Genomic DNA, 115,343 nt, shown 5'->3' with positions numbered 1-115,343 from the left:
ATTGTCCGAATTATTAATTAAATCCTTTACCAAATAAATGTTGGTAGCCTGCCCTAAGGAGGTGTTGGCCAAGCCTGTGGCAAACTCTAACATCATCCATGTGCCTCCGCCAAAACCACTATTGGTAATTGAAATCAATGGTTCATATGCCCCATTAACGGCACTCTGGGCATGTGCAGCCGTGGTAAAGTAAGTGTCGGATGTGAAGTTGGATTCATCTTCTTCATCCAAAAAATTACTACATGCCGTAATGCTTGATATTGCGGTTACGACGGCTATAGCTCTTATAAAGTTTTTATAGATTTTCATTTTTTTATCTTTTATATGGTTATAGTCCAACATTTAATCCTAGCATAAAAGTTCGAGGTCTTGGATAATCATAAAGAGAGAATCCTTGATCGAAAGCTCCGCCACCATTCGAACTTTCAGGGTCGTACCCTGGATATTTCGTGGCTACAAAAAAGTTCTGCACCGAGGTATATACCCTAAGACGATTCAAGTGTAAACGCTCTACCAATTCAGGTTTGAAGACATAGGAAAGCATTAAATTTCTTCCTCTTAAAAAAGAAGCATCCTTTAACTTTCCTGAATCGTTGTTGGTGTCATATCCAGCAGCAATTGGTCTTATCTGGGCAATATCGGTATCTTGATTATCCGGAGTCCACGCATTTAAGACGGTCGCGAAGCTATTTGCAATTGTTTGACGGTCTTCGGCAGAGTGTTCGTCACGGTACATTACACTATTGCCATATTGAAACTGCAAGTCTACCAGTAGCTCAAGATTTCCATATCTGAAGGTATTTGAAAAGGTTCCAAAACCGTCGGCAATACCTTTTCCAATGATGGCACGGTCATCACTATTGATGGCCCCATCATTGTTAAGATCACGGTATTTGATATCACCTGGTAATCTATCATAGATAGCTGCCTGGGCTGCCTCATCGGTGTTCCACGTACCTTCATCAATATATCCGAAGAATGTACCTACAGGTTCGCCAACGCGGATCAAGGTAGACCCCAAGAAAATATCGGAACCTCCTGAAAGTGCAGTTACTTCGTTTTTATTGATTGAAATATTGAAGTTACTGTTCCATCCAAATAGTTCATTATCAAAATTGACAGTATTCAAATTAATTTCTATACCCTTGTTTTCCAAACTTCCAACATTTCTAAATACATTGGTAAAACCACTTGAAGATGGAACCGGAGCATTAAGGAGCATATCGGAAGTCAATTTTCGGTACACATCGAGCTCTAACCCGATACGATTATTGAACAGGCCTAATTCAATACCGGCATCTACCTGTTCCGTTTTTTCCCATTTTAAATCTGGATTGGCCATACGCCCAGGGACAGTATAAGCCGAGCGGGCGCCATTAAAAATTACCGAACCATTGGTCAAGCCGGCTAATCCTTGGTAAGCTGGTAATTCAGAGTTACCTGTTGTACCATAACTAGCCCTAATTTTAAGATTGGAAATGGTTTCGTTCTGTGAGAGAAAATCCTCTTCGGAAGCCCTCCAGGCCAATGCAGCCGATGGGAAAAAGGCAAACTGATTTTCTGGTCCAAATTTAGAAGATCCGTCGGCTCTACCTGTAAGTGTCAACAAATATTTGTTCATGTAGTTATAGTTGACACGCCCAAAATATGAGTTTAGCCCGTAAGCAATTTTGCTCGACGTTGGTGTCTGGGGGTTAGACCCTGCACCAAGGTTGTTAAAGCCATAAAAGTCATCGGCAAATCCTCGGGTCGATGCCAGTGAACTGAATTGATCAACATGTTGCCAGGAAAGTCCTGCCATGGCCGTTAAGGAATTATTGCTGTCAAAATCTTTGTTATAGGTCAAATAGTTTTCAAATTGCCAAGAATTATAACGTGAGTTTGAGACACTTGCGGCACCATCGGGCAAGGCTATATATCTTAGGTCCTTACCACCGTAATAATCGTTTCTTTGGTTAATGATATTGGTTCCTAAGGTAGTTCGTAATTGAAGGTTCTTATTGAATTTAATATCGCCGTAGAAGCTACCCAAAACGGTCTGGGTCTTGAGGTAATATCTACGATCATTCGCAACCGCCACTGGGCTGCCACCACCTTCCATTCCAGGATAGTGTATGTTAGATCCCCAAGTGCCATCCTCATAACGGACCGGTATAATAGGTAGGGCCTCATATACTTGACGCATGGTGGTAATACCACCGCCTCCTAGTTGGTCTACTTGCTTTTCGTCTTGGTCGTTGTAGCTTAGGCTGCCCCCAACTTTTAACCAGTCGGTAACATCGGTATCCAAAGTAAATCTACCTGAATAGCGCTTCAGCCATGATTCCACAATAAGTCCTTCTTCATCCCTAAAACCCATAAACAGTCCAAAATTGGATTTTTGGTTACCACCTGTAAATGAAAGTTGGTGATTTTGGGTAATAGCATCCCTAATGGCTTCATCTTGCCAATCGGTATCATAAAGTGGATTACCACTGCCATCAAAAAGCCTTGGGTCGGTTCTCTTTAATCTAGGGTCGGTATATCTTCCACCTGCCCATCCATCCGGGTCAAATTTTTCAGCATTGGCATATGCAATTTCCTCAACACGAAGAAACTCTTCTGAATTCAACAGATTAAGCTTTTTAGGTAAAGTTCCTATACTGAAATCCACATCGTAATTAAGACGTGTTTCACCAGAAGTTGTTCCTTTTTTAGTAGATACAAGAATCACACCATTGGCGCCCCTGGCTCCATATATTGCTGTCGCGGAAGCATCTTTTAAAATTTCAATGGATGCGATATCATTGGGATTCAGGTAATCTATAGGGGTACTTCCGTTAGATAAACCGGTCGCATTTAGGATAACACCATCTATTACATAGAGTGGGGTATTGGCGATACTTACCGAGGTATTACCACGGATTCGCACTACGGTTCTACCTCCTGGTCGTCCAGAACCGGAGGTTATGTTCACACCTGCTACCTTACCGGCCATGGCCTGGTTCAATGAAGATGCCGGTCTTTCCGCCAATTCTTCGGACTTAATGGAGCCCACTGCACCGGTGAGGTCACTTTTCTTTTGTGAACCATACCCGATCAAGACTACTTCGTCCAAACCAGCGGCACTTTCTTCCAAATTTACCATTATGGTAGTTTGTCCATTAAGCGGTACTTCTTTGGATGCAAATCCTATGTAGGAAATAACTAGGGTTGCATTCTCATTGGCCACATCAAGTGAAAAATTACCGTCAAAATCGGCTGTAACCCCATTAGTGGTCCCTTTTTCCACAATGTTCGCCCCAGGTAAGGGGTTGCCGTCCGAATCGCTAATGGTTCCGCTTACAGTTTGTTGTTCAACGGTATTATTTATTGGGGCAATGGATTTATTTGTTTTGCCCGTTTTTAAAATAATCTGCTTGTTCTTGACGCTGAAATAAATATCCGTAGCTTCAAATAAATCTTCCAAAATATTTGAAATGGGCTCTTTATTCACGTTAACGGAAACAGTTCTCCCTAAATTGACCTTTTCATGATTGTACAGAAACCTAAAATCCGAGAGTGACTCAATTTCATTAAAAACCTGTTGAACGCTAACGTTTTTAAGGTTTAATGTAATTTTTGTGTTCTGTCCGTACGTGTTGGCCTGAATTTTAAACAGAGAAACTATTAGTAAAAGAGTTGTTAGTTTCATCTTTAAATGATGTTTGCTTAGCCAATCCGCATGGAAAGGCCCGACTAAATTTAATTTTTTCATACTTTTGTAAAGGTTTGGTGATTAAACATTTCATTTGTTTATATCACTTTCTTATGCCGGGGAATGCGCCAACATTTTCCGGTTTTTTTGTAAAAGTGATTTTTTAGTGCACATGGTTTTATTTTATTTTCATTGGCATTCTTTTTTTAATTAGTATTTGAATTGAGTATTATAATTTTAGAACCCTCCTTTATAAATTCAAAGGGTGTATCTTCTTTAAAAGCTTCCAGGATTTCCATAATGGTCTCATTTCTAAATGTAGCCGTGTATATTTGATTTTCCAATCGTCCACTCTTATCTTCTATGGTAATATTGAAGTGTCTTTCCAATTTTGTCCTAATACTATAAAAGGGGGCGGCCTTAAACACAAGATACCCATCGACCCATGCGGTATAGAGATCGGTATCCACTTCCTTTATGGTCATCGTATTGCTGATTTTGTTCCATTCGGCACTTTGTCCAGGGACCAGCTGGGAGGCAGAGTTTGTTCTTATGTCGGCACCTTCTTTGTAAAGCAGCACGGCACCCTCAACCAACACAGTGCTGATGTCCTCATCTTCCGGATAGTATGAAAGGTTAAATTGTGTACCCAATACCCTTATGTTCATTTGGTCCGCATTTACAATAAAAGGGTGTGTCTTGTCTTTGGCGACATCAAAAAAGGCCTCTCCATTTAAGAACACTTTCCTTTCCTCTCCAGCTAGAAAATTTACTGGATATCTAATGGAGCTTCCAGAATTCAACTTTACTTTGGTTCCATCGGATAGGACAAGGTCGAATTGGCGACCATAGGGCACATATAAAGTGTTGTATACGAGTTTGTTTTGAGTTTCAGTGCCTGTGTATTGTAATGAATTTCCCTGTTGTGAGGCAATCAAATTTCCGTTTGTAGTGGTAATCTTTCGTTTCCCATTTTCAGAGATTGTTTCAATGGTGCCGTTGTCCAATTGCAATGTAATTGCGTCTGAATTTGGATTGTGTTGTATTACAACAGGTGTAGAAGGCAATTCAGTGTTTTTTTGGTTAAAAAAGTATATGCCTGCCAGCAATAATAAGGTCGCTGCAATAGCGGACCAATATTTAATATTGTTATAAGGAGCTACATTTCTAACTTTTTTTTTGTTTTCAAGGTCTTCTATTTTAAAAAGTATTTTCTGCAATAGAATTTTGGAATCCTCATTTTTTCTTTTCTTATGGGGTAGGTTTCCATTTTTTACATTTTCCCAGTGTTTGGCCCAAACTTCATTTTTAATTATATCCAGATCCGAGCTGTTAATAAGCTCTGTTAGACAATCCAATTCCTTTTTAGAAATGGTATTGTCCACCAATTTCTGGAAGAGCATATCCAATTTATTCTCGTTCTGCATCTACAGTATTTTAATAGTATTATTGTGGTCTATATAAGTAATACACCTCAAAAATGATAAAGTCCCAAATTGGAAATGTATTTTTTGCGAAATAGATAAATTACGCGGAAAGAAGTAGACTTATAAGAAGAATATATATGGTGTCTGCCATATGAGGTTTTAACTCTGTCCTGATGATTTGCAGGGTTTTCCAAAGGTGGTTTTTCACCGTTTTTTGTGTTATCCCCAAAAGATTGGCAATTTCCTCATTGCTTTTGCCTTGTTGTTTGGACAATACGAAAATACTTCGTTTTTGAGTGGGGATTTGTTGGAGGATATCGTTTACTATATCCTCGTATTCACCAAGTAAAATGGTGTTTTCTGTTTCCTCATTTAAAAAGCTGATGTTCTTCCAGTATTCCTTCTTAAGGGATTCCTGGTTGGCGATACTTCTTAAATAGTTATAAGTCGCATTTTTTGCAATTGTAAAAATGAAGGCATCAAAACTATGATCAAGATCAATGGTGTCCTTTTTTGTCCAAATCTTAATAAATACTTCCTGTAGGATCTCTTCCGAGGCATAATCCGACTTCGTTATCGCGTGTATAAAATAAAACAACCTTTTTTCATACAGTTCAAAAACTGTCTTGAATGCCGACCTATTTCCTTTTACTAAGGAAGCTAATAACTGGTCTAAGGGTTGTCCTGACATTTCGAAAACAATTACAAGATTAGAATTTTATTAAAAAATTTACGGATATTTTTTTTGAGAAATATATAGTTTTAAAAGGTATCGTTCGAAATTAGGGGGAATTTTCTTTCAATTCAACTAAAAATTGAACATTTAGCAATACTTTTTTTGCCAATATTTAATCCATGTAAAAAATGATGTATATTTAAAATCTCATTAAGCCTTTTTTTATTTATCTTTTTATGAAATTACACCTTCTTAATAGGGCCAGTTTACAGAACAGTTCCTTTACTGTTACACAAAATCGTTATTCCCATTTCTTAAAAATTTGGCATTATCACCCGGAATTGGAATTGGTTTACATTGCAAAAAGTACAGGGACCCGTTTTATCGGGGACGGAATTGAAAAATTTTCTGAAGGTGATCTTGTATTGATCGGTAAAAACCTGCCCCATATGTGGCTTAATGATGAATTGTATTTTGAAGCCGGTTCGGACTTGGTTTCGGAAGCCATTGCCATTCATTTTAAGGAGGACTTCCTAGGGTTGGCATTTTTGGATGCCATAGAGATGAAACCTATATTGCAATTGATAAAAAGAGCTGCCCAAGGAATAAAATTTTCGAATATCGACCTTAAGGTTATTGAAAAAATTAAGAAACTGCATAGCCTGGAGCCATTTGAAAAAACGATCAAGTTTATTGAGATTTTGTACAAATTGGCAAATCATGAGGAATACCAATTATTGTCCAGCCCTGGGTTTTTGAATTCCTTTAATAAAACGGATAATAAAGGCCTTGATGAAATTTATGAATTTGTATTCAAGAATTTCAACCAACCTATTGGCTCTAAGGATGTGGCGGAAATTGCTAAAATGAACCCCTCGGCCTTCAGTAGATTTTTCAAACGAATCCACAGAAAAACCTTTACACGCTATTTAAATGAAATACGAATTGGGTATGCATGTAAATTGCTTATAGAAAATAAGAATAACATAACCCCGGTTTGTTATGAGTCGGGCTTTAATAACATTTCAAATTTTAATAGACATTTTAAGTCAATCACAGGCATGTCTCCCTCAGATTATATTAAACTTCATACTCAAAATTAGCAAAAATCCCAATATCGGTCAAAAAAGTATCGGAATTGGTGCTTCTAGTGGTGGTTATAGATATGGTTTGGATTTAGTTTTGTTTCTATAATATTATTCCAAATGAACAGCAAAATAATTATTACGGATGTTTTGGTTAAAGACGTCCGATTTCCTACCAGCAGATCCCTGGATGGATCAGATGCCATGAATCCAGACCCGGATTATTCTGCGGCCTATGTAATTTTAAAAACCAACCATCCCGAAGACTTGGAGGGGCATGGGTTGACCTTTACCATTGGTAGGGGCAATGAACTTTGTGCTGCGGCAATTCATTCCTTGGCGCCCTTGGTAAAAGGTAAGTCTTTGGAGAGTTTTACTGCAAACATGGGAGCTTTCTGGAAGATGATTACAGGCGACAGTCAATTGCGTTGGTTAGGCCCTGAAAAGGGGGTGATTCATTTGGCGACAGGTGCTGTGGTCAATGCGGTTTGGGATCTTTATGCCAAAGTTGAAAAGAAACCACTCTGGAAACTCTTGGCAGATATGACGCCGGAAGAATTGGTGTCCTGTATAGATTTCACCTACATTACAGATGCCATTACCCCTGAGGAAGCATTGGAATTGCTTAAGGGTAAAGAGGCATCCAAACAGGAAAGAATCAATAAATTATTACAGGATGGGTATCCTGCATATACTACCTCCGCAGGCTGGCTTGGCTATTCGGATGACAAAATGAGGAGACTTTGCAAAGAGGCCAAAGCGGCTGGCTTTAAGCATATGAAAATAAAAGTAGGGTCAGATTTAAATGATGATATGCGCCGTGCAGGAATTATCAGGGAAGAGATCGGTACCGATTTAAAACTGATGATGGATGCCAACCAAAAATGGGATGTGGACGAGGCGATAGCCAATATGGCGGAGCTTAAGAAGTTTGATCCATGGTGGATAGAAGAGCCAACGAGTCCGGACGATATTTTGGGACATGCAAAAATTGCAAAGGCCGTACACCCTATAAAAGTGGCGACCGGTGAGCACTGTCAAAACAGGGTGGTGTTTAAACAATTAATGCAGGCCAACGCCATTGGAATCTGCCAGATCGATAGTTGTAGAGTAGGAGGGGTAAATGAAATTTTGGCCATACTTTTGATGGCAGCAAAATTTAAAATACCTGTTTGTCCACATGCCGGTGGAGTTGGACTTTGTGAATATGTGCAGCATCTATCCATGATTGATTATATTGCAATAAGTGGTTCCCTGGAGAATCGTATTATAGAGTATGTGGATCATTTGCACGAACATTTCTATGACCCAGTGGTTATTAAAAATGGTGCCTATATGCCTCCCTCAATGTCTGGCTACAGTATTACGATGAAGGAACAATCCTTGGAGGATTATAGTTTTCCGGATGGTGTAATTTGGAAGGATGAAGTAATTGCCAAATAATAGGAAATCAAGTAGAGTAGTAAATAAGATCAATAATCCGAAGAATATATGTCACTTTTTAGTTTAGAAAACAAAACAGCTGTAGTCACCGGTGGCGCCAGTGGTATTGGTGAAGCTATTTCCAAAGCGTTTGCCGGCCAAGGAGCCGATGTGCACATTTTGGAATTTAATGCAGAAAACGGAGAACGTGTTGTTGGGGAAATAGAAGCCAAGGGCGGGAAGGCAGCCTTTCACGCCTGTGATGTTTCCAATAGTGCCCAGGTGGCGCAAATAATTTCCACTATAGGCGCAGATAAGTATATAAATATTTTGGTGAACAATGCCGGAATAGCCCATGTGGGAAATTTGGAAGGTACAGCAGTAGAGGATATGGATCGCATTTATAATGTAAACATCAAGGGAGTTTATAATTGCATGCATGCGGTTATTACCCGGATGAAGGAGAAAGGTGGGGTTATTATAAACATGGCTTCAATTGCTTCTTCCGTAGGTATTTCGGACCGCTTTGCCTATTCCATGTCCAAGGGAGCGGTACTCACTATGAGCTATTCCGTAGCCAAGGATTATTTGGATAAAGGTATTCGGTGCAATACCATTTCACCTGCTAGAATCCATACCCCTTTTGTTGACGGATTTATAAATAAAAATTACCCTGGAAAAGAAGCGGAAATGTTCGAGAAACTGTCCCAATCCCAACCCATAGGAAGAATGGGAAAACCCGAGGAGGTGGCCAATTTAGCAGTTTATCTATGTTCAGATGAGGCTTCCTTTATTACAGGAACCGATTTTCCTATCGATGGAGGTTATATAAAGTTGAACGGATAGGATTATTTGGAATATCTGTTGCTGGACTGATTTTAAAATGGAGCTAGATATCAATTTGATGATTTAGTTCCATTTTAAAAAAAAAGAAACTAGTAACAGCCCCCTTTTTAAATGTTCGGAATTATAAACAATCAACTATTACTAAATGAATAAATTAGTTAAATACGTAGCAATTATAACTCTTTTGACGGCTTGTTCCCAGAAATCTGGGCTGAATGCCTTATTGATGCCAGTGTCCAGTACTCTTGATGTCCATGAAACGGATAGTAATGATTCCATTTTGATTAAGGCGGCCCATGTAGTGCCCACCCAAAACCAGTATGAAGCCTTACGGAACGAGTTTATTGCTTTTATTCATTTTGGCCCCAATACTTTTACTAGAATGGAGTGGGGTAATGGGATGGAAGATCCCAAAATATTTGATTTACAAAATTTGGATACCGACCAATGGTGTAAGGCTATGAAGGATGCCGGGATGAAAATGGTGATTTTCACCGCCAAGCACCATGATGGATTTGTACTATGGCAAAGTAGATATACAAAACACGGAGTTATGTCCTCCCCTTTTAGGGAGGGAAAAGGTGATGTCCTCAAAGAATTGTCCGAATCCTGTAAAAAATACGGTCTTAAATTAGGGGTATATCTTTCCCCTGCCGATTTGTTTCAAATAGAAAATAAGGATGGACTATATGGCAATTTAAGTGAGTATACGGAGAGAACCATTCCTAGGCAAGTTGAAGGAAGACCCTTCGTGAACAATACCACCTTTACTTTTAAAGTTGACGATTACAATGAGTATTTCTTAAACCAATTGTTTGAGCTGCTTACAGAATACGGGCCTATTCATGAAGTATGGTTTGATGGGGCCCACCCTAAAAGAAAGGGCGGCCAGACCTATACCTATCTTGCCTGGAAGGAATTGATAAGGGCTTTGGCACCAAAGGCAGTCATTTTTGGCAAGGAGGATATTCGCTGGTGCGGAAATGAATCTGGTGGCACTAGGGATACGGAATGGAATGTGATTCCTTATCAGGAAGACCCAGACCAAATGAACAGCTTTCCAGATCTAACGGCCGAATCCTTGGGAAGTAGGGGAGATCTTTACAAAGGAAAATACCTACATTATCAACAGGCAGAAACCAACACTTCCATTCGTGAAGGTTGGTTTTATAGGGATGACACGGATCAGAAAGTCCGTAGTACGGATGACGTGTTCGATATTTATGAGAGATCGGTTGGTGGGAACTCAACATTTTTGTTGAACATTCCGCCCAATAGGGAAGGTAAGTTTTCACCAAGGGATGTTTTGGTATTGGAAGAAGTTGGCCAACGAATCAATGAAACTTACAGTGTTGATCTTCTATCGGGGGCCATAGGACCCCAAGCTGTCCTGGATGACGACTTATCCAGTTTTGAAGTGTTGGGTGAAGGCGCCCAGGAGGTAATTATTGAAACCAATGCTCCTATCACCATCAATAGATTGGCAATTCAAGAGGCTGTAGATACTCATAGTGAACGTGTGGAAAAGCACGCTTTAGACGCATGGGTGGACAATGCCTGGAAAGAAATTGCCACGGCCACGAATATTGGTTATAATCGCATTTTACGATTCCCGGAAGTTACTACCCAAAAATTGCGGATTAGAATCTTGGAATCCCGCTTTTATCCCGCTATTGCAAACATTTCGGCACATTATTACAAGGCTAGGCCGCCACAACTTAGTGTCGAAAGATCGGTAGATGGTTCTGTAACAATATCGCCCAAAAAGGACACTTTTGGTTGGAAACCCCATGGGGAAGATGTTGCGGCAAACATAAATTCCGGTTATAAAATTCATTATACTACAGACGGCAGTGATCCCACTGCGGCCTCCCCAATTTACAATGAAGCTTTTAAAATACCTTCAGGAGAGGTGAAGGCCATTGCAGAAGTGAATGGCCAATTGGGTAGTATAGTTTCACAGCTTTTCGGAATCATCAAAATGGATTGGACAGTCCTTGGGGTGGATAGTGTTGATGGGGAATATGCCGCTCAAAATGCCTTTGACGGCGACCAAAGTACCTATTGGAGTTCCGCCGCAAATTCCAAGGTACATTATATCAATATCGATCTTGGAAAGGAATATGCTGTAACCGGATTTACCTATACTCCACAAACTTCCTCGTCCGAAGGAATGTTGGAAAGGGGTGTCGTAAAAATTAGTTCGGACGGAAAATCGTGGAATAATGTTTCGGATTTTGGCTTTGGAAATCTAATAAATGATCCTACGACCAGAACGCATATGTTCCAGTCTAAAATAAGTACCAGATATATCAGAATTGAATCCAAGGAAATAGCTGGTAATGGGAAAACTGCAGCCATTGCGGAATTGGATTTTTTATTGGATTAAGAGTATAACTTTTTAATAGTTAATGAAAAAAGTAGCGTTATATAATTTTGTAATTGCCCTATTCTTAATAGGGTGCTCGCCTACCGTGTCCGATATTTACATATCTTCTAATGGAGAAGAAATTAAAAAGGGAGAATTGGTTTTTACTTCGCTTGAAGAAGGACTCAATATCGTCGCTCAACTAAGAAGGGAAGGGGCACAAAATGCCTTGACCATTCACATGATGGCCGGTCAACATCGATTAAATTTACCTATAAGGATCCTGCCAGAATTTGGACCTTTGAAATTGATTGGGGAGGGAGCGGAAAAAACAATGGTTAAAGGTTCCAAAGTGCTCAATCCCAAATGGGAAAAGTTCAATGATCATATTTTTGTTGCCCAGTTACAGAAGGAGGACAAATTTGATCAGCTTTTTGTTAATGGAAATCAGCAAATATTATCCCGTTACCCCAATTACGACGAAAATGCCGGACATTGGCAAGGTCACGCTGAGGATGCCATATCCCCGGAAAGAATAAAAAACTGGGTCAACCCAGAAGGAGCCATAGTACATGCCATGCATAGTGGGGAGTGGGGAGGATTCCATTACGTTTCCACAGGGATTGATGAAAATGGAGAACTTATGTTGTTAGGAGGGCATCAAAATAATCGGCCTTCAAAAATGCATACCAAGTATCGGATGGTAGAAAATGTATTCGAAGAATTGGATGCTCCTGGGGAGTGGTTCTTGGATAAGGACTACCGCCTATATTATTGGGCTACTGAGGGAATTGACCTTGGAAATGCCTTGATAGAAGGGGTGCAACTAAAGCATTTGGTGGAAATTGTAGGTAGTGAAGAAAATCCGGTTAGGGACATTGAAATAAGTGGAATAAAATTTGAGCATACGCAGCGCACTTTTATGGAAGAATATGAGCCATTGCTAAGAAGCGATTGGACCATATATAGAGGGGCGGCCATTTTTCTTGAAGGGACTCAAAACGTAAGTGTCAACAATTGTGAATTGACAAATTTGGGTGGTAATGCCATTGTGGTTAGTAACTTCAACAGGGACGTAGCCATTTCGGATAATCATATTCATGAATGTGGGGCATCGGGCATCAGTTTTGTGGGTAGTCCAGAAGCAGTGAGATCGCCTTCGTTCCAATATGATGAATTTGTTCCTTTGGCGCAAATGGACACCGTTCGCGGGCCAAAGACGAATAAGTATCCCAGTAATTCGGTTGCAGAAAATAACTTGATTCATCGCACTGGAAGAGTGGAAAAGCAAACGGCTGGCGTGCAGATTGCCATGGCCATGGATATTACCGTAAGCCACAACAGTATTTATGATGTTCCTAGGGCAGGAATCAATATCGGTGATGGTACTTGGGGCGGGCATATAATCGAATACAACGATGTTTTCAATACTGTGCTGGAATCTGGAGATCATGGCGCTTTTAATTCTTGGGGCAGGGACCGATTTTGGCATCCAAATCGCGAATCCTTAAATCAAATTGTGGCCGCTAGTCCGGAGATGCCCAAATGGGACGCCATACACACTACGGTTATAAGGAATAATAGATTTCGTTGCGATCACGGCTGGGATATAGATTTGGACGACGGATCCTCCAATTATCATATATACAACAATGTGTGTTTAAATGGGGGAATTAAACTGAGGGAAGGATTTTTACGCACCGTGGAGAATAACATCATGATAAATAATGGGTTCCACCCGCATGTCTGGTTTAAGAACAGCGGAGATGTTTTTAAACACAATATTGTATTTACGGAACACAAGGATATAAGATTACAGGATTGGGGCAAGGAAGTGGATTATAATCTATTTCCTGATGAGCAAACATTGTTGGAAACCCAGCGTAAAGGGGTAGATCAACATAGCATTTTCGGTGATGTACTGTTTACAGATGCGAAAATTGGAAATTATTCAGTAGGAGAGGAATCACCAGCCATTAAAATTGGATTTGAGAACTTTGATATGGATAGCTTTGGGGTCGCCAATACTGCCCTAAGGCCCTTGGCCGAGACCCCAGCAATACCTGCCATGTTTTTTGGCAATACCGGTGAAGAGTCGGCTACATTTAACTGGTTGGGCGCCAAAATTAAAAATATTCTCACTATGGCAGAACGCTCGGCCTCCGGCCTCGATAAGACTGCTGGGGTTCTAATTCTTTCGCTGGATGAACAAAGCGTTGCTGGAAATTCAATACTCCAGGTTGGGGATGTCATAGTAGGTGCTGAAGGAACTGAAATTAATTCGGTGGCCGACTTAATGAAGTCTTATCAGAACAATAATTGGAAAGGAAAATTGAATCTTACTATATTTAGAAATCAGAAGGAAAAGGAAATATCATTATCAACAAAAAAATAAAGACAAAGCCCTATGAAGCCATTGTATAAATATATATTAATTGCCTTGTTGATTGGTGGTGCGGCCTACGGATTTGCATTTAGAAATTCTAAGGAAAAGGAAAAGCGTCCTAATATTATTTATGTTTTGGCCGATGATCTTGGCTATGGGGATATTAGCCTTTACAATCCTGAAGGCAGGATAAAGACGCCTAATCTGGATGCCTTGGGGGCGGCAGGAATGAAATTTACCGATGCCCATACCTCCTCCTCGGTCTGTACTCCTACTCGCTATGGAATAATTACAGGAAGATATAATTGGAGAAGTCCAATTAAAAGTGGTGTTCTTACGGGTAATTCCAATGCTTTGATTCCAAAAAGCAGAACCACTGTCGCCTCTTTACTTAAAGAGGAAGGCTATGAAACGGCATTTATTGGTAAATGGCATTTGGGATGGGATTGGGCACTAAAGGATTCTAAAGTGGAATCTGGGGAAGGTTGGAACCCAGAAGATTTTGATAATATAGATTTCTCTAAGAAAGTCGGCAACTCTCCAAATACCCTTGGTTTTACCTATTCATATGGGCACTGTGGTTCCTTGGATATGGCGCCATATGTGTATGTGGAAAATGGAATGCCTACCATGGTACCGGATACGGTTACCGAAAGTAAGACTAAATATGGATGGTGGAGGAAGGGCCCAACTGCAAGCGACTTTATTTTTGATGATGTCACCCCCAACTTTTTTAGAAAATCCTTTAATTATATCAAAAATATATCCAAAGGAAAGGATCCCTTCTTTTTGTATTTGGCGCTACCATCGCCCCACACCCCAATTCTCCCGACCGAGGAATGGCAAGGAAAAAGTGATTTAAATCCTTATGGGGATTTTATGATGATGATCGATGCCTATATGGGACAATTGGAGACGGTTTTAAAGGAAGCGGGAATTGAAGAAAATACACTTGTTATCTTTACTAGCGATAATGGTTGCTCCCCTGCGGCCGATATTAATGAAATGCTAGCAAAGGGACATAGTCCCAATGGAATTTTAAGGGGCCATAAGGCCGATATTTTTGAAGGAGGACATAGAGTGCCGTTTATGGTAAAATGGCCGGCCAAAATCAAGCCCAATTCGAAATCGGATAAAACCATTTGCACAACAGATTTAATGGCTACCTGCGCGGAAATAGTAGGTGTTGATTTAGAAGATACTGAAGGGGAGGATAGTTTTTCAATGATGCCTTTGTTCAATGACCCTACTTCCAAGGAGTATAGGAGAGAGGCTACAGTGCATCATTCGATCAACGGAAGTTTTGCAATAAGAAAGGATAATTGGAAAATGATTTTTTGCCCTGGATCTGGTGGGTGGAGTGCGCCCAAACCTAATTCGGAAGGGATAGAGGACCTTCCAAAATTCCAGTTGTACGATTTAAGCAAGGACCCACAGGAGAAAAATAATGTTTATGGACAGTTTCATGAAGTGGAAAGTGCAATGACCAGATTAATGGTCTCCTATATAGAAAATGGGAGAAGCAATCCAGGAGAGAAGCAAACGAACGATCAAGAAGGATATGGAAGTAAGGATTGGAAGCAATTGGAAGTGTTTTATAATTGATTTGAATATTTGAAAATTGCTTAATTTGAATGTTTATTTCATGAAAGAGGAAACCGTAACAAATATTATATATAAATAGTAACTCAATAAACAGGAACAAATGAAACTAATAAGATTTGGAGAAATAGGTAAGGAAAAACCAGGTGTACAATTGGAAAATGGTACCCGATTGGATGTATCTGCCTTCGGAAGGGATTACAATGAGGATTTCTTTGGAACAGACGGATTGGAACAATTAAAAAAATGGTTGGCAGGAAATGAAAGTAGTTGTCCCAAGGTGAACGATAGCGTTCGGTTAGGAGCTCCTTTGGTTAGACCATCAAAAATTGTTTGCGTGGGTCTAAACTATGCAAAACATGCGGCTGAAAGCGGTATGGCAGTGCCTAAAGAGCCGGTATTGTTCTTTAAGGCTACTTCTGCCATTGTAGGACCTAATGATGATGTTGTCATTCCAAAAGGAAGCAAAAAAACGGATTGGGAGGTGGAATTGGCAGTGGTAATCGGTAAAAAGGCATCTTATGTTTCGGAAGAAAATGCTTTGGATCATGTTGCCGGATATGTACTGCACAACGATTACAGTGAGAGAGCCTTTCAAATAGAACGTGAAGGACAATGGGTGAAGGGTAAAAGTTGCGACACCTTTGCGCCTGTAGGACCATTCATTGCTACAAAAGATGAAATTAAGGACCCCAATAACCTGAACTTGTGGTTAAAATTAAATGGGGAAAAGGTTCAGGATAGTTCTACCTCGGATTTTATTTTCAACATTCAAGAAGTAGTAAGCTATATCAGTCAGTTTATGAGCTTGTTGCCAGGGGATATTATTTCAACAGGGACTCCTTTTGGTGTAGGGCTTGGATTTAATCCCCCCAAATATTTAAAAGCAGGCGATGTGGTAGAATTGGGCATCGAAGGACTTGGAAGTTCCAAACAAACTGCAAAGGCATATAGCGGGAAATAAGATTAAACCAATTTGGAATCTACCCCACAAATTGTGAACGGGTCTATTCTAATAATATATAATATTTTAAGAGTCGTTCAGGTCTCTCCCGATAGCTATCGGGATGCGCTAGACCGGGCAATGTTTGTTTAATCCCAAAGTGCCACTCGAGCGGAGTCGAGAGGTCAATGGTTTTGTTGGTCTACCTAAATTTGTGGTGGATACTTAATTTTAAAAATACAACTAGCATGAATTCCAAATTCCATGTAATTATTTTATGCCTTATAACTAGCTTATATGTCTCCACGGGATATGGACAGGAGTTGGAATGGACCGAAATTGAAAATGGAATTTGGAAAGCCAGTGTTGGGGAGCCAGAGGATATTAGCCTGTTAAAGGCAGTTGATGTGCAGCCCAAGAAGGAAGCACTTAGTCAATTGCCTTTGGCAATTTTTCCGTTTGAAAGGGATAAAATTAAAACCAAGGTCATAGATGGGAAGACCTATTTGCAATTTCCACTGACCAGGGAAGAGCAAATTTATGGCTTGGGACTCAATTTTAAGACGGTACACCAGAGAGGCCGTATCATGCAATTGCACGTGGATCATTATGGAGGAAGGGATGATGGGCGTACCCATGCCCCGGTTCCGTTTTATGTTTCTTCCAAGGGATATGGGGTTTTAATTGATGCTGCCAGATATATTACGGTTTATGCCGGGACAGGCGTACGGGTAGATGCGGATGACAAACCCGTACTACGGGATAGGAATACCGATCGGCAATGGCAGGCCCAACCTTATTCCGATGCTGTGGAAATTTTGGTACCGGCCAAGGGAACCGATGTTTATGTGTATGGGGGATCCTCGCCCATGGAAGCGGTACAACGCTATAATTTATTTAATGGAGGAGGTTATATTCCTCCCAAATGGGGGCTCGGATTTACCCAAAGAGTACCTACACTTTATAGTCAGTACGATATTGTTAGGGAAGCGAAGGAATTTGAAGATCACGATTTTCCCTTAGATTTTATTGGTGTGGAGCCAGGATGGCACAGTATGTCATATCCCTGCACTTTTGAATGGGACAGAACAAGGTTTCCAGATCCGGAAAAGTTCAACAATGAACTGCTTGACCAAGGAATTCGCACCAATTTATGGTTGAATCCCTTTGTGTCGCCAGTAGGGTCATTATATCCCAAAATGAAAGATCTTTCAGCTTCCCATACGGTTTGGAATGGTATTGTTCCCGATTTGATGCTTCAGGAAACAAGAGATATTTTTAAGGCCCACTTTGTTGAAAATCATTTGAACATAGGGGTCAGTGGTTATAAAATAGATGAGGTGGATGGCTATGACTTTTGGGTATGGCCAGATGTAGCTACATTTCCCTCTGGTTATAGTGGCGAACAAATGAGACAGGTCTACGGCCTGTTGATCCAGGATATGACCGCGAAGTGGTTCAAGGAAAGGAATCAAAGAACATACGGTTTGGTCAGGGCATCCAACGCCGGGGCCAGTGCGTTGCCCTATGTAATTTACAACGACTACTACAGTCATAAGGATTTTATAACAGCCCTGGTAAATAGCAGTTTTATTGGAGTGTTATGGACCCCCGAGGTGCGTGCTTCCAAAACAGCTGAAGAGTGGTTGAGAAGAATGCAATCCGTTTGCTTTTCACCCATGGCCATGCTTAATGCCTGGGCAGATGGTACCAAACCATGGTCCTTTCCCGAGGTGGAAGCAGCGGTTAGGGATGTGGCCAATCTAAGAATGCAGTTGTTGCCATATATCTATACCACCTTTTCCCAATATCATTTTGAAGGTTTGCCACCGTTTAGGGCCATGAATTTGGTGGATGGCTTTTCTTATAACCAGGATGTGGCTGAAGGCCAATTGGATTCTACCGACAATCCTTATAAGGTGGCCGTTAAAAGTGAAATTAAAGATCAATACATGATGGGCGATAATATTTTGGTAGCTCCCATGTTTGAAGGGGAGAAGGAGAGAAAGGTAATCCTGCCGGCAGGCAAATGGTTCGATTTTTACGAAGGCACATTCGTGGGAGAAAACGAGGTGATTACAGTAGCTCCCGGATTGGAAAAAATACCATTATTTGTTAGGGATGGCGGTATAATTCCAATGCGACCCATTCAAAGACAAGCACCTAAACTGGGCGAGAAGGTGGACCTAATCATACGTCATTATGGGACAAAGGAAGGGGAGTTTACCCTTTATGATGATGATGGTCTAAGCTTCGATTTTGAACAAGGCCAATATTCCAGAGTCGATATAAAAGTGAAAAGAGACAAAAAAGGAAATCTAAGAGGTGCTATGGGCAGTCCAGAGAAAGGGAAGCCGTTTGGCTACAACAAAAAAGTATCTTGGGAATTTAAAACGAAATAATATCTCCCTGTAAAGGGTTTTGATATATAAAAAGATATGGTTAAAAGGCTGCTACAATTTATATTATTGGGGTTATTTATTATAACGGAATCCGCCGGTGCTAGCCTTCAGGACCCCATAAAAATTGCTTGTGTGGGGAACAGCATCACTTATGGCTCAGGGGTGGCCAACAAGGATAAAAATGCTTTTCCAGCACAATTGCAATCCATGCTGGGAAACCCATATGAGGTACAGAATTTTGGGGTTGGTGGGCGTACACTTTTAAAACGGGGCGACAAACCGTATTGGGAAACAGAGGCCTATTCCAATGCATTGAAATTTAAACCGGATATCGTCTTTATAAAATTGGGTACCAATGACAGTAAGTTGCAGAATCGGGTTCATTTAGACAATTTTGAGGCGGATTATATAGAATTGGTCAATAGCTTTAAAAAGGAAAATAAAAGGGCGCGAATTATCCTATTGCTCCCAGTACCGGCATTTACCACGGATACAACTGGGATTTGGAACGAGGTCATCAAAAATAGGATTACACCAATTACCCGTTCGGTTGCGTTTAAGACCAATTCGGAAGTGTTGGATTTATATCAGCTTTTCATAAATCAACTTGGTTTATTACCCGATATGGTACATCCTTCCTCTTTAGGGGCAACGGTGATTGCAAAGCGATTATATGAGGCGGTAGTTCAAAAGGAAATTGAAACCATAGTTGCGCTAAAATCCAAGGAAGTAAAGGAAATGGAAACCGAAAACTTTTATGGTTTTCCTCTTAGCAATTTCGAATATAAGGGCAACGCCTGTAAACTTGTCCGCCCCAAAAAAGTGGCACCTGGAGCCCCGTGGGTGTTACGGGCAAGATTCTGGGGTCACGAACCTCAAACGGATATTGCCTTATTGGAAAGGGGATTTCATATCGCCTATTGCGATGTAGCCAATTTGTTTGGCGGTCCAGAAGCCGTGAAGAGGTGGGATGGATTTTATAGACTAATGACTCAAGCCGGACTATCGAAAAAAGTGGTGTTGGAGGGTATGAGCAGAGGTGGCTTGATCATTTATAATTGGGCCGAAAAAAATCCAAAAAAAGTTGCCTGTGTATATGCCGATGCCCCTGTATTGGATGGCAAGAGCTGGCCCGGAGGTTTGGGAAAGGGCAAAGGTAGTGCCTCGGATTGGGAAGCATTTAAAAAAGTTTACAGTCTAAAATCCGAAAAAGATATAGCAAAGTTCAACGGAAACCCAATTCAAAAGATAGAATCCATTGCGAAGGGTGGTTTTCCTATGATGCATGTTTGTGGTGCCGCCGATGTTGTGGTGCCCATTGATGAGAATACAAAGCCTTTCGAGGCAGGGATTAAGGCACATGGAGGCGCTATAACGGTGATTTATAAAGATGGTGTAGGACATCATCCACATAGTTTGGATAATCCTACCCCAATTGTCGATTTTGTCCTTAGGGCAACTGGTCAAAAGGTAAATTATGCTATAATACCAACACCAAGTGCCGAATTTCGTTCCGCCGCAGGGTGGATAGAAGGTAAAGATTGGTGGGCACAGGCCCGGGATATAGATTCTTTGTGCCAGGCATCAAAAGAAATTGATTTATTGCTTATTGGGAATTCCATTACCCAAGGTTGGGGTGGAAAAAGGCCTAATGTCACCTATGCCCCAGGTAAGGAAGCAGCAGATATTTATTTCAAGGATTTGAATTGGATCGGTGCCGGTATTTCTGGGGACCGTACACAACACATTTTGTACCGCCTTAATAATGGAAAATATGAAAATGCGCAACCTAAGGTAGTGATGCTGGCCATTGGTGTAAATAATTTTGGGGATAATACAGCGGAGGAAATTGCAGAGGGTATACGTAAGGTATTGGAAGTAACCAAGGAAAAATTTTCCCCTTTCACCAAAATAATGTTTTTTGGCCCACTGCCCACAGGACTGGACCCAAATACGGATAGACGGGAGAAATACAATAAAATTCACTCCTTGATCAAGGATTTCGGAGATCAAAAAAATGTATTCTATTACAATGTGGTCAATGAGTTTTCTGATGAGAAAGGATTTTTAAAGGTTGATTTATATTCCCAGGATGGTATTCATTTATTGCCGCAGGGTTATAAAGTTTGGGCAAAATATATCCAAGAACATATTAATTTAACTAAATAGTGAATTCATGAAAAAGATAATTCTACTAGCACTTTGGCTTTGGGCAGGCAATACTTATGGAGAGATATGGCTTCCTTCCATTCTTTCCGATAATATGGTGCTGCAACAAGAATCGGATGTTACCATTTGGGGATGGACGACTTCGACCAGTGAGGAGGTAACAGTTTATGGAACTTGGAATAATGAAAAGGTCACCACTAAGGCTTTTCAAGGGGTTTGGTCCTTGAAATTGACGACTCCCAAGGCCGGCGGCACTTATAGCGTTATGGTGGAAGGTCATGAAAAATTGGAGTTGAAAAATGTTCTTATCGGTGAGGTTTGGTTGGGGTCTGGACAAAGCAATATGCAATGGACGCCTAAAAACGGTTTGGAGAACGTAGAGGAGGAGATAAAAAATGCCAAGTATCCAGAAATACGCTTTTTTCAAGTGGCACAGCAGATATCGGATAATCCCCAAGATCAATTGAAGGGTAAATGGGAGGTGTGTACACCCGAAACCATGGCGAAGTTTAGTTCGGTAGCTTATTTTTTTGGCAGGGAACTTCATCAGAATTTATCAATTCCAGTGGGCCTAATTAACTCTAGTTGGGGCGGCACACCCGTTGAGGTTTGGTTGAAAAGCGAATTGATTACGGAGGATACCGAATTAAAAGAAGCCGCAGAAAAACTTAACGCAGTTGCCTGGTGGCCCAACAATCCTGGCTTGGCTTACAATGCCATGATACACCCGATTACCAAGTTTAATATAGCTGGATGCATTTGGTACCAAGGGGAATCCAATAGGGTAAATCCGGATTCCTATTACAAATCTTTTCCCTTGATGATCAAATCCTGGAGGGAGGAATGGGGTAAAGAACTGCCTTTTTATTTTGTGCAGATTGCCCCGTATAAATATGACGACCCTAACGCAACGGATGCTGCCCATGTCAGGGATGCCCAGTTGTATACCATGAATAATTTAGCCAATACGGGAATGGTGGTCACCAATGATATTGGAAATCTGGAAAATATACACCCCATCAACAAGCAGGAGGTAGGACACCGATTGGCGCTATGGGCCTTGGCCAAAACCTATGGAAAAGAGGGGCTGGATTATTCGGGACCTGTCTACACCTCCATGGAGATTAAGAAGAATAAAATAATTCTAAACTTTAATCATGCAGAAAATGGATTAATGAAAAAAGGTAAGGAGTTACTCGAGTTTTATATTGCAGGGGAAGATCAAGTACTTTATCCCGCAAAGGCCAAAATCAATGGCAAAACGGTTGTGGTGTCCTCTTCCAAAGTAAAAAATCCAGTGGCGGTTCGGTTTGCTTTTACCAATGGAGCATTACCCAATCTTTATAACTCAGGGGGCTTACCAGCATCCGCTTTTAGGACGGATAATTGGGAGTTGAAATAGCATTATAAAAATTAGAAATGAATCGAATAAAGGTATTTGTACTAACACTTCTTTGGGCTATTAATTTCAGTTGTCAGGAACAGAAAAATATCAGGGAATCCAATGACCTATGGTATGCACAACCAGCGGCCAAATGGATGGAAGCCCTACCCGTGGGTAACGGTCGATTGGGGGCTATGGTTTTTGGAGACCCTCAAAATGAAAGAATACAGCTCAATGAAGATTCCATGTGGCCCGGAGGTCCGGATTGGGGCAGTTCCAAAGGATCTCCAGAAGATCTAGAGCATTTCAGAGGATTGTTGAGGGCAGGGAAACCTCACGAGGTAGATGCCGCTTATATGGACAAGTTTTCATATAAAACGGTGATTAGGTCACATCAGACTATGGGCGATCTTTTTATCGATTTTAAGGGTGATAAAGAGGTTGAGGACTATAGAAGGTCTTTAAATCTAAACGATGCCTTAATAGAAGTGGACTATAAAAGTAAGGGAGCTTCCTATTCCGAAAAGGTTTTTTCATCCAAGGCAGATGACGTCATGGTTATCCATTTGAGTACTTCTGCCAAGGAAGGAATGGATTTTGATCTTAAATTGGATCGCCCGGAAGATCACGGTCATAAAACCATATCTACAACAAACCCCTCCGATTCGGAGATTAGCATGATGGGGATGGTGACCCAATATGGAGGGAAAAAGGAAGATCTGCCGTTCGAGATAGATTATGGGGTTAAATTCGAGACACGACTTAAGGTAGAAAATTCATCTGGTGAAGTAATTGCCAAGAATGGATCTTTGACCTTAAAAGGGGTAAAGGAGGCCACTATATTTATTGTTTGCAATACTTCCTTTTACTCGGATGATTATGTTGCTAAAAATAATACAACCTTAAAACGCTTGAACGGACATACCTTTTCAAGCCTTTTGGAGAGACATATTGCGGATTATTCCAATTTGTATGACCGGGTATCCTTTGAATTGGAGGGTAGTGAACTGGATTCGCTTCCAACGGACCTCAGGTTAAAAAGAATTAAAGACGGAAATGAAGATCCCGATTTGGCCGCCAAATTATTTCAATATGGCCGTTATCTGCTTATTTCTTCCTCACGGCTGGGAACCAATCCTGCCAACCTTCAAGGTATCTGGAACGAGCATGTAGAAGCCCCTTGGAATGCAGATTACCATCTCAATATTAACTTACAGATGAATTATTGGCCAGCTGAAGTGACCAATCTTTCCGAACTGCATGTGCCTCTATTCGATTTTGGAGATCGATTGTTGGAACGGGGGAAAATTACGGCGAAGGAACAATATGGTATCCGTCGGGGGGCAGTGCTACATCACGCTACCGATCTTTGGGCGGCTCCATGGATGCGTGCCGATATGCCCTATTGGGGTGCATGGATCCACGGTGGTGGATGGCTGGCCCAACATTATTGGGAGCATTATAGATTTACACAGGATAATGCGTTTCTGAAAGACCGTGCCTACCCTTTTCTAAAATCGATAAGTGAGTTTTATTTGGATTGGCTGCAGAAAGATGAAAATAGTGGAAAATGGATTTCCTACCCGGAAATGTCCCCAGAAAACTCCTATTTGGCTGAGGATGGTAAACCAGCTGCCATGTCCTTAGGGACCGCAATGGGGCATCAAATTATAGCCGAGGCTTTTGAGAATACTTTGGAAGCTGCAGAAGTGTTGCATATAAATGATGACTTCATTAAGGAAGTTAAGTCAAAATTGAAAGATCTTAATCCTGGAGTTAGCATAGGGAAAGATGGTAGGATCTTGGAATGGAACCAGGATTATGAGGAGCCGGAAAAAGGACATAGGCATATGTCACATCTGTATGCCCTTCACCCAGGGGATGCCATTACCTCTAAGGATAAGAAGGCATTTGCTGCTGCCCAAAAAACCATCGATTACCGTCTTCAGCACGGGGGTGCAGGTACGGGATGGAGCAGGGCTTGGATGATCAATTTCAATGCACGGTTACTGGATGCCAAGTCGGCCCAGGAGAATATCAATAAATTCATGCAAATTTCGATTGCGGACAATTTGTTCGACGAGCATCCCCCATTTCAAATAGACGGTAATTTTGGATATTCTGCCGCAGTGGCGGAACTACTGTTGCAATCGCATGAAGGATTTCTTAGATTATTGCCCGCCTTGCCAGAGAACTGGGGTACAGGGTCGATCAATGGATTGGTCGCCCGAGGTAATATTGTGGTTGATTTGGAGTGGAAGAATGGCCATCTGGAAAAAGTGGGTCTTATGGCTAAAAACGAAACAGAAATAAAGTTGGTATATGGCGATGTCAATGTCAATATAACTTTGCAAAAGAATCAGAAAACTTGGCTGAATTCCGAGTTGCACAAAGTAGATTAGCCCTTTTTTGGGATTTTAATATATTTAATAGATTACATATTTACGAACATGAAAAAATTGATTACCTCCATTTTTCTATTAGCCATAGCGGTGAATTTTGCCCAAGAACAAGCACAGGATACTGTATTACAGAATGAGCAGAAAATGCAATGGTTCAAGGACGCCAAATTGGGTATTTTTATCCATTGGGGCCTATATGCCGTGAATGGGATCGATGAATCCTGGTCCTTTTACAACGGATATATTTCGCATGAAAATTATTTGAAGCAGACCAAGGGATTTACAGCAAAAAAATACGACCCCCAGGCTTGGGCCGATTTAATTGAACGTAGTGGTGCCAAATATTCGGTAATTACCTCTAAACACCACGATGGATTTGCCCTTTGGAACACTAAATATGGCGATTTTGATGCTGTTAGAAGTTCGGCGGCCAAACAGGACGTTATAACGCCGTTTGTATCCGCACTTCGAAAAAATAATTTAAAAGTCGGTATTTATTATTCCCTACCAGACTGGTCCTATAAGGACTACACCCACTTTACTAGAGACTCTATCCGGTATAATGCGTTGGAACAGCCCCAAAGATGGGATAAATTCTTGAAGTTATACCAAGGGCAATTAAAGGAATTGTCAGATAACTATAACCCGGACTTGTATTGGTTTGATGGGGATTGGGAACACAATTCGGAAGAATGGCAAGTGCCCAAGGTTCGACAAATGTTATTTGACAAAAATCCCAATACCATTTTGAATTCCAGACTAAGGGAACAGGGGGATTATGCCACCCCTGAGCAAGGTATGCCCATCACAAGGCCCAAAAACAAATATTGGGAGTTATGTCTCACCATGAACGATTCCTGGGGTTTCCAAAAAAATGACCACAATTATAAAACTACCGATCAAATTATAGGGATTTTTGCTGACGTAATTGGCAATGGCGGTAATCTGTTGTTGGATATAGGTCCGAAAGGGGATGGCAGTATTCCTGAGGAACAGGTAGCCATTTTGGAAGGATTGGGCCGTTGGACCAACAAGCATAAAGAGGCTATTTACGGTACCAGGTCTGGGATTCCAAAGGAACATTTTTACGGCCCTACGACCTTGTCCAAGGACCAGAATATTCTTTATTTGTTTGTAAAGGGAAATTCCAATGGGGAAGTGGTGATACGTGGGCTAAAAAACAGGATCAATCGGATTTGGGTTGTGGGTGAAGGCACTAAATTATCGCATCAGGTAATTGGCAAAGTCTTCTGGAGCCATTATCCAGGGATTAACTATATAAAATTGCCAGAACATGTTCTGGACGAAAATATGACCGTTCTTGCTGTTTTATTGGATGGCAAGGTAGACCTATATCGCGAAGATGGTGCTGTTATAGAGAGTAATTAAATTAAGAAGGAAATTAAAAGTTTATGAACAGAAGTTTCTTATTGTTTTTGATAGTTACACTTTTTTTGGTTGGATGTAAGGAAAAGCAAATGGAAAAAACCCAGGAGGTTTCTTCTCAACCAAACATTGTACTGTTCTTTGTAGATGACATGGGGTGGCAAGATACCTCCGTACCATTCTGGAACCAAAGAACACCGTACAATGATCTTTATCAAACCCCAAATATGGAGCGTTTGGCCAAAGAAGGCATGAAATTTACTCAGGCCTACGCCACTGCCGTTTGTTCACCTACCCGGGTAAGTTTAATGACAGGGATGAATGCGGCCAGGCATAGGGTAACCAACTGGACCTTGCAAAAGGACAAACTGCAACCAATGGAAACCAACCATAAAACACTGCAATTTCCAGAATGGAATGTTAATGGCATGAGTCCAGAAGTAAGTACAGGGAAAGCAGTGTATGCCACACCCTTGCCTCAAATATTGAAGGATGCTGGTTACTATACCATACATGCGGGCAAAGCACATTTGGGCGCAATAGGAACCCCAGGAGAAGACCCATTAAATCTTGGTTTTGAGGTAAATATTGCGGGACATGCAGCTGGAGCACCTCAAAGTTATTTAGGGACCGATAATTTTGGCAATGGCCAAGAAGGAAAGGAAGTGTGGGCGGTACCGGGATTGGAAAAATACCATGGCAAGGATATTTTTTTAACGGAGGCCATAACACAAGAGGCAAAGCTGGCCATGGATTCCGCATTGGAAAAAAAGAAACCCTTCTTTTTGTATTTGGCACATTATGCAGTGCATACCCCTATTATGGCCGATAACAGGTTTGTTGAGAAATACTATGACAAGGGGCTGGATTCCACAGAGGCAAAATACGCGGCCTTGGTACAGGGTATGGACAAGAGTTTGGGAGATATTATGGACCACCTTGATGCCAATAGCCTTTCGGACAATACCATAATCCTTTTCATGTCGGACAATGGTGGACTCAGCGCTGTAGCCAGAGGAGGGGAAAGACACACACACAACAAACCCTTAAGTAGTGGCAAGGGTTCTGCACATGAGGGTGGCATTAGGGAGCCTATGTTGGTAAGATGGCCTGGAAAAATAGCCCCTAATTCGGTAACGGACGAACAAGTCATAATTGAAGATTTTTACCCTACTATTCTGGAATTGGCAGGTGTTAAAAATTATAAAGCAGTACAGGAAGTAGACGGAATTAGTTTTGTACCTGTACTTACCGGAAATAGTTCTCAGGGTACACGCCCATTATTTTGGCATTACCCCAATGAATGGGGTCCTTCAGGTCCAGGGATTGGTGCTTCCAGCAGTACCCGGGTGGGCGATTGGAAATTTATTTACTATTATATTGACGGAAGAATGGAGTTGTTTAATCTTAAGGAGGATATAGGGGAAACCATGAATTTGGTCAATGAACAACAAGATAAGGCACGGGAATTGGCAAAGATATTATCGGATTATTTAAGGAAGGTGGAAGCCCAAATACCTTCTCATAAAGATTCTGGAGTGCAGGTTGCCTATCCCGATATGGTTTTGAATTCCAACAAAAAGTAAAAAAAAATGAAACTAAGATTACTCTTACTTTGTTGTTTTGGTATTGCCTTGGGTTTTGCTCAAAATGGGGAAGATGATTTATACCTTTTCGATAATTTTGGACAAGTTTCCGAAGATAACATTTTTAAGACGGAAGGGTATTATAATTGGGGAAGTTCCATCATCAAGGAGCGTGATGGGAAATATCATCTTTTTTATTCACGTTGGAAAAAAGAATACGGTTTTCACGGATGGCTTACCCACTCCGAAATTGCCCACGCAACAAGTAAAAGCCCAGGCGGGCCATGGAATTATAGGGAGACCGTGCTCAGTGGCAGTGGTAAAGGTAACTGGGATGCCATAACTGTACACAACCCAAAAATTAAATATTTTGAGGGCAAATACTATTTATACTATATAGCTACCAATATGGGCGACGCGGCTTATACCGATGATGATTTGGTGGAAACTGCCAAAACAGGATATGACCACCCCAATTGGAAAATATTACGACCCAATCAAAGGACAGGGGTGGCGGTATCCAATACCCTAAACGGACCTTGGTCTAGAAATGAAAAGCCTTTGTTGGAACCCTCTGGGCCAATTACAACACTTACCGTAAATCCGGCCATAGACAGGGGGAAGGATGGTAAGTATTATTTAATTGTAAAAGGGGATAAGCCCAACGAAAAGAATTTTGTTAGGAACCAGGCCGTTGCAGTTGGGGAACAACCGGACGGACCATTTTTCATTCAGGAGAAACCGGTAATAGATTATATGGATACTGAAGATATGTCTATTTGGTACGATGAAAACCGAGAGCGATTCTATGGGGTTTTTCATGCCCATAATTATATTGGCCTGGTGACTTCGGAAAATGGAATCGACTGGGAAAAGGCCAACGAGTTTGTTCTTAAGAATAAGGAAATATTAATGGAAGATGGGACTGTCATCGTCCCGGATAGAATGGAACGTCCTTTTGTTTACCATGAGAACGGGGAGCCAAAAGTATTGTCCGTAGCGGTAAAGAAAGGGGATGAATCCTATACCGTCTTTATCCCCATAATCAAAAATGAATTCCCGGTCCCCAACAAAAGGCAATTGGCATGGCAGGAGGCAGAGCTTGGCGTTGTGTTTCATTATGACCTCCATGTGTTCGATGGGGTAAAATATGGGCAGGGAAACAATAGAATCGACCCCGTAAAAGATTACCAAATTTTTAATCCTGAAAAATTGGATACCGATCAATGGGTAAAGGCGGCAAGAGATGCAGGCGCCAAATTTGCCATTTTAACGGCTACCCATGAGACCGGGTTTGCACTGTTTCAATCCAAGGTAAACCCATACAGTGTTAAGGCTCTAAACTGGAAAGATGGAAAAGGGGATGTTGTGGCAGATTTTGTAGCCTCATGTAGAAAGTATGGAATAAAACCAGGTATTTATCTTGGAATTAGGTGGAATTCGTTTTTGGGCGTGCACGACTTTAAAGTAAATGGGGAGGGTGATTTTAAGAAGAACCGACAGCAATGGTACAATAAGATGGTGGAGGGAATGGTCAAGGAAATTTGCACCAATTATGGGGAATTGTTTGAAATTTGGTTCGATGGTGGTGCGGACCATCCAAAAAATGGTGCTCCGGACGTATTACCCATAGTACGGCAGTATCAACCAAATTGTTTATTCTATCACAATGGACAATTGGCAGAAGCCCGTTGGGGCGGTTCCGAATCCGGCACTGTGGCATATCCCAATTGGTCTACCTTTCCGTATAGGGCTACCGGAGCTGGGGAAAGTGCCAAAAGGAATATAGCCGATAACAATTTTCAATTGCTTAAAGAAGGGGATGCCAACGGCAAGTTTTGGGTTCCTGCAATGGCAGATGCGCCTTTGAGAGGCTATAATGGCCGACACGAATGGTTTTGGGAGCCGGGGGATGAAGCCCATATATTTCCATTAGCAAATTTAATGGATATGTACTATAAATCCGTTGGAAGAAACGCCACTTTGATCATGGGCCTTACCCCTGACCCGGACGGACTACTTCCGGAGCCAGATGTTCAGCGATTAAAGGAGTGGGGAGATGAGATAAAAAGAAGATTTTCAAATCCCTTGGCAAGTACAAATGGGAAGGGGAGATTGTTGGAATTAAGATTGAAAAAACCAATGGAAGTAAACCATGTAATACTTCAGGAGGATATAGCAAAAGGAGAAAGAATTAGAAAGTATCAAATTGAAGGTTATTTAAATGGGCGTTGGAAGGTCTTGGCAAGCAGCGAGAGTATTGGTAACAAAAGAATTGAAAAATTTGATGCCATAAAATTAAGTAGATTACGAATAAAAATTATAGATTCGGACGGTTTAGGGCATATTAAGAATATGAGTGCCTATTTTGTTGAGGAAAAGGGGCTTTAAATAATTAGAAAATGGATTTACAACTCAAGGATAAAATAATATTGGTTACAGGAGGTTCCAAGGGAATCGGTCATGGTATAAGCGAACTATTGGCAGCTGAAGGTGCCATCCCGGTCATTGTTGGAAGGGATAAAAAAAGTATGTTGGAGGTGGTTGCGGATATCGAAAGAAGTGGGGGGAAAGCTTCATTTGCGATCGCCGAACTTACAGATCCTGAACAATGCAGGTTTGCCGTGGAAAGTACTGTCGAAAAATATGGAAGGATCGATGGTGTTGTTAATAACGCAGGAATCAATGACGGAGTTGGTCTGGAAAATGGGAATTATGAAGATTTTTTAAGATCTATTAATCGTAACCTTACCCACTATTATTTAATGGCGCATTATGCGTTGCCGGAACTAAAGAAAACCCAGGGGTCTATTGTAAATATAGGCTCCAAGACATCAGTGACGGGGCAAGGGGGTACTTCTGGCTATGCCGCGGCCAATGGTGGGCGCAATGCCATTACCCGGGAATGGGCCGTGGAACTATTGCCCTATAATATACGGGTCAATGCAGTTATAGTAGCTGAATGTTACACCCCATTATACGATCGATGGATCAAAACTTTTGACAATCCTGAAGAAAAATTAAAAGGCATTACTGATAAAATTCCATTGGGACAAAGAATGACCACGGCCGAGGAAATTGCCAGTACGGTTGTCTTTTTACTCTCCAATCGGTCTAGTCACACTACCGGACAATTGCTCTTTGTAGATGGGGGTTATACCCATTTGGACAGGTCAATTTCTTAATGTCATATAAATTATAATCAATAATAACAACAACGTATTAACCAAAGAACAATAATCAACAATCCAATGAAAGACCAAAAACCACCAGTAGTATCTAAAAAGGTGCTTATTCCATTTATTTTAATCACCTCCTTATTTGCCCTTTGGGGGTTTGCCAATGCAGTTACCGACCCCATGGTACAAGCCTTTAAAAAGGTGTTGGAACTCTCCAATTCCCAAGCTGCTTGGGTACAAATGGCATTTTACGGAGGCTATTTCTGTATGGCTCTGCCGGCCGCACTTTTTGTGCGCAAATACTCCTATAAAGTAGGCGTATTAATTGGTTTGGCCCTATATGCAGGAGGGGCTTTATTATTTTATCCAGCTGCTATAACCGAACAATTCTGGTTCTTCTGTTTGGGACTTTACGTCCTTACCTTTGGATTGGCTTTTTTGGAAACTACTGCCAATCCTTATATTCTGGCTATGGGTGCTCCCGAAACGGCTACACAACGTCTAAATTTGGCACAGGCCTTCAATCCCGTGGGATTATTGTTGGGACTATTGGTTGCACAGCAATTTGTACTTAAAAAATTGCAGTCAGATGATATTGCAGATTATTCTGCATTGGAAGAGGCTAAAAAAGCATTGATCAGGACTACGGATTTAATGGTGATTAGGGACCCCTATGTTATATTGGGATTGGTGATTTTAGCTGTTTTTGTTTTAATCGTTATTAGTAAAATGCCACAGGCAAAGGACGAGGGAGGGATCCCAAGTTTGGGAGATACTTTTAGTGGATTGTTCAAGAATAAAAAATATGTTCTTGGCGTAGTGGCCCAAATTTTTTATGTTGGGGCGCAGATTATGTGTTGGACGTATATTTATCAGTACGCCGAGGCCATAGGAATGTCTAGCGAGGATGCAGCCACTTACCAATTTGCAGCATTTATCCTGTTCTTGGTGGGTAGGGCCATTGGAACCTATATGTTGCGATTCATGAGTCCCGGAAAACTATTGATGTATTTTGCCATTTTTGCAACTGTGTGTTGTTTGGGAACTATTTATATTGAGGGTATAATAGGCTTGTACTTTTTGGTAGGGATTACATTCTTTATGTCCCTAATGTTCCCTACTATTTATGGTATTGCGCTTAACGGACTTAACGAAGAGGAATCCAAAATTGGTGCTGCAGGCCTAGTGATGGCCATTGTAGGAGGGGCTTTAATGCCTAAATTACAGGGAATGATCATTGATGCAGGGGGTAACGCAGTAAACGATATCCGAATTATGGGTGCCACTGAGGTTAATTTTTCCTTTATCCTTCCAACTCTTTGTTTTGTTTATATAGCCTGGTATGGTTTACGGGTGTTTAAGAAGTATGAAATGGCAGCCTAAATTTAGGGGCAAATCTTAATTATGGCATTAATTAATTATCAATCATAAAATTATAGAAATGAAAAGATATTGTTTGGCATTAGATCTTAAGGATGATCCAGAGTTGATCAAGGCTTATGACGATTACCACAAGGAAGTTTGGCCGGAGATTCTACAAAGCCTTAGGGAATCCGGTATAAAGGATATGGAAATATATAGATTAAGGAACCGTATGTTTATGATTATCGATGCCGATGATAGCTTTTCCTTTGAAAAAAAGGCAAAGATCGATGCCAAGTACCCGGAAAATGAAAAGTGGGAGGAAATAATGTGGAAATTTCAACAGGCATTGCCTTTTGCTAAACCAGGGGAAAAATGGATGGAGATGGAGAAAGTTTTTAAATTATAACCCGAAACTAAAAACAAAAAGATACTACTTTGGTACGTGAAATATACTTTTTAGGTTTTAGAAATATCGTAAGGGCAATTGTGCTTTGTTCCCTGTTATGTGCTTTAAGTTGTAAAACTAAAAATGAGCAGGGAGTAAATGTTGTAGGAGTAGAAAACGAGGGTTTTGCCAAAGGTTCTTTTGGGTATGACAGGGAGTTTTTGATGGAATATTATAAAGGCTTGGTAATTCTGAAAAATGGAGAGTCCAGCATACTGATTTCTCCTGAACTTCAGGGTCGCGTTATGACGAGCACAGCCATGGGAGATGAGGGAAAAAGCTTCGGTTGGATTAATCACGATCTAATTATATCGGGAGAAGTAAACGAACATTTTAATCCTTCAGGTGGTGAAGAACGCTTTTGGTTGGGACCGGAAGGTGGACAGAATTCCTTATACTTCGAAAAGGATACCAAATTTGAATTTGATAATTGGTATGTCCCCAAGGAATTGGATACCGAGGCCTTTAATTTTGTGAATAGTAATGAAAATCAGGCCTTATTTGAAAGGGAAATGAAACTGGTAAACTATACTGGGACGACTTTTGAATTGAAGGTTCAAAGGAATATTAAACTTTTGGATAAGGAAGATGCCACCGAAATTCTTGGACTCCCAATTCCAGAAAACGTTAAAATGGTAGGTTTTGCATCCGAAAATAGTATAACCAATTTGGGGCCTGAAAGATGGGACAAGAAAACCGGCCTTCTCTCTATTTGGATTTTGAGCATGTTCAATTCCTCGGACCAAACTACTATAATTGTTCCCTTTAAGAAAGGAGATGTAGAGCATTTAGGCAACAAGGTAACGGACAATTATTTTGGGAAAATTCCTAAAGAACGACTTCAGGTCCATGACAGTGTTTTATTTTTCAAGGCGGATGGCAAGGAACGTGGCAAGATTGGTATTTCCCCTCAAAGGGCATTACCGGTATTGGGAAGTTATGATGCTAAGAACAAAGTGCTTACCATTGCCAAATTCAGCCTTCCCGAAGGGGTGACAGATTATGTTAATTCCCAGTGGGAGTTACAGGAGTTTCCCTATTCCGGGGATGCCGTAAACGCATATAACGATGGCCCGCTCGAAGACGGCGCACAGTTAGGTCCCTTCTATGAATTGGAAAGTTCTTCTCCTGCACTAGATCTTAATTCCGAGGAGAAAAGTACCCATGTACATCAAACGTTTCACTTTGTAGGGGATGATGGTGAATTGGAAAAACTGGCCAGGGATCTATTGGGAGTTTCACTCAAAGAAATAGCCGAACAGTAATGAATACATAAGACCTTGGTCCAACGGGTTTAGATAATGGTTGAGCAGGTTGGTAGTGCATAAAAGGGTAATATTTAAGAACAAATGCAGATTAAATGCCATGGAGAATAAAAAAGAAATAAAGATCAATACTAAATATCCTTCCGTAGTAGATCTAAGAAACAAAGCAAAAAAAAGGATTCCGCAATTTGCTTTTGAGTACCTGGATGGGGGTTGTAACGAAGATGTAAACCTACATAAGAACACTGCTGAAATACGCGATATAGAGCTCTTGCCTTACTACCTGAGCAAACACACAGGGTCCAGTATGAAGACCGAACTCTTCGGACATGTCTATGATGCGCCTTTTGGAATTGCTCCCGTTGGTCTACAAGGACTTATGTGGCCCAACGCTCCAGAAATATTGGCAAAATCTGCCTTTGAGCATAATATTCCGTTTATTTTAAGTACGGTGACCACGAGTAGTATCGAACGCATTAGTGAGATTACAGAAGGTAAGGCGTGGTTCCAACTTTACCATCCTACCGAGGATAGTGTTAGGGACGATATTATTAAAAGGGCGGAGGCTGCAGAATGTCCAGTATTGGTTATTTTGTGCGATGTGCCCACCTTTGGTTTTCGTCCAAGGGATATTAGGAACGGCTTGGCTATGCCACCTAAAATGTCGGTAAAGAATATACTTCAGGTACTTGGTAAACCAAGTTGGGCATTTAATACTTTAAAATATGGACAGCCTAATTTTGAAACCCTTAAACCTTATATGCCAAAAGGCTTGGATTTGGCGCAATTGGGGAAATTCATGGACCAGACCTTTTCGGGTAGGTTGAATGAGGAGAAGATAAAACCTATCAGGGACATGTGGAAGGGCAAATTGGTAATCAAAGGGGTTGCCAACGAAGCCGACGCTGAAAGCGCCATTAAACTCGGATTGGATGGTATCATAGTTTCCAATCATGGAGGTAGACAGTTGGATGCCGGGGAATCTACCATCAAACCTTTGACAAGAATCGCTGAAAAATACGGAAAGCAAATAAAGGTGATGATGGATAGCGGCTTAAGGGGAGGACCGGATATTGCCAGGACAATGGCAAGTGGGGCAGAATTTACCTTTATGGGACGTTCCTTTATGTACGGAGTGGCAGCATTGGGGGCAAAAGGTGGGGACCATACCATATCACTTTTAAAAACAGAATTGCAACAGGTAATGGAGCAAATCTGCTGTGAAGAGGTTAAGGATTTTCCAAATCATCTGATTTAATTGTGGGTTTCATACCAAATTTATGATGATTACTTTGGGTACGTTATTATATCCTAATTGCTTAGGCTAATGGAAAGTCGGATTGAAGATATTTTTAATTTTGATCTGGCTTTGCGTCTTGATCAATTTTATTCTGTTTTTAAGGAGCTGGATTCCAGTTGGGTTTCAAAGGAAATCTGTTGAATGGCTTTGGTTGGGTCCTCAATCTGTTCAACAAGGATTCTCAATGCCTTTTGACCAATTTTCTTTATAGGTTGATGTAGATAAGGGATCGGATCTTCCAAGAAGTTGTAAGACGAATTTTGATCGAATACGACCACATTGATTTTCTTAAGTATCTTTCTGTCCAAGCCCAACATTTGGGTTAAACCTTCCTCTGCCAGGGTGTTGGTATGAAAATAAATGGCATCGACTCCTGCATCCTCTACCAATTCTTTTACCACCCTTTTCATTTCTTTTTTTAATGCCCCGTGGTTGATTTTTTTTATGAATTCGGCATTCACGGGTAGTCCGGCTTGTTTAAGAGCTTCTAGGTATCCTAAATGTCTTTCTTGATAATGGTGCAGCGTTGATTCGTAAAGTACGGCTCCAATTTTTTTGTTTCCTTTTCCTAACAAATAATTGGCGGCCTGCATGGAAGCTTTAAAATTGTCTACCGTAACGTAATTGGTATTAAGATCCTTGAAGAACCTGTCGATCAGCACAAAGGGGAAGTCCTCTTTTGTAAGTTCGGCAATCATATCCTTTGATCCCTCTGGTGCCGCTATAATAAAGCCATCGACCTGCCTCATTTTAAGAAAATCCAAAACCTTATTGAATTTTTCCACCTTTTCATCCGAGGATCCGAAGATAACCGTATAATCCTGGGAAAACGCCTCGTCTTCTATAGTTCTGGCCAAATTAGAGAAAAACGGGTTGGAAATATCGGCTACAATAACTCCAATTGATCTTGTCTTATTGGTCTTAAGGCTTCGAGCATTCCAATTGGGATGATAGTTAAGTTCCTTGGCGACCTGTCTTATCTTTTTGGCAGTTTTTTCGGATACCCTATTTTCCTTTCCTTTATTACTTAGAACGTACGAAACCAAGGGTATGGAAACACCCACAATTTTTGCAATATCCTTTAATGATGTTTTAGGTTTCATGTATGTCTCGGATTATAATTACCAAGTTGGCAGGACCCTTGGATGTAACATGTTCGTAATCTGTGAGTTAAAGGTTTTAAAGGTAGATGTTACCCGGTTGTCAAAATTACGAAATTCTTGCCAAAAATTCATTGTTGGTCTCAATCTTGGGACGTAATGATAAAATTCTTAGGTTCCTTTTCTATTCAAATGTTCAAAATCAACTACTTATCTACTTAATGTTTATAGATTTCATCGGTTTTTTTATTGAATATGGATATAAGGAAGCCCACTATAAATATGGCTGCCGTTCCAAATACAATGGTTAGATAGGTATGGAAGGATGCACCAAGTGAATCCTCTCCGAAAATGGTGCTGGAAAGGCTCATCCAAATAATGATCAATATTCCTACCAGTACCCCTAAAAGCGCTCCTTTGATATTTTTGGTTTTAGAGAATAGGCCTAAAAGTAACAGTCCCAGCATACCTCCGCTAAAAATGGAGGAAAGTTTCCACCAAGCATCAAGGGCACTTTTTACGTTTATCATGGCTATGGCAATAACGATTCCAATAACACTTATAATAGCCGATGAAATATAAAGTACTCTCATTCCTTCTTTGTCGGAGGCTGTCTTTTTAAAATATTTATTGTAATAATCCGTGAGAAAGACAGTTGCAGAACTGTTAAAACTTGTTGATATGGTGCTCATTCCGGCCGCAAAGATAGAAGCGATCATAAGTCCCGTAATCCCAGCAGGGAGTGCATTAACTATAAAATAAGGAAAGACACTGTCACCTTTGTTTATATCCTGCAGTTCTACCGGTAGGGTGGCCGCTGAATGGTAATAGGCAAAAAGCGAGGTACCTATAAAAAGAAATACAGCAGAAATAGGTAGATAGATCAATCCCCCTATCAATGCAGATTTTTGAGCTTCCTTGTCTGATTTCGAGGCCATATAGCGTTGAACATAATTCTGGTCTATACCATAATTTTGCAGATTGATGAAGACACCGTAGACTAAGACGACCCAGAAGGTAGGTTCGGATAAACTAAGGCTGAAACTTCCCAGGCCAAATTTATCATTTTGGGCAGCAATGTCGAAAACCTGTCCGGGACCTTCGGGCATATTAAAGAGAATAAAACCAACACAGACCACGGCCCCCACAATCAGTATAATTCCCTGAATGGCATCTGTCCATAAGACCGCTGTAATACCGCCCAACATGGAATATATAGATACTACCAAACCTGTAAATATAATTATGGTGATCATATCCCAACCTACAATCGCATTTAGGGTAAGGGCCAAGAGGTATAAAATGGTTCCTATCCGCATCAATTGGGTCAATAGATAACACAAGGACACATAGATTCTAGCCCAGGCGCCAAAACGTTGTTCCATATAGGTATAGGCCGATGGACTATTTATTTTTCTGTACAAGGGCACAAAATATTTAACCGCAATCAAGGAGGCAATAGGAAGGGAAAGACTAAAAGCCAGTGCGTTCCAATTGGATTGATAGGCATTTCCTGGAAGGGCAAGGTAACTAATGCTACTAACAAAGGTTGCAAAAATGGACATGGTAACCACCCATCCCGGGATGTCGTTATTTCCCATGGTATAGGACGAGGACGTTCTACTTTTTTTGAAAAATGAGCCTCCGAAAAGGGCTATTCCCCCTATGTAAATGAAGAATACAATTAGATCTAAACTGTTCATTGTAATTGGCTATTTAGGTTTTTGGTATATTTTTTAAAAGTAGGATATTCACCGTACTTAAATGGTGACTAATTGTAAAATCCTGAATTTTATTATATCGTGAAAGCCATTTATTGATAAGAGGATATACTGGATATGAGTATTCGTCACATTATCTGCTTTATCGATTAAGCAATGATAATTAATTATTTCATAATATCAAAAGAAAGTGGGTTTATTTTGAAAAGCTTGTGGTTTAATATTTTTAAACCTGTCTGCGGGAATTTTAAATATACTGCTGAGTATGACCAGACAGCCCTATTTTTTCGATATTAGATTGAATTACTTTCAAATTATTAGAGATCACTTCCAATTCCTTGAACTGTTTGAAGGGAGGGGCAAGATATGGGCCGCACAATCCCAATAGTGAAGCTGCTCCTTTTGGTCCCTTTAAATAACCCGAGCCATATTTACCAATATTGTAAAGCATTCTTGCCACTTCCATCGCCACCCATTTAGGCCTTATCGACAATTTCATTATTTTCCTTGTAAAACTCATCAGCCAAACTGAGAATTTCTGAAACTTTAGCGTAGAATATCAAAACTAGATGTTTAGGTTAATAACCTGAATTTCAATATTTGATCTTTACTAAAAGTTTATCTTTTTTGTTGCCTAAAGATTAAATTTATTAATCAAACTCAGGTTGATACAAAAAAGTTATAACTTAAGTGGATCGAAAAAACATTATTTTTTAATGAATACATCAAAAATTATCTTCATTTCAACAATTGTCTTTTTTTCAATACTATTAAGTTGCGATCCAGCTAAAAAGCAAGTAGAAAGTCCACCTCCCAACATACTTTTCTGTATTGCCGACGATGCCACCTTTAAGCACATGGGCGCTTATGGCAGCTCTTGGGTAAAAACGCCAGCGTTCGACAGAGTTGCTGAGCAAGGTTTACTTTTTACTAACGCATATACTCCCAATGCAAAGTGCGCACCTTCACGTTCTTGTATTGTAACAGGTCGTAATTCCTGGCAATTGGAAGAGGCTGGAAATCATTGGAGTTATTTTCCGACTAAATTTAAGACATATGCTGAAACGCTTAGTGAGAACGGCTATCATGTTGGTTTAACTGCCAAGGGATTAGCACCAACTGTGGCATTAACTAAAAATGGGGAACAACGACTTGTTTTGGGAAAAGAATTTAATGAAAAGAAAACAACCCCTCCCACAAATGCAATGTCGAATATAGATTACGCGGCCAATTTTGTGGAATTTTTAAATGAGAAATCAGAAGACGAACCATTTTGTTTTTGGTATGGAGGGTTCGAACCCCATCGGGCATATGAATATGGTAGTGGTATAAACAAGGGCAATAAAAAGCTCGAGGATGTTGATGATGTGTTCGGATTTTGGCCAGACAATGAAGTAGTCAGAACAGATATGCTTGATTACGCTTTCGAAATAGAATACTTCGATTCACATTTGGAGCGAATGCTAAAAACTCTAGAAGACCGGGGAATGCTAGACAATACAATTGTTATCGTAACATCGGATAACGGCATGCCATTTCCACGTGTTAAAGGGCAAGCTTATGAGTATTCCAACCATTTGCCACTTGCTATTATGTGGAAAGATGGAGTAAAACAACCTGGTCGTAATATTAATGATTTTGTAAGTTTTATCGATTTTGCACCAACATTTCTTGAGCTGGCCGGTATTGAACAATCTGATTCACAAATGCAACCAATTGAAGGAAGAAGTTTAACTGATATTTTGTATTCTGATAGTGGGGAAAATATATCGGAAGACAGAGACTTTGTATTAATTGGGAAAGAGCGACATGATGTAGGTAGACCAAATGATTTGGGATATCCAATCAGAGGAATTCGCAAGGGAGATTATTTACTTGTACTTAATTTTGAGACAGACCGCTGGCCTGCGGGAAATCCGGAAACAGGTTATTTAAACACGGATGGAGGTGCCACCAAAACTCAAATATTGAATGACCGAAGGAAATTAGGGGCAAATAAGTATTGGGATCTCTGTTTTGGGAAACGCCCCAATAAAGAGTTATATAATGTAGTAGATGATCCGCTTTGCATTAATAATCTGATAGACCAGCCCGGATTATCAGATACTACGGACAAGCTAGAAACACAATTAATTGAAGAATTAAAAAAACAAAAGGATCCTCGCATACTTGGAAATGGGCATGTTTTTGATGAGTATCTGTACGCAAATGAAGCGGACCGAAATTTTTATGAGCGCCAAATGAATGGCGAAAACCCTAACGCCGGTTGGGTCAACAAAACCGATTTTGAATCGGCAGAGATGACAAAATTGTTAAAATGAAATAATAAGGATAAAGCAAATAATCTCAAACTGCACTAAAAATAATAAGATTTTTCAGATTGTTTAGGTTAAGGTCTTTGAATAGATTTTAACAAGGGATCTCCAATCTCTTTCATTTTTCTATAGATTTTTTCAGTCAACTCGCTGATAACTTCATTGATTTCATTCGAATTTTGCCCAATTAAATTAATCCGTTCCTCTGGGTCTTTGGACAGATGGTAGAGTTCATCCCTAGTAGTATCCTTAAAGTCTTTGGTCAACTTCCATTCAGTTGTACGGTATGAACGCATCAAAGCGGTACTATAGTTGATCATACTGTACTCAGCGTAAAGATCATTATCCCAGTTTTGAAGTTTTTCTCCTTTCAAAATGGGGACAATACTTCTCCCCCTCAAAACCTTTCCTACAGGAATAGCGGCTCCTGCCATTTCCAACACAGTTGGATACCAATCCATATTAGTAAAGGTTTCCTTTACTCGCAATCCAGGTTTGATAACACCAGGCCACCGGATTATTACAGGAACATGAAGTGACTGGTCATATAGATTTGGTCGGGAATTGGTGGCTAGGTTTTCTGTTGCGGGGTGCTCTTCCTTCGTGATCCAATACCCATTCCCCTTGTGCTCAATTCCATTATGCCCCATATTATATCCATGGTCAGAGGTGAATATCACTATAGTGTTTTCAGACAAGCCCAAATCCTCTAATTGCTTAATTAGCTTCCCTACACTTCTGTCCACTCCAGAGGAACTGGCCATATACTCTTTCATCTTGGTTTTGACTTTAACAATGTCCAGATTAGGATAATCAGGATGAGGGACTACCATATCCTGCTCTTTATAGGGAGCCCAGTCCTCATCAGCTACCGGTAACCATTTACTATGAGGCGATCTATAGTGAACACTAAGTAGGAATGGTTTCTCTTTATTATTTTCCATAAAAGCCAAGGCTCTATCAGTCAAAATATCTACTGTTAACCCTTGCATTTTACGTACCACCCCGTCTTCTTCCAGATTGGGATCTATTGGTGACTCACCTCCACCCGTAATACCCATAAAATATTGATATCCTTGGTTAGTCGGATGAAACCGCTGGTCGGTCCCTGGACCTGTCCAGTCGCCCAGATGCCATTTGCCTACTAAGCCTGTTTTATATCCCGCTAATGAAAGTACTTCAGGGAAGGTGAAACTGTCCGGGTCAAGCCCAATTGGATTATTGGGATCGTACAACCTGTGGCCAGGCTGAGCAATAAAATCCAAAACCCCATATTCTGATGCATACTGGCCTGTCATCAGGGAAACCCTAGATGGGCTGCATACAGGTGTGGTGACAAATGCATTTTCAAAAAACGCACTTTGTTTTGTTAATAGATCAAGATGCGGCGTAAAAGCCTGACTATTCCCGGATGCTCCCAAAGTCCAATATGCCTGGTCATCGGTATAGATGAACAGTACATTTGGCGTTTTAGACTGTGCATTTAAAGCGAAACAACAAACACATAAAATTATTTGCATGTATTTCCCTATTGTCATAAACACTAGATTATAAAAGTTTTCTGAATTTCTTAATACGATGAAAAGTTAGGAAATTTGCATCATGATTATTATGAGCCCCACCAACTCCGTCATCGTAGGCTGTTCTTGAAAGAAATAGGATATCCTTTCCTTTTACCATCCAATCAACATATTGAAACCCATGATTTGAAACATCTGGATGCTGTAAAATCACCTTTCTTTGATTCCATTGGACTAAATCCGGGGAAGAAAATAATGCCAAGGTATTTCTAATCTTAGCGGGATTTGTGCCTTCATTATCCTTTTTTATCCCTTCAGGGATTACATTGGCTAATGTCCAATAAAGTCCAGATGGCTCGTCATATTTGATGATAAATTTTTTGCTGCCTCCTGGGAAATCCTTAAAGCCCGTATTGATCTCAAAAGAAGCATTTTTACCATCAGCACTAATTTTAACAAATGCTGCTTTTTCCTCTAATGTAGAGCGATCATCAACACGTAATATATCCCACATCTGTCCATCCTTATCTACGACAGCATTGCCTTCTAACCAGCCGCCAAAATTTCCATCGAGGTAAGTTGGGTCATAGTATAGAATGTTACTGGACGTCCAACTATCAGCATTCAACAAATCGGAATCTATAGGAGCTGAAAGCATAAATGCTCCATATCTTTTCCCCCATTTTTTAATTGGGCCCATAGCACTTTCCATAGCTCTCCAAATTCTGCCATTATACGTAAGAATTGCCATAGGTGCACAATGATATTCCCCTTCTAAGATTAAACCGTTTGTAGCATTGCTTGGGTTGGTCCAGGTGTTCCCTCCATCTTCTGAAAGTCTGACAAGCGTATTTCCATGATGTCTGTCGGTGCCTAAAAACCAAAGCTTTCCTTGATTGACAAAAAGCTTAGACCAAAATGCGCCATCAATCTCGGCTATCTGGCTCCAGGATTTACCTTTATTTTTAGACGTGTAAATTTTGGAAGTTGCTCTCACATGTTCATTGGACTCAGGTCCAAAAAAATCATGAGAAGCAACATAATTCCCATTGGGAAGAATAGCCAAACTAGGGGAGCCAATATATTTTCCTGAAGATGCTGGGCTATAGGCTACTACTTCTCCTGGCACTTTTGAATCGTCGTATTGCTGGGCAGTTAAGGAAACACTGCTAAAAAGGTAAATTAGAATTAATGTGATTTTTTTCATTTTGGTTAATTGTTAAAAGTGTTAATTATTGGAAATTTCCCTCTTTTATGAGCTGACCTTGTAGGCGAGCATAAATGAGGTAAATGATAGATGTTGGTCATAACTTACCAATTATTTGGTATAAATAAAGGGTTAAAGCTAGGTAACTGGGCATTGACGTTATTGCGCCAAGTCTTAAGCTCTTTGTATAAAATATTTGCTCGATCTGGATAGGTATCAGCTAAGTTGTTTTTTTCGCCCAAATCTTTGTCTAGCTTGTAAAGCTCCAAATGGTCGTCCTCGAAATAATGGATTAATTTCCAATTATCTTTGCGGATTGCACTAACTGGAGATGTTGTAGTATAATAATGTGGCGAGTGCCAAAAGAGCGTCTCCCTATCCAAGTGTGATTTGGGGTTTTTTAAAAGTGGCATTAATGATATACCATCTTGCTGGCTATTCTTCAATTGGGTCTTATCCAGTCCAGGTATTTCCATTAAAGTAGGATAAAAATCGTTTGATATCACAGGGTAATCACAGTTACTTCCGGCTTTTGTAATGCCTGGCCATTTTATAATTAAGGGTTCTCGTATGCCCCCTTCATATAAGGATCCTTTTCCAGAACGTAAAGGGTAGTTGTTGGCAACGGTTTTCCAATCCTTATATTTACCAACTCTTCCTCCATTGTCAGAAAAGAAGATTATAATTGTATTATTTGTAATCCCGGCCTCTTCTATAGCATTCAATATGCGACCAACATTTTCATCCAAACTGGCTACCATCGCTGCGTATTCGTAATTCTGATCTTTCATTCCGGCTTTAACCTTCTTTTTGTAGTATTCCACCAGTTTTGGTTTTCCTTCAATAGGGGTATGTACTGTATGGTACCAAAGGTTCAGAAAAAATGGGACATTGCTTTTTTCTTTTATAATTTGGACAGCCTTATCCGTGAGCACATCGGTTAAGTAACTTGGTTCCTTATTTTTGTCATATGATGATTCTTGCATTAAATCTGGAATGTATCTATACTGTTTCTGAAATTTTTGACCCCTAAAAGGAGACCAATAAGTATCAGGAGCTCCCCACATTGTACCTCCAATATTGACATCAAATCCTTGTGTCTGAGGATAATGGGCGGCATCTCCCAAATGCCATTTACCGATATGTGCTGTGAAATAGCCTGACTCTTGAAAAATCTCGGCAATAGTGGATTCTTCCAATGGCAAATTGCCAATGGTAGCTGGGGGCAATAATTTATCCTTGCTGTTAGGAGTTGCAGTTCCTGCGTTTTCATGCCAAGTAGTCATATGTAAGCGTGCGGGAAATTTGCCCGTCATTATAGAGGCTCTGGTAGGAGTACAAATTGGAGCCGCTGCATAGGCATTGGTAAACTTCAATCCCTGTTCAGCCAAGCCATCCAAATTAGGTGTTTCATGGAGATCACTGCCATATCCACTTAAATCTGACCAGCCCAAGTCATCTGCAAGAATAAATACGACGTTTAATTTTTCATTTTTGCCTTGAGCTAAAACTTGGGCCATAATAAAAAAAACAAACAAACAGCCCAAAATAGTATTCCTAATATTCCTCATCTTAAATAAGTTTTGATGTTGTCCTAGTACGTATTTATATTTTCCACCTAGGTGTAATGCAAATCAACTTAAAAATCTATTTCATTTTTAAGTCGTCCAAATCATAAATCTTAATTTTCAATCTTATTTATCCATCCTTGAATTGGTTTTTCTAGTTGTTCATCGATTTTGGGATAATAGGTAATAAGGTCTTCGCTGCTTGTTTGGTCCATCTAAACTTATATAAGTAGTTACTTGACTAAGGCAATTCATTTTTTAATACTTGACCTTGTTTTTTTAAAATATCCCTGACTTCGGAAATTTTCACATTTCTTGGCGTTTCACTGTTTTTGAGACATACATGGGCAGCTACACCTGCGGCTTGCCCTAGGGACATCCAAGTAGGTTCCATTCTTATAGAACAAAATGCCACATGCGTGGCAGATAAGGCCACAGGAACGATTAGACCGTCTATTTTTTTAGGAATCATGGTCCGGTATGGAATTTCATATGGCCGGGTTAAATGGGCCAGCATTCCCAAATATCCCTCAAGAACAATATTATCTTTACTGGGGATTTTATGTACAGGAAAACTGTCCATTGGAAATTCACCCATAGCAATAGTATCGTGATGGGAAAAAAAATCAGGTGTATTTTCCGTAATTGCCACATCGTGTTCAGTGATGGTATATTCTCCCTTCAACCTACGACCTTCCCTTACATATAATTGAAAGGGAAAATTGTTGTTATCTGTAAATTCGTCTAGTGGGAGATTGTACTTTCTGGCCATTATTCTATGTTCCTCCGGTATTTCGGTATCGTTTTGTAGGAACCAAATAAGTCCTAAAGCTATGTCCCTATGGCGATCGCAAATGCGATTTCGCGTTTCTATATTTCCTTCTATATAACCTTTGTTTTCTTCAGGGTAGGGAAAGGCTATGGGTCTAGGGTTAGTGTTGCCATCGACTTTTAAATTCGGAAGATCGGTTATTGACAATGCCCTAACCATAGTATCAAAATGTTCTGGATAGTATCCCCAGCCTTCATGGAAAGTTGTAGGTGCACTTAATCTTCCCGATTTTAGATCGTCAAAATAAGGTGTATAAAGACTGCGGTTGTAATTATCAGGTTCTTTCTCTAAAATCCTACTGTTATGGATGTCAGTGGTCATGCAATAACGGTAGGTGTACGCCGGTAGACCATCATCTGCAGCCCCGGTACTGCCGGGAAGAAAAACTCCTTTATCATAATCAAAATAGATTACTCCCGCATGAGGCTCTTTATATTCATCCTTGCCTTCCCGCCCTAGGGAGTATTCGGCGCCAGCTGCAGCATAAAGATCACCCTCATAGGTAGCATCTACAAAAATAGTTCCATCCAACTGCTTTGGTTCATTTGTAGATTTTTGTAAAATAATAACGCCTGTCAGTTTACTTCCTTCAACCAAAGCTTCTTTGAGTACATGTCCCTTGAAAATTGTTATTTTTCCTGTTTCCTTTAACATTTTCATTAGTATGTACTCCGCAACAGAAGGTTCAAAATAATATCCTTCCCGGCAAAGCTTTACATCATGGGAGTTTGGGCCGTATTTATTTTCATAAAATTCAAAAACTTTTTGAGTGAACTCTTTAAATAATCCCCCTATAAATTCTTTCTGTTCTACATCGCTTTTCCCCAAACCGCTAGTAGTCATTCCTCCAATATGGTCATGTGGTTCAATCAATGCTACTTCGTGTCCTAATCTTGCAGCAGTTATTGCCGTGGCAATACCTCCCGGGGTTCCTCCCATTATTATTATTTCAAATTGTTCTTCTTTGTCCAATGTCATTTCTATTTATATTTTCAATATCAATAATTGAGCAACCGTATTCATTTTTATTAATTTTTCTTCATTGTCCAAACGGTAAGCCCTGTTAAATCATTAAAACTGTTTTTTCTAAACATACTGATTGCATAGGCCACGATCATGAATGTACCGTTGACCATAGCGCCTACCCAATAACTATGTATGGGAATTGTAACTGAATCCGGCAAAACTCCGAGCACCCCCATTCCAAGGTAGATGTTTAAAGTGACGGCGACGCCCAAGGCTACGGTGGCAGAAAAACCATCAATACGTTTAGTGAAAAAGCCCATCATAAACAGAGCCATAAGACAACCCCCAAATATGCTAGCGACCATCAAACTAATATCATTCATGCTTTCTTTTTCCATAATGCTAAAGACAACGGCTCCGCAAATGACTATAATCGTCACGGTACATGCGATTATATGAGCCGATTTTAAGTAGAACCGATCAGATTTTCCTTTGTTCAACCATGGTTTCATCAAATCGATTACAGTGACTGTTGATATCGAGTTTATGCCAGAATCCATCGTACTCATGGCGGCGGCAATAACGGCCGAAATAACTATCCCTGTAATCACCGGAGGAATTTCGGAAAGAATAAAATAGGGAAGAATCTGGTCTGCTTCGAGACTGTTTATTAACGTATTGGGAAATTCCTGGTAGTACACGAAAAGGGCCGTGCCTATAAAAAAGAACATAATCCACATTGGAACTGCAATTGCTGAATACACTATTGTAGCTTTTTTGGCTTCACGGGTAGATTTTGCCGAGGCGTAGCGCTGTACCATATTTTGATCCCCGGCATAGATGCCCAACCAATTGATAACCCCTAAAATTGCTACGGTGTAAAATGTACGCCTACCCAAATCAAAATCCATTTCGCCCAAACTAAATTTATTATTGGCTGAACCGACCTCGAAAATTTGTCCTAACCCTCCGGGCAGATCCATTACCACCCAAACACAACAAAGGATTCCCCCCACAATTAATATTATTGCCTGCACAACATCGGTCCAAATGACAGCTTCAAAACCTCCTAAAATAGTATATATTCCTATGAATATCCCTGTTCCTATTATGACTATACTTATGGGAGCTCCTGTCAAAAACTGAATGACCAGTGATACTAAAAATAGGATTTGTGCCATTCTAATCAGCTGTAGGATAACGAAGCTAACCGTACCATAAATTCTAGGAATCTTGCCATATCTTTCTCCTAAATACTCAAAGGCAGAAATAAACTTTCCACGACGAAAAAAAGGGATAAATATCAAAACAGCAAGGACGGCAACAAAAGGCACCGCTAAACTTATGGTTAGTTGTCGCCAATCCAATATATAGGCAGCTGCGGGAAGTGCCAAAAAGGTAGCTGAACTGACAATGGTTCCAAGCATGGAAAGCCCTAAAACCCATCCCGAGAAGGATCTGCTTCCCAAAAAATATTCTTCTGTGGTCTTGTTTCTTTTTGAAAAATAAATACCAACCCCCATGAGCCCTAGAAGATAAAGGAGAATCGTAATGATATCGGCGGTTCGTATAGAGACGTCCATTTATTAGTTGTTTTGGCTCTGCACCTGTGTCATAGAATGTTTGAAGTAAGAAACAAGAAGGATGTATTTTAGTGTATTCATTTCTATTATTTTGGATCGTAATCTGACATATTTAATTTTCCCAAATCCGAAATCTTAACTTTCACCACTTCTATTTTCTGTTTGGCATCCCCGGCAAAGGCTATCAATAAATAGCCATCGTGCTCTAATACATGGGGGTAATCTATGTGTCTTCCTCCTACCAGATATCCCAGTGAGGTAAATACCATCCCATCATTGCTAATGGCCAAGGTCAACGGATCTCTTTTTTTATAATTAGAATTGGAGACCAGGACATATCTTCCATCCTGTAACCGCAAGCCGTGGAATTTGGATCTAGCATCCGGAAAGTTGGTTTGCACCGGCGGACTCCAAGTTCGGCCATTGTCCGTTGAAAAGGAGCGGTACAAGTATCCACTTTTACGATTGTCCCGGAATAAGGCCATTAAATTTTTATTGTCGGGCAAGGCCCACCAATAGGGCTCCTCTGCCTCCAGTTCCGTATTGGTACCAAAAACAGGGTAGACTTCCCATTGATCAAAATGTTCTTCTGCACCGACCATAAAATCGACTCCCCGTTCAACATAGTCAAAAGACCTGCGGGACATCAACCACTCGCCTGTTGGTAATTTTTTTGGGGGAAAATTATTGATGGCATTTTCCATAACTACTCCATGGTATTCCCATGATTCGGATTCTTTGTTCCATCTAAAGGCATGCAGGCTTAGAGATTGTCCAAAAAAACCTGCCGCCTCGTCCAATGAGGCCAATGCCAAAAACTCTCCTTTATATTCCCAGAAGCCTCTCGAAATCCATCTGAGGCCTTGATCTGTTCTTGTGTTGTAATGGGACGATTCCGGCCCTGAACCATCAGGGTATGTGGTGAGGAATTTTGGTTTTTCCCAATTGAGACCATCTGTACTTGTAGCATATTTAACTACTTGACCCACTCTATCCTCAACACCTGGGCCATCGCTCCACATAATCCAATAACGATTGTCATGGTAAGCCAAATAATTGTGTTGGTTAACGCCATCTGGGGTAACATCGCTTACCACAGCATGTTGTACTGGGATTTTAGGAATTTTATCAAAATCTATTTTATGCGGATCGTGTAGCCATTCCCCTTGTAACATCAAATCTGAAGTTGGATTGGTAATCGGGTCGGGATAATTTTGTTGACTTTTACAACCCAAAATCATTACCAAAAATACACTCATGACCATGATCGATTGAGCTATAAATTGGCTGCAGATTAATAGGTTCTGTTTTCTGTTTTTCATTTTTGATGGTAGTTATTTACAAAATATTCTGAAATTGCCTTTCCTAGTTTAATAGCCTCCTCCCGATAACCGGATTGTGTACTTAAGGGAGTGCCCATGTTTACCTCCAATGTCAACGAGACAACATTGTCTGTCGTATTTTCATTTACCCATTTAACCGCATTTTCTTTTCCTGTTACCTCGCTTCGCTCACTGAAATGAAAATGGGTCATAGACTGTGTCAACTTGGCCATTTCATTGAATGGCTTTGCGTCCAAGCTTTGAAAAAATTTCAATCTATTTTGTCCTTGTTTTGCACTGGATAAATCCTTTGCTAAAGGCACAATAAAGTAGGGGTGGCTAGAATTTCCGGGACCATGAAAATCAATGAATAAATCCATTTTTCCATTTTTGGCCCATTGCGCTAGTTGTAACTTAGATTCGGTCATTTCAGGCCAGAATGAGGGTTCCATGTCCCATCCTCGGTTATGGTCGTGTGGTTTCTGATTCTTTCCAGTTCTGCCCTCTACAACAGAATCTACATCCACAATGGGCAAAATAAATATTTGTGAAATTCGTCTTAATGCTTTGGCCTCTGTGCCATTGGACATTAACCAGCACATAAGTTCATGTAAGACCCAACTACTTCCCGATTCAAAGGCATGTGCTCTGGCCTGCAGCCAAATACCATACTTAAAATCTGAATCAGGCCCTGTATTTTTGAGTAAAAATGCGCTGACTTGTCTTCCTTTTTTTGTTCTGCAAAAATCTAAAGTTTCGATGTCCGGATAAGTCTTTACCTTTTCGGCAAGAATAGCGTTAATGTGCTCGGGCGTATATGGCAAATCATAGGAAAACCATGTTCTTTCCCCTCTAATGATATGTTTAACAACTATAAAGTTTTTGCCGTCTATAGTTTTTACAATCCCAGAATTGGTAAGTCCCCAATTTTTTTGGTCATAACTAAAAAACAATTGATTATTAGCCCCTGCCCCCAATTCCAACTCCAGAATAATTTCATCTTTTAGATTAATTCCTTCAACCATAAAGTGCCACCAGATTTTACTCCAACCCCCACCACCCTCGTCATGGGGGCTAATTCTAATGGTATTCAATTCTTCATTCCGGATGGTGACTTTTCCGCCGCCGTTGACAAAATCCGTTGAAACAAATATTTTCCGATTATCATTTTGTCCTTTACCAAATAATTTCGCTGGAATTAAGCTTGGGAATAGAGTAACAGAAGCTGAAATAAAACTAGTTTTCACCATAAAATTTCGTCTACTTACTTTATTGCTGGACATATTTAAGTTCTAGATGGCTATTAGATTCCTTGGGAGTTGTTCTTTGGACCAATTACTATGTACATATTATAACTGCTTTGGATCTATAACTACATGTTTTACGGATTGCCTTACATAGGTATAGGTGATATGCACCAAGCCATCGGTTGTTTGAATTATGGCCGGGTAGGAATATCCCGATTCGGCAGGAACATTTTCCAAGGTCATGACGGGCTTCCAATTAATGCCGTCATCGGATATGGCCAGATTTATCATATTTCTCCCCTTGGGTTCTTCACCCTCTTTTGTGGTGTGATTGTAGATAAGTAATTGTCTGTTGTCCTTTAGGGTCACAGCATCTGTTCCCGAGTTGGGGTTGGGCAGTTCGGTAGCGGTCATTTTACTCCAGGTCCGGCCTTGATCCTCGGACCAACTCTGTGAGATTACATTTTGTCTCGTTCTGCACAACACTTGCATTTTACCATTGGGATAGCTAAGTATACTGGGCTGAATGGCATCAAATTCCTTTCCGTCGTTTATTGGCCCCACAACCTCCCAAGTTTTGCCATTGTCCTTGCTTATTTCAAAGTGTACCATCCAATCTACATCCCCATCTTCCAGTTTAATTTCTGTACTGGTAGGGCTAATTATGGTTCCGTCTGCCAACTGTATGGGCTTGTTTTTGATGGGGCCCAACAAGTGTCCAATTTTCTCGTCGGTTCCCATTTTTTCTGGTTTGGACCATGTTTTTCCCCCATCGGGGGAAGTCATCAACATTCCCCACCAAGTCCTTGGGTCCGGCCCCTCTTTATAAAATAGTAATAGTGGTCCTTCCTTGGGTTGAAAAAGAACAGGGTTCCAAAGAGGGTAACGCAGAGTATCATTTTGCACGCCATTGACCACTTCTTCCGGCCATGTCCATTTACCATCTACCATTCGCGATATTCGGATACCAACATCTGGATTTTTCTCATGGGTACCGGCAAAAAAAGCGCTCACAAGTCCAAAGGGGGTTTCTACAATGGTAGAGGCATGGCATTCAGGAGTTGGTTTATTATCCAAAGGGTAGATCAACTCCCCGCTTAGATAGGCTCCTTGGCCAGGTTGGGACAAGGGGGGTAAAGTGAAATTACCTGTAATGTCGTTGCTGCTTTTGGTTTCTTCGGTTATGATGTTTTTCTCCGCTTTATTCTTACAGGAGAAAATCATAAATGTCAGTACTGGAAGGAAATAAACAATACGTTTCATAGTTGTCTGTTGTTTTACTTAATTGTATTCAATAAATGGGAACTTATATCAGGATGTATGTTTATAAGTATGAAATTTAATCTTCAATTGATGGAGGATCCCAAATGGTGGCCGCAATATAGCGTTCCGGGCCTGTGTTCTTGTCCATAAAATAATATAGGGCCACTATTTTACCGTCTGTTCGTTGCACTACCCTGGGGTAGCCAAGATCTTTTCCGGAACCGTCGTCGCGCAGCACATAATCTTTGCTCCATGTGCGCCCATTGTCATTGCTAATTTTTGCCCTGATTTCACTCTTGTCCCGGTTGTTTTTGATATCTACTTCCAATGCCCTGTAACCATAGATCAGGCATATTCTTCCGTCTGTCATTTTCACCATGGCGGGGGGATTGCCCTGTCCGCAATTTTCTACTGGGTTGGCCAAGGGGCTCCAAGTTAATCCATTATCTTGGGAAAGGTAGGCATCGATAAATTGTCCTGATTCCTCCCTTCTGCGAGTAGTTACCAAAATTTCTTTGTCGGATAATCTTACGGAGGCGGGCATGATGGAAAATCCAGCTGGTTCAGGTCCGATCCATGAAACGAAGTTCCAATTTTTACCACCATCAGTTGTTTTTATACACAAAACGCGACCCTCTTTTCCGTTGGCTTTGGCCGCCGTAAGAAATAGCATGCACTCATTTTTGCCATCAATAATGTAGTCGGTTCGTGCTCCAATACCAGGCGTATTAAAATTTGGCAAGTTATACGGGCCTTCCCAATCACGTCCCCTGTTGTAGGAATGCCAAATGCGGGATTCGGCACCGTGGTGGTCCGTCATGCGTACCGTAAAGGCCAGATTGGGGTCATTAAAGTTTATGGGTTTCACAGAAACTGGTTCAGGAGCTTTTACGTCCTTTCTCATTTGCCCATGATAACTCCCATTATCAGGAACTACGAGATCTCCGTCTAATGCCCCAGGGTCTTCTATAGTCCAGTTCTCCCCGCCATTAAGACTTCGGGCCAGCACATGAAGCTCTGGATTTTCTTTGTCGAAATTATGTCGGTCTGGTCCCAAATCCTTGTAGTGTCCCTTGGAAAATCCTACCAAAATTTCATTGCCCCAATTCCATACACCATGATTTGCCGGCCAGCCCCCGAACATGCCCGGCTCATAGTATACTTTTACATGCTTAACATTTTCCTGGTCAACCTGACCATAGAAATTCGTTGTCAAGAACAGTGACATAAGTATTGTAATCCAATGGAATTTTGTTTTCATTGTATAAAATATTTGTTGACTGGGTATGTAAATTGTTTCCTCAATATAGAGAATATGGTTGCTAATTTCCCCTAATGCTTCCTTTCAATGTGAGTTCGATTTAAAATAAAATTTCTCTGGTCTCGAAGTCACTTATATATGTTCATTTTCTTTGCTCGCCCAAAGAAAACGAACCAAAGGAAAAGGCGCCTTAACCAAGGAATTTTTTCGACAACTAGGTCGAAAAACTGTATACGAAACTCCGCGTCGTCCCTTATTGGGACTCCTGATCTCGGAGCTTTCCAAACGCACCAGCTGGCCCCTCGACGTAAATGTAAATCGTTACATTTACGGTTCGGTCCTATTCTGTGGTTAAGGATTTCTGGCTGCGCCGCTCTTCTTTCTATATTATTCATTATTACATGATTTACAACTATTTAGGTTTTTATTATGCGTCCTAAAATCAATGTTTTGAAATAATGTCATTTTAGTCGCTTGAAAATTATTTCCATTCTAATTTGGATTGAACTACGGTAGTCACTTCGACAGAGTCCCTTTTCGGGACGACGAGAAGTCGCACATACTTGTCGGGTGCTAGATGTGCGATTTCTGACATTCATTCGAAAGGACGACCTAGAAACCTTCAACTATCACTCTACAATTGTCGTCTTTATTATGTACCTCAAAATCAAATTTTTGAAATAATGTCATTTTAGTCACTTGTGATTTTTTTTGTCTGATCCCTCGACCGGACAACATTATGTTAAACAATTGTTCAACCATAAAGGATCAATCAAACTCACATTTTCAATTAATAGAGTGGACCGTAATTCTCACATGCCCTGTAATCGGCTGCTTCCTGATCCATGCCAAAAGAAGCCCAATCCTTGGGTCTAAATATTCTTTCAGGTTCAACATTGTGCATATTTACAGGAATCCTAAGCATGGAACAAAGCGTTATTATTTCGTCCCCAAAATGACCATAGCTGAAAGCCCCATGGTTTGCTCCCCAATTATTCATAACACTGTAGACATCCTTAAATGCTTGATCCTGATTCAATCTGGGTGCAAACCAAGTTGTGGGCCAAGTTGGATTAGTCCTTTCGTCCAAAGTTTTATGTACTTCTTCAGGTAGAGCTACCGTCCAACCTTCAACAATTTGCATTACGGGTCCCAATCCTTTAATCACATTGATTCTGCACATGGTTACGGGCATGTCACCTTTGGTAACAAAATGGGAGGAGTATCCCCCGCCTCCAAAATATTCATACATAGCCGGTGGCCAATCTGTGGCTTCCAGACATTTTGCAGCTTCCGATTCGGAAATTTCCCAGAACGGTTTCATGGCTGGTTTTCCATTTATTTGCTGTTGTCCGGTACCATCCAAGGTTGAAGAACCCGAATTGATCAAATGGATTATTCCATTGGCTGCTTTACCCTGTAGCTTATGACCAGTGACCCTTTCTATGGAAGCTGGACTCCAAAAGGTTCTTACATCGGAGAACATCTGCGCCTGATTGGTCAATAGATAACCAAAAAGCATGGAAATGCCGTTAAGGCTATCATTTTCGGTGGCCATCATAAAAGGAGGGCGAATTCCACTCCAATCAAAGGAAGAGTTTAGGATGGCTTCCATAAAGTCGCCATTGGGCATATAATCGTTCCATTGCCTTTGACCTTGGAATCCTGCTGCAATGGCACCGTGGCCCAAGGCTTCCTCCCCAAATCCCAATGCTGCCAGTTTAGGATTGCCTATCATTAAATCTCTGGAAATTAAGGTCATTTTAACAACGGTCTCCCACTCTTCATCCATACGTTCCCTTGATTTCTGTAGGTCTTTGGCATTGTAATTTTTGCCTTCCTTGCAGTTCTCTTTGGTCCATTTCAAGGCTTTTGTAAATTCTTCCGGGTCAAAAATATTGTGCTGCATCCTACGGTTTACCTCGCTCATATCCACATATTCGTTCCTCATCCCAAGATAATCCTGAAAAAAACTTTCATTGACAATGGAACCGGCTATCCCCATGGAAACAGAACCTAGGGATAGGTACGATTTACCGTTCATCATGGCAACGGCAAGTCCGGCTTTGGTAAATTGCAATAACAGTTTTTGAACATCCTCTGGGATGTTCTCGTCATCGCTATCTTGTACTTCCTTTCCATAGATACTAAAGGCAGGTACCCCTTTTTGTGCATGTCCGGCCAAGGCGGCCGCCAAGTAAACCGCTCCTGGTCTTTCCGTTCCGTTAAATCCCCATATGGCTTTTGGGCGGGTGGGGTTCATATCTATGGTTTCCGTTCCATAACACCAACATGAAGTTACTGTGATAGAGAGTCCAACGCCCTCCCTTAGAAATTTTTCCTCACATTTTTGTGCTTCCGGCACCCGCCCAATGGTGGTGTCTGCAATGACACATTCTACTGGTGTTCCGTTGTAGTTCTTAAGGTTGGTGGAAAGAAAATCGGCGACTCGTTGCGCCATGCCCATGGTGGTCTGCTCCAATGACTCCCTAATGCCTCCTAAACGGGCATCGATTACTGGTCTTATTCCTATTTTGGGTATTGCTCCTAAATGGTTGTGCTTGTTTTGCATTACTTAATTTTTATTTCTATTAATAGCTTATGTTTTTACTGGATGTATTGGTGATTAAGTTGTAACCTTAAACCCCCCGTAATTGTTGGGTTTCTACAAAGTCTGCAAAGGATGAGTATTGGGTATATAAGGATTTATATCTATCTACATTTTCTGGTATGGGGTAGTATTCTTTTTGAAATCCGCTGCCCATTGCCTCTTGGGCGTCCATAATGGAATCATAGATGCCAGCGACTACCGCAGCTGCCATGGCAGCGCCCAGAGCACAGGTTTGTTCAGATTTAATAATCCTGATCGGGAAATTTAGGACGTCGGCCAAAATTTGCATAACGAATTCCGATTTTTGGGCAACCCCACCAATGGCAATAACACCGTCTATACGCACACCTTCATCCTGGAATTGTTCAATTATTTTTTTTGAGCCAAAGGCTGTAGCTTCTACCAATGCCCTAAAGATATTAGGAGCGGTGGTGCCCAAGGTTAGGCCTTGTAGGGCTCCTTTTAGATTTTGGTTGGAATTGGGCGTTCTTCTGCCGTTCATCCAGTCCAATGCAATTATTCCCGACTCCTCGATCTCTATTTTACTTGCGGCCACAGATAGTTCGGCAAGAATTCCCTCTGCCATTTCTTCCAATAAGGCTCCTTTGGTAGCTTCGTCCAATAACTTGCTGTCTCTAATAATTTTGTTTGCTGGCCACATCAGAATATCCCTATACCATGCATATAGATCGCCAAAAGCAGATTGACCGGCTTCAAGACCAATCATGTTGGGAAGGATCGAACCATCGACCTGCCCACATATTCCGTGAATTGCCTTGTTGCCTATTTCAGACTTGGGGGCAACGATCATATCGCAGGTAGAGGTGCCAATCACTTTCACCATATGATAAGGCTTAATGGCACCTCCAATGGCACCAATGTGGGCATCAAAAGAGCCTACGCCAATCACCACATCCTTAGGTAGGCCCAGTAGTTGCGACCATTCCTCTGAAATGGTTCCAGCAATATGGTCAGAAGTATAAGTGTCTGTGTAAAGTCTGTCTCTTAAACCAGACAATAAGGGGTCTAATTGTGTCCAAAAGTCATCTGCCGGTAGACCATTCCAATCTGCATGCCACATAGCCTTATGTCCGGCAGCGCACCTACTTCTTTTTAGGGTAGTAAGGTCTGTATTTCCGGTGAGCATGGCTGGAATCCAGTCACAGTGCTCCACCCAGGAGTGAGCTGCTTCACGTACGTTTTTATCTACGCGAAGGGTATGCAGGATTTTGGCCCAGAACCATTCAGAGGAATACTCCCCACCACTGTATTTGGTATAGTCAATGCTGCTTTTATGGTGAGCCAATTCGTTTATCTCCTTGGCTTCCCCAACGGCCGTATGATCTTTCCATAAGATAAACATTGCATGGGGATTTTCATCAAAACCGGGGAGCAGTGCCAGGGGTACCCCTTCTTCATTGACTGCAATGGGTGTTGAGCCGGTAGTGGCCACGGAAATTGCAGCAATGCCATTTATAATTTCTGATGAAAGTGTATGGATTATATCTTTGATAGCGTGCTTTAAGCTTTCAATATGGTCCAATGGGTGTTGTCTAAATTGATTGGCTGAAGGGTTGCAGTACATCCCCTTGGCCCATCTTTCGTATTTGGCAATGGCATTTCCAACAATATGCCCATTACTGGAATCGATAACTATAGTCCTTACGGAATCTGTTCCAAAGTCAATTCCTATGGTATATTTCCGATTCTTCATAAGCTTGTTAGAATAAATTTAAACGTTTAAGCAAGCAATTTAAAAAAATAACTTCATTTTGCACCAATTATATTATTTTTTAACAATTGAGGGTGTTTACTGCGTATACGGTGTTTTTGTTCCTGTAAATCAATATTCTCAAAACCATCATATTAAAAATGACCGGAAATATGGTGAGTTTGACGAATTATTAAAAAACAATCCGTAAAGTATCGAGTTTTTTTATCAAATAAATTTTACTTTTGCAGCCGCGGTTTTAAATATTGAACTGCAAATGGCCTCATAGTTCAACGGATAGAATAGAAGTTTCCTAAACTTTAGATCCAAGTTCGATTCTTGGTGAGGTCACTTTTTAACTTGTAAAGTGGGTTAAATTAATACAAATTTAACTGATTTACAGTGTTTTAGATATATTTTGATATCAAATGATGTCATTTGATATCAAACGATAGAGTTCACAAATCGTCAACATTTTTTTTAAATGTTTTCGTAACTTGAAGCAACTTATTTTCAAGGTCTAAGATGAACTTTTTTTGGTGATTTGACTTTCGTCTTCAATTAAGTTCAACTTAAAGATGATTGTTATGCGCTCTACCACAACATTTTCTATCCTATTCTGGATATACGCTAAAAGAACCAAGAACAACCTTGCTCCGCTCTATGCAAGAATAACCGTAGATGGGAAAAAGCTCAATATTAGCCTTAAGAGGCGAATCGATATACAGCTTTGGAACCCTCAGAAGCAAAGGATAAAGGGAACGGGTAAAAATGCGCGGGACCACAATCAATACCTTGACGAGGTGCATTCCAATCTTTTTCAATGCTATCAGGAATTAAGGGCAGAGGGCAGGCGTATCACTCCCCAGATAATCAAATCCAAATTTGTTGGGGATGCTAAAGTAGTGCATTACACAATAAAGGATATTATCGAATATCACAATGCCAAAATGTTCCACAAACTCCATCACAATACTTCACGGCTATACCTCATTAGCCAAAAGTATATCTTACTTTTTCTAAAAAAAGAATACAGGTTGGATAACATTGAGCTGGCCGCACTGGACTACCAGTTTATCCTGAACTTTGAGAATTTCCTCCGTGGGCATACCCCACGGCATTATCAAAAGAAAATAGGAAATAATGCGGTCATGAAACATATACAGCGGCTTCGCAGAATGGTTACCCTGGCATATCAAATTGAATGGATAGACAAGGATCCTTTTCGTAAATTTAAACAAAAATTGGTGCCCACACACAGGGGGTATTTAACTGCCAAAGAACTGAAGAACTTGGAGGAATTGGATATTGACTCCGAACGATTAAAAACGGTAAGGGATATGTTCATATTCAGTTGTTATACGGGTATCAGCTATGCAGATTTAATGCTGCTGACCAAGCAAAGTGTGGTATTGGGAATAGACGGAACATACTGGATCATTACCAAGAGGCAAAAAACGGGCAATGCAGTCAAAATTCCGTTGCTTTCAAAAGCTTTTGACCTGATAAAAAGTTATATGAAAGATAAACGCTCTATTGTGAACGGCACCTTGTTCCCGAAAATCTCAAATCAAAAATTAAATACCTATCTAAAGGAAATAGCCAAACCGGCAGAAATCCATAAGAACCTTACCTTTCACATGGCCCGACACACTTTTGCGACCACTGTCACCCTGACCAATGGAGTGCCTATTGAGACTATTTCCAAAATGCTTGGGCATACGAAACTATCTACGACACAGATTTACGCCAAGGTTATCGAGAGAAAGGTGTCCGATGATATGCAAATGTTAAGGGAGAAATTGGAAGTAGATAATGAAGTTGGTGTACCAGAATTGGAAAACTGATCGATTTAGAAATGTCCAAACCATTTAATATTTAATAATTTTCTCCAATGGGATTGCCTAGTTTAGCATCTCTCACCTCAAAAGCTGGTTTGTTGGGAATTGTTTTAACATAAACTACAGATCGTTCGACTGGCCATAAAAAATGGATGAGGAAGGAATATTTTGCCGTTTGCCTATTAGTTGGTGGAGCATCTTCAATTTTACCTTAAACAAACATACTGTGTTTAAGGCCGTTTTCCGTATTGTTTAATACAATTCAAAATATTACCGTTCTTGTTCACGGATCCAATACCGGGTCTATGAAAGTTAAATTACTTTTGACATCCTTGTTGGAGTAGGCATATGTTGTTATCGTTATTTCCTATCCCTTTCTGAATGAATCCATCTGATTTTCATATACATCGAAACTAGTCGAAACTCAATTCAAATTCCTAAATTCACTCGGCGAACGCCCTACACGTTGTTTGAAAAGCCTCGTAAAATGCTGCGGATATTTAAAACCTAGTTCATAAGCAATCTCACTGACCGATTTATTTGGGTCGAATACCCTTTCTTTTGCCACTTCAATAAGTTTATTCTGAATATATTCCTGTGCTGATTTCCCTGTCTCCTTTTTAATCAAATCCCCAAAATAATTGGAAGATAAATGCAAATGGTCTGCAAAATAGCCTACCGATGGAGTGCCAAGTTTTTGCGGCTTATCCGATGAAAAATAGTCGTTCAATAAATTATCGAACTTCTCCAGAGAACCGTGATTTTCAAATTCACGGGTCAAGAATTGGCGGTCATAAAAACGGGTGCAGTAATCCAAAAAGAGTTCTATATTGGCCACGATCAGTTTTTTGCTGTGCTTGTCGAGGTTCTGATCCAGTTCAAATTGTATTTTTTCAACCAAGCTCAGAATCACTTTCCGTTCTTTGGCAGAGAGATGAAGTGCCTCGTTGCTTGAATAGGAGAAAAAAGTGTAGCTATGTATCTTTTTCCCCAATTCGGCACCCAATAATAAGTCTGGATGAAACAGCATCGCATAGCCTTTGGGCACGTAATCGGGATCAAAACCGCCAAGCTCTATGGTCTGGTTGGGAGCCATAAAGACCAGGGTTCCCTCGTCATAATCGTAGGGTTTGCCTCCATAATGCAGTTTGCACCCCTTGGCATCCTTCAAGAAAATAGCATAGCAATGAAAATGAAAGGCATCATAATCTTTGTTCACATATCCTTTCTTGTTCACCTCCTCAAAATCAACGATACCCACCAATGGATGCAAAACCTCTTGATTTCTCAAATTAAGGTAATCACCAACCGTATTGATGTGCAGTACATTTTTCATGGACTTGTAATTTTTTGTTAAAGATAAGCCATTGATTACCAGTAAATCAAGCTTCTTATTCGAAATCTGTAATCATGGTAGGTATATCCGTAATCTGGGTATGCTTTTTGGGTTATTGACATACTACCTTTGTTTGAGATGAATAATTAGTAGGGGAGTCAAGGGTTCGACTATACATTCCAGACTCAATTAGGAGATAACTTTTTAATAAGAGTAAGATGAAAAAAAGAATACTAGGAAAAGATCTTGAAGTATCTGAAGTCGGACTTGGATGTATGGGAATGAGCTATGGTTACGGACCTGCCAAGGATGAAAAGGAAATGACTCAATTGATGCGAAATGCGGTCGAAATGGGAGTCGATTTTTTCGATACCGCCGAAGTGTACGGTCCTTACATCAATGAAGAATTGGTGGGAAAAGCCTTAAAGCCGTTTAAGAATGTGGTGAAAATAGCAACCAAATTCGGATTTGGTTTTAAGGATGGAAAAGTAACTGGTTTAGATAGCAGCCCAACCAATATTCGAAAGATGGTGGACTCTTCCTTAAAAAGATTACAGGTGGAAACCATTGATTTATTATATCAGCATCGTGTAGATCCAAAAGTGCCGATAGAAGAAGTTGCCGGTACCGTAAAAGAATTAATTTCGGAAGGAAAAGTAAAACATTTTGGACTTTCCGAAGATGGGGTAGATGTGATAAAAAGGGCACATACTGTTCAACCAGTTGCTGCGCTTCACAGTGAGTATTCGTTATTTTGGAGAGAGCCCGAAGAAGATATCATACCGGTTTTGGAAGAATTGGGTATTGGTTTTGTACCTTTTAGTCCCTTGGGCAAAGGCTTTTTAACAGGCAAAATTGACCGAAATGAAAATTTTTCCGATAATGACTTTAGAAGTACGGTACCTAGATTTTCAGAAGAAAATCTTAAGAAGAATTTTGCTTTGGTAGATTTGGTTACCTCCTTTGCAGCGGAAAAGGATGCTACCCCAGCACAAGTGGCGTTGGCCTGGATTCTCTGCCAAAAACCATGGATCGTACCTATTCCGGGAACTACAAAGATTTCGCCCTTGAAAGAAAATTTAGTTGCTTCATCCATATCTTTTACAGACGAAGAAATACAAAAAATTTCTAGGGCTACATCAAAAATTGATCTAGTCGGTAACCGTTATTCCGAGGCGAGCCAGAAAATGATCAATCGCTAGACAATAGCGTAAAATCGAAGGTAATATTCAAAAGATGAAACAACTTAAAACAATTGTTCTTGCGGTAATGACCACTGCATTTTTGGGTCTAGGCAACAACGCCGATGCTCAGATAAGCGCGGATAGGTTAAAACATTTAAGCGGGAAACAGCATGCTATTATTAACATTTCATCCTTGACAGCCAAAGGCTATCTGAAAAACCTTGAAACGGCTTTGGTGGATGGTCTGGAAGCGGGTTTGACCGTCAACGAAATCAAGGAGGTCATAGTCCATCTCTATGCGTACTGCGGATTTCCACGAAGCCTGCAAGGGCTTAGGACTTTTATCAAAGTATTGGATGATCGCAAGGCAAAAGGAATTGAAGCCAAGTTGGGAAAAGAGGCTACGCGCATTGATGATTCCCGCCCCAAATATGAAAGGGGAAAAGAAAATTTGGAAATCCTGGTTAAAAGGAAATTGGACGGACCACCAGCTGATTATGCTCAATTCGCACCTGTTATAGAGGTGTTCTTAAAAGAACACTTGTTTGCCGATATTTTTGAACGTGATGTACTGGATTTTCGGCAAAGGGAATTGGTCACGGTTTCGGTACTGGCAACCATTGGTGGAGTAGAGCCTATGCTACGCTCGCATCTGAATATTTGTATGGTTCAGGGAATCACACCGGAGCAATTGGAAGAGTTCCTATCGGCATTGGAGAAAAATGTGGAACTGGCGAAAATAGAATCAGCTAAGGAGGTTTTGAAAGAATTGATGAAACCCAATGATTAATAAAAAAAGAAACTAATGGAAAATAAAAAGATTTTTGTAATTCTCCTGCTTGCGATAGCATTATTTTCTTGCAAGCCAGGGGTAGAGAAAGATCAAACAGTTGATTGGAACGCACAAACGGATTTGATTTTCTCTAAAGGCGTAAAAATAACGAACAATAATTTTGTAGGCACGGCCTATGTAAGCATGCTCGTCGATGCGGATAGCCTGAACCAGACCTATGTAGGTAATGTGACCTTTGAACCCGGTGCTCGGACCAACTGGCATTCCCATCCTTCGGGACAGATCATTTTGGTGGTCAATGGCGAAGGGTATTATCAGGAAAAAGGAAGCCCCAAACGTATTTTACGAAAAGGCGACGCCGTAAAATGTCCGCCGAACGTTCTTCATTGGCACGGGGCCAGTTCCGGCAGTGATTTTATACAATTGGCCATTTCAAGTAGTGAAATTGGCCCAACAGAATGGATGGATGCCGTTTCGGACGAGGAATACAGATCAAACGAATAATGGAAAACTATGGACAAAATGGAATTCCCAGAAATAACAAAAATTAGAATAATCTATTTTTAACATTAAACACATAAATATGAAAAATCTATTAATTGGAATCTTTTTAGTAGTAAGTAGCGCTTCTTCCTTCTCTCAAAGCGCCGGAATCAACGAAGAAATCAAGGAACTTTCCAAACAAAAATGGCAATGGATGGCCGATAAAAATGTAGACAAGCTGGCAACCCTTTTCCATGACAAATCTAAATTTGTACACATGAGCGGCTCCTGGAAAAAGGACAGGGAACTTGAAATCATAAAAACCGGAAGCATTTGGTACAAAAATGCCGACGTACATGATGTGGCCGTGGAAGTTTTTGGGGATGATACCGTGGTACTCTGGAACCGCATTACGCTCACGGCGCAAGTAAGGGGAAATGATGTTACGACGGAATTTACCGTAACGGAATTCTATAAAAAGGAAGGGAATGATTGGAAATTGCTGGACCTGACCTTTAGTAGTGTAAGGGACACGCATGAAATTGAACATTAATAAGCTTTAATCCCTTAAAAATTTAACATGAACATAAAAGCGACCATTTTTGTACTTTTTGTCTTTTTTATTAGCGGACAAATAGTCTTGGCACAATCCACGGATCTAGAAAAAGAAATCACGGAGTTATCCCAACAAAAATGGCAATGGATGGCCGACAAGGATGCCGACAAACTTGCGGAACTTTTCCATGACAAGGCCAAGTTTGTGCACATGGGCGGCACCTGGGGCAAAGACCGTGAAGTGGACATCATTAAAAACGGATTCATCCATTACAAAAAGGCTGATGTCCATGAAGTCATGGTCGAAGTGTTGAACGATAATACAGTCATTCTTTGGAACCAAATAACACTATTGGCGGTCGTTGGTGACAATGAGGTTACCACACCCTTCATGGTAACAGAAGTTTATGTAAAGCAAAATGACGGATGGAAATTGGCAGACTTGACCTTCAGCAAACTCCTTACAAGAGACTAGAATAATTCGATGTCATGAAATTTGTAGCCTACACTTTGTGTTTATTTTTTTCCCTTGGCTTAACCAATTTGGGGTGGGGAGAGTTCGGTGTAATAGGAAATTGCCAGATTCCCGAAAGGACGCTGATCATCTATCTCTCCCGCACCAAAAATACCAAGGCCGTTGCCAAAATGATACATGAGCAGGTGGGCGGTAAGCTGATTGCGCTGGAATTGGAGAACCCCTATCCGGAGGATTACGATGCCATCGTACAGAAGGTGGCCCAAGAAAACAAAAGCGGGTTCCTGCCCCCCTTGAAAACGAAGTTGGATATGGATACTTATGATACCATTTTCTTGGGATTCCCTACTTGGGGCATGCAACTGCCGCCGCCTGTAAAAAGCTTTTTAAAGGAATACGATTTGACAGGCAAGACGATCATTCCCTTTAATACCAATGCAGGATATGGATTGGGGAGCAGCCTGAAGACATTGCGGGAGCTGAGCCCCAAGAGCACCATTCTAGATGAATTTTCAGTAAAGGGGGGAGTGGAACGGAACGGTATTTATTTTGTGATGGAAGGAAAACGGAAAGTCAAGGTCAGGGAAGCGGTACAACAGTGGTTGAAACGAATACAGGTTTTAAAGGACTAAATTACTGTATTTTAAAGAAGTATAATTCGATAACAACAATTGCATGAAGCGTTTAAGTTTAAATAAAATATGTTCGATTGTTCTATGTAGTATGATGACCGTTATTGTTTCTGGCCAAGAAAATGCGTTCGATAAGCAAACATATACATTGGAAAACATGATGGTTCGAATCGCAGAGATCGAAGTGGAAGCGGATTACCTTGAGGAATACATAGCTCTCCTTAAAGAGGAAGCGGAAGCCTCCGTCCGATTTGAGCCAGGGGTTATCTGTATCTATCCCATGTTCCAGAAAGAAAAGCCTACCCAAATCCGATTGTTGGAAATCTATGCGGACAAGGCCGCCTACGAATCACATTTGCAGAGTCCTCATTTCAAGCATTATAAAGAGACTACCCTACCCATGATAAAATCCTTGCGATTGGTGGAAATGGAAGCGATCGATAAGGAAACCATGGCAAGCATCTTCAAGAAGATGAAAAAGCAATGAAGATGTGAAAATGACATTTATTCAATAAAAATCAACAGAATAGTAGAGGGTTTTGAAATACTAAATCCCATAAAATCAGTAACTTTAGAACAGTCGCTAAAAAAACAAGAATATCATGGCATCATTTACACTCAACATCAACGGAAAAACACAGGAGGTGGACGTCGACCCGAACACTCCCATGCTCTGGGTACTGCGTGACCACCTAAAATTGGTCGGCACAAAATATGGCTGCGGTATCGCGCAATGCGGGGCCTGTACCATCCATTTGGGCGACAGTGCGGTACGCTCGTGCCAATTACCGGTATCGGCTGTGGCCGAACAGAAAATCACGACCATCGAGGGGCTTTCCGAAAACGGCGACCACCCGGTGCAACAGGCATGGCTGGAGGTCGATGTCCCCCAATGCGGCTATTGCCAAGCAGGACAGATCATGACCGCCTCGGCCTTGCTCAAACAGAACCCGAATCCTTCGGATACCGAGATCCAAACCGCCATGGACGGGAACATCTGTCGTTGCGGAACATATACGCGTATCAAGAAAGCCGTACTAATGGCTATAGATGCCCAAACCAATTCCTAATTCAAAAAATGCAATACCATGACACTTGTAAAGACAAAAATCGGAAGAAGGGCCTTCATCAAAAATACCAGTCTGGCAGGGGGCGGATTGATCCTCGGCTTCAGCATCTTCAATTCCTGTAAGCCCAAACAGGCAGAAAAGGTAGCAATACGGAAAATGCCCAAGGAATGGTTTGAGATAAACTCATACCTTAAAATTGGGGAAAACGGATTGGTTACCATTATGGCGCCCAACCCGGAATTTGGGCAAGGGGTCATCACGTCGATGCCCATGATCGTGGCCGATGAACTGGATGTCGCATGGAAGGATGTATTGGTAGAACAGGCCAATTATGATTCCAAGGAGTATGGCCCACAATTTACCGGTGGTAGCCAGGGTATACGCAGGGGCTGGGAAAGTCTGCGTATGGCAGGTGCCACCGCAAAACAGATGTTGAAGGAAGCCGCGGCACAAGCTTGGCAAGTACCGGTATCCGAAATAACAACCGCGGAAGGTGTTTTGAGCCATGAGGCCTCGGGAATTTCGGCAGGTTATGGCGAAATGGCCGCCGCTGCGGCAAAATTGGAGGTTCCCGAAGAAGTTCCCTTAAAGGCGGTAAAAGACTTTACCATCATCGGGAAATCAAAAAAGAGCGTGGAAAACCACAAAATCGTTACTGGGAAACCCCTCTTTGGTATAGATTATCAGTATGAAGATGCTTTAATTGCCATGGTCGAGCATCCTCCCGCATTTGGCCTGAAGTTAAAAACCTACGATTCTACCGAGGTACGCACCATGCCCGGCATTGTGGATGTGTTCACTATAAAGACACTTGAGGATGACTTTAAACGCGGTTATTTTGACACCAACGCCTTTACCGACCTGATCGCAATTGTCGGCAAAAGCACTTGGGAGGTCATGAACGCCAAAAAGAAGTTGATGGCAGAATGGGAGCCCATTGCAGATTCTACATTCAAAATGGACCGCTTCGGTAGTGAAATAGACGTGGAGGTGCCCAAGGGACTGGAGAGTACGGAGGCACACTACGAAAGAATGAATGAAATGGCCGCCAAATCGGGCACTACTGTCCGTAAGGATGGTAATCCGGAGAAAGCTTTCAAAAACGCTGTCAAAGTCATTGAAAGATCTTATACCTGTCCCTTTCTAGCCCATAACTGTATGGAGCCTATGAACTTCTTTGCCCATGTGACCGGTGAGGGTGCAAAGCTCGCCGGACCCCTACAGGCACCAAGCTTAACAGGAGTTACCGTGGCATCGCGTTTGGGAATACCCGTGGAAAAAGTCGATATTGAACTGACCCGTATGGGCGGTGGATTTGGTAGAAGGGCATACGGACATTATGCTGTTGAAGCGGCACTTATCTCACAACAGGCGAAAGCACCTGTAAAATTGGTCTACAGCCGTGAGGATGATATGACCGCTGGTATTTACCGTCCGTCCTATCACGCCACCTACAAGGCGGCATTGGATGAAAACAACAATCTGGTCGCATTTCATGTAAAAGCAGGCGGGATTCCGGAAACTCCGTTGTTCGCCAACCGTTTCCCCGCTGGGGCGGTGGACAATTATCTTGCCGAACAATGGGAGGTAAAATCCAATATCACCATTGGGGCCTTTAGAGCCCCGCGATCCAATTTTGTAGCCGGGGTGGAACAAGCATTTTTGGACGAGGTGGCCGAAGCCGCTGGAAAGGACCCCATCGATTTCCGTTTGGAATTGTTGGAAAGGGTCAAAAACAATCCGGTTGGTAAGGAAAACGATTATGAACCAGACCGATTGGCAGGTGTTCTCAAACTGGTACGCGAAAAATCGAATTGGGAAGAAGTTCCATCAGGGGTCCATAGAGGTGTATCTGCCTATTTCTGCCACAACAGCTATGCCGCCCATGTGGTAGACGTAGTTATTGAGGGCGACACCCCAAAAGTCCAGAAGGTGGTCTGTGCCGTTGATTGTGGCATTGTGGTAAACCCCGATGCAGCAACCAATATGGCCGAAGGAGCCATTGTGGACGGAATTGGCAATGCCATGTTCGGAGAGCTAACCTTTAAGGAAGGCCGAACCGAGCAGAAAAACTTTGACAGGTACAAGATGATCCGCCATAGCGAAGCACCAAATAAAATAGAAGTCCATTTCGTAAAGAACGACATCGACCCCACGGGATTGGGTGAACCCCCGTTCCCACCCGTCTTCGGGGCATTGGCCAATGCACTTTATAAAGCCACTGGACAACGACATTATCATCAGCCTTTTGTTTCACAAAAACAGTTGATAGGTTGAATTGCTCTTATTAATGTTTCATTAAAGGAATGTCCCAATATGCAGTTGGTACCATGACGCCCCATATCTAAGTCACTTACTGAAGTTTAAATTCCCACGATTTTAGGCTATCCCACAATTATTGATTTGATATCAAAACTAGTCATGTTGTGGATGGCATTTGTGATCTGGGTTGATCTTGTTATTAGTAAGGTATTTTGAAATTGTTGATATTTGAGTAATGGATATAATTCGATTGATCCAAATCCCTAAATCCCTCTTTTTTGAGATTATAGTTGTCCTGATTACTTCGTTTAATTGTTAATAACTGCCATTATTCAAATAAAGGGTCATTTTAACAGTGATTTTTTTTGACATCAATTGATATCATATGACATCAAATAAAATCATTAAGTACAAAAGGCAATATTATTAGGTATAGTTTGTGGTAATTTGTTGTTCCTCAATTAGTTGTGGATAACTATTTTCGTTTCTGCTCTTTTTCATTTTCCTATTTTTATACATTTAACTAACTACAATACTGTAGGAAGACAAAAGCGCTTTTGTTCATTCTGTAACCCTAAAAAAGAAACAAAATGGACAATATTTTTATACTCGAACGACTGGATCGTTTGGAAAGGCTCATGACGGCCCATAAAGAGGTACTGACCTTTGAGGAAACCTGTGACTATACCGGCATTTCCAGAAGTTATCTGTACAAACTTACCTCTGCTGGGAATATTCCACACTCCAAGCCCAACGGAAAACTGATCTTTTTTGAAAAGAAGAAGCTGAACGACTGGCTACTGCAAAATGGCATTTTGTCCCCAGGCTATATCGGGAACAATACCTTGGCGGACACTTCCAAAAATAAAAGCTCATGATAGCTGGTGACTTGGCAGATGGACTTTACAAGGTAAAGGACGCCAAAAAAAAGACCATCTATGACTATACGATCGAATACCTGGAGGGGAAGTATGACATTATGTACAACGAGATATCCCATGATTTCCAGATATCCTTCAAAAAGTCAACGGATTGGTCCTATCTGAACCTCAATTCCTTGATCATTGAACTGGCCAAGGCGGGTGTGGATATCAGCACGTCTAAGTTGGAAATCCTGATCAGATCGGAACTCATCCCGAAATACAATCCTATCAGGGCGTATTTTGATTCCCTTCCTAAATGGAACGGGGAGGACCATATCCTAAAATTGGCATCCTATGTCCCCACCTATGATGATGGGGCCTTTGTCTACCATCTCAAAAAATGGTTGGTCCGGGCCATAAGGTGCGCCCTGGAACCAGGGTATTTCAACAAACAGGCCCTGATCATAAGCCATAAGGGACAAAGCTCTGGCAAATCCACTTGGTGCCGCTTTATCTGCCCGCCCGAGCTCTCCGATTATATGGCAGAGGACATCAGTAATGATAAGGATGCCAGGATCCAATTATGCCGAAACTTCCTTTACAACTTGGACGAATTGGCCGTGCTGACCAAAAAAGACGTGAATGCCCTGAAAGCTTTCTTTTCCAAAACCTTTATCAACGAACGTCTGCCCTATGACCGAAAGAATACTACCCTACCCAGAATCTGTTCCTTTTTGGGTTCCACCAATATGTCCTCCTTTCTAAACGATGAGACCGGATCCGTGCGTTGGCTCTGTTTTGAACTCAAGGACAGGATAGATTTCTCCTATTCCAAGGAAATGGAGATCAAGGACGTATGGATACAGGCATACCACCTCGCTTATAACGACCCCAACTTTAATCCCGAACTCACCCTGAACGATATTTTGGAGAACGAGGAACGCAATAAGAAATACACCAAATTGACCACCGAAGAGGAACTGGTCTCCAAATACTTTGAAAAATCCACCGACATGTCCGATTTCGTCACCGCCTCTGATGTATTGGTCAAGCTCAGTTGCCTTAACCTCAGATTGAATCAGATAAACCTGGGTCGAGCCCTCTCGGGATTCAACTTCCAAAGGGTGAAACATCCCAAACGGCAGGTGTACGGGTATCTGGCCAAACAAGTATTTGTCCAGACCCCATGGGAGGTGGAACATAGAAAAAGTCCAAAAGCACCTACCTAATTACCCTACGGACCACGACCGTCGCAATGGCGGGAGCTGCCTTAAGGTAGGATACATTAACCACTAATTACCTAGGTATTACCAATCCTACCTATTAGGGTAAGATGGGTAACATTAAAATCACAACTACCTAGGCCCTTAACCCCTATAAACATTGACTTAGGTAGGAAGGTAACAGAAAACACGAAAAAAGAACTGGCTGATGAAAAGAAAAAAAACATATAGGACAAGGTGTGAAACAGCCCGGGATTTTCCCATCGAGAAAGCGCTGGCAAAACTCGGGCACTTTCCCACCAGGACATCGGACAAAGAAGCTTGGTTCCTGAGTCCTTTCAGGTCAGAAACCCAAGCCTCTTTCAAGGTGTCCAGGCCACTGAACAGATGGTACGACCATGGTGCCGGGAAAGGGGGCAACGTGATCGACCTGGTATGTCTTCTGAGCGGAACATCGGTAAGGGAAACCCTGGATTGGTTGGAAAACGGCCAGATCTCTTTTTCTTTTCACCAGCAACTTTTTAACGGATTTGAGGAAGAGAGGATCAAAATCAGGGATGTAATGGAACTGCGCCATCTTGCCCTAAAGGAGTATGTGGAAAAAAGGGGAATTTCCCTGCCAACGGCCAAGAGACTCTGTCGGGAGGTCCATTATAGCTTTAAGGACAAAATGTATTTCGCCATCGGGTTACAGAACGATTCCTATGGATGGGAGCTTCGGAACAAATATTACAAGAACTCCAGTTCCCCAAAGGATATTACCCACATGAAGAACGGGAACGGTAGATTGATAGTTACCGAGGGCATGTTCGATATGCTGAGCTTGATGGAGAAGGATAAAAACCTAAAGGAAAATAATGACCTATTGATATTGAACTCCCTGGCCTTTGTAGAAAAAACACTTGGACTATTGGAAAGCTATGAATCCGTACAGCTATACCTGGACAATGACAAAGCCGGTAAAAGAGCAGTGGAAATATTGCTGGAACAGAGCCCAAAATGCAGGGACATGTCAAACCTGTACAAGGATTTTAAGGATGTGAACGCATGGTGGATGTCGGAAAAACTATGACCCATCGGGGAAGGAATTCAAGATGTGTCTTTGTTGCCACAAAGACGATCTTGCTTTGCTCCCGAAGGTCGCAAAGAAGTAAAAAATGAAAAGGACCTATATCAAATTCCGGTGTTCCCTCTTCGAGAAGAAACTGCTAAGGATCAAGGCCAAAAAGAGCGGCCTGAGCGTAAGCGAATATTGCCGTCGTGCCGCCTTTGGGGACAAGATCATCGAGCGGCTTACCGAGGAACAGATAGATATCTATAGGATGCTGATCAAGTATTCGACCAACTTTAAACTGATCGGGAACATGTTCCGAAAACGAAATCCCAAACTGGCAGAAGAGGTCACAAAACTGGCCGAAGAAATACGGGACCACCTTTATAATTTCAAAAAATGATAGGCAAGGGCAGATCCATATCGCACACCGGGGCTTCCATGTCCTATGGCTGGAACCAAGAGAAGGATGCCGAGGTGGTATTCTCCCAGCATCTGGCCGGGGAAAACCCCGAACAGATTACGGAGGAATTCAAGATCATCCAAGGGCAGAATGCCAGGTGCACGAACAATACTTTGAGCTTTGTCCTCAGCCCGACCATCGAGGACGGAAAGGAACTGAACGCCAAGGCCCTAAAAGAGATCACGGAAAAATTCCTAAAGGAAATGAAACTACAGGAACACCAGGCCATCGGCTTTGTACATAGGGACCGACAACATACCCATGTCCATGTATACGTGAACCGAATAGATTTCAATGGCAAGGCCTATAACGACAGTTTTATAGGAAAAAGGAGCCAGCAGGCAGCGGAACGGGTGGCGGAGAAAATGGGGCTCACCACGGTACGGGAAGTACAATTGGAAAGATTGGAGCAGGTCAGGAATATAAGACAGGAGATCAAACAGGTCCATGACAAAGTAATGACCGAACAACGTCCACAGGAGCTGGACCGGTACATTAAATTGATGAAAGAAAATAATGTAAAGGTAGTCCCCAGCATCAACAAGTCCAACCAACTACAAGGGTTCCGGTTTGAATACAAGGGGCACAGTCTGAAGGGGAGTGAGGTCCACCGGTCCATGTCCGGCAGTAGATTGGTGATGGGGATCGGGGAACATGCGGGAAGGGGCATCGTCAAAAACAAGGACAATACCGTCAGCCTCATGGGAAAGGCCACACAGCTCAGTGGTAATATCGCTATGAAGGTGGCGAAACAGGTCATCAAACAAGCGATCCAAAAAAGTGCAGGATTCGAGATAGGATATTAATATAAATAAGAAAAAGTTATGGCAAAGCTGGACGAGATTACGGAACTGTTGACCGACGAACTGGAAGGATTGAGACGGATGTTGGCGACACTGGATACGCTGAGCAAGGAACTCACCAGTTCCGAAACGGTACAAAATATTTCCTCGATTAGAAATGAACTGAAGGAACTCAATAAAACGCAGGAGGATCATTTTAAAAAGCAGGATGTAAGAACCATCAAAATAGAGGAACAATTGAAGAAGTCACAAATAATCCCTGAATGGCTTTTATTCCTAATCTGTTTGGTTCTTATCATATCCCTATCCATTTCGGGTTATCTGGGCTATCAAGTGGCACAGTCCGGGGAAGAAAAAGAGAAGGCTTTCGAAGAGGGAAAAGCGGTTATTTCAAAGAAGCTGAACGGATATTTTGAGGAGTACCCTGATTACTACAAGGACTTTTTGGAATGGTCCGGAAAAGAGAAAAACCAAGATCAAAAGTAGGTTGCGCCCTAATTCGATTTTATTAAACGCTTATCCGCCCGAACGCTATAAAATCGAATCAGGATCCGTGCGCAAAGTTTTTGTAAGGATTTGGGGTTGAAAAGGTTAAAATAAAAAAGGACAAGACAAATGATACACTCTTTTAAATTTCAATAAATCTACCTAGAAAACCATTCAAAAATTATTCATTATATTTTCTTTCATTTGGTATCTTTTAATGGGGCATTGTTAATTATAGATTTTTCCGCTCGCGATACAGCATATAAAATTATCAACCCGAAAAAACCAATAGACCGTCAAATCCATGCCGTAGATTTCGGTGGGACGGAATTACATCAAAGCCTGAAACCTTATTCTCAATAATTTACTTTTATATACCGATAACCTGGGCCAATAGCTTTAATGTCGGACAGACAATAAGGCTTCTCAAGTTCGTTGATTCACAATGCGATATCAAAGCTTTCAGGTTACAAAACCCCAAATCACAATCAAAGTTGCTCCTGATCTGTAAAGTTTCTATAGATTACAAAAGCCATTGGCAAAAAAAAATTCCCGGATACCAAAAAGTCTAATATTACATAGCGCCTGAAATGTCCATAATATCCCTTATTTCAGAAACCAGTTTTATGATTATACAGGAGAAATAGCCTACATGTTTTAGATAGTATTCCTTGAGTAAATTCTTAATTACAAATATTTCTCCTATTTAAAGTTAATCGTTTACTGACATTGGAGCGGTCATGGCAAAGCCTACTATTTTCCATTCAAAATCTGTTCCCCGCAACAGACGGACATCCAAATCTTGACAAAATGAGAGGTAGATAGATATGAGTTATCAATCCAAGTAGTTAAATAATCTCAAATTTAGTGGGTCAAGCAAATTAACCTATGCCAATTAACAATTGAATTATGGCACGACTCAATTTATGAACGTATCAATTAATGTTGGATCTATTTTTACTTTTTTATTTGGTATTCTATACGAGACCGCAAAGTTGATAACATAATCGGCAAAGGCGGCATCCCCGTTCCTTGGTTGACCTGTAACAATTTCAGTCTGCCTATCCGTAACACTTTGAGGTCTATTGCGTCTTAGGGCAAAAGGGACATTTAGATTTAATGTAAAATTCTGATGCATATATGCTATGCCGGGTTCTAAAGAGAGGACATTTCCTGGCCTACGAAAGCCTTCATTACCTCCAAGAACATCTTTTACAGGTACGGCATCAAACCTGGCACCCAAGGAGGTAGAAATAACATTGGATAAGCTATAACTCAGACCTGTGCGAACTGAATATTGGTCAGGAACGGCCATAATGGCTTCATTTTCCAAAATAGGACTTAGTGTTTCCCTGAAGGTTCTGATGCCATTGGTTTCCCTGGGGTTAAACAGGTAGAAGCCACCACCATAGGCAAATAGACCTGTGGCTATTTTCCGGTAAAATTGAAAATCGATAGTAAAGCCAAAACCACCATCCCCAGGTTGAATGGACTGATCAACAGGTCGCACTTCGGGGCTTCCTTCCGGGCCGACATTATAAAATACATCGGTTGCATTGTAGTTGCCTGTAGGTAGTTTTAAGCCTATTCCAAGGGCCATATTCCCACCTGAATGTTCAATGGGATCGAATAACCAATATCCTGCCCCGGCCCTAATATCGGCCAATCCCCGCGAAAAAGTACTATTTCTTTCTTCCCTGCCATGCTCATAAAGGGAAGATCGTGCATTTATTACGGTGGGTATGGTTATACTGGTGTAGAAGCGGTCAGAGATGCCATAGGTAAGGAAAAAGTCCCACGCATGGGAATGATTTATTACCTCGGTATTATTGGCAACCCTATCGGCCTCTTCCTCTGTGCCCCTAAAATGCCGAAAAGATTTGAAATATCTATAATTCATGCCGATCTGAATGTCGCCCTTCCCAAGGAGATTGTTTTCCAGGCTATTGCCAACACAAGAGGAAAAATGTCTAATGGCCACACAGCCCTGGGCATCAATTCGATTGATATAAAATAGAAAAATTAACAAGGTGAACAAAATAAGTTTTGGTTGGGATGGTTTCATCTTTAGATTTTTAATTTCCGAAATCTATCGATTTACAACTTACGAATCATAATTATTATATGAATAAGACATTTTAACTCATGAAATCCCTCTTTTCATTGATGAAGCAAAAATCCATTTTGCAGTCCAAATCAAATTTAAAAAAGTGCCCAAATAATCTTATTGGTCCTATATTTATTATGATTTAGCCATTGTTCTTCCCCCATCATGGCGCGATTATTGTGACAATTCAAGGGAACCAAAACATGGAAATACTTGAGAAATCAACTATAACGACCAACTCACGCCACAATGCATTATAAATTGATCAAAAATCTTAAACCGCGTTCTGTGAACTATTCTTTGCCTGAAATGGATAATCTTTACAAAACCGCTATATCGGACCTTGCAGCGGATACTCGTATCGCGTATTGCCAGAGCCTAATCTATCGTACCCAACTTGATCTGGAAATGGTCAAGGAAAAAGTAAAAAGGCATGAATTGGAACAATTTTTAAAGGCAGCTCAAAATGAAATCCACAGATTAGGTAGCAGGTTGGACAGTTAATTTTGAGACCAAGAATATGGCTTTCGGCGTCCTTTTTTGTTTGGAAAGAGGATTAATACTGTACATTACTTAATAGTCTATTTAATTTTATTTCTGCCGGATAAAACTTGAACTTTCTAATCAATTCACAAATTTTCAACCATTTCCATGGTTTATATGGTATAGATTCCAAATCAAAATTTCACTATTAGGTCTAATAGCCCAAACCCATATTATCGACCACTAGTCTTTACCCGGGAAGGCCTGCAATTTTGAATTCACAAAAAATTACATCAATTGCAATCGTTTCTTTATGCTATTAGCGCGCACTCAACTTTTGGTCAGCTATAGTCATTTCCTTTAATTCTTCAACTGTCAATTATCCATATTATAGCAATATTCATACAACATATTGAAATGTATTTTCATTTTTTGCTCGGCCAATTGGGGGTCCTTAGCTTTAATGGCCTCATAGATATCAATATGCTCCCCAATTGCCGTGAATGCCCGATCCTTATCACAAACATGGTATTTCTCGAAATTGGTAATGATTTCCGGCGTTATGATTAACATAAAGCGGTTCATGGTGCTATTACCGCTAGCCCTAGCAATTGCCAAATGGAAAAGTAGGTCCTCCTGTACGGCATTTCTATCGTCGCTGACCTTTTTTTTATAGGCTTCCATGGCATGCTCAATATGACTTAATTGCTCCAAGGTCCGTCGCTCCGCGGCTAATTTACAAGTCATAAGTTCCAATAATATCCGGGTCTCTACCAAGGATTTAAAATCAGGTTCCCGCAATCGCAATATATCTTCCAGCATACCATCCATGGCTATTTGGCCAATGTCCGCAATGAATGTTCCACTTTGCGGTTTCGACTTTAATATTCCATAAAATTCTAGCAACTGAATAGCTTCCCGAAGATTGTTTCTGGTTACATCGAATTTGTTGGACAACTCACGCTCGGAAGGAAGTTTGTCCCCCGGCTCTAAATTTTTAGAAATAATCAGTTCTCGGAGCTTAGAAATAATACCATTTTGAATCTCTCCGCCTTCATTTTTTGTAATGACTTCTAATTTCATTTACTGATATATTTATAATTGGCTACCAGATTGGTCTACCAGATTGGCTCCTTAAAATTATAAAATAAACTTCTGCAAAAAAAAAAGCATAACATCTTTAACATAAAGGTAACCGAGGGAGTTTTGATTCTTGAAGTGGTCAATAAGCCTTCATTATAACGATATTTTACAAAACCTTGATTTTTCGCCTTGCGGCTTATGGTCAGATAATATATTGAGTATGTGACGTAAGAGTGTTAAGTTTTTTTAGCTAGAAGAAGTTGAAGTCTTTAAGACTATATAGGACTGCGAAATGGTATTATTTGTTTGTCATGATTGGATAATTAATCATTATTTTCCGTCATTCACAACATACTTAGTCCAAAATTATCCCATTCTCAACATTTGAGGCTATTTGTGTGGTATTGGAATGCTTTTGTGGCAATAAAAATAACAAAGGCATTACCATTTTTAAGGCAATTCAATTGATTCTTAAACAATCTGCAGGTAGTCAGAGTTGTTGACCTTTTAGTACTTCAGGTATTTCAATTTTCAGGGAAACCAATAAACTATATTATAAGTGATAACCGAGCATTGCCCCATTAATGATAAATATCATATATTTATAATGCGTAGTTTTATAGATTAGCATTTAATAACCAACCAAAATATTGAATATTGTTTCTAGAACTAGCATACTCTTCCAAGGCCGTTCCTAACCTTTGTGATAAGGACATTCAAGCAATCCAAAGTACTTCAAGCAAATGGAACGTAAAGAATGACATATCTGGATGCCTTATTTTCCACAAACAATATTTTGTAGGAATATTGGTAGGCAATGAAAGAATTGTAAGAGGACTCTTTTTAGATCTCGCATCGGACCTTAGACATACCGATATCACCTTGCTCGCCAAAGAAAATACCCCCTGGAGGCAATTCGATAATTGGAACATGATATTCCAGGTTGGGAGTAACAAAACTAAGTTCTTACCGACCGGAAAACTTTATAAGAACAATATTATAGGCCTAGCCCAAATTGTAGAAAAACGAACTTACACTTCGAGGATTTTCTGGAATTCCGTAATAGAATTAATGAATGACAAATCGGCCTGATTACATGTTCGTAATTCGATTTTATTAACGTTTATCTGTCAGAACACTATAAAATCGTATCAGGATCGATGCGCAAAGTTTTTGTAAGATTTAGGGTTAAAACGGTCTAAATTTTCTTAAAAATGGGTTGTATGTAATTTGTGGTTAACATGAGGCTGCAATTGAGATATAGTTGTCACCTAGAAGTAATTGGCACAGAATAGCTTTAAGTAGGCTTTTGTAAGTAGTTAAAAGTAAAACCCTAAAGTCAGAGCCATGGGACCTCACAGGATAACAGGAAATACACTAAAGGGTTTTTGTAAATTTATTGAAAGTCAAGGTATTTATCAATATGAATTAAAATCAATATCCAACAATACATTTATTTTTTAGAAACTATGTAGGTTGCCAACCTAAATCATGCCTATCCGACCAGTTCATGGATTATTCGTTCTCATCCATCAATCTTTCTGGGTTCCTTAGGGTATCAAAGATCCTTAAAATGATAATCTTTCCCTTCTCTTCTTTGTAGATTAGTTTGTAGTGCCTAACCACAATCCTCCTATAATTGGGGTTAATGTCGTCCTTTTGGTATTGTTCGGCGTAGGTAACTCCTTTACTTGCTTGGATCAGGTCAGCTTTGACATTCGCTGCGCCTTGTGGGGTCTTCTTTTCGTATTTCAGGTAATCGTGTATCTGTTTCAACTGGGTCTTTGCCTTGTCGGTCCACTCGGTCTTGAGTTTTGCCATTACCAGTTTTGCGATTCTTTTTCTAGGTCTTCGACCGATGTAAGTTCGCCTCTTTGAATTTCTGTTTCGGCATCCACAAGTTCCTGATTGTACTGCTTCCTAGTCAAAGGTTTTCCATCAACGGTATAAGCTACAATTCCATCTTCTTCATGGTAGCTTTCCACCAGCGCCTTTATCATTTTGAGAAGCCTATTGTCTGCTGTATCAATATAGTTCTGTACGCTCTGTTTTAAATCCAAACTTGCCATGTTACCAGTGTTTTTACATAATAAAGATACAAATTCCGTTCCATTGATTTTAATTTATCGGCTTTAAGTGGGGAGAAGATTAGTCATTCCGGGCAAATATCCCTTATTTGCCTACATAGACTATTACATATTGGGCCTGAAATTGGAAAGAATTGAAAATAATGAACCATAAAGAAATTGGGTATTTTTAGTGTGTGGAAACAGAAAAAAGTAGTTTAAGAACGGAAAGATAAATCCGACAGAAACCAAAGTTAATAACAAATTAGATTATGTAGCAATTCAGAATAGTATCATTTATATCCATTTGACTACATTTGTAAAGACGGAATAAAAATCCTCAAAAAAGTTCACAAATCGTCAACATTTGAAACTGAAAAAATGCAAATCCCCTTAAAATAAGGGGCTCACAGAAAGAAGTTCGATTCTTGGTGAGGTCACGAACCAAAGGTGCGCAGCACCAAAAGCATTAGCTTTCGGATCCAGGGCTGCACTGATCGGCATCGAAGTCATTCACGGTGTTTCTCCTACTCTTTTTTTTCCAGAAGGTGTCGTAAATGTAAATCGTCCGACTTCTCAAATTGTCAATTTTTTTTAAAATACTTGGTTAACGCAAAATTACTTGTCTTTATAGAATCAAGATCAATTGAAATTTACGTTTCAATGTTATAAGGTTAATTATAAAATAGTTAGAGCAAAAATAATCATGTTCACTTTACTAAATTTATCCTGAATTAATACTTTATTTTTATATAAATGATTACAGAAAATAAAAATCAGGATAACAAATCTACCTCTAAGGGTTTGAATAATGATGTACAACAAAATCGTGGATTTAACCAAGAAAGAATCCCTAAAGAGAATTCTAATGAAGCAATTGGAAAACCCGTTAACAATGGAGGTGTTGCAACGTCAAAATATGACATTCATTTGGAAAAGCAATGGTTAGCCGTACAAGATGATTATCTCGCAAATTTCCCGGAACTAAACGATATGGATACCAAATATGACAAAAAGAGTTTTGATACGCTTATTACTAACCTCGCAAAAAGAAGACAGCAAACAACTGAGCAGATACATGAGGAAATATTGAATTGGCCCTCATCAAAATAGGACAGTCTACTTAATTTCGTAAGTTACATATTAGCCATTCAAAAAAGAACAATGTTAAACAAAGTATATCTTTTATTGCTACAATTGCCAATAGGTACTCGGAACCCAGATGACAATGACCCCATTGATCTAACAAATACATTTGATGTCATCGTCTATATTATTCTGCCTGTGCTAATGGTCATCTTTTATTTCCTTTGGAGGAAGAAAAAGAAGAAGGATAAGAATTAATATCTCGGTAAGTGGCTTATGCAAATGATGTTTATGAAATTAAGGATCATCGCATAAAGTGGATTATTTTTATCCGTTTTTAATCTATTTGAAAACAATGGTAATACGGTCCCAAAGCCCTTAAAAATAATCACAAAATTGCCTTTATATATTTCTATGGTACCTCGCATACAACGTTTTCCAATTGGGTTCATTACCTTAAATTAATCAATGTTGATTACCTTAGCGCTAAAGTATTTTCCATGGAAAAGAGCAAAATCAAAAATGTATTTGTACCAGGAGCAATAAGCCCAGAGTTTATAGCCGAATCAATTGCAAAACACCAGTCCAAAACCAATATAGGTGCCCACGATATTTTTTTGGGCCAGGTCAGGGCAGATATTATCGAAGGGCAGGAAGTCACAGCCATAGAATATTCCGCCTATGAGGAAATGGCCAATTTAAAATTTCACGAAATCAGGGAAGCTACTTTTGCCAAGTTCAACTTAAGCTGCATGCATATTTATCACAGTATGGGAAGGGTAAATGTGGGGGAGATATGTTTGTTTGTTTTTGTATCCTCAGCCCACAGAAAGGAAGTTTTTGATGCCTTGCACCACCTTGTAGAGGAAATTAAAAATCAGGTCCCTATTTTTGGGAAGGAGCTTTTTAAGGATGACTCCTATCAATGGAAAGTAAATAAATAGAGATGGTAGATATTACCCATAAAAAATCCACTTTACGTACGGCGATTGCCCAGGCTGTGGTACAAGTAAGTTCTGAAGATACCATAGCGGCAATAAAAAATAAAACGGTGCCTAAAGGCGATGTGTTTGCCATGAGCAAAGCTGCAGGTTTGTTGGGGGTGAAAAAGACAGCGGACCTTTTGCCGGACTGCCATCCCTTGCCCATAGAATACACGGATATTTCTTATGCTATTAAAGGCCTGCAGATTACTGTTTTAGTTACAGTAAAGGCCATCTACAAAACTGGTGTAGAGGTAGAGGCCATGCACGGTGCCAGCATAGTGGCACTTAATATGTACGATATGTTAAAGCCTATTGACAAAGGCATCGAAATACAGAATATTAAGTTATTGAGAAAAACGGGAGGTAAGTCAGATATAGGAACCGAGCTGTAATCCATTTCTTTAATAATTTAACAGCTTTTTAAGAAGATCTGTGTATATCTTTGTGGTATGAAAAAAACAAGGTACTTGCTTTTTTTTAAGGTCCTATTTCTTATACTTTTCTTAAGTATAGGCCAAACTTCTTTGGCCAGCTCTGAAACCAGTTTGGAGTCCAAGGTTGAGGTGGTTGGGGAAATTCAAGTGGACCATCATTTGAATTATAATGGACAGTCTTCTTACCGTTACATGGTTATGGCTGAAGGTAATTACCAAATACCTTCTGTAAATGAGCTAAGACCCAATTTTATTTCAGTTTATCCCATCAGTACCGTTGGCCTTGTTAATGCCAATGGCAAAGTGCATTTATTCCTAAATAATGGTGACCATATTACTCCAAGTTTGGACGGACTTACCATGATTTATCCCTTTCATACCTTTTTATAAATTATTCCCTGAGTGAACATGCGATTCCAAAATAACCAATTTTGGAAGTTTTTCCGTACCCAACATTGGCTTTGGCAAGCGGGAATTAATTAATAAGTGGAATAATTTAAAAATAAATAAAATGAATTTATCAATGTGGTTGGTATCGGGTTTATTAGTACTCTGTACCGTTTTACCTTTTGTGATACTTAATAAATCCGGAAAAGGGGATTTAAAAATAATGTCCAATGAGGTCAAAAAATTAATCAATGAATCCAAGCTGAAATTCAATTTGAAGGAAAGTTGGGGCAATTCTTTTATTGGCTTGGATGCAGATAATAGGACGCTTGTCTTTTCTAAAGTATTTGATGGTATAGTGGCAGTGGAGAATATAAATCTTAATGATGTGCTGAATGCAAAGATTGTTAAGAAGACCCATGTGACAAAAACCAATAATAAGAAGGAGACCGTCCTGGAAAGAATGGATTTGGAAATAAAGTTTTTAGATGAATCCCGTGAGCATAAAATCCTTAATTTTTACGATATAGAGAGTATTTATATGGAGGATTATGAGCTAAGTCGTGCCGAAAAATGGAACGCAGCCGTCAATGGTGTTGTGGCTACATCCTTAAAAAGAGCAAGAGTGGCATAACTGATATAAATGAAGTTGCAATAGCCTAGGTACTGGAAGAATTGGTTTTTTTCCACAGACCTAGGCTATTTTTGTTTATCGAAATATAAATGATAATAAATTACGGACTTTTATTTGGCAACCCTTTTGGTCCATATTTCGTTTAAAGGATCACCCTTACTGCTTTTGCCGGTATGGTACCAATCGTTGCCATTTACTTCATAATTGAAGGACAATATTGCCCCTACACGTGAATTATCCCTAGAAAAATAGGCTATATTTTCCGTGTATTTTCCATTAGTTGCATCGTAGGTCCCTCCTCCAGTGCCAAAAAATTCGAAGGTTTCTGTATTATATGCAATCCATTGAAAATGCCCATTCAACAGATATTTCATGGTCTTTCGGGGTCGTGATGTATCCCTTCTTTCTTCTCCTTGGTCCGTTACCCTTCCCGTGATGAGCCACTTGCCGTCCAGATCTTGAATGCCATAGGTTGTTGGATTGAAGTTCATTTGAGTTGGATAATCAAGGATAAGTGTCCCGCCTTTTACCTCATATGGTATTTTTAAGTTGGTAATTTTATCTTTATTGTAATCTGAATTAAATTCCAGTTGTACCATAAGGTTATTGCCGGAGATAGTATAGTATCCACCCAAGGTTTTTATGAATTCTGCAGGAGATTGTCTGTAAATGGTATGGACAAAATAGTCGGCGTCCAATTTCAACTCATGTTGAATCGTTCCCTCACTGCTTTTATCCTCAAAATGATAAACGTTTGCTGGTATTTGCGCCCAAATATTATTAAAAATAAGTAGGAATATAACAAGACCAACAAAAACACTAATTTTTTTATAATTCATGGTGACTTTGTTTATATTTAAAAATAGTCAAGAAAAGGTTAAAAATCAATGCTTTATATTTAATTTTTAGTTAATTTTTTACAATTGGTCAAATTCATTTTTTACTTCATCGTAAAATTTTTTAAAACGCTTGTTTTTTCATTTTTTTTGTTTTCATTTGTCACATCAATTTAGCTTTAAATTTTGTTTACATAATAGCATTTAGTTGAGTAAAATGAACCATAATTATAATTTTGGGATTCTGGAAACAGAAAGATTCAGACCACTGAAATTTAAAGGTACGGGTAACCAAAATTTACTTGGTATTCCAAATTTTTCTTCTATCGTGAGTAGTCAGCACGACTATTTTTTTATACCGACCACTGAAAAGCAGATAATTGTTTAGGGATTTAGTTATAATTCCTCACATTATTTGCATTTGGCGATGCTATTTACTTATTTACAATTCTTATATTTATTTTAATGAACACGAAATATATTAATCTTATAGATCAAACCTATTATTTTCCTCAGGAGGAATTTTCATTGGACGGTGAAAGCTTAAGGTTTCATGGGATTCCCTTAATGGATTTGGTAGAGGAATATGGAAGTCCTTTGAAATTTACTTATTTGCCGAAAATTTCCGAAAATATAAACAGGGCAAAGGAGTGGTTTAAAATAGCCATGGAAAAGAACAACTACAAAGGAAAATATCATTATTGCTATTGTACTAAAAGTTCTCATTTTAAACCGGTATTGAACGAGGCCTTAAAAAATGACATTCATATTGAAACTTCTTCTGCCTTTGATATCAATATTGTTGAAAAGTTAAAGGAAAAAGGCAAGATAAAGGACAATACCTTTATAATATGTAACGGATTTAAAAGGGATCAATATATTACCAATATAGCTAATCTTATAAACGGAGGACATCAGAATTGTATTCCAATTATAGATAATTATGAGGAAATAGATTTGTTGTCCGAAGCTATCAACGATACTTTTAAAGTGGGGATAAGGATTGCCTCCGAAGAAGAGCCAAAGTTCGAATTTTATACCTCCCGCTTGGGAATTGGATACAAAAATATTGTACCTTTTTATGAGAATCAAATTAAGGATAATGATAAGGTAGAATTAAAAATGCTCCACTTTTTCATTAATACGGGGATACGTGACAATGCCTATTATTGGAACGAATTGGTAAAGTGTTTAAAAGTGTACGTTAGGCTTAAAAAGATATGTCCATCGCTGGATAGTCTTAATATTGGTGGCGGTTTTCCAATAAAAAATTCCTTGGCTTTTGATTACGACTATCAATACATGATAGACGAGATTATAAACCAAATAAACATTGCCTGTCAGGAAGCCGATGTTGCAGTTCCAAATATTTTTACCGAATTTGGAAGTTTTACAGTAGGAGAAAGTGGTGGTGCCATATATGAAATACTATATCAAAAGCAGCAGAACGACAGGGAAAAGTGGAATATGATCGACTCATCGTTTATAACCACATTGCCTGATACTTGGGCCATTAACAAACGCTTTATAATGTTGGCAATAAACCGTTGGCAAGATGAATACGAACGGGTTTTGTTGGGTGGACTAACCTGTGATAGCGATGATTATTACAACAGTGAGCAAAACATGAATGCGATTTATTTGCCCAAGTACAGAAAAGATAAACCCTTGTATATAGGGTTCTTTAATACAGGTGCCTATCAGGAGACTATTGGAGGCTATGGCGGGTTGCAACATTGTTTAATACCACATCCAAAACATGTTTTAATAGATAAGGACGAAAACGGAAATATTACAACAAAATTATTTAGTGAACAACAAAAGGCCGAAGACCTACTTAGAATTTTAGGATATGAAATGAAGCCTAGTGCTAATGCTAAAGTTAGTGAGAACGTTGAAAAGCAAATCAAAACTGACCTTTAAAAATCAAAAAACTTTAAACAAATGAACACAACTAACAATTACGCTGGCATACCAGACGAGTTTGCGCAATTGGAAAAGGCCAAGGTAGTTTTAATACCTGTGCCTTATGATGGAACCAGTACTTGGGGAAAAGGGGCGGACAAAGGTCCAGATGCTTTTTTGGCAGCATCGGAAAATATGGAATTGTATGATATTGAAACCGATACGGAGGTCTATCAACAAGGAATATATTTGGCCAATTCCGTAGACGAGGATAGCTCTCCCGAAGCTATGGTAAATGCTGTGCATAAGGTTACCAAAGAATACATCAAAAGAAATAAGTTCGTTACTCTTTTCGGTGGTGAACATTCTATTTCTATAGGAACCATTAGGGCATTTAATGAGTGTTTTGACAACCTTACTGTGTTGCACATAGATGCGCATGCAGATTTAAGGAAGTCCTATGATGGCAGCAAATTTAATCATGCCTGTGCAGTTCATGAGGCCAGTCAGACTACCAATCTACTACAGGTAGGGATACGTAGTATGGATGCCATTGAAAAAACTTTTATGGATGAAGAAAAAACATTCTTCGCACATGATATGGTAAATGATGAGTATTGGACGGATAAGGTCATAGATCTTATGACGGACAATGTCTTTATAACCTTTGACCTGGATGCATTGGATCCATCCATTATGCCGGCTACGGGAACACCGGAACCTGGTGGCCTATTTTATTATGAGACCCTGGAGTTTCTAAAACAGGTATTTGCAGATAAAAATGTTGTAGGCTTTGATATAGTTGAGCTTTGCCCGAATAAGGCCGATAAATCTTCTGATTTCCTTGCAGCCAAATTATATTATAAAATGTTAAGCTATAAATTTATGGGTGAGGCCGTAGAGGACGATTACGACAACACTTATGACGTTGATTCCAAGGTTGGAGCCAATAACAATTCAAAATTCGACGATGACGAAGACTAAAGGAGAAATCTCCAATTTTATTGAGAAGTATTATTTACATTTTAATGCGGCCGCTTTGGTGGATGCTGCCAAGGGATATGAAGATCAACTAAAGCAAGGCTCCAAGATGCTGGTCTCCTTGGCAGGTGCCATGAGTACCGCTGAACTTGGAAAGATATTCGCTGAGGTAATCCGTCAGGATAAAGTTCATATCATATCCTGTACGGGAGCCAATTTGGAAGAGGATATTATGAATTTGGTAGCCCATTCCCATTATAAACGAGTGCCCAATTATCGAGATCTTACACCACAAGATGAGTGGGATTTGTTGGAGAAAGGTTTAAATAGGGTGACGGACACCTGCATTCCGGAACATGAGGCATTCCGAAGGCTGCAAAAGCATATTTTTGAAATTTGGAAAAAGGCTGAAGACGCCGAAGAAAGGTATTTGCCACATGAGTTTATGTACAAGCTCTTGCTCTCAGGTGTTTTGGAGGAATATTATGAAATAGACCTTAAGGATTCCTGGATGTATGCAGCAGCGGAGAAAAATTTACCCATTGTATGCCCAGGTTGGGAAGATAGTACCATGGGCAATATATTTGCTTCCTATGTGGTAAAAGGAGAGTTAAAGGCCAGTACCATGAAGTCTGGTATTGAATATATGACCTTCTTGGCAGATTGGTATACCGATAATTCCAAAAATGGAATAGGATTTTTTCAAATAGGAGGTGGAATCGCCGGAGATTTCCCGATTTGTGTTGTACCTATGTTATACCAGGATCTTGAAAGGACAGATACGCCGTTTTGGAGTTATTTTTGCCAAATAAGTGATTCTACCACAAGTTATGGTTCTTATTCAGGGGCAGTACCAAACGAGAAAATAACCTGGGGGAAACTGGATATAAATACCCCTAAATTTATCATTGAAAGTGATGCAACCATTGTTGCGCCCTTAATTTTTGCGTACCTATTAGACATGTAGTATATGGACAATTTAAAAAGAGTTATTGTTGACTTTAAAAAACTTACACCCGAAGTTTTAAAACTTTTGGTAGAGAAGTATCCAGATGGGTACGACGATCTTAATATTATCTCCTTTAAGAATGCACAAGGGGAGCGTATAGAGGCCGTTGAGGTTACAACCGAGGATACCAAATATCTTGTCAAAATTAGCGCCAAGCTGGAAAAGACTATGGCCAATTATGATGAGGATGATTACGAGGATTTTGACGATGATGATCCAGAGGCCATTCCAGATGTGGACATGGAAGGAGTAGAGGGAGATGACGATGATGACTAACAGGAATGTTTGAGGTTGTTGCAGTGCATATAGCATCTTCCATTAACATTAGGCAATGTAGAACACAATTGCCCCTGGAGATATTGTTTTCTGACAGTGATGAGCTCTATTTGAAAAACGGCGAAAAAAAATTCGTTTATATCTTTCAATACGGTCTGGTATCCTTTTTCAATCATTCTGAAAAGGAAAAAGAGAAGGTTTTGGATGCCCTATCCAAGATTACTAGGGAGAACCATTTTCCCCAACTTACAGAAACCATTCAAGTAGAAATAATCGAAGGCCACCAACAGGTGGCTTTCGATAAAGTAATATTGCCCAGTTTTGATTCCGAGTTTATTAGATTGGTAATGTTGAATACCACCCAATCCGTTGCCTTGGACAGGTATTCCGAGATTACGGAACAGCTTTTGGAGGAAACCAACGGACATACCCAATATTTGGAACAGAAGGGAAAGTTAAATATTTCGGGAATTAACCTCAAAAAGTTTATAGGGAAGGTGCTGAACATAAAAAATCAGATATCGGAAAACCTATATATTTTTGACGAGCCCGATAGTACTTGGGAAAATGAGCAATTGAACAAGCTTAACTTGGAACTTAAACGGACATTCGACCTAAAGATCAGGTATAGGAATATTTCCGAGCGAATAGAGATTATCAAGGAAAATTTGGAGCTATTTAAGGATATATGGGATCATAGGGAAAGCAGTAAATTGGAATGGGTAATAATAATCCTGATTTTGGTCGAGGTTTTAGATCTTTTCGTGTTTAGGTTGTGGAGGTAATATGCAATTGTTCTTTTTACTACCTTAGATAAACTATCAATACTAAATTAAAGCCTTATGAAAAATGCGCCCTTCCATATGTCACTGCCCTGCTTAAGTATAAGCAAAACAGAAGACTTTTACGTAGACGTCATCGGAGCCGAATTGGGAAGGCACTCTTCCCGATGGTTGGATATTAATTTGTTTGGAAACCAGATTACCTTCACTAAAGCTGGTAATTTTAATTTTGCTTTTAAGACATACAAGTTTGAAGATACGGTGTTGCCTTCTTTTCACTTTGGTCTTATCGTGGATGAATCTACTTGGAATGAATTGCATGCCAAGTTGGGCAAATCCGAATATGAACTAACAACTGAGGTCGTATTCTTAAAGGATAAGATAGGTGAACATAAGTCCTTTTTTATCCAAGATCCCAATGGGCATATGGTAGAATTTAAATGTTTCAAAAAGCAAAAGGAGATGTTTTTATCGTAAAGTTCTATCTGTTTCACATTACCGAGAAACATTTAATAAATTATTAATGCATTAATCTTGATTCTAAGGGGTCAAGTGTTTTATTTTGCAATTATTTAAAAAACAAATCCTTAAAATAGAGATGAAGTATAAGAACCTGGATATTATTGGTAGTGAAGAATGGTGTGTATTTGAAGATTTAGAAATTCCTGCTATAAAGGCCAGAGTAGATTCCGGGGCAAAAACATCTTCTATCCAGGCAAATAATATTAAGGTATATACCAAAGGAGCCCATGAATGGGTAAAATTTGAGGTAAATCCATTACAGGACAATAGGGGCATTAATATAGAATGCCGTGCAAGACTGGTAGACCGTAGAACTGTAAAGAGTTCTTCAGGGATATCCGAGGAGCGTTATGTGATAAAGACCCCTGTACGTGTGGGTGAACTTATCTTTGATATAGAGCTTACCTTGGCCAATAGGGATACTATGGAGTATCGCATGCTTTTGGGCAGGGAGGCCTTAAATGAGCGTTTTGTAGTTAACCCGGCGGTAAGTTTTAATGTAAAGGAGTTTACGGTAAAAGAGATTAATGAGAAATATGCCTCCCATTTTAAGGAAAAGACGGGACTTAAGATTGCATTGTTGGCCAGTAACCCATTGCTCTATAGCAATAAAAGGATAATGGAGGCCGGAGAGGCCTTGGGGCACGATATGGTGTTTCTAAATGTAGAGCATGCCTATATGAAATTGGATGCCAATTCGCCAGAGATCAGATATAGGGGAGGAAATATATTAAATGAGTTTGATGCCATTATACCCAGGATAAAGCCGGCGGTGACATTTTATGGATGTGCTTTGATCAGGCAGTTCGACAATCTTGGGGTGTATTGCTTAAATTCGGCCGAAGCAATTACCCAATCCAGGGATAAATTATTTGCATCGCAACTTTTTTCCAAAAATGATATACATATCCCAATAACCGGATTTGCAAAATCTCCAATGGATACAAAGGATCTTATCAGGATGGTGAACGGTGCCCCATTGATAATAAAATTATTGGAAAGTACCCAGGGTAAGGGTGTGGTTTTGGCCGAAACCAACAAGGCTGCAGAAAGCGTTATTAATGCCTTTAAGAGCGTGCAGACCAATATTTTGGTCCAAGAGTTCATAAAAGAAGCAAACGGTCAGGATATACGCTGTTTTGTGGTGAATGGAAAAGTAGTAGCATCAATGCAGCGTCAAGCAGAGAAAGGGGAATTCCGCGCAAACTTGCATCAAGGGGGCAAGGCATCTGTAATAAAAATCACCTCTGAGGAAAGGAAGTTGGCCATAAAGGCTGCCAAAGTTCTAAACCTGGCCGTGGCTGGTGTAGATATTATCCGTTCCAATAAAGGACCTTTGCTCCTCGAGGTAAATTCTTCCCCCGGTTTGGAGGGAATTGAAAATGCAACAGGGAAGGATATAGCCAATATTATGATCAGGGCTATAGAAAGTAAAATAAAATTTAGTGTCTAATTTCATTCAATAAAGCAGTCCTCCATTTAGACAAGGCATGGGTGTAGTTAATCTCTTTGGTCGGAATTTATGGGGTTAGATCTTTCATCCAAATATCACAGGCAAGAAGCTTATAATTTCCATGGTTTACCCTTTGACCCAGGAACAGCTTGGCAATAGTTGGCGATATACTAAATGCTTATGATTGATTTTGTATAAAAACTAGTTAAATAAAAATTCCATTAAAGATAGCTTTTATTAAAATTTGTACCTTCGTCCTATGGGAAAAATAGTGTTTTACGGCATGGTATTCATGTTGATGGGAGCCTGTAAACAAGGGGCGACCACAGAAGCCCCGAAAGAAAAGGCGGAGGTGTTTTTTAGTGTGGATTCACTTCCAAAACCCAATGAAATAAATGCACAGGCCTTAGCAGATTTAAAGGAATGGCAGGAGTTCAATGCTTTGGAAACTACTTTTGAATCGCTATATCGGGTTGCCAATAGGGAGGATCTGGTATTGGTTATAGAGGATATGATCGAAAAACAAAAAGCCCTTGAAGCATCTACCTATCCGGAAACATTTGATAAGGAGCAGATTAAAAGCAGGCAAAAGGTTTTTAAGACATTCATTCTTAAAACAAAGGGAAACCTGGAGTACAGGGTAGGTGTAAAAGCATCCACTATCGAAATGATCAACGCATATAATGCATTTAGGAATCAGTTCAACGTAATTGTCAATAGTAAGTTGGACACCATTCTCATTTTAAGTGATTAGGCACTATATATTGATATCAGTTTTTATTTTATCCTCACAGCTGAGTTCGCAGGAAGTATCCGATAAAATTCAAATACAGTACACATTGGATAACTGGCATAGGGCGGCGGGAGCCGCTGATTATAAAACTTATTTTGATTTAATGACGAACGATGCCGTTTTTATAGGTACGGATGCTTCCGAGAATTGGCAGATTGCGGAATTTAAGGCCTACGCAAAACCTCATTTTGACAAAGGAAGGGCGTGGGACTTTACTCCCTTGGATCGAAAAGTGTATATTAATGAAAAGGCAGATATTGCCTGGTTTGATGAGCTGCTCAGTACCCAAATGAAACTATGTCGTGGATCTGGGGTGCTTATGAAGGTATCGGGGAAATGGAAAATTGCCCACTATGTACTGTCCATTGTAATCCCCAACGAGAATGTTTCCGAAGTAATTCAACTAAAACAGGAAAAGGACGATATGATTATTGAAAATTTGAGCAAGCATTAAGCCTGGTTACAAGGGTTTGTTCTTTAGTCTTCGATTATTTTTCAAATCAGTTTTAAATAACAAAAAAACCACTGCCCGGCAGTGGTTTTTTTGTAGAGTTCCCTATAGAGAAAAATATGTGGTTGGATCCAACAATATTTTGATTATTGCTTCGGTTCCGGTTCCTTATTCTCTTGTTTGTCCTTTCTGGACTGTAGGGCCTGTCTGCTTAAACTTGCCAAATTAAAATTGGGGTCTATTTTTAAGGCTTCATCAATAGTAGCCAAGGCGCCATCTATATTGGTTTGGTCTTTGTTGAATTCTACCAGGGCTTTCAAATGGATGAAGGCCGCTTTTAGAACTACCTCGTACGGTTGTTGCCTTTCATAAAATGCGTATTTCATATCATCTTTGGCATTGGCAATACCAAATTCAATATTTGCAGCTGCTCCTTCATTGTCACCGGTCTGAATTTTTAGATCAGCCAATTCGTAGGCTAAATAAGGGTTTGGCCCCCTTTTGTTAAGAATTTCAAATTGTTCCAATGCTCTTTTAGGTTGGTTAAGGGCCTTTAAAGAAATAGCTTTTACCTGTACTGCCAAATCGGAGTCCGTTTCGTTTTTTTCAATCCCAATTGTATTTAGAGCCTGTAAATGTTGATTGTCGGTGGTGTAGATGTACGCCAAGGTATCGTTCCGCTCTTTACTGGGGGAAAGCAGGTTCAAGTGGGTTATAGCGTTGATTACGCCATCTATATCACCCTGTATTCTCATTTGGTCATAAAAGGCCTCATAATGTTTAAGCAATTCACTTTTAGTCTGTGCATTGGCTGTAAATCCTACTATTAGAAGGAGGATTAAAACTATTTTCTTCATTGTTCTATTTTTTGGTGTGCCAAAACTAGTAAATTATTTCTATCCTTTTGTTAAGGAAAACCTTAAACCTTTGATAGGCAATAAAAAAGGATGCCGTTGGGCATCCTTTTTATATATGGTTGATTGGGGTCTTTTTTAAACAATTGTCAGCTTTGCATTCCTGTTTTCATAGGATCTAATGAGCCTGGCATAAAATGCAATACTCACATTGTCCTTGTCCAAACTAGAACTCAAAAATTCCTTTAAATTCTTAAAAAGTAAATTTGCCCTTAAAGTTGGCAGGGAAGAATTTACTTTTTTCGGGTCGTAACAACTGTCGTCCATTACAATATCCATAATAACCCTCTTTCGATGATAGTCTATGGATACATCGGCAGCATTGTAATATTTTTTCAATATTGCAATGTGTAGATTTTGAAAGTTTTGGGACATTTTGCTTTTGGAACAGCTTTTGGAAATTAAATTTTCAATTTCGTAAAGTACTCTTCTTTTTAGACCTGAATTTTCCATGATAATTGAATTTATTCGTTTACTTAAAGGTACATACTTATCGATAAACGGTTAACAATCAGGGGTGTAATTTAACTTAAAGGGGCTATGTTTGTTGTGAAACTGCAAAAAAGTGTGGTGAATTAACTTACAATTGAAGTGTTGAATTGGTAGTTTTTAACATTTAAATACTTACTTTCTATGATTTTATTTCCTATTTCATTCGAATTCTTGGTGTAAATGGGCGGTAAAAGGCCCCTTTTTACCGCTTCGGAGGTATAATATTCTTCCTTCTTAGGATGGTGGGGATATACCCCATTGAGTATCTGATTCTTGATGTCACCCTTAATAACGGTTTGGATAATACCAATACAATCGTTTAGATGAATTAGGTTAATGGCGTCATCGCCATTCGCCAAATCAGATTTTCCACTTAGAAAACTTACTGGATGTCTTTTGGGGCCAATTAGTCCCCCAAAACGGATAACGGTGGTACTTAGTTGTCCGTCCTTTAAAAAAATATTTTCCGAAGCCAAAAGCTGCTTTCCGGACTCGGTGTTTGGTCGGGCAGGGGAGTCTTCAGTGATTAAGCCATTAATACTGCCATATACGGAGGTGCTGCTTATAAAAATAATTCTTTTTAATGGTGAGTTTTTTATTTCACTATGTAAAAGAAACATCTTTTCAACAAAGCTTTCGTGGGGAGAAGAACGCAACTTTGGAGGAACATTTAAAATCAAGATATCCAATTTACTCAAAAACCCCTTAATGTTGCCCTCAATTCCACTCCCATTAAGTACAATATGATATGGGACGATTTTGTCCTTTTTCAAATTATCTATTTTGGAAATCGAAGTGGTAGTTCCATAAACGGTATGCTTATCTTCCAATAGGGATTTGGCCAAGGGCAAGCCCAGCCATCCACACCCAAGAATACCGATTCTCTTGCTCAAAATGTAATTTTTTTGGTAATCAATATGGCATCGTTTAAAACAAATGGCATAGGTATGTTGTCCTCTGGCCTTGATGGAACCGTAAACAATGGATTGCTTAAAAGATCGTTTGAGGCCTCATATAGGGTCAGTTCCAATTGGCTTTCCTTGGAAATTGTAATTTGTAATTCGGTATAATCGTTATTGCTGATATAATGGGTAACCAATTTGGGGCTTTTCTTATTTTTGAGATAATAGGGAGACAGTGCTATATTATTTATTTTGGCCTCAATGATTTCAACTTCATTGGTAAATATTTCCAAACGATTGACCTTACGTTGGGGCGTAATACATATTTCCAATTTGCGACTGTTACCTACAATGGTATCCATAGTGGTTTCAATTTTAGGAGATGCAATATTTTTTAGGGGCGCTGCCGATCTATAGCTAAACCTAGTCGCATATTTGCTACTAAGAGATTCGTCCTCTGAACTTATAGGGTTTTCTTTATTCTTATCTATATATTGCGAAGTCCAACCCGACAACACCTTGTCATAGGTGGCCCATTCGGCAGTTCCCTTATCTGCATCGAGCAAATAGACCAAACTGGTGGGTTTGGCATTTTCATTGCTAAAGTCCGAATCAAGATGTGCGGACAGAAGAAAACCGAAGCAAAGTACTAGAAACAAAAAGGCCAAACCGTTTTTGTTTTTCGTCGAACCAAAAACTGGGAGCAATAAGAAAAAGGTTAAAGATGTTAAAAGGGTAGAGGTAATCATCATTTTAAGGCCAAGACCCACAGGGAACATTTTAATCAATGGGGCATATATCCAAATTGCCGGTAAGGCCAAAAATAGCAAGAGAAAGGGACTGGGCAATTTTTGATGGGTCGTTATCAGGAGCGATGCCAACAATGCAAAAACGGGAACGATAAAAAAGCTGGCCCCTTTTAAATACACGGCGACAAGCGTGCTAATTACGATCCAGAGAAATAATGGGGCTATTATTAAATTTTGGGTCTTTGTGGTTTCCAATTTATGATAGGCCCAAAAACCAACGGCCACTGAAAAAAGCACAAAAGCAATAATATAGGAATAACCATTATAGGTAAACCCATGAAGAATATCCTGGTATTGTGGGTAGATACTGGTTAGTGCAGACCACCCAAAATAGCCTACAAGGCCATTTATGGCCAGCACTAAAAGCAGGGGTATAAAACCTTTTCCTATTTCCTTAATTTCCAAGGAGCCGTTCCTGAGGCCTAATAGCATTAAGACCAAGAAGGATATTATGGCAAGCCCCAGCATGGGAAAGATCCAATCAAAAGGATAGGATACCAATTTAAAGAAAGGTATGTTGAAATATATAGAATCGTTAGGGCTTTTTAAGTCGGAGAGGTCGGAACTGCTAAAGTGCTTTAGCAAAGGCATTAGGTAACTGCCCTGATGGGCAAGGGTATTACGGTCCAATCGCGCGTAATTATCGCGTACGGTATGGTAATCATAATGGTCGTCAATAAAGGCAAAGTTCAACCCTTCAATGTCCATGTCCTCCCTGAACACAGTAAGGTCGGTGTCGTTGGGCAACATTTTATAAATACTATAGACCAATGAATTGGCAACCGGGAATTTGGGATCTGCCTTTATAAATTCTTGAATTACCTTGGCATTTCCCCTATTGGTTTCCAATAGCATATAGGAGGGGCCACCACTGCCCCTGGCTTCAAAATTTAATACCAGTCCTACCTCCTTTACCCAAGGGTGTTTGTTTACAAAGAGGTCGGCCCCGTTTAATCCTAATTCCTCGGCATCGGAAATTAGAATAATAATGTCATTTTTTGGCGCCTGGTTTTGTTTTAGGAAAGCTCGAACACCTTCCAATATGGTAGCTACTCCACTGGCAGCATCACTGGCACCCAAGGAGGAGTGGGGACTGCTGTCATAATGTGAGAGCAAAAGCAGGGCTTTCCCTTTTTCGGTTCCTTTTATTCTGGCCAAGATATTGGTAGCACTGCTGAAATTACCCCAATCCCCAGCGGTAAACCCTTGTTGGGTCGTTGTTTCCAAGCCCAGCTTGTTCAATTCCGCAATAACATATTCCCTAACCTCGGAATGGGCAGGAAATCCAACTCCATGTGGTTTTTCAGACATATTTTTTACATGGACCAATGCCCTATCTGTTGAAAACGAAATATCATCTACGGTTGCATTCGGAGTGTAGCTTGGCATAGAGGTCTCAAAGCTCAAATAAATGGCAAGCAAGAGTATAAGAAGGGTGAGGGCAGAAGAATATTGCTTCATAGTAAGTTGTAAAAACTTAAAATTAAGAAATTATATGTGGAATACCTTAAAGAGTTGATCTAAGCTTTAATCCAAATAATTTTAGAACACAGTCTATTGAGTTATATGTAATGAAATTAGCAAATACTTGTCACTTTAACTGATTAAATCTTAATTAGTTGTATAATCTTTTGAAAAATACTATCTTTCAAATTAACCTAAAAATAAACGAAATGGGAATAAAAAGCTTTCAGGGAGTACGAAAGGTCGTAAAAAAGGAATTTGACGCTCCCATTTTAGTAGAGGATTACATGACTAAAAAATTGATCACCTTTAGTCCCGATCAATCCATATTAACGGTTATGGAGCATTTGGCAAAATATCATATTTCTGGGGGTCCTGTTTTGGATAACAACGGATTTTTGGTTGGTATTATATCCGAGGCGGATTGTATGAAACAAATTTCGGAAAGCCGTTATTTTAATCAGCCTATATTGGATAAAAGTGTTGAGCGATTTATGACCAAAGAAGTAGAGACAATACCTCATGATATGTCTATATTTGATGCAGCGGGAGTATTTGACAAGCATCATAGAAGAAGATTGCCTGTTATGAAAAATGGGATTTTGGTAGGTCAAATTAGCCGTAAGGATATTGTGATAGCCGCCTTAAAATTAAGCGGACATAACTGGAAATAAAAAGCTACTTTATTTTCCCACTTGCCCTGCTATGTAGCAGAGAAATAATTCTAAGAATTTTCAAATCCACAGAACCATATCCTTCCCCTCGGGGGAGGTATTGATGTGGATATACCTGTTATTTAATGGCATGGAACTATTCCCTCTTCACGATCATATAATAATCATTGTCCAACGGGAGATATCCTAAATCATATACAAAATAATAGGTGGTTCCCTTTTTGGTGGTATATAAATTGGTGAGGTATTCAAAATCGAATCCCTTGTCCATTAATCTGGTCTTGGTAGTTTTGGTTTTGCCATCCGTTAACGGATAACTGTCCAGGATTCTATAATTTTTACGCAAGCGGTTATTTATATTCCGTACCAGATTTTTACTGTCCTTATTCAGTTTGTTGTTGTAGGCGTTTCTGCAATAGTCCGAGCAGAACTTCTTATCTACCCTGCCTAAAATTTTATCTCCACATTCCAAGCATTTTTTTTCCATTTTCAGGTCATTTATTTTGTTCTATAAGTTCCAGTCGCTTTACTATGGAACCTACGCTTAATATGGTGCCTGGGGAAAGTACGGCATTGGCCCCTATTTTGGAATTGTCCCCTATCAATGCCCCAAATTTATTGGTTCCGGTATTTATTCTGTCGCCATATTCACTGGCCCAAACGGTCTTGTCGGTTCTTTCGTTATAGTGGTTGGCAATAAGTGACCCTGCCTCAAAATTTACATAGCTACCAATAATACTATCCCCTATAAAGTTAAAATGTGCTAGAGCGGACTTGCTACAAATTATACTCGATTTTATTTCACTACATGGACCTATCTGTACCCCTTCACCCAGAAATACCCCTCCTCGGAGGTAGGCATGGCTTGCTACAAAACTGTTTTCTGAAACAATCATGGGTCCTTTTAAAATAGCCCCTTTTTCTATAATGGCTGTTTTGTGGATGGCGATATTACCTTCAATGGAATAATTATCCGGATCCAGTTCCCGAATAATTCCTATTAACATTGAAGAAATGGATTGGGTTACGTCCCAGGGAGAAGCGTCCCTGAGGTGGGGGAAAGTGGTGCGGAAATTATCTATATAATCATTAATGCGAATCATTTTTGATAAAGTTCAATGGGTAAATCGTCAGGATCAAATATAAAGGTGAACTGTTTTTTAGTAATCCCATCAACGCGAATGGGTTCAGCTTTAATGCCTTTTTTGGCCATATGAACAATGCTTTTTTCCAAATCGTCTACTTCGAAAGCCAAATGTCTGAGGCCAGTTGCCTCCGGTCTTGTTGTTCGTGCTGGGGGATTTGGAAAAGAAAAGAGTTCTATGATGTATTCGCCATTCAATGCCAAATCCAATTTGTGGGAATTGCGCTCTTCCCTAAATTCTTCTTGGATTGGTTCTAGGCCCAAATCTTCAACATAAAATTCTTTGGATTTATTATAGTCCGAGCAAATGATGGCAATATGGTGGATTTTGTTTAAGGTCATTTTTTGTAGTTAAACTTTACCTCCTCAGGCGATCCGTCTTCCTGATCTATAACTACATACATGTTTATTTCCGAGTCATTTATTCGCTCTATGGTGAAGTCATCGAAATAAGCCCGATTCCCTTCTAATTTCACCAACTTAAAGTCTACTGTCTTGTCTTTTTCTTCCCAACCGCTTAGGTCTCCATTAAAGTGCTTCAACCTAAGGATAAGCGATTCCCCTTCCTGCCTAATATGGCCTATTTCGTAAAAGGCAACCTTGTTGTCCACTACTAACTTAAAGACGAACATCATGGAATCCCCTAGTGGTGGACTCCATATTTCTTCGATTATACCACCAAAAGCTACGCCTTTCCAGTGACCTGCTATCCAGGAAAGATCGGATAAATGGGCTTTGGGGGAGGTATGGCCTTCAGTGAACGGAATGGTATTTTGACCAAAACCGTGTACGGAGGTAATTAATAGAAATAGTAGGATATACTTCATTTAAGGATGATTTTTTGAACCAATAAGGTACAAATTATCCGATTACAAACGCATAATCCAAAAAGGCAAATATGTTATTCTATACGGATATCATATTTCGTTAACAATCCCAGAACCTCTTCCTTGGAAAATCTTGCCTTATTAATTTTGTTTTTCTCAGGATCGAAGGTATAGTTAAATGCTGTTCTGAAATCAACCTTTTCTAGGTTGGAATCTTCAAAGATTGCACTTTGAAGATCACAGGATTCAAATTGGGTTTCTGTTAGTTGGGTTTTTGAAAAATCCACCGAAATCATTTTGCAATTTTGGAAAATCGTGTTTTTGAGTTTTAATTTATAAAAGGAGCATAAGTTTAAGGTGCAATTGTAGAAGTTAAACGACAGCAGAAAGTCGTTGCAATGGTCGAAACGGATCCCCAACATTTTACACCCTTTAAATTCTGTTTCTTTAAAGGTGGTATTTTTCAGGTTAACGTTGCTTAGATCGCAATCCTTAAATACACATTCCAGAAAAACGAAGTTGGATATATCCGATTTGGAAAAGGAACAAGTGTCAAAAACGCAATTCTCATATTCACCTTTGGGCAAAGGTTTGGAGACAAAGTTGATTCCCCTATAGGACTGATCTGTAATAAATGGATTATTCATTCAATGGGCAATTTTATATTCCATACTGGGTTGAAATGGCAGAAGGAAGCAATAACCTTGGTAATGGAACTGTGTGCATTTTGTTAGTGAACTCTTGGATTAGTATTAGGAAAAATAGGAGGAAGATAGTAAGAGCAGCAATAATGCCATGAGAGCTGGTAAGGCCTGAACCACAAATATTTTTTTGCTCGCAGACCATGCCCCGTAAATACCCGCTATGGCCACACAACTTAAAAAGAAAATGGCGATGTTGGTACTCCACGTAGGGTCAGTGATAAAAAAGGTCCATATGAGGCCTGCAGCAAGAAAACCATTGTAGAGCCCCTGGTTTGCTGCCAGTCCTTTTGTGGGTTTAAACATTTCTTCTGGAAGCGCTTTTCTAAAGGTCTTTTTGCCCAAGGTTTCCCAGGCAAACATTTCCATGTAAAGAATATAAAGGTGTTCAAGGGCTATTATGCCAATTATAATTTTTATTAAGGTCTGCATATATAAGTCTTAGGTTATCGGATTATGATTCCTTTAAATGTAAGGATATTATTGAGTTCGAGTTTAATTTATATATAAAATGCCTGATTATGGGGCATCTATATACATTTACAAACGACTACAAACGATAACAAACGAAATTAAATACTTTTCAACCGAATAACATTCGTATCGGGTACTAAGTTTGTTCCATCAAAAATCATTAACTGTTTAACCATTCCCGAAATGGATTCGGGATTTAAAAATCATCTATTATGAACGCACTTAGAAACAGAGTACAGTTGATTGGAAACTTGGGTAACGATCCAGAAATTATTAATCTAGACGGAGGTGGCAAATTGGCTAAGTTCGCCATTGCTACCAATGAGACTTACAAAAATGCCAAGGGGGAAAAGGTAACGGATACCCAATGGCACAATGTTGTAGCTTGGGGAAAGACGGCCGAAATCGTAGAAAACTATCTCAACAAGGGCAAGGAAGTTGCCGTTGAAGGAAAATTGACCACTCGGTCTTATGAAACCAAGGAAGGGGAAAAGCGGTACATTACCGAAATCCGCTGTAATGAACTCCTAATGTTGGGGAAATAGGTTTTTCTTCGCTGCCAGGGAGGAATTTACTGGGTATATTACAGTACTAAGAAGTAATCTATTGGATCCCATATGGGTCTATTGGGTTGCTTCTTTTGTTTATAGCGGGTATGGCCTCGCGACTACTAATTTGAGGTTTGCAAAATGAATTCATAAACGTTCATAGCCAGGAACATTAGTGATGTGGCAATCTTTAATATTTGGGTTCAAAGCTATGAGATTGCTTCCCTATGCCTGCCTCCGGACAGTCAAGTTCGCAATGACGTGTTACTATAGTCGTTAAGGCTTTGCTTTATTAGTCCCAATGAGGCGTCATTGCGAGGAACGCAAGCGACGAAGCAATCTGTTTATTCCTGTCTGACAGGGTTGACCAAAATATTAATCATGAACGGGTCATATGTATATTTACTTGCCAATAAGAATAATACCGTCATCTATGTTGGGTTACTAGCAATCTAGTTAAGCGTATTTATGAGCATAAAACTGGCGTATTTCAAGGTTTTACTTCTCGTTATAATTGTAATAAATTGATTTACTATGAGGAATTCAGTGATATACAAAAAGCTATTGAGAGGGAGAAACAGATATAGGCAGGTAATAGGAGGCGTAAGGAACAATTAGTCAATAGTGAGAATCCTAATTGGAAGGATTTAGCTGAAGGATGGTTGTTTTATTTTGATTGAATAGTATAATGAACTTATATACCCTCTTCAAGAGATTGCTTCCCTATGCCTGCCTGCGGACAGTCAAGTTCGCAATGACGTGCAACTATGGTCGTTAAGGCTTTGCTTTATTAGTCCCAAAGAGACGTCATTGCGAGGAGCGCAAGCGACGAAGCAATCTGTTTATTCCTGTCTGACAGCGTTGACCAAAATATTAATCATGAACGGGTCATATGTATATTTACTTGCCAATAAGAATAATACTGTCATCTATGTTGGGGTTACTAGCAATCTAGTTAAGCGTATTTATGAGCATAAAACTGGCGTATTTCAAGGTTTTGCTTCTCGTTATAATTGTAATAAATTGATTTACTATGAGGAATTCAGTGATATACAAAAAGCTATTGAGAGGGAGAAACAGATAAAGGCAGGTAATAGGAGGCGTAAGGAACAATTAGTCAATAGTGAGAATCCTAATTGGAAGGATTTAGCTGAAGGATGGTTGTTTTATTTTGATTGAATAGTATAATGAACTTATATGCCCTCTTCAAGAGATTGCTTCCCTATGCCTGCCTGCGGATAGTCAAGTTCGCAATGACGTGCAACTATGGTCGTTAAGGCTTTGCTTTATTAGTCCCAAAGAGACGTCATTGCGAGGAGCGAAAGCGACGAAGCAATCTGTTTATTATAGGTTTACTTAAGTTTGTTCTTGGCGCACAGCTGTGAGATTACTTCTCCGTGCCGCACCCATTAGAAGACAATAAAATGCGCATCGCCAGGACGGTACAAGGTATTCAAAGTCTAGGCAACTTTCTGCATTAGATCAAAACAGGGACAGCGATGGCACCTCTTGGATTCCGACTTTTTGTATTTGTCGCAACACTTGGTTTTGCATCCATGGGCAACCATTTCCTTTAGAGCCGTTTTCTGCTCCTTTTTTAAAGCTTTCTTTAGCTTTTTTTCGGTTTTCTTGTCCTGTTTTTTCTTCTTGCCCACCTTTGGTCTAAATCAATGGGGCAAAAATATTTATTTTAATTCAATCTAAATAAGATTAAATGTTAAAATTATGCCTTTGGTGTTATAGCGGCACTATTGGCTGTAATCTGTTGAATGTCACGGTCGAACAGGTATAGGCCACCCTTATCATTTCCAATAAGGTTGATCTTGTCCAAGATATTACGTGCCAATGCCTCTTCCTCAATTTGTTCCGCTACATACCATTGAAGAAAATTATGGGTGGCATAATCCTTTTCCTGAAGGGTTACATGAACCAGTTCGTTAATGCTATCGGATACAAAAATTTCGTGTTCCAATAACTCGTGGAACATTTTTTGAAAGCTCACAAAGTCGGACTTAGGCGCGTTAAGCGCGGATACATAAGCATGTCCACCTCTCTCGTTTATATATTTCACCAATTTGAGCATATGTAAACGTTCCTCATCGGACTGGGTATACATAAATTGCGCAATTCCCTCCAATCCTTTGCCTTCGGCCCATGAGGCCATGGATAAATATACCTGCGAGGACTCGGCCTCAATACGAACTTGCTCGTTCAATGCTTTTTCTAATTTTTCGGACAACATAACTTTTAAATTTTAACTAAAGTTACAAATAAATGATTCTTTTATCTACCTAAGGTCTTAAGTTTTGATGTTATTTGTGTAGTGCCAATTGGATCCGTTTTCTGGGAATGTCCACTTCCAAGACTTTAACAATAATTTGTTGGTGCAGACTAACGTGTTCATTCACATCTTTTACAAAACTATCCGATAGGTTGGAGATATGGATCAGACCACTTTCCTTGATGCCCACATCTACAAAACAGCCAAAATTGGTAATATTGTTTACGATTCCAGGAAGTAATTGTCCTGCGCTAAGATCGGCAATGGTTCTTATGTTCTGATTAAAGGTAAATACCTTTGCCTTTTCCCGAACGTCCAATCCCGGTTTTTCCAGTTCCTTTACAATATCCTGTAAGGTGGGCAAGCCCACATTATCGGTACAATATTGTTTAAGGTCTATCTTTTTAAGGACTTCCTTGTTTCCAATAATTTCTGATAGGGGAACGCCCTGGTCTTTGACCATTTTTTGAACTAGGGAATAACTTTCAGGATGTACCGCGGAATCGTCCAACGGGTTTTTTGCCTGTTTAATGCGTAAAAATGCTGCCCCCTGTTCAAATGCTTTGGCTCCCAAACGGGGCACCTTTTTTATTTCGCTCCTATTGGTAAAGGCACCATTTTCATTTCTATAGGCCACAATGTTTTCTGCCAGTTTTGGACCTATACCGGAAACATAACTTAAAAGCGGTACACTGGCCGTATTAATATTGACCCCCACAGTATTTACACAGCTTTCTACTGCGGCATCCAAGGAATTTTTCAAAAGATTTTGGTCTACATCGTGCTGGTATTGACCTACTCCGATCGACTTGGCATCTATTTTTACCAACTCGGCCAAGGGGTCTGCAAGCCGTCTTCCTATTGATACGGCACCCCTAACGGTAACATCGTAATTGGGGAATTCATCACGGGCAATTTTGGAAGCGGAATAAATGGAGGCTCCTGCTTCACTGACCACAAACACCTCAATATTGTTTTTGAACTGAATGCGCTTTATTAATTGCTCCGTTTCCCTTGAGGCCGTACCATTGCCTATAGCTATCGCCTCGATCTTATGGGCATCGGCCAAGGAGCTAATTTTCTTTATAGCTCCCTTACTGTCGTTTTGAGGAGCATGTGGGTAAATGGTCTCGTTGTGTTCCAAATCGCCCTGAGCGCTTAAACAAACCACTTTACAGCCCGTTCTGAATCCTGGGTCTATGGCCAAAATTCTTTTCTCGCCCAAAGGGGACCCCAACAACAGCTGCTTTAGGTTTTTGGAAAACACTTGAATAGCCGATTCATCCGCCTTGTCTTTGGCGCTTTTTAGAATCTCATTGGAAAGTGAGGGGAATAGCAACCTTTTATAGGCATCCTGAATGGCCAATTGGAGATGTGGCGTGGAAGCATTTTTGTTTTTGATGATTCCATACTCCATATTGGAGATGGCCTTGTCATCGTCTATCTCGACCTTAATCCGGATAAAACCTTCATTTTCGGCCCGTAAAATGGCTAGGAGTCGGTGTGAAGGACAGCGATTAAGAGGCTCGCTCCATTCAAAATAGTCCCTAAATTTTTGGGCCTTTTCGTCATCTTTCTTAGTGGATATAACCTTGGTGGATATCAATGCGAATTTTTCCAATTGGGTCCTGATCTGATTTCTGATATCGGCACGTTCGTTTATCCATTCAGAAATAATATGTCGGGCTCCCTCCAGCGCATCATCTTCATTGGGAACGGTATCGCAGACATATTTTGAAGCCTCAAAATCTATTTCGTCGTTGCGCTGTGCCAGAATAATTTTGGCCAAAGGTTCCAGCCCATTTTTAATGGCCGTTTCTGCCTTCGTCTTACGCTTTTTCTTAAAGGGGAGATAAAGATCTTCCAGAGTGGTAAGATCTTCGGCATTGGCAATCTTTTGGCCTAATTCTGGAGTAAGACAATCTTGATCCTCAATGGATTTAAGGATGGTCGACCTGCGTTTTTCCAGTGCTTCGAACTGCGCTTTATATTGTACAATGGCACCAATTTGCACCTCATCCAAATTTCCGGTACGTTCTTTCCGGTATCGTGAAATAAAGGGCAGGGTACAATCCTCGTTCAATAAGGCCACCGTATTTTCTATGCCCTTTACAGGGAGTTGGGTGTTTTTTGTAATGTAGGAAATGAGATTCATGGGGTATATGTGCTTTAAATGAGGTCTCGACTGCGTTCGACAGGACAATACGATTCAATATAATTATTTTATACCAAAGGCAACAAAATGTGTACAGTTTAGCGGACTCGGGTTTTTAAACGAGCGGCTCTAGGTTTGTCAAGTCAGGCGGAGTTTTGACCTTAATTTATGGTCCCGCCACTTTCAACTCCATCTTCATCCGGATTAATAAATACCAACTTGCCATCGGCGTTTTCGGTCATAAGGATCATGCCCTCGCTTTCCACTCCTCTCAAGGCTCGTGGAGCTAGGTTAACCAAAACGGTCACTTTTTTACCTATGATATCCTCGGGTGAAAAGCTTTCCGCAATGCCAGACACTATGGTTCTCACATCCAATCCCGTATCCACTTTTAAGACCAACAATTTTTTGGCCTTAGGCATTTTTTCTGCTTCGATAATGGTTCCTACCCTCATATCCAACTTGGAGAAATCGTCAAAGGTAATGGTGTCCTTTTGTGGACTAACTTCTTTGTTCATAGTTTCATTTGCTTTTTTGGTAGCTTCCAATTTGTCCAATTGTGCCTGTATGGTTTCGTCCTCAATTTTACTGAACAACAATTCAGCTTCCTTGATCTGATGTCCTGCTGTAAGCAAGTCTTCTGTATGGGCCACCATTTCCCAGCTTAGTGCGTTATCCAGTGTATCAACTCCCAACATTGACTTTAGTTTGTCAGAAGTAAAGGGCAAAAATGGTTCGCTCAAGACTGCCAAGGCCGATGCTATTTGTAGGGCGACAAACATTATGGTTTTAACCCTTTCTTCATCTTGTTTTATTACTTTCCAAGGTTCTTCATCGGCCAGGTACTTATTGCCCAAACGTCCTAAGTTCATAACCTCTTGGCCCGCTTCTCGGAACCGGTATCTTTCAATGGAATTGGCAATTATCTCGGGATATTTTTTAAGCTCCGCCAACGTTTCCCGATCTACTTGGCTAAAAGTGCCCGGAGCAGGTACAATACCATTGTAATACTTATTGGTAAGCACCACTACACGATTGATAAAGTTCCCGTATATAGCTACTAATTCATTATTGTTCCTTGCTTGGAAATCTTTCCAGGTAAAATCGTTATCCTTGGTTTCCGGGGCCGTGGCAGTTAGCGTATACCTTAGCACATCCTGCATGTTTGGAAAATCTTCCAAATACTCATGCAGCCATACCGCCCAATTCTTGGAAGTGGACAGTTTGTTGCCTTCCAAATTTAAAAATTCATTGGCCGGGACATTTTCCGGTAAAATAAAATCGCCATGTGCCTTTAGCATACTAGGGAAAATAATACAGTGGAATACAATATTGTCCTTACCAATAAAATGTACCATTTTGGTATCCTTGGCTTTCCAATAAGGTTCCCAATCCTTGCCTTCCCTAGCCGCCCATTCTTTGGTTGAGGAAATGTAACCAATTGGAGCATCGAACCATACGTATAGCACCTTGCCTTCTCCGCCTTCAACTGGAACTGGGATTCCCCAATCCAGATCACGGGTTACCGCCCGTGGCTTTAGGCCGTCGTCGATCCAAGATTTACATTGGCCGTAAACATTGGGTTTCCAGTCGTTCTTATGACCTTCCAAAATCCATTTCTTTAAAAAATCCTCGTATCTGTCCAATGGTAAAAACCAGTGTTTGGTTTCTTTTAGCGAGGGTACTGCTCCCGAGATGGTAGATTTTGGATTAATAAGGTCCGTGGCGTTTAAGGTAGAACCACAGTTTTCACATTGATCGCCATAGGCCTCTTCGAACCCACATTTTGGGCAGGTACCAATTACAAAACGATCTGCCAAAAATTGTTGGGCTTCCTGGTCGTACAATTGTTCTGTAGTTTCCTCAATAAAATTTCCCTGTTCATATAATTTTACAAAGAAATCCGAGGCAGTTTTATGGTGTACTTCTGCGGAGGTTCTTGAATAATTGCTGAAGGTGATTCCAAAATCCTCAAAGGATTGTTTAATAATACCGTGGTATTTATCTATAATGTTTTGAGGGGTAACACCTTCTTTTTTGGCTTTCATCGAAATGGCTACCCCGTGTTCGTCACTGCCACAGACGAAGGCCACATCATTACCATTTAATCTCAAGTATCTTGCGTAGATATCCGCGGGCACATAGACACCGGCCAAATGCCCTATGTGTATAGGTCCGTTGGTATATGGTAGTGCTGCGGTAATGGTATATCTTGCTGGCTTTTGAAGGTTCTGCGACATTATTTTTGGATTAAGGTGCAAAAATAAAGATTTTTACCCGCAGCTGAGGTATTCCTTCAAAAAATAAGCCTTCGTTACCCTGAAAACAATTCAGATTTTACGAAGGCTTCTCGCATAGTAAGTAGGGGGTGAATTTATGCTACCATTATGGATTTGCTGAGATTTTGATTTTGAACCTGTATTCTATAAATATATTTTCCAGACGCCAAATAAGTTTGCAGTCTCTCCCTGATGTTTATTTCTGTAGATCCTTCCAACATCATTTCATTAAATACCGATCCCAAATATTGCCCCATAATGTTGAACAATTGAATGTTTACATGGGCGCTAAATGGCATTTCAAGGTAAATGTGAGGTGTTGAATCCGTGGGGTAAAATGGTTTGTGTACAATGGCATTTACCAATTCCGGATTTGGATTTTCCCCAGTTGGATCTGTTGGTGTTGGAGGTGTTGGATTCCCATCGCTATAAGTGATTTCTGGAAAATCCACTCCGCTACAATTAAATCCTAAATTTACTGGTGTATAGGTGTATCCATCCATTAAATGTTGTTCCACAAGAGGAATATCTACACACAACCACTCTGCCAACACGGTGGCATAAAGGTCTCTAAAATCCATGGTGTATTCCAGGTTACCTCTGCTATTGGGCTCGTCCAAAGATGGATGCTCGCCTACAAAGGCACTTCCGTTAAGTCCAGATCCAAAAAATAGGGTAGGAGCCGCTTTACCATGATCTGTACCATTGGATCCGTTTTCGTAAATCCTTCTTCCAAATTCGGAAAAGGTCATACTCAATACTTTTTCATCCTGTTGGGTAAAGGCCAAGTCATCATAAAAATTATCTACAGCAATGGATAAATTGGACATTAGTCGTTCGTGAGCCAAAGGTTGATTTCCATGGGTGTCAAAACCACCCATACTGATCATATACACTTTGGTTCCAAGATTCCCTTTGATCAATCTGGCCAACAAAGCCAATTGTCTGGCAAAACCATTGGTTTGATATTCAATTTGGTTTGATCCCCTCATATAGGCATCATGTATTTTCCCTGCATATTCGTTGGTTACATTGGACACCCCTCGAAGGAATTTAATTTGGTCACTGTACATACAGTCGTCAAAAAGGGCATCGTCTACGGAATATTGTAACCCAGTTTCCGCGATCTGTTCCAACTGATCTATGTTATTGGTTACAAATGCGTAATTGGTTTCTTCTCCTTCAAAAACCAAACTACCGTAGTTTCCAATTTGAATAGCTGCAGGTCCTTCAGGTCTACTACCCGGAAAATCGGATAAGTAATCAGGATAAAGGTATTCAAAATGTCTTCCCATCCATCCGGTATCACGTCCGGTGAAGCCTGTTGTGGTTAGGTCGGTATTGGCAAAAATATCCGAACCGGTAAAATGTGACAAGCTCTGTCCTTCATAACCTACACCATGTACAGCCTTAAATTGACCTTCGCCCCACATGGGCTCCAAAGATTTCATATAGGTAGGAACCCCATATTCATCCGTCAATCTTAATATTTTACTTTCCGGCAGATAAATATTGGGACGGGCGTTGGCATAAATGTCGTACTGATTAATTGGGATAATGGTACTAAGTCCGTCATTTCCACCCGATAATCGAATTAAAATTAAAATATTATCGGTTTCCGCCATGGCTATTGCCGAGGTTAGGGGAGATGGGGCCGAGGCTGTTAAAAAGTTACTGCCCAACATCATGGATCCGGAACCCGCAATGCCCAGAGCTTGGATAAAAGAACGTCTGCTCCAGGCCTTATGTTCTAAATCGTGACCATCATGGTCTTTGCCTTTATGGGGTGAATTATGATGAGTATCGCACATAATTGTATTTTTTATTTGAGTTGGAATTCAGGTTGTCTGGAAAGATGTCTTAATAGAAGATGAACTTGTGAAGGAACTTCTTGGCTAATACTTAGTACCCATAGGGATTGACCCCCAGGAATATAGTCAGGGCCGTAATAGTCCTCAGGAACGTCTTCAATTTTGAATGCCGACATGGCATTGTCAAATTCTTGTTGCGTAAACATGCCCTTTGGCGTTATTTTATCTACTAGGGCCCGAACTACAATCTCTGGGTTACTTGTACTACTATTTGCTGGTCCAACGGCATCCATGGCCAAAGTCCTGAATTGTTCGGGGTTGTCCTGATAGAAGCCATCGATAATGGTCTCCATGGTGAGCCAACGTCCAATCATAAAATTGGTGTTGATCCAGTCCCTGTTTCTTTGCCATCCGGCAACATCAACGGGGTCAAATAAATCTTGACCCAGCATCCCGCTATAATTTATTAGGCTACCAATGGTAGTATCGTTATATGCAAAACCGGTTTCGTTTATAGTATGTAGATAGATGTCGAACGGACTTTTAATAATAACGCCAATGGCCTCATCATCAAAAAAATGTTGACTTTTAAAGAGTTGACTCAATACTGGTGCCAGTTCAAAATTGTTGGAAACAAAGGTTGCGGCCAATCCATCAATAATAGTCTTGGCATTATTTGCTTCGTCTGTAGAGTCTGGGTGTACAAAATATTCATACAATTTTTTACAAATGAAATAACCTATTTGGCTACCTCTTTCTTCAAAAAGTATATCAATCACATCGTCATAACCCCAGTTACCGGTTCTTCCGAGTATAGTTTTATTTTCAGTGTTGAATTTGGAAGCATCGAACATTACTTGCTCACAGCCTATTTCTCCCCTTACCACATACCCGGAAAGGGCCTTGGCGGTTTCAATTATATCCTCCTCCGTATATCCGTTTCCTTCCCCTAATGTAAATAGTTCATATAGTTCACGGGCATAATTCTCATTGGGGTTGTTGCCATTGTTGTAAACCCCATCCAAATAGTAAAGCATGGCACTGGTAAGGCCTATTTCACTAACAAAGGTTTTAAAATTGCCTATGGCATTGCGCTGAAGACAGTTGATATAATGATAAAGGAATGAATTACAATTGTAAACGTCCAATTCTGTGACAAAATGATTGCTCCAAAAGAAACTTAAACGATCCCTTAGATTATTGTTCAATAATGAGTTGGTATAGGCCAGCTTAAACTCTTCTTGTTGGGACCTTATTAATTGTCCTCGTTGATCATCATCTTCAGGATAATTGCTGTTATTCCAATTGGCCCAAACAGGAGCAGCCAAAGTAGGCATGTTCTGTGCTTGGGAGATAAGGGAATTCACCAAGTTTGTGGCAGTTTGGCCAGAAGCTTGATCAATAGTCTGCACAGAGGCGCTAAATCCCAATCTTCTATATAGATGTGCGGCCCTCTGCGCGTCCAGGGAGGTTGTATAGGGGGCCAAACTAGAAGTATTACAGTTTATGAAATATTCCATAATTTATTCCGCATTTGATAGGTTACTAGTAAGGGGTCATTGCATAACGCAGGTTCGCAAAGGAAATTATGTCCAATACAAATAATTCGTTATAATGCATAACAAATTACGTGGTTTGTTGAAATTTGGACGACAGTAGGGCAAATTTTTCGACCAAATGCACATTTTTTGGTAAATGGAATCGAAATAGTATGGGAAAGCACAACGAATTTGGTAAAAAGGGGGAGGAATTGGCTGTGAATCATTTGATTAAAAATGGCTATAAGGTAGTTCACAGAAATTATAGGTATTTAAAAGCGGAAATCGATATAATTGCGAAAAAAGGAGATATTTTGGCCATTGTGGAAGTGAAATCTAGAAGTTCGGATTATATGCAGTCCATTGCGGAGACGGTTACCGAAAAGAAAATTAAGCTACTTGTTATGGCAGCAGACCATTATATTATAAGTAAAGATCTTGAGGTTGAGGCTAGGTTTGATATTATTACCGTGCATAGAAATGGGGCCAATTTTAATATAGAACATCTGGAAAATGCATTTTATCATTTTTAATTATTTGTTTTATTTGTAACAATTTGTTATTTTTACCAAAATTTTAAGGAAATGAAGACTATTTCATCGGTCGTGGAAGACTACATTAAAAAGAAGCCATTTTTGCAAAGCGCTTTAGCTCAAGGTATTATAAATCTAACATCGCTTTCTAGAATCGTTAAGCCAGAAATTGAAAGTGAGTTGGGGAAGGATATTCGCAATGGTGCAATTGTAATGGCTTTAAAGCGACTTTCCGATGATTTGGAGTTCCGTGCGACCCATAAAATTATTAAAGTCTTAAAAAATATAGGGGAAATAACAGTAAGGTCGTCACTGACCGATTTTACCTTTTTGGTGTCCGAATCCATTTTGGAGAATCAGACAGTATTGTTGAAGGAAGTAAATAGGAATAAGGACGTTTTCTATACCTCTTCCAGGGGAGTCAACGAACTCAATATTGTTGTCAGCAATATTCTGGATGAGGCAGTGGAGGAGTTGTTCAAGAATGAGAAGTGCACCCAAAAAGCCGAAAACCTTTCTTCCATTACTGTAAAATTACCGGCCGAGAATGTTTCCGTTCCGGGAATCTATTATTTTATTTTTCAACGTCTTGCATGGGAAGGAATTGTCCTATATGAGGTCATTTCCACAACCAACGAATTTACCATAATTGTAAATGACGAGCAGGTAGACGTTGCATTCAAAACCATTAAGGATCTTAAAACTTTGTAAGACATCAATGTGGCAATTAATCAAAATGGCAATTGGCTAATGCAGCAATGTTCCAATGGGAAAATTCGATGATTTGAAAACGCATGGACTCCATTTTGGGAGTGCTATTTGGCTTCTTTTAAAAATTCCACAACCTCTTCGTAATTCTCTGGCTTGCCTATAATACGCTTTTCCCTATCCAAAATATAATAGGTGGGAGTTTGATGTATGTCGTATAGGGTGGTATATGGACTTTCCCATTTACCCACAGCAATACCATGAATAAAGGCAGGTAGTTTGGCGGATTCCTTTTTCCAAGTTTCATCATCATCTTCCAAGCCAATTGCAAGTACTTTTACTCCAGAATTGTCTTTTATTCTTTCATGAAGTTCCGGTAGTTCTCGTAGACAATGCGAACAGGTGCTACTCCAAAAAACAATTACATAATTTTTAGCCCCCGAAAGATCGGTAAGTTTTTTAACGGTACTCCCTTCATTCCAAGAGATTTCTGGGGCCTTTGCCCCAAAACGCAATCGATTGTGGGTTTCAATATTATTTAGGATGTCAGCCTTATTGGTTTCTGATGCCCAACTTTTAAGGTAATTCCCATAAATATCATCCGCCAAGCCGTTATAGTTGTTGCTAGATGCCTGTGTCCAGAGACTATTGAATAACTGTACCTTATTGGTTGTACTAACATTTTCCAATACCCTTGCCAATTCATTTATATTATTCTTCATGATAGCCTCTTTTTCCTCGAGGGTCAACCGTTGGTGGGGAAGGGCTGTAAACACATAATTTACGATCTTGTCCGTTAAAAAGCCCGATCCCAGTATAATCGTATCCTTCATGTCCAAGGCATCAAAATAATGAATCTTTTTCTGTTGTACATAGGTTTCAACTTCTTGGAATCCAACTGGAATATAGGGGCTATTTGCCGCAATAAAATGCCCGCATATCAACCCTTCAGATTGGGTTTCATAGGATTTTTGGGTGGTAGCCAGTTTTTTAAAAAGCGCGTTGATTTTACCTTGATCCCTATTCGGTTCGGAATAAAACTGAACAATTTGTTTCTCCAGATCATGAACCTCTTTAAAGTACTTGGTGTAAAGTATATTTTCGTTGGAACTAATAATGGATAGGCCTTTTTGGGAATCAAAGGACAATTCAACATCTTCTTTGCCATTGTATATCACATCAAAATAGAATTCCTCCTGTGGCACGGCATATACCAATCTATACACACCGGCTGCGGCCTTCGCCGGAATACTGAGCGAGAAAGTACCATTCTCTACGGCGGTGTCGGCGATATAATTTTGATGGTCAGGATTCAATTTATAAGCGATAAGCCATTTGTAATCTTCAGCTGGAGTTAAATTCCCCGAAATAGTATGCTGGGCCTTCAAAATTAAGACGAAGCAGAGGGTGAAAAGTAATGGGATATTTTTTAAATGCATCTACTGAAGTGTATTTTTAGGGAACCGTTATACCTGGCTTTGGGATAAGGGAATCGAATGGTTGAATAGATTTATAGGCTTTATCAATAGAATTTATATGTTCAAAAACCAATAACAACCGCAATCCGTTACGGGTCTGTTTTTCTTTTAGTTTTGCAAGCTTGGCATGGGTTTGTACAAATTGTAATACCCACGTAAAGGAACTGCTTTGGTAAAAATCCGATTGTTGGTCCGCTATAAAATAGCCGATCATTTTGCCCTTCTTCATCACTATTTTTTCCAGGCCGATGCTATTGGCGATCCATTTGATGCGGACCGAGTTTAATAAATCCTCAGCCTGGGTGGGCAGTTCCCCAAATCTGTCGACCAATTGGGACTCGAATTTTTGTAAGCCTTCCTCATCGGAAACCTGATTGAGTTCGGTATATAGATTTAAACGTTCGGTGATATTGTTGATATAATCATCGGGGAAAAGCAATTCAAAGTCAGAGTCGATCTGGGTTTCTTTTACAAAGATCTTTTGTTTGCCTCCAACCTCTTCATACAGATCCTTGAATTCGTTTTCTTTTAGTTCGTCTATGGCTTCGGCCAATATTTTTTGATAGGCATCAAAGCCAATTTCGTTTATAAATCCACTTTGTTCTCCTCCCAATAAGTCTCCGGCACCTCTAATTTCCAAATCCTTCATGGCAATATTAAAGCCACTGCCAAGATCTGTAAATTGTTCCAAAGCCTGAATTCTCTTACGGGCATCATTGGTCATCACATCATAGGGAGGTGTAATAAAGTAGCAGAAAGCCTTTTTATTGCTTCGACCTACACGTCCCCGCATTTGATGCAGATCACTGAGGCCAAAATTATTGGCATTATTAATAAAAATGGTATTGGCATTAGTTACATCCAAGCCACTTTCAACTATGGTAGTAGAGACCAATACATCAAACTCGCCATTCATAAAAGCCAGCATAAGGGTTTCCAACTTTTTGCCTTCCATTTGCCCGTGCCCGATTCCTATTTTGGCATCCGGCACCAATCTTTGTATCATTCCGGCGACCTCCTTGATGTTTTCAATTCTATTGTGGATAAAGAATATCTGTCCTCCTCTTTGGATTTCATAGGAAATGGCATCCCGAATGGTCTCCTCATTAAAGCGGATTACCTCACTTTCTATGGGGTACCTATTGGGGGGTGCCGTATTGATGACCGATAAATCCCTTGCAGCCATTAAACTAAATTGAAGGGTTCTGGGAATAGGGGTTGCTGTAAGGGTAAGCACATCTACATTCTCCTTAATGGATTTTAATTTGTCCTTGACCGATACGCCGAATTTTTGTTCTTCATCTACGACCAAAAGCCCTAAATCCTTAAACTTTACATTTTTGTTCACCAACTGATGGGTTCCTATAATAATATCCACTTTGCCGCTTGCAAGATTTTCCAGGGTCTCCTTTTTCTCCTTGGCAGTTCTAAATCGGTTTACATAATCTACGGTTACCGGCATTTCCTTCAACCGTTCCGTAAAAGTCCTGTGGTGCTGAAAGGCTAAAATTGTTGTTGGGACCAAAACGGCAACTTGTTTACCATTATCCACGGCCTTAAAGGCAGCTCTAATGGCCACTTCCGTTTTTCCAAAACCAACATCTCCGCAAACAAGTCGGTCCATAGGCCTTTCACTTTCCATGTCCTTCTTGATGTCTTCGGTAGATTTACTTTGGTCAGGAGTATCTTCATAGATAAAGGAAGCCTCCAGCTCATGTTGTAAATAGCTATCCGGTCCGTATTGAAACCCTTTTTCCAATCTGCGTTTGGCATACAGCTGTATAAGATCGAATGCAATTTTTTTAACGCGGGATTTGGCCTTGTCCTTGATCTTTTTCCAGGCGCCCGAACCAAGTTTATATATTTTTGGAGGTGCCCCGTCCTTCCCATTGAATTTGGAAATTTTGTGCAGTGAATGTATGCTTACATAAAGAATGTCCCTTTCCCCATACATTAGTTTAATAGCTTCCTGTTTCTTTCCTTCAACATCTATCTTTTGAAGTCCGCCGAATTTTCCTATGCCATGGTCTATATGGGTAACGTAATCTCCAATTTCCAGTTTGTTTAGATCCTTTAAGGTAATGGCCTGCTTTTTGGCATAACCATTTTTTAAATGGAATTTTAGATAGCGTTCAAAGATCTGATGGTCCGTATAACAGGCTATTTTTAAATCCTGGTCTATAAACCCTTGGTAAAGAGGGAGAACAATGGTTTTATAATGGACTTCCTTACCTACTTCATCAAAAATGTCATGGAACCTTTTGGCCTGCTGGTCG

At 40.1% G+C, this 115,343-nt stretch carries 101 protein-coding genes and 1 tRNA gene (2 of these 102 cut by a window edge); 60 read left to right on the top strand and 42 right to left on the bottom strand.

Annotated elements, in window-relative coordinates; all coding sequences use genetic code 11:
• The 4 genes from CWD91_RS19550 to CWD91_RS19535 all read right to left on the bottom strand — a co-directional run.
• Positions 1-309, bottom strand: the 5' portion of a protein-coding gene (locus CWD91_RS19550) for a RagB/SusD family nutrient uptake outer membrane protein (RefSeq protein ID WP_103442672.1). It extends 1,200 nt beyond the left edge of the window; 309 of the gene's 1,509 nt are visible here — the first part of the coding sequence; the start codon lies at positions 307-309; the stop codon falls past the left edge of the window.
• Positions 310-328: 19 nt separating this feature from the next.
• Positions 329-3,736 (bottom strand): TonB-dependent receptor, encoded by a 3,408-nt coding sequence (locus tag CWD91_RS19545; protein ID WP_103442657.1) that lies wholly within the window; start codon positions 3,734-3,736, stop codon positions 329-331.
• Between the two features lie 146 nt (positions 3,737-3,882).
• Positions 3,883-5,103: a FecR family protein gene (locus tag CWD91_RS19540; protein ID WP_103442656.1), complete on the bottom strand. Its 1,221-nt coding sequence runs from the start codon at positions 5,101-5,103 to the stop codon at positions 3,883-3,885.
• Between the two features lie 100 nt (positions 5,104-5,203).
• Positions 5,204-5,794, bottom strand: a complete 591-nt coding sequence (locus tag CWD91_RS19535; protein ID WP_103442655.1) for an RNA polymerase sigma factor — start codon at positions 5,792-5,794, stop codon at positions 5,204-5,206.
• Between the two features lie 221 nt (positions 5,795-6,015).
• Here CWD91_RS19535 and CWD91_RS19530 point away from each other — a divergent pair, with 221 nt between their 5' ends.
• From CWD91_RS19530 to CWD91_RS19440, 19 genes are all read left to right on the top strand, one after another.
• The gene (locus CWD91_RS19530; RefSeq protein ID WP_103442654.1) at positions 6,016-6,882 is read left to right on the top strand and encodes an AraC family transcriptional regulator; all 867 of its coding nucleotides are present in this window, start codon (positions 6,016-6,018) and stop codon (positions 6,880-6,882) included.
• Positions 6,883-6,984: 102 nt separating this feature from the next.
• On the top strand, positions 6,985-8,307 hold the full coding sequence (locus CWD91_RS19525; protein WP_103442653.1) for an L-fuconate dehydratase: 1,323 nt from the start codon (positions 6,985-6,987) through the stop codon (positions 8,305-8,307).
• Positions 8,308-8,355: 48 nt separating this feature from the next.
• Positions 8,356-9,132: an SDR family NAD(P)-dependent oxidoreductase gene (locus CWD91_RS19520; RefSeq protein WP_103442652.1), complete on the top strand. Its 777-nt coding sequence runs from the start codon at positions 8,356-8,358 to the stop codon at positions 9,130-9,132.
• Positions 9,133-9,277: 145 nt separating this feature from the next.
• Entirely contained in the window at positions 9,278-11,521 is a 2,244-nt protein-coding gene (locus CWD91_RS19515; RefSeq protein ID WP_103442651.1) for an alpha-L-fucosidase, read from the top strand.
• 22 nt (positions 11,522-11,543) lie between these two features.
• Positions 11,544-13,895 (top strand): PDZ domain-containing protein, encoded by a 2,352-nt coding sequence (locus CWD91_RS19510; protein WP_103442650.1) that lies wholly within the window; start codon positions 11,544-11,546, stop codon positions 13,893-13,895.
• 12 nt (positions 13,896-13,907) lie between these two features.
• Positions 13,908-15,491, top strand: a complete 1,584-nt coding sequence (locus CWD91_RS19505; protein ID WP_103442649.1) for a sulfatase family protein — start codon at positions 13,908-13,910, stop codon at positions 15,489-15,491.
• A 100-nt stretch (positions 15,492-15,591) separates the two neighbouring features.
• The gene (locus CWD91_RS19500) at positions 15,592-16,452 is read left to right on the top strand and encodes a fumarylacetoacetate hydrolase family protein (RefSeq protein ID WP_103442648.1); all 861 of its coding nucleotides are present in this window, start codon (positions 15,592-15,594) and stop codon (positions 16,450-16,452) included.
• 227 nt (positions 16,453-16,679) lie between these two features.
• Positions 16,680-18,833, top strand: coding sequence for a TIM-barrel domain-containing protein (locus CWD91_RS19495; protein WP_103442647.1), 2,154 nt, complete (start codon positions 16,680-16,682; stop codon positions 18,831-18,833).
• A 36-nt stretch (positions 18,834-18,869) separates the two neighbouring features.
• The gene (locus CWD91_RS19490) at positions 18,870-21,002 is read left to right on the top strand and encodes a GDSL-type esterase/lipase family protein (protein ID WP_103442646.1); all 2,133 of its coding nucleotides are present in this window, start codon (positions 18,870-18,872) and stop codon (positions 21,000-21,002) included.
• 7 nt (positions 21,003-21,009) lie between these two features.
• Entirely contained in the window at positions 21,010-22,404 is a 1,395-nt protein-coding gene (locus tag CWD91_RS19485; protein WP_103442645.1) for a sialate O-acetylesterase, read from the top strand.
• Positions 22,405-22,421: 17 nt separating this feature from the next.
• Positions 22,422-24,788 (top strand): glycoside hydrolase family 95 protein, encoded by a 2,367-nt coding sequence (locus CWD91_RS19480; protein WP_103442644.1) that lies wholly within the window; start codon positions 22,422-22,424, stop codon positions 24,786-24,788.
• A 48-nt stretch (positions 24,789-24,836) separates the two neighbouring features.
• A complete protein-coding gene (locus CWD91_RS19475) occupies positions 24,837-26,177 on the top strand; it encodes an alpha-L-fucosidase (protein ID WP_103442643.1) in 1,341 nt (446 codons plus the stop codon).
• A gap of 23 nt (positions 26,178-26,200) precedes the next feature.
• Positions 26,201-27,760 (top strand): sulfatase, encoded by a 1,560-nt coding sequence (locus CWD91_RS19470; RefSeq protein WP_103442642.1) that lies wholly within the window; start codon positions 26,201-26,203, stop codon positions 27,758-27,760.
• Between the two features lie 6 nt (positions 27,761-27,766).
• Positions 27,767-30,151 (top strand): alpha-L-fucosidase, encoded by a 2,385-nt coding sequence (locus tag CWD91_RS23000; protein WP_239985875.1) that lies wholly within the window; start codon positions 27,767-27,769, stop codon positions 30,149-30,151.
• Positions 30,152-30,162: 11 nt separating this feature from the next.
• The gene (locus CWD91_RS19460) at positions 30,163-30,945 is read left to right on the top strand and encodes an L-fucose dehydrogenase (RefSeq protein ID WP_103442641.1); all 783 of its coding nucleotides are present in this window, start codon (positions 30,163-30,165) and stop codon (positions 30,943-30,945) included.
• A gap of 66 nt (positions 30,946-31,011) precedes the next feature.
• Complete coding sequence (gene fucP / locus CWD91_RS19455; protein ID WP_103442640.1) at positions 31,012-32,322, top strand: L-fucose:H+ symporter permease; 1,311 nt, start codon at positions 31,012-31,014, stop codon at positions 32,320-32,322.
• 58 nt (positions 32,323-32,380) lie between these two features.
• Positions 32,381-32,710 (top strand): L-rhamnose mutarotase, encoded by a 330-nt coding sequence (locus CWD91_RS19450; RefSeq protein WP_103442639.1) that lies wholly within the window; start codon positions 32,381-32,383, stop codon positions 32,708-32,710.
• Positions 32,711-32,739: 29 nt separating this feature from the next.
• Positions 32,740-34,014, top strand: a complete 1,275-nt coding sequence (locus CWD91_RS19445) for a DUF6786 family protein (RefSeq protein WP_103442638.1) — start codon at positions 32,740-32,742, stop codon at positions 34,012-34,014.
• Between the two features lie 100 nt (positions 34,015-34,114).
• Entirely contained in the window at positions 34,115-35,272 is a 1,158-nt protein-coding gene (locus CWD91_RS19440) for an alpha-hydroxy acid oxidase (protein ID WP_103442637.1), read from the top strand.
• Positions 35,273-35,400: 128 nt separating this feature from the next.
• On the opposite strand, the gene CWD91_RS19435 is transcribed toward CWD91_RS19440, so the two are convergent.
• From CWD91_RS19435 to CWD91_RS19425, 3 genes are all read right to left on the bottom strand, one after another.
• Positions 35,401-36,417, bottom strand: coding sequence for a LacI family DNA-binding transcriptional regulator (locus CWD91_RS19435; protein ID WP_103442636.1), 1,017 nt, complete (start codon positions 36,415-36,417; stop codon positions 35,401-35,403).
• 215 nt (positions 36,418-36,632) lie between these two features.
• Entirely contained in the window at positions 36,633-38,117 is a 1,485-nt protein-coding gene (locus tag CWD91_RS19430; RefSeq protein WP_103442635.1) for a sodium:solute symporter, read from the bottom strand.
• 265 nt (positions 38,118-38,382) lie between these two features.
• Positions 38,383-38,601: a hypothetical protein gene (locus CWD91_RS19425; protein WP_157943848.1), complete on the bottom strand. Its 219-nt coding sequence runs from the start codon at positions 38,599-38,601 to the stop codon at positions 38,383-38,385.
• A gap of 250 nt (positions 38,602-38,851) precedes the next feature.
• On the opposite strand from CWD91_RS19425, the gene CWD91_RS19420 reads away from it, so the two are divergent.
• A complete protein-coding gene (locus CWD91_RS19420; protein WP_103442633.1) occupies positions 38,852-40,456 on the top strand; it encodes a sulfatase family protein in 1,605 nt (534 codons plus the stop codon).
• Positions 40,457-40,524: 68 nt separating this feature from the next.
• On the opposite strand, the gene CWD91_RS19415 is transcribed toward CWD91_RS19420, so the two are convergent.
• The 11 genes from CWD91_RS19415 to CWD91_RS19360 form a co-directional block, all read right to left on the bottom strand.
• Positions 40,525-41,970, bottom strand: a complete 1,446-nt coding sequence (locus tag CWD91_RS19415) for a sulfatase family protein (protein ID WP_205164666.1) — start codon at positions 41,968-41,970, stop codon at positions 40,525-40,527.
• A 28-nt stretch (positions 41,971-41,998) separates the two neighbouring features.
• Positions 41,999-43,177: a sialidase family protein gene (locus CWD91_RS19410; protein ID WP_103442631.1), complete on the bottom strand. Its 1,179-nt coding sequence runs from the start codon at positions 43,175-43,177 to the stop codon at positions 41,999-42,001.
• A gap of 104 nt (positions 43,178-43,281) precedes the next feature.
• On the bottom strand, positions 43,282-44,748 hold the full coding sequence (locus tag CWD91_RS19405; protein WP_103442630.1) for a sulfatase: 1,467 nt from the start codon (positions 44,746-44,748) through the stop codon (positions 43,282-43,284).
• A gap of 238 nt (positions 44,749-44,986) precedes the next feature.
• On the bottom strand, positions 44,987-46,555 hold the full coding sequence (locus CWD91_RS19400; protein ID WP_103442629.1) for an FAD-dependent oxidoreductase: 1,569 nt from the start codon (positions 46,553-46,555) through the stop codon (positions 44,987-44,989).
• 50 nt (positions 46,556-46,605) lie between these two features.
• Entirely contained in the window at positions 46,606-48,126 is a 1,521-nt protein-coding gene (locus CWD91_RS19395) for a sodium:solute symporter family transporter (protein ID WP_103442628.1), read from the bottom strand.
• Positions 48,127-48,212: 86 nt separating this feature from the next.
• Entirely contained in the window at positions 48,213-49,448 is a 1,236-nt protein-coding gene (locus CWD91_RS19390) for an exo-alpha-sialidase (RefSeq protein WP_205164665.1), read from the bottom strand.
• On the bottom strand, positions 49,445-50,731 hold the full coding sequence (locus tag CWD91_RS19385) for a M14 family zinc carboxypeptidase (protein WP_103442627.1): 1,287 nt from the start codon (positions 50,729-50,731) through the stop codon (positions 49,445-49,447). The genes CWD91_RS19390 and CWD91_RS19385 overlap by 4 nt, the downstream gene beginning before the upstream one ends.
• 66 nt (positions 50,732-50,797) lie before the next feature.
• Positions 50,798-51,958, bottom strand: coding sequence for a sialidase family protein (locus tag CWD91_RS19380; RefSeq protein WP_205164664.1), 1,161 nt, complete (start codon positions 51,956-51,958; stop codon positions 50,798-50,800).
• A gap of 76 nt (positions 51,959-52,034) precedes the next feature.
• Entirely contained in the window at positions 52,035-53,219 is a 1,185-nt protein-coding gene (locus tag CWD91_RS19375; protein ID WP_103442626.1) for a sialidase family protein, read from the bottom strand.
• A gap of 790 nt (positions 53,220-54,009) precedes the next feature.
• Entirely contained in the window at positions 54,010-55,791 is a 1,782-nt protein-coding gene (locus CWD91_RS19365; RefSeq protein ID WP_103442624.1) for an L-fucose isomerase, read from the bottom strand.
• A gap of 67 nt (positions 55,792-55,858) precedes the next feature.
• Positions 55,859-57,544, bottom strand: a complete 1,686-nt coding sequence (locus CWD91_RS19360; RefSeq protein ID WP_103442623.1) for a ribulokinase — start codon at positions 57,542-57,544, stop codon at positions 55,859-55,861.
• 276 nt (positions 57,545-57,820) lie between these two features.
• On the opposite strand from CWD91_RS19360, the gene CWD91_RS19355 reads away from it, so the two are divergent.
• Positions 57,821-57,892, top strand: a tRNA-Arg gene (locus CWD91_RS19355).
• 236 nt (positions 57,893-58,128) lie between these two features.
• On the top strand, positions 58,129-59,388 hold the full coding sequence (locus CWD91_RS19350; protein ID WP_103442668.1) for a site-specific integrase: 1,260 nt from the start codon (positions 58,129-58,131) through the stop codon (positions 59,386-59,388).
• A gap of 418 nt (positions 59,389-59,806) precedes the next feature.
• On the opposite strand, the gene CWD91_RS19345 is transcribed toward CWD91_RS19350, so the two are convergent.
• Entirely contained in the window at positions 59,807-60,718 is a 912-nt protein-coding gene (locus CWD91_RS19345; RefSeq protein ID WP_103442622.1) for a helix-turn-helix domain-containing protein, read from the bottom strand.
• A gap of 218 nt (positions 60,719-60,936) precedes the next feature.
• On the opposite strand from CWD91_RS19345, the gene CWD91_RS19340 reads away from it, so the two are divergent.
• From CWD91_RS19340 to CWD91_RS19270, 15 genes are all read left to right on the top strand, one after another.
• Positions 60,937-61,920 carry an aldo/keto reductase gene (locus CWD91_RS19340; RefSeq protein ID WP_103442621.1) on the top strand — a complete coding sequence of 328 codons (984 nt, stop codon included), beginning with the start codon at positions 60,937-60,939 and terminating at the stop codon, positions 61,918-61,920.
• A gap of 34 nt (positions 61,921-61,954) precedes the next feature.
• Positions 61,955-62,692, top strand: a complete 738-nt coding sequence (locus tag CWD91_RS19335; protein ID WP_103442620.1) for a carboxymuconolactone decarboxylase family protein — start codon at positions 61,955-61,957, stop codon at positions 62,690-62,692.
• 15 nt (positions 62,693-62,707) lie between these two features.
• Positions 62,708-63,199, top strand: coding sequence for a cupin domain-containing protein (locus CWD91_RS19330; protein WP_103442619.1), 492 nt, complete (start codon positions 62,708-62,710; stop codon positions 63,197-63,199).
• A 79-nt stretch (positions 63,200-63,278) separates the two neighbouring features.
• Positions 63,279-63,731, top strand: a complete 453-nt coding sequence (locus CWD91_RS19325) for a nuclear transport factor 2 family protein (protein ID WP_103442618.1) — start codon at positions 63,279-63,281, stop codon at positions 63,729-63,731.
• A 27-nt stretch (positions 63,732-63,758) separates the two neighbouring features.
• The gene (locus tag CWD91_RS19320; protein ID WP_103442617.1) at positions 63,759-64,208 is read left to right on the top strand and encodes a nuclear transport factor 2 family protein; all 450 of its coding nucleotides are present in this window, start codon (positions 63,759-63,761) and stop codon (positions 64,206-64,208) included.
• A gap of 14 nt (positions 64,209-64,222) precedes the next feature.
• Entirely contained in the window at positions 64,223-64,840 is a 618-nt protein-coding gene (locus tag CWD91_RS19315; protein WP_103442616.1) for a flavodoxin, read from the top strand.
• 43 nt (positions 64,841-64,883) lie between these two features.
• On the top strand, positions 64,884-65,327 hold the full coding sequence (locus CWD91_RS19310; RefSeq protein WP_239985873.1) for a putative quinol monooxygenase: 444 nt from the start codon (positions 64,884-64,886) through the stop codon (positions 65,325-65,327).
• A 115-nt stretch (positions 65,328-65,442) separates the two neighbouring features.
• Positions 65,443-65,910 carry a (2Fe-2S)-binding protein gene (locus CWD91_RS19305; protein WP_103442615.1) on the top strand — a complete coding sequence of 156 codons (468 nt, stop codon included), beginning with the start codon at positions 65,443-65,445 and terminating at the stop codon, positions 65,908-65,910.
• Between the two features lie 18 nt (positions 65,911-65,928).
• Entirely contained in the window at positions 65,929-68,187 is a 2,259-nt protein-coding gene (locus CWD91_RS19300; RefSeq protein ID WP_103442614.1) for a xanthine dehydrogenase family protein molybdopterin-binding subunit, read from the top strand.
• A gap of 575 nt (positions 68,188-68,762) precedes the next feature.
• Positions 68,763-69,050 carry a helix-turn-helix domain-containing protein gene (locus CWD91_RS19295; RefSeq protein WP_103442613.1) on the top strand — a complete coding sequence of 96 codons (288 nt, stop codon included), beginning with the start codon at positions 68,763-68,765 and terminating at the stop codon, positions 69,048-69,050.
• Entirely contained in the window at positions 69,047-70,264 is a 1,218-nt protein-coding gene (locus CWD91_RS19290) for a VapE domain-containing protein (protein ID WP_103442612.1), read from the top strand. The genes CWD91_RS19295 and CWD91_RS19290 overlap by 4 nt, the downstream gene beginning before the upstream one ends.
• A gap of 202 nt (positions 70,265-70,466) precedes the next feature.
• On the top strand, positions 70,467-71,330 hold the full coding sequence (locus CWD91_RS19285; protein ID WP_103442611.1) for a toprim domain-containing protein: 864 nt from the start codon (positions 70,467-70,469) through the stop codon (positions 71,328-71,330).
• 85 nt (positions 71,331-71,415) lie between these two features.
• Entirely contained in the window at positions 71,416-71,712 is a 297-nt protein-coding gene (mbpA, locus tag CWD91_RS19280; RefSeq protein WP_103442610.1) for a mobilization protein MbpA, read from the top strand.
• Positions 71,709-72,578, top strand: coding sequence for a relaxase/mobilization nuclease domain-containing protein (locus CWD91_RS19275; RefSeq protein ID WP_103442609.1), 870 nt, complete (start codon positions 71,709-71,711; stop codon positions 72,576-72,578). Before mbpA ends, CWD91_RS19275 begins: the two co-directional genes overlap by 4 nt.
• An 18-nt stretch (positions 72,579-72,596) precedes the next feature.
• Positions 72,597-73,061: a DUF6730 family protein gene (locus CWD91_RS19270; protein WP_103442608.1), complete on the top strand. Its 465-nt coding sequence runs from the start codon at positions 72,597-72,599 to the stop codon at positions 73,059-73,061.
• Positions 73,062-73,980: 919 nt separating this feature from the next.
• On the opposite strand, the gene CWD91_RS19265 is transcribed toward CWD91_RS19270, so the two are convergent.
• Positions 73,981-75,126: a hypothetical protein gene (locus CWD91_RS19265; RefSeq protein WP_103442607.1), complete on the bottom strand. Its 1,146-nt coding sequence runs from the start codon at positions 75,124-75,126 to the stop codon at positions 73,981-73,983.
• A 330-nt stretch (positions 75,127-75,456) separates the two neighbouring features.
• Between CWD91_RS19265 and CWD91_RS19260 the strand changes: the two genes are divergently transcribed.
• Entirely contained in the window at positions 75,457-75,672 is a 216-nt protein-coding gene (locus CWD91_RS19260) for a hypothetical protein (protein ID WP_157943847.1), read from the top strand.
• A 354-nt stretch (positions 75,673-76,026) separates the two neighbouring features.
• On the opposite strand, the gene CWD91_RS19255 is transcribed toward CWD91_RS19260, so the two are convergent.
• Complete coding sequence (locus CWD91_RS19255) at positions 76,027-76,734, bottom strand: FadR/GntR family transcriptional regulator (protein ID WP_103442605.1); 708 nt, start codon at positions 76,732-76,734, stop codon at positions 76,027-76,029.
• 657 nt (positions 76,735-77,391) lie between these two features.
• Here CWD91_RS19255 and CWD91_RS19250 point away from each other — a divergent pair.
• The gene (locus CWD91_RS19250) at positions 77,392-77,826 is read left to right on the top strand and encodes a BLUF domain-containing protein (protein ID WP_157943846.1); all 435 of its coding nucleotides are present in this window, start codon (positions 77,392-77,394) and stop codon (positions 77,824-77,826) included.
• 423 nt (positions 77,827-78,249) lie between these two features.
• Here the strand turns inward: CWD91_RS19250 and CWD91_RS19245 are convergent, their stop codons facing one another.
• Together CWD91_RS19245 and CWD91_RS19240 are read right to left on the bottom strand one after the other, a co-directional pair.
• On the bottom strand, positions 78,250-78,555 hold the full coding sequence (locus CWD91_RS19245) for a type II toxin-antitoxin system RelE/ParE family toxin (protein WP_103442603.1): 306 nt from the start codon (positions 78,553-78,555) through the stop codon (positions 78,250-78,252).
• The gene (locus tag CWD91_RS19240; protein ID WP_103442602.1) at positions 78,555-78,803 is read right to left on the bottom strand and encodes a hypothetical protein; all 249 of its coding nucleotides are present in this window, start codon (positions 78,801-78,803) and stop codon (positions 78,555-78,557) included. The genes CWD91_RS19245 and CWD91_RS19240 overlap by 1 nt, the downstream gene beginning before the upstream one ends.
• 753 nt (positions 78,804-79,556) lie before the next feature.
• Between CWD91_RS19240 and CWD91_RS19235 the strand changes: the two genes are divergently transcribed.
• From CWD91_RS19235 to CWD91_RS19200, 6 genes are all read left to right on the top strand, one after another.
• Positions 79,557-79,913, top strand: a complete 357-nt coding sequence (locus CWD91_RS19235) for a hypothetical protein (protein WP_103442601.1) — start codon at positions 79,557-79,559, stop codon at positions 79,911-79,913.
• Between the two features lie 51 nt (positions 79,914-79,964).
• On the top strand, positions 79,965-80,144 hold the full coding sequence (locus tag CWD91_RS19230; RefSeq protein WP_103442600.1) for an adenylosuccinate synthetase: 180 nt from the start codon (positions 79,965-79,967) through the stop codon (positions 80,142-80,144).
• Positions 80,145-80,386: 242 nt separating this feature from the next.
• The gene (locus tag CWD91_RS19220) at positions 80,387-80,830 is read left to right on the top strand and encodes a molybdenum cofactor biosynthesis protein MoaE (RefSeq protein ID WP_103442598.1); all 444 of its coding nucleotides are present in this window, start codon (positions 80,387-80,389) and stop codon (positions 80,828-80,830) included.
• Between the two features lie 2 nt (positions 80,831-80,832).
• The gene (gene moaC / locus CWD91_RS19215; RefSeq protein WP_103442597.1) at positions 80,833-81,264 is read left to right on the top strand and encodes a cyclic pyranopterin monophosphate synthase MoaC; all 432 of its coding nucleotides are present in this window, start codon (positions 80,833-80,835) and stop codon (positions 81,262-81,264) included.
• Positions 81,265-81,321: 57 nt separating this feature from the next.
• Positions 81,322-81,696 (top strand): hypothetical protein, encoded by a 375-nt coding sequence (locus tag CWD91_RS19210; protein WP_103442596.1) that lies wholly within the window; start codon positions 81,322-81,324, stop codon positions 81,694-81,696.
• Positions 81,697-81,817: 121 nt separating this feature from the next.
• Positions 81,818-82,327 carry a hypothetical protein gene (locus CWD91_RS19200; protein WP_157943845.1) on the top strand — a complete coding sequence of 170 codons (510 nt, stop codon included), beginning with the start codon at positions 81,818-81,820 and terminating at the stop codon, positions 82,325-82,327.
• A gap of 110 nt (positions 82,328-82,437) precedes the next feature.
• Here the strand turns inward: CWD91_RS19200 and CWD91_RS19195 are convergent, their stop codons facing one another.
• Positions 82,438-83,166 (bottom strand): hypothetical protein, encoded by a 729-nt coding sequence (locus CWD91_RS19195; RefSeq protein ID WP_103442593.1) that lies wholly within the window; start codon positions 83,164-83,166, stop codon positions 82,438-82,440.
• A 462-nt stretch (positions 83,167-83,628) separates the two neighbouring features.
• On the opposite strand from CWD91_RS19195, the gene CWD91_RS19190 reads away from it, so the two are divergent.
• From CWD91_RS19190 to CWD91_RS19150, 9 genes are all read left to right on the top strand, one after another.
• Positions 83,629-85,086 carry an arginine decarboxylase gene (locus tag CWD91_RS19190; protein WP_103442592.1) on the top strand — a complete coding sequence of 486 codons (1,458 nt, stop codon included), beginning with the start codon at positions 83,629-83,631 and terminating at the stop codon, positions 85,084-85,086.
• A gap of 21 nt (positions 85,087-85,107) precedes the next feature.
• Positions 85,108-86,052: an agmatinase gene (speB, locus tag CWD91_RS19185; protein ID WP_103442591.1), complete on the top strand. Its 945-nt coding sequence runs from the start codon at positions 85,108-85,110 to the stop codon at positions 86,050-86,052.
• Positions 86,039-87,016, top strand: a complete 978-nt coding sequence (locus CWD91_RS19180; protein WP_103442590.1) for a deoxyhypusine synthase family protein — start codon at positions 86,039-86,041, stop codon at positions 87,014-87,016. The genes speB and CWD91_RS19180 overlap by 14 nt, the downstream gene beginning before the upstream one ends.
• Before the next feature lie 3 nt (positions 87,017-87,019).
• Entirely contained in the window at positions 87,020-87,334 is a 315-nt protein-coding gene (locus tag CWD91_RS19175) for a hypothetical protein (protein ID WP_103442589.1), read from the top strand.
• A gap of 5 nt (positions 87,335-87,339) precedes the next feature.
• Complete coding sequence (locus tag CWD91_RS19170) at positions 87,340-88,119, top strand: RMD1 family protein (protein ID WP_103442588.1); 780 nt, start codon at positions 87,340-87,342, stop codon at positions 88,117-88,119.
• Positions 88,120-88,176: 57 nt separating this feature from the next.
• The gene (locus CWD91_RS19165; protein WP_103442587.1) at positions 88,177-88,593 is read left to right on the top strand and encodes a VOC family protein; all 417 of its coding nucleotides are present in this window, start codon (positions 88,177-88,179) and stop codon (positions 88,591-88,593) included.
• A gap of 121 nt (positions 88,594-88,714) precedes the next feature.
• Positions 88,715-90,091, top strand: coding sequence for a 30S ribosomal protein S6--L-glutamate ligase (rimK, locus tag CWD91_RS19160; RefSeq protein ID WP_103442586.1), 1,377 nt, complete (start codon positions 88,715-88,717; stop codon positions 90,089-90,091).
• 259 nt (positions 90,092-90,350) lie between these two features.
• Positions 90,351-90,845 carry a hypothetical protein gene (locus CWD91_RS19155; RefSeq protein WP_103442585.1) on the top strand — a complete coding sequence of 165 codons (495 nt, stop codon included), beginning with the start codon at positions 90,351-90,353 and terminating at the stop codon, positions 90,843-90,845.
• A gap of 10 nt (positions 90,846-90,855) precedes the next feature.
• Entirely contained in the window at positions 90,856-91,338 is a 483-nt protein-coding gene (locus CWD91_RS19150) for a nuclear transport factor 2 family protein (RefSeq protein WP_239985871.1), read from the top strand.
• A gap of 143 nt (positions 91,339-91,481) precedes the next feature.
• Here the strand turns inward: CWD91_RS19150 and CWD91_RS19145 are convergent, their stop codons facing one another.
• The 4 genes from CWD91_RS19145 to CWD91_RS19130 form a co-directional block, all read right to left on the bottom strand.
• Positions 91,482-92,192 carry a hypothetical protein gene (locus CWD91_RS19145; protein WP_103442583.1) on the bottom strand — a complete coding sequence of 237 codons (711 nt, stop codon included), beginning with the start codon at positions 92,190-92,192 and terminating at the stop codon, positions 91,482-91,484.
• Between the two features lie 135 nt (positions 92,193-92,327).
• Complete coding sequence (locus CWD91_RS19140; protein ID WP_103442582.1) at positions 92,328-92,702, bottom strand: hypothetical protein; 375 nt, start codon at positions 92,700-92,702, stop codon at positions 92,328-92,330.
• A 122-nt stretch (positions 92,703-92,824) separates the two neighbouring features.
• Positions 92,825-93,634 carry an SDR family oxidoreductase gene (locus CWD91_RS19135; protein ID WP_103442581.1) on the bottom strand — a complete coding sequence of 270 codons (810 nt, stop codon included), beginning with the start codon at positions 93,632-93,634 and terminating at the stop codon, positions 92,825-92,827.
• Positions 93,631-95,913: a M28 family peptidase gene (locus CWD91_RS19130; protein WP_103442580.1), complete on the bottom strand. Its 2,283-nt coding sequence runs from the start codon at positions 95,911-95,913 to the stop codon at positions 93,631-93,633. Before CWD91_RS19130 ends, CWD91_RS19135 begins: the two co-directional genes overlap by 4 nt.
• Before the next feature lie 212 nt (positions 95,914-96,125).
• Between CWD91_RS19130 and CWD91_RS19125 the strand changes: the two genes are divergently transcribed.
• Positions 96,126-96,590: a CBS domain-containing protein gene (locus tag CWD91_RS19125; protein WP_103442666.1), complete on the top strand. Its 465-nt coding sequence runs from the start codon at positions 96,126-96,128 to the stop codon at positions 96,588-96,590.
• A gap of 136 nt (positions 96,591-96,726) precedes the next feature.
• Here the strand turns inward: CWD91_RS19125 and CWD91_RS19120 are convergent, their stop codons facing one another.
• The 6 genes from CWD91_RS19120 to CWD91_RS19095 form a co-directional block, all read right to left on the bottom strand.
• Entirely contained in the window at positions 96,727-97,077 is a 351-nt protein-coding gene (locus CWD91_RS19120) for a hypothetical protein (RefSeq protein ID WP_103442579.1), read from the bottom strand.
• A gap of 7 nt (positions 97,078-97,084) precedes the next feature.
• Positions 97,085-97,693: an LbetaH domain-containing protein gene (locus CWD91_RS19115; protein WP_103442578.1), complete on the bottom strand. Its 609-nt coding sequence runs from the start codon at positions 97,691-97,693 to the stop codon at positions 97,085-97,087.
• Positions 97,690-98,076, bottom strand: a complete 387-nt coding sequence (gloA2, locus tag CWD91_RS19110) for an SMU1112c/YaeR family gloxylase I-like metalloprotein (RefSeq protein WP_103442577.1) — start codon at positions 98,074-98,076, stop codon at positions 97,690-97,692. Before gloA2 ends, CWD91_RS19115 begins: the two co-directional genes overlap by 4 nt.
• Complete coding sequence (locus CWD91_RS19105) at positions 98,073-98,561, bottom strand: DUF6265 family protein (protein WP_103442576.1); 489 nt, start codon at positions 98,559-98,561, stop codon at positions 98,073-98,075. The genes gloA2 and CWD91_RS19105 overlap by 4 nt, the downstream gene beginning before the upstream one ends.
• Positions 98,562-98,635: 74 nt before the next feature.
• Entirely contained in the window at positions 98,636-99,208 is a 573-nt protein-coding gene (locus tag CWD91_RS19100; protein ID WP_103442575.1) for a pentapeptide repeat-containing protein, read from the bottom strand.
• A gap of 105 nt (positions 99,209-99,313) precedes the next feature.
• Positions 99,314-99,694 (bottom strand): DUF1304 domain-containing protein, encoded by a 381-nt coding sequence (locus CWD91_RS19095; protein WP_103442574.1) that lies wholly within the window; start codon positions 99,692-99,694, stop codon positions 99,314-99,316.
• Positions 99,695-99,948: 254 nt separating this feature from the next.
• On the opposite strand from CWD91_RS19095, the gene CWD91_RS19090 reads away from it, so the two are divergent.
• The 3 genes from CWD91_RS19090 (at position 99,949) to CWD91_RS19080 (ending at position 101,463) form a co-directional block, all read left to right on the top strand.
• The gene (locus CWD91_RS19090; protein WP_031442041.1) at positions 99,949-100,281 is read left to right on the top strand and encodes a single-stranded DNA-binding protein; all 333 of its coding nucleotides are present in this window, start codon (positions 99,949-99,951) and stop codon (positions 100,279-100,281) included.
• Positions 100,282-100,748: 467 nt separating this feature from the next.
• Positions 100,749-100,871 (top strand): GIY-YIG nuclease family protein, encoded by a 123-nt coding sequence (locus CWD91_RS23150; protein ID WP_317045622.1) that lies wholly within the window; start codon positions 100,749-100,751, stop codon positions 100,869-100,871.
• Positions 100,872-101,163: 292 nt separating this feature from the next.
• A complete protein-coding gene (locus CWD91_RS19080) occupies positions 101,164-101,463 on the top strand; it encodes a GIY-YIG nuclease family protein (RefSeq protein WP_103442573.1) in 300 nt (99 codons plus the stop codon).
• A gap of 281 nt (positions 101,464-101,744) precedes the next feature.
• On the opposite strand, the gene CWD91_RS19075 is transcribed toward CWD91_RS19080, so the two are convergent.
• The 6 genes from CWD91_RS19075 to CWD91_RS19050 form a co-directional block, all read right to left on the bottom strand.
• Positions 101,745-101,939: a hypothetical protein gene (locus CWD91_RS19075; RefSeq protein ID WP_103442572.1), complete on the bottom strand. Its 195-nt coding sequence runs from the start codon at positions 101,937-101,939 to the stop codon at positions 101,745-101,747.
• Between the two features lie 68 nt (positions 101,940-102,007).
• Entirely contained in the window at positions 102,008-102,526 is a 519-nt protein-coding gene (locus CWD91_RS19070; protein ID WP_103442571.1) for a ferritin, read from the bottom strand.
• Positions 102,527-102,596: 70 nt separating this feature from the next.
• Entirely contained in the window at positions 102,597-104,720 is a 2,124-nt protein-coding gene (locus CWD91_RS19065) for a Tex family protein (protein ID WP_103442570.1), read from the bottom strand.
• Positions 104,721-104,881: 161 nt separating this feature from the next.
• Positions 104,882-106,960 carry a methionine--tRNA ligase gene (gene metG, locus CWD91_RS19060; RefSeq protein ID WP_103442569.1) on the bottom strand — a complete coding sequence of 693 codons (2,079 nt, stop codon included), beginning with the start codon at positions 106,958-106,960 and terminating at the stop codon, positions 104,882-104,884.
• A gap of 134 nt (positions 106,961-107,094) precedes the next feature.
• Entirely contained in the window at positions 107,095-108,810 is a 1,716-nt protein-coding gene (locus tag CWD91_RS19055) for a DUF1501 domain-containing protein (RefSeq protein WP_103442568.1), read from the bottom strand.
• Positions 108,811-108,821: 11 nt separating this feature from the next.
• The gene (locus CWD91_RS19050) at positions 108,822-110,330 is read right to left on the bottom strand and encodes a DUF1800 domain-containing protein (RefSeq protein WP_103442567.1); all 1,509 of its coding nucleotides are present in this window, start codon (positions 110,328-110,330) and stop codon (positions 108,822-108,824) included.
• Positions 110,331-110,521: 191 nt separating this feature from the next.
• On the opposite strand from CWD91_RS19050, the gene CWD91_RS19045 reads away from it, so the two are divergent.
• The gene (locus CWD91_RS19045; protein WP_103442566.1) at positions 110,522-110,881 is read left to right on the top strand and encodes a YraN family protein; all 360 of its coding nucleotides are present in this window, start codon (positions 110,522-110,524) and stop codon (positions 110,879-110,881) included.
• 51 nt (positions 110,882-110,932) lie between these two features.
• Positions 110,933-111,592, top strand: coding sequence for an aspartate kinase (locus tag CWD91_RS19040; RefSeq protein ID WP_103442565.1), 660 nt, complete (start codon positions 110,933-110,935; stop codon positions 111,590-111,592).
• A gap of 104 nt (positions 111,593-111,696) precedes the next feature.
• Here the strand turns inward: CWD91_RS19040 and CWD91_RS19035 are convergent, their stop codons facing one another.
• Together CWD91_RS19035 and mfd are read right to left on the bottom strand one after the other, a co-directional pair.
• Positions 111,697-113,028 carry a TlpA family protein disulfide reductase gene (locus CWD91_RS19035; RefSeq protein WP_103442564.1) on the bottom strand — a complete coding sequence of 444 codons (1,332 nt, stop codon included), beginning with the start codon at positions 113,026-113,028 and terminating at the stop codon, positions 111,697-111,699.
• Between the two features lie 16 nt (positions 113,029-113,044).
• On the bottom strand, positions 113,045-115,343 hold the 3' portion of the coding sequence (mfd, locus tag CWD91_RS19030; protein WP_394335736.1) for a transcription-repair coupling factor. It continues 1,085 nt past the right edge of the window; only the last 2,299 of its 3,384 coding nucleotides appear in the window; its start codon lies beyond the right edge, outside the window — the gene reads right to left on this strand; it ends in the stop codon at positions 113,045-113,047.

It is taken from the genome of Arenibacter hampyeongensis (genome assembly GCF_002909255.1).
Lineage (GTDB): Bacteria > Bacteroidota > Bacteroidia > Flavobacteriales > Flavobacteriaceae > Arenibacter > Arenibacter hampyeongensis.
The sequence above is the reverse complement of the archived record's forward strand: the minus strand, read 5'-3'. Positions and strand labels throughout refer to the sequence as shown.

Bases quoted from the DNA above. Each gene is read 5' to 3' on its own strand.
- CWD91_RS19450 (WP_103442639.1), top strand. From the start codon at position 32,381: ATGAAAAGATATTGTTTGGCATTAGATCTTAAGGATGATCCAGAGTTG.
- CWD91_RS19515 (WP_103442651.1), top strand. From the start codon at position 9,278: ATGAATAAATTAGTTAAATACGTAGCAATTATAACTCTTTTGACGGCT.
- CWD91_RS19130 (WP_103442580.1), bottom strand. From the start codon at position 95,913: ATGAAGCAATATTCTTCTGCCCTCACCCTTCTTATACTCTTGCTTGCC.
- mbpA (WP_103442610.1), top strand. From the start codon at position 71,416: ATGAAAAGGACCTATATCAAATTCCGGTGTTCCCTCTTCGAGAAGAAA.
- CWD91_RS19190 (WP_103442592.1), top strand. From the start codon at position 83,629: ATGAACACGAAATATATTAATCTTATAGATCAAACCTATTATTTTCCT.
- CWD91_RS19095 (WP_103442574.1), bottom strand. From the start codon at position 99,694: ATGCAGACCTTAATAAAAATTATAATTGGCATAATAGCCCTTGAACAC.
- CWD91_RS19325 (WP_103442618.1), top strand. From the start codon at position 63,279: ATGAAAAATCTATTAATTGGAATCTTTTTAGTAGTAAGTAGCGCTTCT.
- CWD91_RS19275 (WP_103442609.1), top strand. From the start codon at position 71,709: ATGATAGGCAAGGGCAGATCCATATCGCACACCGGGGCTTCCATGTCC.
- CWD91_RS19505 (WP_103442649.1), top strand. From the start codon at position 13,908: ATGAAGCCATTGTATAAATATATATTAATTGCCTTGTTGATTGGTGGT.
- CWD91_RS19395 (WP_103442628.1), bottom strand. From the start codon at position 48,126: ATGGACGTCTCTATACGAACCGCCGATATCATTACGATTCTCCTTTAT.
- CWD91_RS19540 (WP_103442656.1), bottom strand. From the start codon at position 5,103: ATGCAGAACGAGAATAAATTGGATATGCTCTTCCAGAAATTGGTGGAC.
- CWD91_RS19365 (WP_103442624.1), bottom strand. From the start codon at position 55,791: ATGCAAAACAAGCACAACCATTTAGGAGCAATACCCAAAATAGGAATA.
- CWD91_RS19535 (WP_103442655.1), bottom strand. From the start codon at position 5,794: ATGTCAGGACAACCCTTAGACCAGTTATTAGCTTCCTTAGTAAAAGGA.
- CWD91_RS19290 (WP_103442612.1), top strand. From the start codon at position 69,047: ATGATAGCTGGTGACTTGGCAGATGGACTTTACAAGGTAAAGGACGCC.
- CWD91_RS19070 (WP_103442571.1), bottom strand. From the start codon at position 102,526: ATGTTGTCCGAAAAATTAGAAAAAGCATTGAACGAGCAAGTTCGTATT.
- CWD91_RS19330 (WP_103442619.1), top strand. From the start codon at position 62,708: ATGGAAAATAAAAAGATTTTTGTAATTCTCCTGCTTGCGATAGCATTA.
- CWD91_RS19320 (WP_103442617.1), top strand. From the start codon at position 63,759: ATGAACATAAAAGCGACCATTTTTGTACTTTTTGTCTTTTTTATTAGC.
- CWD91_RS19400 (WP_103442629.1), bottom strand. From the start codon at position 46,555: ATGACATTGGACAAAGAAGAACAATTTGAAATAATAATAATGGGAGGA.
- CWD91_RS19035 (WP_103442564.1), bottom strand. From the start codon at position 113,028: ATGCATTTAAAAAATATCCCATTACTTTTCACCCTCTGCTTCGTCTTA.
- CWD91_RS19415 (WP_205164666.1), bottom strand. From the start codon at position 41,970: ATGCAAATAATTTTATGTGTTTGTTGTTTCGCTTTAAATGCACAGTCT.
- moaC (WP_103442597.1), top strand. From the start codon at position 80,833: ATGGTAGATATTACCCATAAAAAATCCACTTTACGTACGGCGATTGCC.
- CWD91_RS19375 (WP_103442626.1), bottom strand. From the start codon at position 53,219: ATGAAAACAAAATTCCATTGGATTACAATACTTATGTCACTGTTCTTG.
- CWD91_RS19145 (WP_103442583.1), bottom strand. From the start codon at position 92,192: ATGAAGAAAATAGTTTTAATCCTCCTTCTAATAGTAGGATTTACAGCC.
- CWD91_RS19525 (WP_103442653.1), top strand. From the start codon at position 6,985: ATGAACAGCAAAATAATTATTACGGATGTTTTGGTTAAAGACGTCCGA.
- CWD91_RS19230 (WP_103442600.1), top strand. From the start codon at position 79,965: ATGTTAAACAAAGTATATCTTTTATTGCTACAATTGCCAATAGGTACT.
- CWD91_RS19510 (WP_103442650.1), top strand. From the start codon at position 11,544: ATGAAAAAAGTAGCGTTATATAATTTTGTAATTGCCCTATTCTTAATA.
- CWD91_RS19310 (WP_239985873.1), top strand. From the start codon at position 64,884: ATGAAGCGTTTAAGTTTAAATAAAATATGTTCGATTGTTCTATGTAGT.
- CWD91_RS19200 (WP_157943845.1), top strand. From the start codon at position 81,818: ATGAATTTATCAATGTGGTTGGTATCGGGTTTATTAGTACTCTGTACC.
- CWD91_RS19420 (WP_103442633.1), top strand. From the start codon at position 38,852: ATGAATACATCAAAAATTATCTTCATTTCAACAATTGTCTTTTTTTCA.
- CWD91_RS19235 (WP_103442601.1), top strand. From the start codon at position 79,557: ATGATTACAGAAAATAAAAATCAGGATAACAAATCTACCTCTAAGGGT.
- CWD91_RS19480 (WP_103442644.1), top strand. From the start codon at position 22,422: ATGAATCGAATAAAGGTATTTGTACTAACACTTCTTTGGGCTATTAAT.
- CWD91_RS19255 (WP_103442605.1), bottom strand. From the start codon at position 76,734: ATGAAATTAGAAGTCATTACAAAAAATGAAGGCGGAGAGATTCAAAAT.
- CWD91_RS19195 (WP_103442593.1), bottom strand. From the start codon at position 83,166: ATGAATTATAAAAAAATTAGTGTTTTTGTTGGTCTTGTTATATTCCTA.
- CWD91_RS19360 (WP_103442623.1), bottom strand. From the start codon at position 57,544: ATGAAGAATCGGAAATATACCATAGGAATTGACTTTGGAACAGATTCC.
- gloA2 (WP_103442577.1), bottom strand. From the start codon at position 98,076: ATGACCTTAAACAAAATCCACCATATTGCCATCATTTGCTCGGACTAT.
- CWD91_RS19040 (WP_103442565.1), top strand. From the start codon at position 110,933: ATGAAGACTATTTCATCGGTCGTGGAAGACTACATTAAAAAGAAGCCA.
- CWD91_RS19345 (WP_103442622.1), bottom strand. From the start codon at position 60,718: ATGAAAAATGTACTGCACATCAATACGGTTGGTGATTACCTTAATTTG.
- CWD91_RS19045 (WP_103442566.1), top strand. From the start codon at position 110,522: ATGGGAAAGCACAACGAATTTGGTAAAAAGGGGGAGGAATTGGCTGTG.
- CWD91_RS23000 (WP_239985875.1), top strand. From the start codon at position 27,767: ATGAAACTAAGATTACTCTTACTTTGTTGTTTTGGTATTGCCTTGGGT.
- CWD91_RS19305 (WP_103442615.1), top strand. From the start codon at position 65,443: ATGGCATCATTTACACTCAACATCAACGGAAAAACACAGGAGGTGGAC.
- CWD91_RS19115 (WP_103442578.1), bottom strand. From the start codon at position 97,693: ATGATTCGCATTAATGATTATATAGATAATTTCCGCACCACTTTCCCC.
- CWD91_RS19170 (WP_103442588.1), top strand. From the start codon at position 87,340: ATGTTTGAGGTTGTTGCAGTGCATATAGCATCTTCCATTAACATTAGG.
- CWD91_RS19155 (WP_103442585.1), top strand. From the start codon at position 90,351: ATGGGAAAAATAGTGTTTTACGGCATGGTATTCATGTTGATGGGAGCC.
- CWD91_RS19285 (WP_103442611.1), top strand. From the start codon at position 70,467: ATGAAAAGAAAAAAAACATATAGGACAAGGTGTGAAACAGCCCGGGAT.
- metG (WP_103442569.1), bottom strand. From the start codon at position 106,960: ATGTCGCAGAACCTTCAAAAGCCAGCAAGATATACCATTACCGCAGCA.
- CWD91_RS19470 (WP_103442642.1), top strand. From the start codon at position 26,201: ATGAACAGAAGTTTCTTATTGTTTTTGATAGTTACACTTTTTTTGGTT.
- CWD91_RS19080 (WP_103442573.1), top strand. From the start codon at position 101,164: ATGAACGGGTCATATGTATATTTACTTGCCAATAAGAATAATACTGTC.
- CWD91_RS19545 (WP_103442657.1), bottom strand. From the start codon at position 3,736: ATGAAAAAATTAAATTTAGTCGGGCCTTTCCATGCGGATTGGCTAAGC.
- CWD91_RS19165 (WP_103442587.1), top strand. From the start codon at position 88,177: ATGAAAAATGCGCCCTTCCATATGTCACTGCCCTGCTTAAGTATAAGC.
- CWD91_RS19265 (WP_103442607.1), bottom strand. From the start codon at position 75,126: ATGAAACCATCCCAACCAAAACTTATTTTGTTCACCTTGTTAATTTTT.
- CWD91_RS19315 (WP_103442616.1), top strand. From the start codon at position 64,223: ATGAAATTTGTAGCCTACACTTTGTGTTTATTTTTTTCCCTTGGCTTA.
- CWD91_RS19300 (WP_103442614.1), top strand. From the start codon at position 65,929: ATGACACTTGTAAAGACAAAAATCGGAAGAAGGGCCTTCATCAAAAAT.
- CWD91_RS19425 (WP_157943848.1), bottom strand. From the start codon at position 38,601: ATGGAAGTGGCAAGAATGCTTTACAATATTGGTAAATATGGCTCGGGT.
- CWD91_RS19245 (WP_103442603.1), bottom strand. From the start codon at position 78,555: ATGGCAAAACTCAAGACCGAGTGGACCGACAAGGCAAAGACCCAGTTG.
- CWD91_RS19520 (WP_103442652.1), top strand. From the start codon at position 8,356: ATGTCACTTTTTAGTTTAGAAAACAAAACAGCTGTAGTCACCGGTGGC.
- fucP (WP_103442640.1), top strand. From the start codon at position 31,012: ATGAAAGACCAAAAACCACCAGTAGTATCTAAAAAGGTGCTTATTCCA.
- CWD91_RS19125 (WP_103442666.1), top strand. From the start codon at position 96,126: ATGGGAATAAAAAGCTTTCAGGGAGTACGAAAGGTCGTAAAAAAGGAA.
- CWD91_RS19220 (WP_103442598.1), top strand. From the start codon at position 80,387: ATGGAAAAGAGCAAAATCAAAAATGTATTTGTACCAGGAGCAATAAGC.
- CWD91_RS19410 (WP_103442631.1), bottom strand. From the start codon at position 43,177: ATGAAAAAAATCACATTAATTCTAATTTACCTTTTTAGCAGTGTTTCC.
- speB (WP_103442591.1), top strand. From the start codon at position 85,108: ATGAACACAACTAACAATTACGCTGGCATACCAGACGAGTTTGCGCAA.
- CWD91_RS19385 (WP_103442627.1), bottom strand. From the start codon at position 50,731: ATGTCCAGCAATAAAGTAAGTAGACGAAATTTTATGGTGAAAACTAGT.
- CWD91_RS19295 (WP_103442613.1), top strand. From the start codon at position 68,763: ATGGACAATATTTTTATACTCGAACGACTGGATCGTTTGGAAAGGCTC.
- CWD91_RS19055 (WP_103442568.1), bottom strand. From the start codon at position 108,810: ATGTGCGATACTCATCATAATTCACCCCATAAAGGCAAAGACCATGAT.
- CWD91_RS19405 (WP_103442630.1), bottom strand. From the start codon at position 44,748: ATGAGGAATATTAGGAATACTATTTTGGGCTGTTTGTTTGTTTTTTTT.
- CWD91_RS19430 (WP_103442635.1), bottom strand. From the start codon at position 38,117: ATGAACAGTTTAGATCTAATTGTATTCTTCATTTACATAGGGGGAATA.
- CWD91_RS19350 (WP_103442668.1), top strand. From the start codon at position 58,129: ATGCGCTCTACCACAACATTTTCTATCCTATTCTGGATATACGCTAAA.
- CWD91_RS19340 (WP_103442621.1), top strand. From the start codon at position 60,937: ATGAAAAAAAGAATACTAGGAAAAGATCTTGAAGTATCTGAAGTCGGA.
- CWD91_RS19120 (WP_103442579.1), bottom strand. From the start codon at position 97,077: ATGGAAAAAAAATGCTTGGAATGTGGAGATAAAATTTTAGGCAGGGTA.
- CWD91_RS19490 (WP_103442646.1), top strand. From the start codon at position 18,870: ATGGTTAAAAGGCTGCTACAATTTATATTATTGGGGTTATTTATTATA.
- CWD91_RS19050 (WP_103442567.1), bottom strand. From the start codon at position 110,330: ATGGAATATTTCATAAACTGTAATACTTCTAGTTTGGCCCCCTATACA.
- CWD91_RS19530 (WP_103442654.1), top strand. From the start codon at position 6,016: ATGAAATTACACCTTCTTAATAGGGCCAGTTTACAGAACAGTTCCTTT.
- CWD91_RS19485 (WP_103442645.1), top strand. From the start codon at position 21,010: ATGAAAAAGATAATTCTACTAGCACTTTGGCTTTGGGCAGGCAATACT.
- CWD91_RS19440 (WP_103442637.1), top strand. From the start codon at position 34,115: ATGGAGAATAAAAAAGAAATAAAGATCAATACTAAATATCCTTCCGTA.
- CWD91_RS19210 (WP_103442596.1), top strand. From the start codon at position 81,322: ATGAAAAAAACAAGGTACTTGCTTTTTTTTAAGGTCCTATTTCTTATA.
- CWD91_RS19495 (WP_103442647.1), top strand. From the start codon at position 16,680: ATGAATTCCAAATTCCATGTAATTATTTTATGCCTTATAACTAGCTTA.
- CWD91_RS19380 (WP_205164664.1), bottom strand. From the start codon at position 51,958: ATGAAACGTATTGTTTATTTCCTTCCAGTACTGACATTTATGATTTTC.
- CWD91_RS19435 (WP_103442636.1), bottom strand. From the start codon at position 36,417: ATGAAACCTAAAACATCATTAAAGGATATTGCAAAAATTGTGGGTGTT.
- CWD91_RS19105 (WP_103442576.1), bottom strand. From the start codon at position 98,561: ATGAAGTATATCCTACTATTTCTATTAATTACCTCCGTACACGGTTTT.
- CWD91_RS19270 (WP_103442608.1), top strand. From the start codon at position 72,597: ATGGCAAAGCTGGACGAGATTACGGAACTGTTGACCGACGAACTGGAA.
- CWD91_RS19140 (WP_103442582.1), bottom strand. From the start codon at position 92,702: ATGGAAAATTCAGGTCTAAAAAGAAGAGTACTTTACGAAATTGAAAAT.
- CWD91_RS19335 (WP_103442620.1), top strand. From the start codon at position 61,955: ATGAAACAACTTAAAACAATTGTTCTTGCGGTAATGACCACTGCATTT.
- CWD91_RS19460 (WP_103442641.1), top strand. From the start codon at position 30,163: ATGGATTTACAACTCAAGGATAAAATAATATTGGTTACAGGAGGTTCC.
- CWD91_RS19390 (WP_205164665.1), bottom strand. From the start codon at position 49,448: ATGAAAAACAGAAAACAGAACCTATTAATCTGCAGCCAATTTATAGCT.
- CWD91_RS19180 (WP_103442590.1), top strand. From the start codon at position 86,039: ATGACGAAGACTAAAGGAGAAATCTCCAATTTTATTGAGAAGTATTAT.
- rimK (WP_103442586.1), top strand. From the start codon at position 88,715: ATGAAGTATAAGAACCTGGATATTATTGGTAGTGAAGAATGGTGTGTA.
- CWD91_RS19240 (WP_103442602.1), bottom strand. From the start codon at position 78,803: ATGGCAAGTTTGGATTTAAAACAGAGCGTACAGAACTATATTGATACA.
- CWD91_RS19065 (WP_103442570.1), bottom strand. From the start codon at position 104,720: ATGAATCTCATTTCCTACATTACAAAAAACACCCAACTCCCTGTAAAG.
- CWD91_RS19175 (WP_103442589.1), top strand. From the start codon at position 87,020: ATGGACAATTTAAAAAGAGTTATTGTTGACTTTAAAAAACTTACACCC.
- CWD91_RS19100 (WP_103442575.1), bottom strand. From the start codon at position 99,208: ATGAATAATCCATTTATTACAGATCAGTCCTATAGGGGAATCAACTTT.
- CWD91_RS19475 (WP_103442643.1), top strand. From the start codon at position 24,837: ATGAAAAAATTGATTACCTCCATTTTTCTATTAGCCATAGCGGTGAAT.
- CWD91_RS19090 (WP_031442041.1), top strand. From the start codon at position 99,949: ATGAACGCACTTAGAAACAGAGTACAGTTGATTGGAAACTTGGGTAAC.
- CWD91_RS19500 (WP_103442648.1), top strand. From the start codon at position 15,592: ATGAAACTAATAAGATTTGGAGAAATAGGTAAGGAAAAACCAGGTGTA.